The organism is Streptomyces sp. NPDC107454 (genome assembly GCF_055582885.1).
In genome coordinates this window covers 230687-344352 of the sequence record NZ_JBVJPA010000007.1, presented here as the reverse complement: position 1 = coordinate 344352, position 113666 = coordinate 230687, and the positions used below count along the sequence as shown (strand labels likewise).

The 113666-nt window shown below is 71.0% G+C and carries 107 protein-coding genes (1 of these 107 cut by a window edge); 68 read left to right on the top strand and 39 right to left on the bottom strand.

Annotation, left to right across the window (positions count from 1 at the left end):
* The 7 genes from ACZ69M_RS19820 to ACZ69M_RS19790 all read left to right on the top strand — a co-directional run.
* Nucleotides 1–312, top strand: the 3' end of a protein-coding gene (locus tag ACZ69M_RS19820; RefSeq protein ID WP_351303875.1) for a helix-turn-helix transcriptional regulator. It extends 705 nt beyond the left edge of the window; the window shows 312 of its 1017 coding nt (coding positions 706–1017); its start codon lies off the left edge, out of view; its stop codon occupies nt 310–312.
* Entirely contained in the window at nt 309–686 is a 378-nt protein-coding gene (locus ACZ69M_RS19815) for a hypothetical protein (protein WP_470051399.1), read from the top strand. The genes ACZ69M_RS19820 and ACZ69M_RS19815 overlap by 4 nt, the downstream gene beginning before the upstream one ends.
* A gap of 10 nt (nt 687–696) precedes the next feature.
* On the top strand, nt 697–891 hold the full coding sequence (locus ACZ69M_RS19810) for a hypothetical protein (protein ID WP_470051397.1): 195 nt from the start codon (nt 697–699) through the stop codon (nt 889–891).
* 258 nt (nt 892–1149) lie between these two features.
* Entirely contained in the window at nt 1150–1434 is a 285-nt protein-coding gene (tatA, locus tag ACZ69M_RS19805; protein ID WP_352052343.1) for a Sec-independent protein translocase subunit TatA, read from the top strand.
* Between the two features lie 47 nt (nt 1435–1481).
* The gene (tatC, locus tag ACZ69M_RS19800; protein ID WP_470051395.1) at nt 1482–2429 is read left to right on the top strand and encodes a twin-arginine translocase subunit TatC; all 948 of its coding nucleotides are present in this window, start codon (nt 1482–1484) and stop codon (nt 2427–2429) included.
* 31 nt (nt 2430–2460) lie between these two features.
* Entirely contained in the window at nt 2461–3351 is an 891-nt protein-coding gene (locus tag ACZ69M_RS19795) for a diacylglycerol kinase (RefSeq protein WP_470051393.1), read from the top strand.
* 40 nt (nt 3352–3391) lie between these two features.
* Entirely contained in the window at nt 3392–6253 is a 2862-nt protein-coding gene (locus tag ACZ69M_RS19790; RefSeq protein WP_470051391.1) for a DEAD/DEAH box helicase, read from the top strand.
* A gap of 199 nt (nt 6254–6452) precedes the next feature.
* On the opposite strand, the gene atzF is transcribed toward ACZ69M_RS19790, so the two are convergent.
* The 4 genes from atzF to ACZ69M_RS19770 all read right to left on the bottom strand — a co-directional run bounded on the left by atzF (nt 6453) and on the right by ACZ69M_RS19770 (nt 13151).
* Nucleotides 6453–8114: an allophanate hydrolase gene (atzF, locus tag ACZ69M_RS19785; protein ID WP_470051389.1), complete on the bottom strand. Its 1662-nt coding sequence runs from the start codon at nt 8112–8114 to the stop codon at nt 6453–6455.
* Between the two features lie 98 nt (nt 8115–8212).
* Nucleotides 8213–11728: a 5-oxoprolinase/urea amidolyase family protein gene (locus tag ACZ69M_RS19780; protein ID WP_470051388.1), complete on the bottom strand. Its 3516-nt coding sequence runs from the start codon at nt 11726–11728 to the stop codon at nt 8213–8215.
* A complete protein-coding gene (locus ACZ69M_RS19775) occupies nt 11725–12330 on the bottom strand; it encodes an urea amidolyase associated protein UAAP2 (protein WP_403397643.1) in 606 nt (201 codons plus the stop codon). The genes ACZ69M_RS19780 and ACZ69M_RS19775 overlap by 4 nt, the downstream gene beginning before the upstream one ends.
* On the bottom strand, nt 12327–13151 hold the full coding sequence (locus tag ACZ69M_RS19770; RefSeq protein ID WP_470051386.1) for an urea amidolyase associated protein UAAP1: 825 nt from the start codon (nt 13149–13151) through the stop codon (nt 12327–12329). The genes ACZ69M_RS19775 and ACZ69M_RS19770 overlap by 4 nt, the downstream gene beginning before the upstream one ends.
* 224 nt (nt 13152–13375) lie before the next feature.
* Here ACZ69M_RS19770 and ACZ69M_RS19765 point away from each other — a divergent pair, with 224 nt between their 5' ends.
* The 6 genes from ACZ69M_RS19765 (at nt 13376) to ACZ69M_RS19740 (ending at nt 18929) form a co-directional block, all read left to right on the top strand.
* The gene (locus ACZ69M_RS19765) at nt 13376–14002 is read left to right on the top strand and encodes a TetR/AcrR family transcriptional regulator (RefSeq protein ID WP_470051384.1); all 627 of its coding nucleotides are present in this window, start codon (nt 13376–13378) and stop codon (nt 14000–14002) included.
* A 290-nt stretch (nt 14003–14292) separates the two neighbouring features.
* Nucleotides 14293–15900, top strand: coding sequence for an ATP-binding protein (locus tag ACZ69M_RS19760; RefSeq protein ID WP_470051382.1), 1608 nt, complete (start codon nt 14293–14295; stop codon nt 15898–15900).
* On the top strand, nt 15897–16304 hold the full coding sequence (locus ACZ69M_RS19755; protein ID WP_352048008.1) for a roadblock/LC7 domain-containing protein: 408 nt from the start codon (nt 15897–15899) through the stop codon (nt 16302–16304). Before ACZ69M_RS19760 ends, ACZ69M_RS19755 begins: the two co-directional genes overlap by 4 nt.
* Complete coding sequence (locus tag ACZ69M_RS19750) at nt 16301–16738, top strand: DUF742 domain-containing protein (RefSeq protein WP_352048007.1); 438 nt, start codon at nt 16301–16303, stop codon at nt 16736–16738. Before ACZ69M_RS19755 ends, ACZ69M_RS19750 begins: the two co-directional genes overlap by 4 nt.
* On the top strand, nt 16719–17339 hold the full coding sequence (locus tag ACZ69M_RS19745) for a GTP-binding protein (protein ID WP_075027673.1): 621 nt from the start codon (nt 16719–16721) through the stop codon (nt 17337–17339). The genes ACZ69M_RS19750 and ACZ69M_RS19745 overlap by 20 nt, the downstream gene beginning before the upstream one ends.
* Before the next feature lie 120 nt (nt 17340–17459).
* A complete protein-coding gene (locus tag ACZ69M_RS19740) occupies nt 17460–18929 on the top strand; it encodes a cytochrome P450 (RefSeq protein WP_470051379.1) in 1470 nt (489 codons plus the stop codon).
* A gap of 16 nt (nt 18930–18945) precedes the next feature.
* Here ACZ69M_RS19740 and ACZ69M_RS19735 read toward each other — a convergent pair whose 3' ends face one another.
* Together ACZ69M_RS19735 and ACZ69M_RS19730 are read right to left on the bottom strand one after the other, a co-directional pair.
* Entirely contained in the window at nt 18946–19893 is a 948-nt protein-coding gene (locus ACZ69M_RS19735) for an RluA family pseudouridine synthase (RefSeq protein WP_470051377.1), read from the bottom strand.
* A gap of 36 nt (nt 19894–19929) precedes the next feature.
* Nucleotides 19930–21480, bottom strand: coding sequence for an amino acid permease (locus tag ACZ69M_RS19730; RefSeq protein ID WP_470051375.1), 1551 nt, complete (start codon nt 21478–21480; stop codon nt 19930–19932).
* 251 nt (nt 21481–21731) lie between these two features.
* On the opposite strand from ACZ69M_RS19730, the gene ACZ69M_RS19725 reads away from it, so the two are divergent.
* The 3 genes from ACZ69M_RS19725 (at nt 21732) to ACZ69M_RS19715 (ending at nt 24363) form a co-directional block, all read left to right on the top strand.
* Nucleotides 21732–22382: a PadR family transcriptional regulator gene (locus ACZ69M_RS19725; RefSeq protein ID WP_470051373.1), complete on the top strand. Its 651-nt coding sequence runs from the start codon at nt 21732–21734 to the stop codon at nt 22380–22382.
* A gap of 191 nt (nt 22383–22573) precedes the next feature.
* Nucleotides 22574–23590 (top strand): ATP-binding cassette domain-containing protein, encoded by a 1017-nt coding sequence (locus ACZ69M_RS19720; protein ID WP_470051372.1) that lies wholly within the window; start codon nt 22574–22576, stop codon nt 23588–23590.
* The gene (locus ACZ69M_RS19715) at nt 23587–24363 is read left to right on the top strand and encodes an ABC transporter permease (RefSeq protein ID WP_470051370.1); all 777 of its coding nucleotides are present in this window, start codon (nt 23587–23589) and stop codon (nt 24361–24363) included. The genes ACZ69M_RS19720 and ACZ69M_RS19715 overlap by 4 nt, the downstream gene beginning before the upstream one ends.
* Nucleotides 24364–24411: 48 nt before the next feature.
* On the opposite strand, the gene ACZ69M_RS19710 is transcribed toward ACZ69M_RS19715, so the two are convergent.
* Both ACZ69M_RS19710 and ACZ69M_RS19705 read right to left on the bottom strand, forming a co-directional pair.
* On the bottom strand, nt 24412–25260 hold the full coding sequence (locus ACZ69M_RS19710; protein WP_470051368.1) for a siderophore-interacting protein: 849 nt from the start codon (nt 25258–25260) through the stop codon (nt 24412–24414).
* Between the two features lie 205 nt (nt 25261–25465).
* Nucleotides 25466–26398: a 5'-3' exonuclease gene (locus ACZ69M_RS19705; protein ID WP_470051715.1), complete on the bottom strand. Its 933-nt coding sequence runs from the start codon at nt 26396–26398 to the stop codon at nt 25466–25468.
* A gap of 120 nt (nt 26399–26518) precedes the next feature.
* Here ACZ69M_RS19705 and ACZ69M_RS19700 point away from each other — a divergent pair, with 120 nt between their 5' ends.
* From ACZ69M_RS19700 to ACZ69M_RS19680, 5 genes are all read left to right on the top strand, one after another.
* Nucleotides 26519–27598 (top strand): quaternary amine ABC transporter ATP-binding protein, encoded by a 1080-nt coding sequence (locus ACZ69M_RS19700; protein WP_352048000.1) that lies wholly within the window; start codon nt 26519–26521, stop codon nt 27596–27598.
* Nucleotides 27591–30200, top strand: a complete 2610-nt coding sequence (locus tag ACZ69M_RS19695; RefSeq protein WP_470051367.1) for an ABC transporter permease/substrate binding protein — start codon at nt 27591–27593, stop codon at nt 30198–30200. Before ACZ69M_RS19700 ends, ACZ69M_RS19695 begins: the two co-directional genes overlap by 8 nt.
* 80 nt (nt 30201–30280) lie before the next feature.
* Nucleotides 30281–30685: a hypothetical protein gene (locus ACZ69M_RS19690; RefSeq protein ID WP_470051366.1), complete on the top strand. Its 405-nt coding sequence runs from the start codon at nt 30281–30283 to the stop codon at nt 30683–30685.
* A gap of 431 nt (nt 30686–31116) precedes the next feature.
* The gene (locus ACZ69M_RS19685; protein ID WP_470051365.1) at nt 31117–31698 is read left to right on the top strand and encodes a helix-turn-helix domain-containing protein; all 582 of its coding nucleotides are present in this window, start codon (nt 31117–31119) and stop codon (nt 31696–31698) included.
* A 90-nt stretch (nt 31699–31788) separates the two neighbouring features.
* Entirely contained in the window at nt 31789–32595 is an 807-nt protein-coding gene (locus ACZ69M_RS19680; RefSeq protein WP_470051364.1) for a helical backbone metal receptor, read from the top strand.
* A gap of 73 nt (nt 32596–32668) precedes the next feature.
* Here the strand turns inward: ACZ69M_RS19680 and ACZ69M_RS19675 are convergent, their stop codons facing one another.
* From ACZ69M_RS19675 to ACZ69M_RS19660, 4 genes are all read right to left on the bottom strand, one after another.
* Nucleotides 32669–33886: a PP2C family protein-serine/threonine phosphatase gene (locus tag ACZ69M_RS19675; RefSeq protein ID WP_470051714.1), complete on the bottom strand. Its 1218-nt coding sequence runs from the start codon at nt 33884–33886 to the stop codon at nt 32669–32671.
* Nucleotides 33887–34934: 1048 nt separating this feature from the next.
* Nucleotides 34935–35627 carry a response regulator gene (locus tag ACZ69M_RS19670; RefSeq protein WP_470051363.1) on the bottom strand — a complete coding sequence of 231 codons (693 nt, stop codon included), beginning with the start codon at nt 35625–35627 and terminating at the stop codon, nt 34935–34937.
* A gap of 4 nt (nt 35628–35631) precedes the next feature.
* A complete protein-coding gene (locus ACZ69M_RS19665; protein WP_470051362.1) occupies nt 35632–36864 on the bottom strand; it encodes a sensor histidine kinase in 1233 nt (410 codons plus the stop codon).
* Nucleotides 36865–36889: 25 nt separating this feature from the next.
* Nucleotides 36890–37768 (bottom strand): lysostaphin resistance A-like protein, encoded by an 879-nt coding sequence (locus tag ACZ69M_RS19660; protein WP_470051361.1) that lies wholly within the window; start codon nt 37766–37768, stop codon nt 36890–36892.
* 506 nt (nt 37769–38274) lie between these two features.
* On the opposite strand from ACZ69M_RS19660, the gene ACZ69M_RS19655 reads away from it, so the two are divergent.
* Complete coding sequence (locus ACZ69M_RS19655) at nt 38275–38727, top strand: hypothetical protein (RefSeq protein ID WP_470051360.1); 453 nt, start codon at nt 38275–38277, stop codon at nt 38725–38727.
* Nucleotides 38728–38793: 66 nt separating this feature from the next.
* Here ACZ69M_RS19655 and ACZ69M_RS19650 read toward each other — a convergent pair whose 3' ends face one another.
* Nucleotides 38794–39159, bottom strand: a complete 366-nt coding sequence (locus ACZ69M_RS19650; RefSeq protein ID WP_470051359.1) for a hypothetical protein — start codon at nt 39157–39159, stop codon at nt 38794–38796.
* Between the two features lie 184 nt (nt 39160–39343).
* Nucleotides 39344–40474: a TDT family transporter gene (locus ACZ69M_RS19645; RefSeq protein ID WP_470051358.1), complete on the bottom strand. Its 1131-nt coding sequence runs from the start codon at nt 40472–40474 to the stop codon at nt 39344–39346.
* A gap of 97 nt (nt 40475–40571) precedes the next feature.
* Between ACZ69M_RS19645 and ACZ69M_RS19640 the strand changes: the two genes are divergently transcribed.
* Both ACZ69M_RS19640 and ACZ69M_RS19635 read left to right on the top strand, forming a co-directional pair.
* Complete coding sequence (locus ACZ69M_RS19640; protein ID WP_352047993.1) at nt 40572–41504, top strand: LysR family transcriptional regulator; 933 nt, start codon at nt 40572–40574, stop codon at nt 41502–41504.
* Between the two features lie 313 nt (nt 41505–41817).
* Complete coding sequence (locus ACZ69M_RS19635) at nt 41818–42783, top strand: phosphotransferase (RefSeq protein ID WP_470051357.1); 966 nt, start codon at nt 41818–41820, stop codon at nt 42781–42783.
* On the opposite strand, the gene ACZ69M_RS19630 is transcribed toward ACZ69M_RS19635, so the two are convergent.
* A complete protein-coding gene (locus ACZ69M_RS19630; protein WP_470051712.1) occupies nt 42752–43432 on the bottom strand; it encodes a gamma-glutamyl-gamma-aminobutyrate hydrolase family protein in 681 nt (226 codons plus the stop codon). The genes ACZ69M_RS19635 and ACZ69M_RS19630 overlap by 32 nt on opposite strands.
* A 116-nt stretch (nt 43433–43548) precedes the next feature.
* Nucleotides 43549–44286: a FadR/GntR family transcriptional regulator gene (locus ACZ69M_RS19625; RefSeq protein WP_470051356.1), complete on the bottom strand. Its 738-nt coding sequence runs from the start codon at nt 44284–44286 to the stop codon at nt 43549–43551.
* A 77-nt stretch (nt 44287–44363) separates the two neighbouring features.
* Here ACZ69M_RS19625 and ACZ69M_RS19620 point away from each other — a divergent pair, with 77 nt between their 5' ends.
* The 5 genes from ACZ69M_RS19620 to ACZ69M_RS19600 all read left to right on the top strand — a co-directional run bounded on the left by ACZ69M_RS19620 (nt 44364) and on the right by ACZ69M_RS19600 (nt 50149).
* Nucleotides 44364–45734 carry a glutamine synthetase family protein gene (locus ACZ69M_RS19620; RefSeq protein ID WP_470051354.1) on the top strand — a complete coding sequence of 457 codons (1371 nt, stop codon included), beginning with the start codon at nt 44364–44366 and terminating at the stop codon, nt 45732–45734.
* Nucleotides 45735–45745: 11 nt separating this feature from the next.
* Entirely contained in the window at nt 45746–47125 is a 1380-nt protein-coding gene (locus ACZ69M_RS19615) for an aldehyde dehydrogenase family protein (RefSeq protein WP_470051352.1), read from the top strand.
* Nucleotides 47126–47187: 62 nt separating this feature from the next.
* Nucleotides 47188–47958: a 3-oxoacyl-ACP reductase gene (locus ACZ69M_RS19610; protein WP_470051710.1), complete on the top strand. Its 771-nt coding sequence runs from the start codon at nt 47188–47190 to the stop codon at nt 47956–47958.
* Between the two features lie 24 nt (nt 47959–47982).
* The gene (locus tag ACZ69M_RS19605) at nt 47983–49263 is read left to right on the top strand and encodes a haloacid dehalogenase-like hydrolase (protein ID WP_470051350.1); all 1281 of its coding nucleotides are present in this window, start codon (nt 47983–47985) and stop codon (nt 49261–49263) included.
* Nucleotides 49264–49291: 28 nt separating this feature from the next.
* The gene (locus ACZ69M_RS19600) at nt 49292–50149 is read left to right on the top strand and encodes a DUF2510 domain-containing protein (protein WP_470051348.1); all 858 of its coding nucleotides are present in this window, start codon (nt 49292–49294) and stop codon (nt 50147–50149) included.
* 6 nt (nt 50150–50155) lie between these two features.
* Here the strand turns inward: ACZ69M_RS19600 and ACZ69M_RS19595 are convergent, their stop codons facing one another.
* The gene (locus ACZ69M_RS19595) at nt 50156–51358 is read right to left on the bottom strand and encodes an amino acid deaminase/aldolase (protein ID WP_470051346.1); all 1203 of its coding nucleotides are present in this window, start codon (nt 51356–51358) and stop codon (nt 50156–50158) included.
* Between the two features lie 680 nt (nt 51359–52038).
* Here ACZ69M_RS19595 and ACZ69M_RS19590 point away from each other — a divergent pair.
* Both ACZ69M_RS19590 and mycP read left to right on the top strand, forming a co-directional pair.
* Entirely contained in the window at nt 52039–53865 is a 1827-nt protein-coding gene (locus ACZ69M_RS19590; RefSeq protein WP_470051344.1) for a hypothetical protein, read from the top strand.
* The gene (gene mycP, locus ACZ69M_RS19585; protein WP_470051342.1) at nt 53862–55121 is read left to right on the top strand and encodes a type VII secretion-associated serine protease mycosin; all 1260 of its coding nucleotides are present in this window, start codon (nt 53862–53864) and stop codon (nt 55119–55121) included. The genes ACZ69M_RS19590 and mycP overlap by 4 nt, the downstream gene beginning before the upstream one ends.
* A 141-nt stretch (nt 55122–55262) precedes the next feature.
* On the opposite strand, the gene ACZ69M_RS19580 is transcribed toward mycP, so the two are convergent.
* Nucleotides 55263–56234, bottom strand: a complete 972-nt coding sequence (locus ACZ69M_RS19580; RefSeq protein ID WP_470051340.1) for a serine hydrolase — start codon at nt 56232–56234, stop codon at nt 55263–55265.
* Nucleotides 56235–56383: 149 nt separating this feature from the next.
* Here ACZ69M_RS19580 and ACZ69M_RS19575 point away from each other — a divergent pair, with 149 nt between their 5' ends.
* Nucleotides 56384–57115 carry an SseB family protein gene (locus tag ACZ69M_RS19575; protein WP_470051339.1) on the top strand — a complete coding sequence of 244 codons (732 nt, stop codon included), beginning with the start codon at nt 56384–56386 and terminating at the stop codon, nt 57113–57115.
* Nucleotides 57116–57165: 50 nt separating this feature from the next.
* On the opposite strand, the gene ACZ69M_RS19570 is transcribed toward ACZ69M_RS19575, so the two are convergent.
* Complete coding sequence (locus ACZ69M_RS19570; RefSeq protein WP_054236133.1) at nt 57166–57522, bottom strand: DUF1844 domain-containing protein; 357 nt, start codon at nt 57520–57522, stop codon at nt 57166–57168.
* A gap of 382 nt (nt 57523–57904) precedes the next feature.
* On the opposite strand from ACZ69M_RS19570, the gene infC reads away from it, so the two are divergent.
* The 10 genes from infC to ACZ69M_RS19520 all read left to right on the top strand — a co-directional run bounded on the left by infC (nt 57905) and on the right by ACZ69M_RS19520 (nt 70547).
* Nucleotides 57905–58621 (top strand): translation initiation factor IF-3, encoded by a 717-nt coding sequence (gene infC, locus ACZ69M_RS19565; protein ID WP_470051708.1) that lies wholly within the window; start codon nt 57905–57907, stop codon nt 58619–58621.
* Between the two features lie 155 nt (nt 58622–58776).
* A complete protein-coding gene (gene rpmI / locus ACZ69M_RS19560) occupies nt 58777–58971 on the top strand; it encodes a 50S ribosomal protein L35 (RefSeq protein ID WP_007829094.1) in 195 nt (64 codons plus the stop codon).
* A 96-nt stretch (nt 58972–59067) separates the two neighbouring features.
* Nucleotides 59068–59451 (top strand): 50S ribosomal protein L20, encoded by a 384-nt coding sequence (gene rplT, locus ACZ69M_RS19555; RefSeq protein WP_054236131.1) that lies wholly within the window; start codon nt 59068–59070, stop codon nt 59449–59451.
* Between the two features lie 1358 nt (nt 59452–60809).
* The gene (locus ACZ69M_RS19550) at nt 60810–61667 is read left to right on the top strand and encodes a TrmH family RNA methyltransferase (RefSeq protein WP_470051336.1); all 858 of its coding nucleotides are present in this window, start codon (nt 60810–60812) and stop codon (nt 61665–61667) included.
* A 53-nt stretch (nt 61668–61720) separates the two neighbouring features.
* Entirely contained in the window at nt 61721–62965 is a 1245-nt protein-coding gene (locus tag ACZ69M_RS19545; RefSeq protein ID WP_470051334.1) for a sensor histidine kinase, read from the top strand.
* Nucleotides 62966–63145: 180 nt separating this feature from the next.
* Nucleotides 63146–64270, top strand: coding sequence for a phenylalanine--tRNA ligase subunit alpha (gene pheS / locus ACZ69M_RS19540; protein ID WP_470051332.1), 1125 nt, complete (start codon nt 63146–63148; stop codon nt 64268–64270).
* Nucleotides 64270–66774, top strand: coding sequence for a phenylalanine--tRNA ligase subunit beta (pheT, locus tag ACZ69M_RS19535; protein WP_470051330.1), 2505 nt, complete (start codon nt 64270–64272; stop codon nt 66772–66774). The genes pheS and pheT overlap by 1 nt, the downstream gene beginning before the upstream one ends.
* Nucleotides 66775–67322: 548 nt before the next feature.
* Nucleotides 67323–68276: a PP2C family protein-serine/threonine phosphatase gene (locus tag ACZ69M_RS19530; protein ID WP_470051706.1), complete on the top strand. Its 954-nt coding sequence runs from the start codon at nt 67323–67325 to the stop codon at nt 68274–68276.
* 247 nt (nt 68277–68523) lie between these two features.
* Nucleotides 68524–69864 (top strand): transcriptional regulator, encoded by a 1341-nt coding sequence (locus ACZ69M_RS19525; RefSeq protein ID WP_470051328.1) that lies wholly within the window; start codon nt 68524–68526, stop codon nt 69862–69864.
* A 107-nt stretch (nt 69865–69971) separates the two neighbouring features.
* Nucleotides 69972–70547: an NUDIX hydrolase gene (locus tag ACZ69M_RS19520; protein ID WP_067365642.1), complete on the top strand. Its 576-nt coding sequence runs from the start codon at nt 69972–69974 to the stop codon at nt 70545–70547.
* Here ACZ69M_RS19520 and ACZ69M_RS19515 read toward each other — a convergent pair.
* Entirely contained in the window at nt 70544–70801 is a 258-nt protein-coding gene (locus tag ACZ69M_RS19515) for a hypothetical protein (RefSeq protein WP_054236124.1), read from the bottom strand. The genes ACZ69M_RS19520 and ACZ69M_RS19515 overlap by 4 nt on opposite strands.
* 225 nt (nt 70802–71026) lie before the next feature.
* Nucleotides 71027–71887, bottom strand: a complete 861-nt coding sequence (locus tag ACZ69M_RS19510; protein WP_382165191.1) for a 3-hydroxybutyryl-CoA dehydrogenase — start codon at nt 71885–71887, stop codon at nt 71027–71029.
* A 238-nt stretch (nt 71888–72125) separates the two neighbouring features.
* On the opposite strand from ACZ69M_RS19510, the gene ACZ69M_RS19505 reads away from it, so the two are divergent.
* The gene (locus ACZ69M_RS19505) at nt 72126–73415 is read left to right on the top strand and encodes a glycoside hydrolase family 10-like protein (RefSeq protein ID WP_470051704.1); all 1290 of its coding nucleotides are present in this window, start codon (nt 72126–72128) and stop codon (nt 73413–73415) included.
* A gap of 70 nt (nt 73416–73485) precedes the next feature.
* Here ACZ69M_RS19505 and ACZ69M_RS19500 read toward each other — a convergent pair whose 3' ends face one another.
* Both ACZ69M_RS19500 and ACZ69M_RS19495 read right to left on the bottom strand, forming a co-directional pair.
* Nucleotides 73486–73677 carry a DUF1918 domain-containing protein gene (locus ACZ69M_RS19500; RefSeq protein ID WP_099940446.1) on the bottom strand — a complete coding sequence of 64 codons (192 nt, stop codon included), beginning with the start codon at nt 73675–73677 and terminating at the stop codon, nt 73486–73488.
* Between the two features lie 44 nt (nt 73678–73721).
* The gene (locus tag ACZ69M_RS19495; RefSeq protein ID WP_470051325.1) at nt 73722–74660 is read right to left on the bottom strand and encodes a DMT family transporter; all 939 of its coding nucleotides are present in this window, start codon (nt 74658–74660) and stop codon (nt 73722–73724) included.
* Here ACZ69M_RS19495 and ACZ69M_RS19490 point away from each other — a divergent pair.
* Both ACZ69M_RS19490 and ACZ69M_RS19485 read left to right on the top strand, forming a co-directional pair.
* Complete coding sequence (locus ACZ69M_RS19490; RefSeq protein WP_470051323.1) at nt 74659–76095, top strand: aminotransferase-like domain-containing protein; 1437 nt, start codon at nt 74659–74661, stop codon at nt 76093–76095. The genes ACZ69M_RS19495 and ACZ69M_RS19490 overlap by 2 nt on opposite strands.
* 297 nt (nt 76096–76392) lie before the next feature.
* The gene (locus ACZ69M_RS19485; RefSeq protein WP_470051321.1) at nt 76393–76977 is read left to right on the top strand and encodes a histidine phosphatase family protein; all 585 of its coding nucleotides are present in this window, start codon (nt 76393–76395) and stop codon (nt 76975–76977) included.
* Here the strand turns inward: ACZ69M_RS19485 and ACZ69M_RS19480 are convergent.
* On the bottom strand, nt 76974–77441 hold the full coding sequence (locus ACZ69M_RS19480) for a DUF6314 family protein (RefSeq protein WP_470051319.1): 468 nt from the start codon (nt 77439–77441) through the stop codon (nt 76974–76976). The two genes, ACZ69M_RS19485 and ACZ69M_RS19480, sit on opposite strands and share 4 nt — an antisense overlap.
* Nucleotides 77442–77595: 154 nt before the next feature.
* On the opposite strand from ACZ69M_RS19480, the gene ACZ69M_RS19475 reads away from it, so the two are divergent.
* The gene (locus tag ACZ69M_RS19475) at nt 77596–80073 is read left to right on the top strand and encodes an alpha-L-arabinofuranosidase C-terminal domain-containing protein (RefSeq protein WP_470051317.1); all 2478 of its coding nucleotides are present in this window, start codon (nt 77596–77598) and stop codon (nt 80071–80073) included.
* On the opposite strand, the gene ACZ69M_RS19470 is transcribed toward ACZ69M_RS19475, so the two are convergent.
* The 3 genes from ACZ69M_RS19470 to ACZ69M_RS19460 all read right to left on the bottom strand — a co-directional run bounded on the left by ACZ69M_RS19470 (nt 80060) and on the right by ACZ69M_RS19460 (nt 81797).
* Nucleotides 80060–80503 (bottom strand): carboxymuconolactone decarboxylase family protein, encoded by a 444-nt coding sequence (locus tag ACZ69M_RS19470; RefSeq protein ID WP_470051315.1) that lies wholly within the window; start codon nt 80501–80503, stop codon nt 80060–80062. The two genes, ACZ69M_RS19475 and ACZ69M_RS19470, sit on opposite strands and share 14 nt — an antisense overlap.
* On the bottom strand, nt 80500–80913 hold the full coding sequence (locus ACZ69M_RS19465; RefSeq protein ID WP_470051313.1) for a MerR family transcriptional regulator: 414 nt from the start codon (nt 80911–80913) through the stop codon (nt 80500–80502). Before ACZ69M_RS19465 ends, ACZ69M_RS19470 begins: the two co-directional genes overlap by 4 nt.
* Nucleotides 80914–81002: 89 nt before the next feature.
* Nucleotides 81003–81797: a LysR family substrate-binding domain-containing protein gene (locus ACZ69M_RS19460; RefSeq protein WP_470051312.1), complete on the bottom strand. Its 795-nt coding sequence runs from the start codon at nt 81795–81797 to the stop codon at nt 81003–81005.
* A gap of 57 nt (nt 81798–81854) precedes the next feature.
* Here ACZ69M_RS19460 and ACZ69M_RS19455 point away from each other — a divergent pair, with 57 nt between their 5' ends.
* Nucleotides 81855–82283: a DUF5997 family protein gene (locus tag ACZ69M_RS19455; RefSeq protein WP_470051310.1), complete on the top strand. Its 429-nt coding sequence runs from the start codon at nt 81855–81857 to the stop codon at nt 82281–82283.
* Nucleotides 82284–82416: 133 nt separating this feature from the next.
* Here ACZ69M_RS19455 and ACZ69M_RS19450 read toward each other — a convergent pair whose 3' ends face one another.
* Nucleotides 82417–83160: a VOC family protein gene (locus ACZ69M_RS19450; RefSeq protein ID WP_470051308.1), complete on the bottom strand. Its 744-nt coding sequence runs from the start codon at nt 83158–83160 to the stop codon at nt 82417–82419.
* 93 nt (nt 83161–83253) lie between these two features.
* On the opposite strand from ACZ69M_RS19450, the gene argC reads away from it, so the two are divergent.
* The 5 genes from argC to ACZ69M_RS19425 are packed head-to-tail and all read left to right on the top strand — an operon-like array spanning nt 83254 to nt 88096.
* Nucleotides 83254–84282 carry an N-acetyl-gamma-glutamyl-phosphate reductase gene (argC, locus tag ACZ69M_RS19445; RefSeq protein WP_388143540.1) on the top strand — a complete coding sequence of 343 codons (1029 nt, stop codon included), beginning with the start codon at nt 83254–83256 and terminating at the stop codon, nt 84280–84282.
* Nucleotides 84279–85430, top strand: a complete 1152-nt coding sequence (gene argJ, locus ACZ69M_RS19440; protein ID WP_470051306.1) for a bifunctional glutamate N-acetyltransferase/amino-acid acetyltransferase ArgJ — start codon at nt 84279–84281, stop codon at nt 85428–85430. Before argC ends, argJ begins: the two co-directional genes overlap by 4 nt.
* Nucleotides 85427–86347, top strand: a complete 921-nt coding sequence (gene argB, locus ACZ69M_RS19435) for an acetylglutamate kinase (RefSeq protein ID WP_470051304.1) — start codon at nt 85427–85429, stop codon at nt 86345–86347. The genes argJ and argB overlap by 4 nt, the downstream gene beginning before the upstream one ends.
* Nucleotides 86344–87549: an acetylornithine transaminase gene (locus tag ACZ69M_RS19430; protein ID WP_470051302.1), complete on the top strand. Its 1206-nt coding sequence runs from the start codon at nt 86344–86346 to the stop codon at nt 87547–87549. Before argB ends, ACZ69M_RS19430 begins: the two co-directional genes overlap by 4 nt.
* 10 nt (nt 87550–87559) lie before the next feature.
* The gene (locus ACZ69M_RS19425; RefSeq protein WP_101406180.1) at nt 87560–88096 is read left to right on the top strand and encodes an arginine repressor; all 537 of its coding nucleotides are present in this window, start codon (nt 87560–87562) and stop codon (nt 88094–88096) included.
* 123 nt (nt 88097–88219) lie between these two features.
* Here ACZ69M_RS19425 and ACZ69M_RS19420 read toward each other — a convergent pair whose 3' ends face one another.
* The 5 genes from ACZ69M_RS19420 to ACZ69M_RS19400 form a co-directional block, all read right to left on the bottom strand.
* On the bottom strand, nt 88220–88957 hold the full coding sequence (locus ACZ69M_RS19420; protein WP_470051702.1) for an FAD:protein FMN transferase: 738 nt from the start codon (nt 88955–88957) through the stop codon (nt 88220–88222).
* A gap of 43 nt (nt 88958–89000) precedes the next feature.
* Nucleotides 89001–89825, bottom strand: a complete 825-nt coding sequence (locus tag ACZ69M_RS19415) for an FMN-binding protein (protein WP_470051300.1) — start codon at nt 89823–89825, stop codon at nt 89001–89003.
* A 19-nt stretch (nt 89826–89844) separates the two neighbouring features.
* A complete protein-coding gene (locus ACZ69M_RS19410; RefSeq protein WP_067365728.1) occupies nt 89845–91224 on the bottom strand; it encodes a ferredoxin reductase family protein in 1380 nt (459 codons plus the stop codon).
* An 82-nt stretch (nt 91225–91306) separates the two neighbouring features.
* Nucleotides 91307–91810, bottom strand: coding sequence for an FMN-binding protein (locus ACZ69M_RS19405; RefSeq protein WP_470051298.1), 504 nt, complete (start codon nt 91808–91810; stop codon nt 91307–91309).
* Between the two features lie 7 nt (nt 91811–91817).
* Nucleotides 91818–93188: a ferredoxin reductase family protein gene (locus ACZ69M_RS19400; protein ID WP_470051296.1), complete on the bottom strand. Its 1371-nt coding sequence runs from the start codon at nt 93186–93188 to the stop codon at nt 91818–91820.
* Nucleotides 93189–93372: 184 nt separating this feature from the next.
* On the opposite strand from ACZ69M_RS19400, the gene ACZ69M_RS19395 reads away from it, so the two are divergent.
* Both ACZ69M_RS19395 and ACZ69M_RS19390 read left to right on the top strand, forming a co-directional pair.
* A complete protein-coding gene (locus tag ACZ69M_RS19395) occupies nt 93373–94125 on the top strand; it encodes a response regulator transcription factor (RefSeq protein WP_470051294.1) in 753 nt (250 codons plus the stop codon).
* The gene (locus ACZ69M_RS19390) at nt 94122–95642 is read left to right on the top strand and encodes a sensor histidine kinase (RefSeq protein WP_470051293.1); all 1521 of its coding nucleotides are present in this window, start codon (nt 94122–94124) and stop codon (nt 95640–95642) included. The genes ACZ69M_RS19395 and ACZ69M_RS19390 overlap by 4 nt, the downstream gene beginning before the upstream one ends.
* Here the strand turns inward: ACZ69M_RS19390 and ACZ69M_RS19385 are convergent.
* The 3 genes from ACZ69M_RS19385 to ACZ69M_RS19375 all read right to left on the bottom strand — a co-directional run bounded on the left by ACZ69M_RS19385 (nt 95639) and on the right by ACZ69M_RS19375 (nt 97920).
* Nucleotides 95639–96328 carry a L,D-transpeptidase family protein gene (locus ACZ69M_RS19385; protein WP_470051291.1) on the bottom strand — a complete coding sequence of 230 codons (690 nt, stop codon included), beginning with the start codon at nt 96326–96328 and terminating at the stop codon, nt 95639–95641. The genes ACZ69M_RS19390 and ACZ69M_RS19385 overlap by 4 nt on opposite strands.
* A 3-nt stretch (nt 96329–96331) precedes the next feature.
* Complete coding sequence (locus tag ACZ69M_RS19380) at nt 96332–96919, bottom strand: pyridoxamine 5'-phosphate oxidase family protein (protein WP_351429833.1); 588 nt, start codon at nt 96917–96919, stop codon at nt 96332–96334.
* A gap of 134 nt (nt 96920–97053) precedes the next feature.
* Nucleotides 97054–97920 carry a hypothetical protein gene (locus ACZ69M_RS19375; RefSeq protein WP_470051289.1) on the bottom strand — a complete coding sequence of 289 codons (867 nt, stop codon included), beginning with the start codon at nt 97918–97920 and terminating at the stop codon, nt 97054–97056.
* Nucleotides 97921–98227: 307 nt separating this feature from the next.
* On the opposite strand from ACZ69M_RS19375, the gene ACZ69M_RS19370 reads away from it, so the two are divergent.
* The 5 genes from ACZ69M_RS19370 (at nt 98228) to ACZ69M_RS19350 (ending at nt 104339) form a co-directional block, all read left to right on the top strand.
* On the top strand, nt 98228–99421 hold the full coding sequence (locus tag ACZ69M_RS19370) for an argininosuccinate synthase (RefSeq protein WP_470051287.1): 1194 nt from the start codon (nt 98228–98230) through the stop codon (nt 99419–99421).
* A gap of 145 nt (nt 99422–99566) precedes the next feature.
* Nucleotides 99567–101000, top strand: coding sequence for an argininosuccinate lyase (argH, locus tag ACZ69M_RS19365; RefSeq protein ID WP_470051285.1), 1434 nt, complete (start codon nt 99567–99569; stop codon nt 100998–101000).
* A gap of 165 nt (nt 101001–101165) precedes the next feature.
* Complete coding sequence (locus tag ACZ69M_RS19360; protein WP_470051283.1) at nt 101166–102137, top strand: aldo/keto reductase; 972 nt, start codon at nt 101166–101168, stop codon at nt 102135–102137.
* Nucleotides 102138–102267: 130 nt separating this feature from the next.
* The gene (locus ACZ69M_RS19355) at nt 102268–102813 is read left to right on the top strand and encodes a TetR/AcrR family transcriptional regulator (protein ID WP_470051281.1); all 546 of its coding nucleotides are present in this window, start codon (nt 102268–102270) and stop codon (nt 102811–102813) included.
* 2 nt (nt 102814–102815) lie between these two features.
* Nucleotides 102816–104339: an MFS transporter gene (locus tag ACZ69M_RS19350; RefSeq protein WP_470051279.1), complete on the top strand. Its 1524-nt coding sequence runs from the start codon at nt 102816–102818 to the stop codon at nt 104337–104339.
* Between the two features lie 41 nt (nt 104340–104380).
* Here the strand turns inward: ACZ69M_RS19350 and ACZ69M_RS19345 are convergent, their stop codons facing one another.
* Nucleotides 104381–105052: a lysophospholipid acyltransferase family protein gene (locus ACZ69M_RS19345; RefSeq protein ID WP_054230621.1), complete on the bottom strand. Its 672-nt coding sequence runs from the start codon at nt 105050–105052 to the stop codon at nt 104381–104383.
* Nucleotides 105053–105343: 291 nt separating this feature from the next.
* On the opposite strand from ACZ69M_RS19345, the gene ACZ69M_RS19340 reads away from it, so the two are divergent.
* From ACZ69M_RS19340 to ACZ69M_RS19325, 4 genes are all read left to right on the top strand, one after another.
* Nucleotides 105344–105583, top strand: coding sequence for a hypothetical protein (locus tag ACZ69M_RS19340; protein WP_470051277.1), 240 nt, complete (start codon nt 105344–105346; stop codon nt 105581–105583).
* A gap of 198 nt (nt 105584–105781) precedes the next feature.
* Nucleotides 105782–106984 carry a glycerophosphodiester phosphodiesterase gene (locus ACZ69M_RS19335; protein ID WP_470051275.1) on the top strand — a complete coding sequence of 401 codons (1203 nt, stop codon included), beginning with the start codon at nt 105782–105784 and terminating at the stop codon, nt 106982–106984.
* A gap of 73 nt (nt 106985–107057) precedes the next feature.
* A complete protein-coding gene (locus ACZ69M_RS19330) occupies nt 107058–107564 on the top strand; it encodes a sigma-70 family RNA polymerase sigma factor (RefSeq protein ID WP_470051273.1) in 507 nt (168 codons plus the stop codon).
* Between the two features lie 44 nt (nt 107565–107608).
* Nucleotides 107609–108112 (top strand): GNAT family N-acetyltransferase, encoded by a 504-nt coding sequence (locus ACZ69M_RS19325; protein ID WP_095855737.1) that lies wholly within the window; start codon nt 107609–107611, stop codon nt 108110–108112.
* A gap of 62 nt (nt 108113–108174) precedes the next feature.
* Here the strand turns inward: ACZ69M_RS19325 and ACZ69M_RS19320 are convergent, their stop codons facing one another.
* Together ACZ69M_RS19320 and ACZ69M_RS19315 are read right to left on the bottom strand one after the other, a co-directional pair.
* Nucleotides 108175–108549 (bottom strand): hypothetical protein, encoded by a 375-nt coding sequence (locus tag ACZ69M_RS19320; RefSeq protein ID WP_097288849.1) that lies wholly within the window; start codon nt 108547–108549, stop codon nt 108175–108177.
* 100 nt (nt 108550–108649) lie between these two features.
* Nucleotides 108650–109009, bottom strand: coding sequence for a hypothetical protein (locus ACZ69M_RS19315; protein ID WP_099923735.1), 360 nt, complete (start codon nt 109007–109009; stop codon nt 108650–108652).
* A gap of 68 nt (nt 109010–109077) precedes the next feature.
* Here ACZ69M_RS19315 and ACZ69M_RS19310 point away from each other — a divergent pair, with 68 nt between their 5' ends.
* From ACZ69M_RS19310 to ACZ69M_RS19290, 5 genes are all read left to right on the top strand, one after another.
* Nucleotides 109078–109725, top strand: coding sequence for an HAD family hydrolase (locus ACZ69M_RS19310; RefSeq protein WP_470051271.1), 648 nt, complete (start codon nt 109078–109080; stop codon nt 109723–109725).
* 374 nt (nt 109726–110099) lie between these two features.
* Nucleotides 110100–111134, top strand: coding sequence for a methionine ABC transporter ATP-binding protein (locus ACZ69M_RS19305; RefSeq protein ID WP_470051269.1), 1035 nt, complete (start codon nt 110100–110102; stop codon nt 111132–111134).
* Entirely contained in the window at nt 111131–111868 is a 738-nt protein-coding gene (locus ACZ69M_RS19300) for a methionine ABC transporter permease (RefSeq protein ID WP_470051267.1), read from the top strand. Before ACZ69M_RS19305 ends, ACZ69M_RS19300 begins: the two co-directional genes overlap by 4 nt.
* Nucleotides 111869–111968: 100 nt before the next feature.
* On the top strand, nt 111969–112799 hold the full coding sequence (locus tag ACZ69M_RS19295) for a MetQ/NlpA family ABC transporter substrate-binding protein (protein WP_382119238.1): 831 nt from the start codon (nt 111969–111971) through the stop codon (nt 112797–112799).
* Nucleotides 112800–112963: 164 nt separating this feature from the next.
* Nucleotides 112964–113602 (top strand): GNAT family N-acetyltransferase, encoded by a 639-nt coding sequence (locus ACZ69M_RS19290; RefSeq protein WP_470051265.1) that lies wholly within the window; start codon nt 112964–112966, stop codon nt 113600–113602.
* Nucleotides 113603–113666: the final 64 nt, after the last annotated feature.

Here is a 113666-nt window from a genome sequence, read left to right as displayed (position 1 = left end):
CTGGTGCAGCCCGCGGCCGAGGATCCCGAGGTGGTCGTCGAGGTCGGTCCTGGCGGGCGCTGGGTCGCGGAGTACTACCCGCACGACAGTGCGGATGAGCTGCCGGAGGGCGGGCTGCGTATCACCTTGCGGACCCCCGACCCCGCGTCGCTGCGCCGGCTGGCGCTGCGCCTGGGCCGGGACGGCCGGATCGTGTCGCCCCCTGAGCTGGCGGACAGCGCCCGTGAGGCGGCTCGTGAGGCACTCGCGGCCTACGACGGGCTCGAGGGAGATCAGGACGGACCGTACGACAGGCAGGAGCAGGGGCTTTGACCACGTCGGCGATGTCGGGCGCGTCGGGGAATGCCGGTACCTCGCAGAGGGCCGGCGGGTCGGTGAAGGCGGGCGGTACGGAGCGCGCCGGTGTGTCCTCGGGCGCGGCGGAGATGACGGTCGTCACCGCGTTCGCCGGTATGCGCAGAGTCGCCGACGTGCTGTTCAAGGCCGGCTGCCCCGACTGCCGGGCCGCTCTGGAGCTCAGGGCGAACGCCCTGATGCTGGCCATCGGCGCCACCAGCCGCACCACGTTCTACTCCTTCACCTGCACCGAGTGCGGCTCGGCCGTCCGCAAGCCCGCGGGCGAGCGCATCGTCGAACTCCTCACCGGCGGCGGGGTGCGCACACTCCGCCTGCACTCCAAGACTTAGGCTCGATCCCATGTTCTGGCCGATGTTCGCGATTGTTGTGGGTTTTCTGGGAATCACCGTTCTCGGCGTGCTCGCTGTCCGTGTCTTCGTGGAAGCGGAACGTCTGGGGAAGCAGGTGACGGACTCGGCGCGCCGGATCAACCAGGCGGCCGACGACCTGGAGCGGGCGGCCGTCGGGGTCGCGCGCTCTGTGGATGCCGTATGACCTTCCAGGGATCCAGGTATGAGTCCGTCGAGGTATGTGCAATGAGGCGTTTGAGCCTGTCGACTTGCCGGTGAGGACGGGTACGCTTCTGATCGCGGTCCGGAGACGAGGCGCGGGCCGCGAACTGGGAGTACGCACAGGGATTGCCCCGCGTTCACCCCTGAGCGTTACGATCGCTGTCATCACGACGTTCGGGCACATGTCCGACCGATCGGACAGCACCCCGACCCAGCCGCCTCGGTGAGAAGGTAAAGACTTATGTTCGGAAGGCTCGGCGCTCCCGAGATCATTCTCATCCTCGTCGTCATCATCCTGCTGTTCGGCGCGAAGAAGCTTCCGGACATGGCGCGTTCCCTCGGCAAGTCCGCGCGCATCCTGAAGAGCGAGGCCAAGGCGATGAAGGACGAGGGCAGCAACCCCGCCCCGGCCGGTCCGCCCAGCACCGACGAGCAGACCCCGGCTCAGCGCACGATCCAGGCCGCGCCCGGCGATGTGACCAGCTCCCGCCCGGTCACCGAGCCGACGGACACGACCAAGCGCTGACGCAGGGCCGGACGCCTCCGGCCCGCCGCACGAGATGAGGACGTGGGTTGCTCAAGTCTGCCCGCAAGAAGGAGAAGGATCCCGAGGGACGGATGCCCCTTGCGGACCACCTTCGTGAGCTCCGCAACCGGCTCGCGAAGGCGATGCTGGCCATCGTCATCGTCACGGTCGTGGCCGCCTTCTACTACAACGACATCATCAACTTCTTCACCAAGCCGGTGCTGGACTCTGTCGGGTGTCCTTCGACCTTCGCCCAGCTGGCGAAGATGCCCAAGGGCCAACAGTGCGCGCAGATCACGATCAACGGTCTGCTCGCTCCCTTCACCCTGGCGTTGAAGGTCTCGTTGATGGCCGGTGTCGCGATCGCCTCCCCGATCTGGCTCTACCAGCTCTGGGCGTTCGTCGCGCCGGGTCTGCACAGGAACGAGAAGAAGTACGCGTACGCCTTCGTCGGCACCGGCGTTCCGCTCTTCTTCGCCGGTGGGCTCTTCGCCTACAAGGTGCTGCCCACCACCGCGAAGGTCCTGATGGGGTTCACGCCGGACGGCGTGAACAACCTGTTGCCGCTGGACGACCTGCTCGACCTGGTCACGCGCATGGTGCTCGTCTTCGGTCTCTCCTTCGAGCTGCCGCTGCTGCTGGTCATGCTCAACCTCACCGGCATCCTCACCGGCAAGCGCATGCTCGGCTGGTGGCGGGCCATGATCATGGGCATCACGGTGTTCGCGGCCGTCGCCACGCCGAGCACCGACCCGCTGACGATGCTGGCGCTCGCGGTACCGATCTGGGTCCTGTACTTCGGCGCCGTCGTCTTCTCGCTGCTGAACGACCGGCGCAAGCGGCTCCGCGCGGCCGAGGGTCCGGCCGACGACGAGGCGTCCGACCTGGACCTCACGCCCGAGGACATCGGCGAGGTCGAGAGCGTGTCGGCGAACCGCACGCTGCCCGAGCAGTCGGGCACGGACCGGGTCAACGGTTATGACGACGTGACCTGACGAAGCCCGGTGATCTCGTAAGGTCAGGGCCGTGACCAGCGAGATCACCCTCTTCGTCAACCCCGCCGCGGGACGCGGCCGGGGCGCCCACGCGGCGCAGCCGGCCGCTTTCGCATTGCGGGCGGCGGGATTCTCCGTCCGTACGGTCCTCGGGGAGAACGCCGAGGACGCCCTCACACGCGCGCGTGCGGCCGTCGAGGGCGGCACCGGCGCCCTGATAGCCGTCGGGGGCGACGGCATGGCGAACCTCGCCCTCCAGGCCGTCGCCGGCACCCGCACCCCGCTCGGCCTGGTCGCCGCCGGCACCGGGAACGACTTCGCCCGCGCCCTCGGACTTCCGGTGCGCGACCCGGCGGCCGCGGGACGGCTGATCGCCGAGTCCCTCAAGGGGGCGCGGCTGCGCGACATCGACCTGGGCCGGGTGAACGGCACCTGGTTCGCCACCGTCCTCGCCTCCGGCTTCGACTCCCGGGTCAACGATCGCGGCAATCGCATGCGGTGGCCGGTCGGCCGCTTCAAGTACGACCTCGCCATGCTCGCCGAACTGGCCGCCCTCAGGCCCCTCCCGTACCGGATCACCCTGGACGACGGCGAGGTCCGGGAGATCGCGGCGACCCTCGTGGCGGTCGGCAACGGATCGTCGTACGGCGGCGGGATGAGGATCTGCGCGGACGCCGACCTGGAGGACGGGCTGTTCGACGTCACGGTCGTCGGGGAGTGCAGCCGTACGACCCTGCTCAAGGTGTTCCCCAGGGTCTACCGGGGCACCCACCTCGACCACCCCGTCGTCACCGTGCACCGGGCCGTCAAGGTCGAGCTCGTCGCCGAGGGTGTCACCGCGTACGCGGACGGGGAGCCGCTGGGGCCGCTGCCGCTCACGGCGGAGTGCGTACCCGCCGCGGTGCGCGTGGCCGTTCCCTGAGCTGCGGGAATCCGGGGTTTGAGATAAGCAGATCCGGATATTGATCGTCATGTTGTCAGTGGCTGCCGGTAGTCTCGAAAGCACGATGACAGAGGACCTCTCACCGGCCGAGCGGTATGCGGCAGCACGGAAGCGCGCTGTCGAGCAGGCCACCGCGCTCGCCTCCTTCCGCGAGATGTACGACTTCGGCCTCGACCCCTACCAGATCGAGGCCTGCCAGGCGCTCGAAGCGGGCAAGGGTGTGCTCGTGGCCGCGCCCACCGGCTCGGGCAAGACGGTCGTCGGCGAGTTCGCCGTCCACCTCGCCCTCCAGCAGGGCAAGAAGTGCTTCTACACCACGCCGATCAAGGCGCTCTCGAACCAGAAGTACGCCGATCTGTGCCGCCGCTACGGCGCGGACAAGGTCGGCCTGCTCACCGGCGACAACAGCGTCAACTCCGATGCACCGGTGGTCGTCATGACCACCGAGGTGCTGCGCAACATGTTGTACGCGGGCTCCCAGACCCTCCTCGGCCTCGGCTATGTGGTCATGGACGAGGTGCACTACCTCTCCGACCGCTTCCGCGGCGCCGTCTGGGAGGAAGTGATCATCCACCTCCCCGAGTCGGTGACCCTGGTGTCACTCTCGGCGACCGTGTCGAACGCGGAGGAGTTCGGCGACTGGCTGGACACCGTGCGCGGCCACACCGAGGTGATCGTCTCCGAGCACCGGCCCGTCCCGCTGTTCCAGCACGTGCTGGCCGGGCGCCGGATGTACGACCTCTTCGAGGAGGGCGAGGGCAACAAGAAGGCGGTCAACCCCGATCTCACCCGCCTGGCCCGGATGGAGGCCAGCCGTCCGTCGTTCCAGGACCGCAGACGAGGCCGCGCCATGCGCGAGGCCGACCGCGAGCGCGAGCGCCGGCAGCGCTCGCGGATCTGGACACCGGGCCGTCCCGAGGTCATCGAACGGCTCGACGCCGAGGGCCTGCTGCCCGCGATCACGTTCATCTTCAGCCGTGCCGCCTGCGAGGCCGCCGTCCAGCAGTGCCTGTACGCGGGCCTCAGGCTCAACGACGAGGAGTCGCGCGCGAAGGTCCGCGAGATCGTCGAGGAGCGCACCGCGTCCATCCCCTCCGAGGACCTGCACGTCCTGGGCTACTACGAGTGGCTGGAGGGTCTGGAGCGCGGCATCGCGGCCCACCACGCGGGCATGCTGCCCACGTTCAAGGAAGTCGTCGAGGAACTCTTCGTACGCGGCCTGGTGAAGGCCGTGTTCGCGACCGAGACCCTGGCACTGGGCATCAACATGCCCGCCCGCTCGGTGGTGTTGGAGAAGCTCGTCAAGTGGAACGGCGAGCAGCACGCCGACATCACTCCCGGCGAGTACACCCAGCTCACCGGTCGTGCCGGGCGGCGCGGCATCGATGTCGAGGGCCACGCCGTCGTGTTGTGGCAGCGCGGCTTCAGCCCCGACCACCTGGCGGGCCTCGCGGGCACCCGCACCTACCCGCTGCGCTCCAGCTTCAAGCCGTCGTACAACATGGCCGTGAACCTGGTCGAGCAGTTCGGCCGGCACCGCTCGCGCGAGCTGCTGGAGACGTCCTTCGCGCAGTTCCAGGCCGACAAGTCGGTCGTCGGGATCTCCCGGCAGGTGCAGCGCAACGAGGAGGGGCTGGAGGGCTACAAGGAGTCCATGACCTGCCACCTCGGGGACTTCGACGAGTACGCGCGACTGCGCCGCGAACTCAAGGACCGCGAGACGGAGCTCGCCAAGCAGGGCGCGGCGCAGCGGCGCGCCGAGGCGGCCGTGGCACTGGAGAAGCTCAAGCCCGGCGACATCATCCATGTCCCGACCGGCAAGTTCGCGGGCCTGGCGCTGGTCCTCGACCCGGGGCTGCCCGCGGGCCGGTCCAACGGCCACCGCGGCTTCGAGCACCACGACGGACCGCGCCCGTTGGTCCTCACGGCCGAGCGCCAGGTGAAGCGACTGGCCTCGATGGACTTCCCGGTGCCGGTCGAGGCGCTGGAGCGGATGCGCATCCCGAAGTCCTTCAACCCGCGCTCCCCGCAGTCCCGGCGCGACCTCGCCTCCGCGCTGCGCACCAAGGCCGGGCACATCGTCCCCGACCGGCTGCGCAAGCGCCGTTCCGAGGCCGCCGACGACCGTGAGATCGCCCGGCTGCGCACCGCGATCCGCGCCCACCCCTGCCACGGGTGCAACGACCGTGAGGACCACGCCCGTTGGGCCGAGCGCTACCACCGGCTGCTGCGCGACACCAAGCAGTTGGAGAACCGCATCGAGGGCCGGACGAACACCATCGCCCGCACCTTCGACCGGATCGTCGCCCTGCTCACCGAGCTGGACTACCTGCGCGGCGACGAGGCCACGGAGCACGGCAGACGGCTCGCCCGGCTGTACGGCGAACTCGACCTGCTGGCCAGCGAATGCCTGCGCGCCGGGGTCTGGGAAGGCCTCGACCCGGCCGAACTCGCGGCCTGCGTCTCGGCGTTGGTGTACGAGTCGCGGGTCGGTGACGACGCGATGGCGCCGAAGCTGCCGTCCGGCAAGGCCAAGGCGGCGCTCGGTGAGATGGTCCGCATCTGGGGCCGTCTCGACGCGCTGGAGGAGGACTTCCGGATCACCCAGTCCGAGGGCGTCGGCCAGCGCGAGCCGGACCTCGGCTTCGCCTGGGCGGCCTACGAGTGGGCTTCCGGCAAGGGCCTCGACGAGGTGCTGCGCGAGGCGGAGATGCCGGCCGGTGACTTCGTCCGCTGGTGCAAGCAGGTCATCGACGTGCTGGGCCAGATCTCGGCCGCCGCGCCGGTTCCCGGCGGTGAGAGGTCGACGGTCGCGAAGAACGCGCGCAAGGCGGTCGACGGCCTGCTGCGCGGAGTGGTCGCCTACTCGTCAGTGGGCTGAGCCGAGCCGGTGGCCCGGTCGCTCGTGGCGCGCCGCCTCCCTGCCGGGGGGCGGCGCGCTTTTTCCTGTCAGCTTCCGCTCGGCGAGGCCTCGTACGGCCCCTCATGCGGCACGGGGCGGCCGGTGTGGGCGTCCGGCAGGCGATGTGTGTTGCCGCATCGTGACTCGGCTGCTTTCCGGCCCGGTCACGGCCGTGAGGTCAGGCGCGGTTGCGGAGGTAGCCGCGCCAGCCGCCGTACTCCGTGATGTCCTCGGCGCCTTCGAGCGCCGCGGGCTCGCACAGGAAGCCGGGCACGTGGGTGCCGTCGGCCAGTTCGACCCGGCCCAGTGCCATCGGCCGGGGCAGGTCGGCGAGCAGCCGGCCGAGGCCCGCCGCGGGCAGTCGCCACACCTCGGCCTCGATGCCGGCTCCGGCGCTCTCGCCGACGTGGACCAGGCCCGGCTTGGGCGGGGTGGTGGACAGCGCGTGCAGCCGGTAGGCGGGTGCCGTCGTGGTCGTACGTTCCCACTCCGCGCCCAGGGACAGGAGCTGGGGGTTCAGCGGCTGGCCGGACAGGTGGGCGCCGACCACCGCGATCCGCAGCACCGGCTGGAGCAGCGCGGCGATCCGGGCGAGGCGTTCGTCGGTGAACGCCGGGCCGATCAGCATCACGCCGAAGGGCAGAGCGGCGGGCGTGAGACCGGCCGGGACGGCGACCGCCGCCAGGTCGAAGAGGTTCGTGGAGTTGGTGAAGCGGCCCAGCCGGGCGTTGGTGCCGAGCGGGTCGGCCGCGACCTCCGCGAGTGTGGGGTGGCCGGGTGCGGTCGGCAGCAACAGGGCGTCCGCGTCGCCGAGTTCGGCGAGGGCCCGGGTGCGCAGGGCCGCCAGCCGGTCCTGGTCGGCGAAGAGCTGGTGGGCCGGGATGTCCCGGGCGCGGGTGATGATCCCGGCGACGGTCGGGTCGAGACCCGCACCCCCCTCGCTGATCAACTTGTCGACAAAGCTTCCCACCGCCGTGTAACGCTCGGCGACGAACGCTCCCTCATAGAGCATCGCCGCCGCCTCGGTGAACGGGGTGAGGTCGAGCGTGCGCACCTCGGCCCCGGCCGCGACGAACTGCTCCACGGCGGCCTCGAACGCCTGAGCCCAGCCCTCGTCGAGTTCGCCGAGCTGGGTCGTCGGGGGGACGGCGACGCGCCAGGGGCCGGGGGCCCGTTGGGGGAGTGCGGGGAGTTCACGTCCGGAGGGGGACGCCAGGTACGCCAGGGCCTGTTCGGCCTCCGGGAGCGTACGGGCGAACACGCTCACGCAGTCGAGTGAGGCGCAGGCCGGGACGACACCGGTGGCCGGGACCAGGCCGCGGGTGGGCTTGAGGCCGACGATGCCGTTGAAGGCGGCGGGGACGCGTCCGGAGCCGGCCGTGTCGGTGCCGAGGGCCAGGTCGACGATGCCGAGGGCCACGGCCACGGCCGATCCCGAGCTGGAGCCGCCGCTGATCCTGCCCGGGTCCAGGGCTCCCCGTACGGCGCCGTACGGGGAGCGGGTGCCGACCAGGCCGGTGGCGAACTGGTCGAGGTTCGTGGTGCCGAGGACGAGTGCGCCCGCCGTGCGCAGGCGGGCGACCGCGGGGGCGTCGCCCTCCGGGGTGTACGCGTAGGCCGGGCAGCCCGCGGTGGTCTTCAGGCCGGCCACGTCGATGTTGCCCTTCGCGGCGAGGAGCTTGCCGGCGAGGGGGAGGTGCTCGCCCGCGGCGAGGCGGGCGTCGATGGCCTGGGCTTCCTTCTCGACCTCTGCCTGGGGGCGGAGGTCGATCCAGATCTCGGGACGGTCGACGGTTTCGATACGGGCGTAGGCCAGACGGACTCGGGTCAGGGCGGACATGGGTAGCTCCTTGCTCTTCGGGCGCGGGCCGGTGGGTGGTCTGTGCCCACCCGTTCCGCCCCTCGCGGAACGCCTGCCCACAGACCACCGGCGGGTTTTCAGTTCACCGGTGCCAGGACCACCAGTACTGTGCCCGCTTCCACCTGGGCGCCGGGCTTGGTGAGGACTTGTCGGACCACTCCGTCCATCGGGGCGGGCACCCTGGACTCCATCTTCATCGCCTCCAGCGCCAGCAGGGGCTGGCCGGTCGTCACCCGGTCGCCCGGCTTGACGTTCAGCTGCCATACGGAGGCAGCGAACTCGGCCTCGATCAGACGGCCGCCCGGGGGGACGGTCGCCTCGGCGGCGGGCGCCGCGGGCGTGGACGCGGCGTCCGCGCGGTCGAACTCGCCCGCCTCCTCCCAGGCGTCCCGCTCGGCGGAGAACGCGGCGCCCTGCCTGGCCCGGAACTCCGCGATGGACGTGGAGTGGGTGGCGAGGAAGGCCTCGTACTCGGCGAGTGAGAAGACGCCCTCCTCGATCCGGGGCACGAAACGGCCCGAGATGATGTCGGCGCGCAGGTCGAGGAGCTCGTCGGGCTCGACGGCGTACCACTTGATGCGGTCGAAGAAGCGCAGCAGCCAGGGCGAGCCCGGCTCGAACGCGCCGCGCTGCTGCCACCCCGACCACACCTGGGTCGTACGGCCGACGAACTGGTAGCCGCCGGGGCCCTCCATGCCGTAGACGCAGAGGTAGGCGCCGCCGATGCCGACCGAGTTCTCGGCGGTCCAGGTGCGCGCCGGGTTGTACTTGGTGGTCACCAGGCGGTGGCGCGGGTCCAGGGGGGTGGCCACCGGTGCGCCGAGGTAGACGTCGCCCAGGCCCAGGACGAGGTACTCCGCGTCGAACACCGTGCGGTACACGTCGTCCACCGAGTCGAGGCCGTTCACGCGGCGGATGAACTCGATGTTCCACGGGCACCAGGGCGCGTCGTCGCGGACGCCCGCCATATAGCGGGCGATCGCCTCGCGGGTCGCGGGGTCGTCCCAGGAGAGGGGGAGGTGCACCGTGCGGGAGGGGACGACCAGCTGGTCGCTCGGGGGGAGCGTGCGGACCGTCTCCCGCACCAGGGTGAGGAGTTCGCGTTGCGCAAGCCTGCCGGGGTCCGTCCGGATCTGCAGGGAGCGGATGCCGGGGGTCAGGTCCGTGACGCCGTCGAGCGCGGCCTCGGCCACGGCCTCCATCAGCGCGTGGACCCGCATGCGCAGCGCCAGGTCCAGGTGCATGGGACCGAATTCGACCAGCAGGTTGTCGTCGCCGCTGCGGCGGTACGTCACGTCGCCGTCCCGCGCGAGCACCCCGCCGTCGACGATCGCGGGCCGCGGCGAGCCGTCGTCGGCCAGCGGTGCGAAGCGCACGGTGTCACCCGGGCGGAACTGGCCGAGCTTCCAGCGTTCCGTGCTGACGACCGTCGCCGGGCAGACGAAGCCGCCGAGCGAGGGGCCGTCCGGGCCGAGCAGCACCGGCATGTCGCCGGTGTAGTCGACGGCGCCGACCGAGTACGGCGTGTCGTGGATGTTGGACGGGTGCAGGCCCGCCTCGCCGCCGTCCGTGCGCGCCCAGCGGGGCTTCGGGCCGATCAGCCGTACGCCCGTGCGCGCCGAGTTGAAGTGGACCTTCCAGTCGGCGGCGTAGAAGTCGTGGATGTCGTCCTCGGTGAAGAACTCCGGTGCGGCGTGCGGGCCTTCGAGCGCGCCGACCCGCCAGGTGGAGGAGAACACCGGGCGGTCGCCGACCGGTACCGGCGCCCCGCGATCCGACGCCGAGCCGCCGTGCAGTACGTCGCCCGTGCGCAGGGCGCGGCCCCCGTGCCCGCCGAATCGGCCCAGCGTGAACGTGGACGCGCTGCCGAGGAACGCCGGCACGTCCAGGCCCCCGCCCGCGAAGAGCACGTAGGTGCGCAGGCCGTGTTCGGCGGGGGAGCCGACCTCCAGCAGGGCCCCCGCCGGTACCGTCACCGGTTCCCACTGCGCGACCGCCGCGCCGTCCACGGTGACCCGCGCCGGTGCGCCCGTGACGCAGACCGTCGTGGCGTGGGTGAAGCGCAGGGTCGGCCCCTGGAGGGTGCACTCCAGACCGGGCGCCCCCTCGTGGTTGCCGAGGGCGCGGTTGCCGAGCCGGAAGGAGAGGTCGTCCATCGGACCGCACGGGGGCACGCCCACCTGCCAGTGGCCGGTGCGGCCCGGCCAGTCCTGGACCGTGGTGAGGGTCCCGCCGGAGACGACCTCGATGCGCTGCGTGGGATCGCTGACTTCGGCCAGCGTCGCCGTCGAGTGCGTCGCCCGCCGGAAGGACGGTTCGGCGAGCGCGGCCCGCACCAGCCCCAGGTTCGTCTCGATACCGTCCACCCGGGTCCTGGCCAGCGCCTCGTCGAGGCGTTCCAGCGCGTGCGCCCGGTCCGGGCCGTACGCGATGACCTTCGCGAGCATCGGGTCGTACGACGTGGTCACCTCGGTGCCCGTCTCCACCCAGCCGTCCACGCGGACGCCGCCGGGGAACTCGACCCGCGTGAGCAGGCCCGCGCTCGGCCGGTGGTCGCGCGAGGGGTCCTCGGCGTACACCCGGGCCTCGACGGCGTGACCGCGCGGCACCCCCGGATCGCGGACGACCTCCGACTCCCCGCGCGCGAGCCGCAGCATCCAGGCGACGAGGTCGACGCCGTAGATCTCCTCGGTGACCGGATGCTCCACCTGGAGGCGGGTGTTGACCTCCAGGAAGTAGGCCTCCTCGCGGGCGGCGTCGTAGACGAACTCGACGGTTCCGGCCGAGCGGTATCCGACCGCGGCACACAAGTCTCGTGCGGCAGCGGCGAGTCGGGCGCGGACAGAGGGCGGCAGGCCCGGTGCCGGGGCCTCCTCCAGCACCTTCTGGTTGCGGCGCTGGAGCGAGCAGTCCCGGTCGCCGAAGGTGACGACCCGGCCCCGGCCGTCACCGAAGACCTGCACCTCGACATGGCGGGCGTGCTCGACCAGCCGCTCCAGGAAGACCCCGGCGGAGGAGAAGGAGGCCGCGGCGACGCGCTGGACCCGCTCCCACGCCCCGGTCAGTTCGTCGGCGGAGTGACATGCCGACATACCGATGCCGCCGCCACCGCCGGTGGCCTTCAGCATGACGGGATAGCCGATGCGGGCGGCCGCCTCCAGAGCCTCGGTGAGACCGGCGAGAAGTCCCGTGCCCGGCGCGAGCGGCACCCCGGCCGCCTCCGCCGCCGCCCGCGCCGTGTGCTTCGCCCCGAACAGCTCCAGCTGCTCCGGCGTCGGACCCACGAACACGATCCCGGCGTCCTCGCAGCGCCGCGCGAAGGCCGCGTCCTCGGACAGGAAGCCGTACCCGGGGTGGATCGCCCCGGCCCCGGTGTCCTTGGCCGCCTTCAGAACGAGGTCGGCGTCGAGATAGGACTCCTTCGCGGGCGCGGGCCCCAGCCGTACCGCCTCGTCGGCGAGCCGGACGTGGGGCGCGGAGCGGTCGGCGTCGGAGTACACGGCGACCGTGCGCAGACCGAGTTCGCGGGCCGTGCGGATGATCCGTACCGCGATCTCGCCGCGGTTGGCGACCAGCAGGGTGTCGAAGGTCATTCCGTCGCCCCGCTCGCCTCGATGGTCATTTCCACCGCGGTCGGCTCGAAGCCGTTGCAGGGGTTGTTGATCTGGGGGCAGTTGGAGACCAGCACGAGGACGTCGCACTCGGCGCGCAGGGTCAGTGTGAGCCCCGGGGCCGAGATGCCGTCGACGATGCCGAGAGTGCCGTCCTTCTCGACCGGCACGTTCATGTACCAGTTGATGTTCGAGACGAGATCGCGCTTGCCGAGGCCGTACTTGGCGCCCTCCGCGAGGAAGTTGTCCACACAGGCGTGCTGGGACCAGGTGTGGTGGCCGTACCGCAGGGTGTTCGACTCCTTGGAGCAGGCGCCGCCGACCGTGTCGTGCCGGCCGACCTCGTCCGCGACCACGGTCATCAGCGGGGTGTGCTCGTTGGACATCAGCACGCTGCCGGTGGTGAGGAAGAGGTTGCCCTGCGCGTGGATCGTGTCGGGTGCGCTGTAGCGGACGGTCGTGTCGTGGGCGTCGTACACCAGGAAGTCGACGGCCTGGTTGCCGTGCAGGTCGGTGACGGTGAGCGTCTCTCCGGTGCGGACGACGGCGGACCAGGCGGCCCGGGCCAAAACCACGGTCTTCATGCGATCCCCCTCGCGGCGAGGAACTCGGCGGTGTTCAGGAAGGCGCGGCGGCCCTCGGGCGTGGCCTCCCACAGCGCGTCGCCTGGCGCGGTCGCGGCCGCGCGCCAGGCGAGGACCTCCAGGGGCGTGCTGACGTACTCCGTACGGGGGTCGGCGGGGTGCGGCACGTTCGCGATCAGCACGGTCACGTCCTGTTCGGCGCGGAGCGTCACGCTGCCGCCGGGGCCCGCGGAACCGGAGAAGTCCAGCGAGCCGTCGTCGCGGACCTCCACGCCCTGGAAGAAGGAGAGCGAGGGTGGCAGGTCGCGGGGTTCGAGGCCGTTCTTGGCGGCGGCCAGCTTGAAGAGTTCGCGGCCGGCGGGGGAGGCGGACTGCGGGGTTCCGTCGCCGTAGCGCCGGGTGTTGCGTACGAGGGTGGAGGTGCCGCAGAGCGTGTCGTGGCGGCCGGAGGTGTCGGCGACCAGGGAGGCGAGGACGCGGCCCTGGTCGGAGAGGAGCAGCTGCCCCTCGCCGAGGTAGGCGTTCCACTGGACCTTGACCGTGTCCGCCACGTTCAGGCGTTCCCAGGGGCGGCCGGCGGCGTACAGGAGCAGGTGTGCGCAGGCGTCGCCCCTGACGTCGGTGAGCCTGAGTTCCGTGCCGCGGGCCAGCACCTTGTGCGTGTAGTTGCCGGCCGCCACCGTCTCCGCCCACACCAGGTGGCCCGCCTCGCAGGGCGGCGCGGGCCAGGCGCTCGCCGGGACGACGGGCATGGCCTCCGTGCGGGAGCCCTCTTGCGCCCGGGCGTGGGCACGGGCTCCGTAAGTGGTCGCTGTCGCCATCGCGAGTCCTCCGGCTCCTGGGTGATTTCTGTCGCTCGACAGAAATTAGGGGCGGGGAGGGTCGGGGCCGTGTCCCGAGTGTTGCCGGACGGTTACCGACCCCTCACGGGGCGCTCCGTGGGTTCGGGGGGCGCTCTGTGGGCTTGAGGGTGCGGGTCGTGTGTGGCCGGGCGTGCGGTTTCTCGGGCGTCTTGGGGGTGGTGGCGTGTGCGAGGATCGAACGTATGGGAAGTGGTGGTGGGCGACGGGTCGGGCGGCCCCGGGCTGCGCAGCGGCCGGACAGCGGGCTGTCGCCGCGGGACGAACTGCTCGACGCCGCCGCCGAGTTGTTCACGACGCACGGGTACGCCGCGACGACCACCCGCGCCGTCGCCGAGCGGGCCGGGATGCGCCAGGCGTCGATGTACCACTACGTCTCCGGCAAGGAGGAGCTGCTCGCCGAGCTCCTGGAGTCGACCGTCACACCCTCGCTCGCCTTCGCCCGGGAGCTCCTCGCCGATGACGCGGCCCCGCCCGAGAAGCGGCTGTGGGAGCTGTGCCGCACCGACGTGGAGCTGCTCTGCGGGGGCCCGCACAACCTGGGCGGGCTGTATCTGCTGCCCGAGGTGCGCGCCGAGCGCTTCGCCGGCTTCCACGCCGTACGGGCCGAGCTGAAGGACACCTACCGGCAGTTGCTGGCCGCGACCACGGCGGGTGGCGCGCTCGTCAAGAGTGAACTCGACCTGCGCACGGATCTGCTGTTCGGCCTCATCGAAGGGGTGATCCTCGTGCACCGGTCCGATCCCGAGCGGCCCGTGTCCGCCTTCGCCGAAGCAACCGCCGACGCGGCGCTGCGGATCGCCGGAATCTGACGTACCGCCCTGTGGAGGTGCGGTTTTCGCATGCCAGTGCGTCGCTACTCACCGTGTGCGAACGAAGCCTGAGCGTGTAAATGGCCGAGAGTACTCCTGCCACGCGGGCGATTTCAGGCGGTTGCTGAATATGACACGGCGATGATCCGGTCGGACTAAGCTCGCCCGCAGCGCACCGAGTTGAGATGTAATCGTGCGCTTGTTCCCAAAAGTTCCGAAGATTCGGTTTGACCACGCAGTTTCCCCACGAACTCCCCCCTACCCCAGCCGATTTGTCTCAGAGGGCATACATGGTGAGTGTTCAATCGCCTCCCGGTGGCCGTGAACTTCCCTACGCGCGCGTGCTGTTGCCGCCGGCCATACTGATGGCCGCGGTGACCGGGGCCGCCGTCGCCTTGGTGACGGGCCCGGCCCGGGCCGCCGTCGGCTGGTGCGGCGGTATCGCGACGCTGCTGGTGATCGCGGTCGCCGCCGAAGCCGTACGCCGTGGCCGCGTCATCCGTGCCGTGCGCGCCGAACTGGCCAGCCGTACCGCGTACCTGGAACAGCGCATCGCCGCCCACGACCAGGACATCGTGCGCTTCCACCACGAAGTCCTGCCCGCCGCGATCCGGCGCATGAACCGCGGCATGAACCCCGACGGCGTGGCACACCGCTTCGGCGACGACGACCCCAGCCTGCCGCAGATCTCCGAGGTGGAACGGGACCTGCTGGGCACCGTCCTCCAACTGCTGGACACCGAGAAGCTGCTGCTCGACTCCTCGCACCGCTCCTTCGTCAACATCGCCCGCCGCGTGCAGGCGATCGTCCATCAGCAGAACAAGGAACTCCGCGAGATGGAGGAGGACCACGGGCGCAACCCCGAGGTCTTCGACGACCTGCTGCGCATCGACCACGGCACCGCGCTGATCGGCCGCCTCGCCGACTCCATCGCGGTGCTCGGCGGCGGCCGCCCGGGCCGCAACTGGCCCAAGCCGGTTCCGTTGTTCAGCGTGATGCGCGGCGCGATGTCCCGGATCCTCGAGTACCGGCGCATCGAGCTGCACTCGATCGCCGACGTCAACGTCAACGGCATCCACGTCGAACCGGTCATCCACGCGGTCGCCGAACTCCTCGACAACGCGACGCGTTATTCGCCGCCGAACAGCAAGGTGCACCTGACCGCACTCAAGGTGCAGACCGGTGTCGCCATCGAGATCGAGGACTCGGGCGTCAGTTTCAGCGACGAGGCCCGCGGCAAGATGGAGGAACTGCTCCGGCAGGCCGCGGCCGGCACCGACCTCCAGGTCCTCGGCGAGGCCCCCCGGCTGGGCATCTCCGTCGTCGGCCGGCTCTCGAAGATGTACGACATGGCGATCGCGCTCCGCCAGTCCGCCTACGGCGGTGTCCGCGCGGTCGTCGTGGTGCCGAGCAACATGCTCACCAAGGACCCCGCGGCCTCCCTCGCCCACGGCATCGGCGCGAACTCCACCGCGACCATGGACACCGACGGGGTCGAGGGCCCCAACCGCAAGCCGAAGAAGCGCCGCCCGACCACCGGACCCCGCCTCCCCGAGCAGGAAGACGGGTCCAGGGACGACGACGCCCCCCTGGTCACCGAGTGGACACCCAACGGCCTGCCGCAGCGGCGCAGCCGGGTCAAGATCCCGCTCAGGGAGCGGTATGCCGAGGCCGCCCGGCTCGCCGCCGAGGAAGCGGCGGCCGCCGCCGCGGCGCCCTCCTGGGGCACGGTCCCCGCCGCCCCGAAGAAGCAGGAGAAGGAGAAGGAGAAGGAGAAGCCACCGGGGCACTGGGTCGAGGCGTTCTGGGAGGGCCTCAAGCGTGACCCGGACCCCGACGCGTTCACCAGGAAGAACCAGGCGGCCGCGGAGGCCGACGACGAGGGGGACCTCAAGTGATCCATCAGCGGGACAACTTCGACTGGATGCTCAGGGATCTCGCTGACGGTGTACCAGGAATCCAGCAGATCGTGGTGCTCTCCGCCGACGGACTGCGCATCGCACGCTACGGCGGCAACCCGGACGCCGCCGACCGCGTCGCCGCGGCGTGCGCGGGCCTGCAGAGCCTGGCCGCGGCGGTCGCGGGCGAGGTTCCCAGCAGCGACGGCACGATGAAGATGGTCCTCATCGAGATCGACGGAGGCTACTTCTATCTGATGTCCGCCGGGGCCAACGCCTATCTCGCGGTCCTCGCCAACCAGATCGCGGAGCCCGGCCTCATGAGCAACCGCATGAGCGACCTCGTCGCCCGGATCGGCGCCCATCTGACCAGTCCGCCGAGGCGCAACGGGCAGACCGTATGACTCCTCCGCAACGCCGACGGCGATACCCCAAGGAAGAGTTCACCGAGCCTCCCCGGGAGCGGCCTCCCCAAGAGGGTGAGGAAGACGGTGAGGAAGAGGACCCCAAGAATCCCGGGCGCCTGTATCTGCTCACCGGTGGGGGCGAGGCGGGCGAGCGGGCCGACCTGGACCTGGTCACCTTAATCGTGGCGCACGCCGACGCGCCGACACCCACCACCCAGCCGGAGCAGTCGGCGCTGCTCCGGCTCTGCCAGGCCCCTCTGTCCGTGGCCGAGCTCTCGGCCTATCTCAATCTGCCGTTCAGCGTGGTGACCGTCCTGCTCACCGAGCTGCTGGCGGCCGAACTGGTGCAGGCACGCGCCCCGATCGTTCGCTCGGCGCTCCCCGACCGTTCCCTCCTCGAAGCGGTGATGCATGGACTTCAAAAGCTCTGAGACGATCACCGGCCCGCGCGCCGAGGACCATCTGCCGCACACGGCGCAAGCCGCCGTGAAGATCGTGATCGTGGGCGGGTTCGGAGTCGGCAAGACGACCATGGTGGGTGCCGTCAGCGAGATCAAACCGCTGACCACCGAGGAGACCATGACGCAGGCCGGCATCGGCATCGACGACAACTACGGCTCGGAGACCAAGACCGCGACCACCGTCGCCATGGACTTCGGCCGCATCAGCATCACGGAACGGCTGGTGCTCTACCTCTTCGGCACCCCCGGCCAGGAGCGCTTCTGGTTCCTGTGGAACGGCCTCTTCGAAGGCGCGCTCGGCGCGGTCGTGCTGATCGACACCCGTCGGCTGGAAGTCAGCTTCGACGTGATCGGCCGTCTGGAGGAGCGCGGTGTGCCCTTCGTCGTCGCCATGAACACCTTCCCGGACGCGCCCAGTTATCCGATCGAGGACCTGCGCGCCGCGCTCGACCTGTCCGAGGACATCCCGATCGTGCAGTGCGACGCGCGCCGCCGGGCCTCCAGCCGGGACGTCCTGATGACGCTGATGCACTTCCTCTACTCGCTCACGATGAGCCAGGCACGCACCTGATGCCCGCGGCGGCCACCACGCCCGTCCCAAGACACCGGACCATCCCCAAGAACCCGGACACCCCCAACAACCGGGACACCCCCAAGACACCGGATCCACTTCAGTTTCGGAGCGATCACCGTGACGTCTGAATCCCACTACCCGGCCGGTACGGACGACCGTACGCTCGCCCCGCCGCCCGGCTGCCCCGCCCACGGCCTCGGTCCCGGCGGGCTGCACCGGCTCTACGGCCCCGAGGCGGACGACCTGGGAGACCTGTACGAGAAACTCCGTCAGGAGCACGGTGCGGTCGCCCCCGTCCTGCTCCACAACGACGTGCCGATCTGGGTGGTGCTCGGCCACGCCGAGAACCTGCACCTGGTCAGCACCCCCACACACTTCTCCCGGGACAGCCGGCTGTGGAAGGCCGTCCAGGACGGCACGGCCGGCCCCACCCATCCCCTGGCTCCGCACATCGCCTGGCAGCCGATCTGTTCCCACGCCGAGGGCGACGAACACCTGCGGCTGCGCGGCGCGGTCATCGGTGCCATGTCGACCATCAACCACCGCACCATCCGGCGGCACATCAACCGCGCGACCCAACTGCTCGTCAACCGGTTCTGCGAGAAGGGCCGGGCCGACCTGGTCAGCCAGTTCGCCGAGCACCTGCCGATGGCCGTGCTGTGCGAGATCCTCGGCATGCCCGACGAGTACGACGACCGGCTGGTGCAGGCCACCCGCGACCTGCTCAGGGGCACCGAGACCGCGATCGCCAGCAACGAGTACGTCATGAACATCCTGATCCGGCACACCGCCCGGCGCAGGGCCGAGACCACCGGGGACTTCACCAGCGTCCTGATCAACCACCCGGCCCAGCTCAGCGACGACGAGGTCTCCCAGCATCTGCGTCTGGTGCTGCTCGCCGCGTACGAGGCCACAGCCAACCTGCTCGCCAACGTGCTGCGCGTGGTGCTCACCGACCCGCGCTTCCGCGCCCAGCTGAACGGCGGCCAGATGACGGTGCCCCAGGCGGTCGAGCAGTCCCTGTGGGACGAGCCGCCGTTCAGCGCGGTCCTCGGCTACTTCGCCAAGCAGGACACGGAGTTGGGCGGCCGGCAGATCCTCCGGGGCGACGGTCTGATCCTGGGGATCGCGCCGGGCAACATCGACCCCAAGGTGCGTCCCGACCTCAAGGCCAACATGATGGGCAACCGCGCCCACCTCGCCTTCGGCGGCGGCCCCCACGAGTGCCCGGGCCAGGACATCGGCCGTGCCATCGCGGACGTCGGGGTCGAGGCACTGCTGATCCGACTGCCCGACGTCGAACTCGAGGGCGACGAGGACGAGTTGCGCTGGCGCTCGTCGATGTCCTCGCGCCACCTGGTGGAGCTTCCGGTGTACTTCGCACCGCAGGCGCCCCAGGACGTCGAGGACGTGCCCTCCATCACCCCCCTCCCGCGGCAGCGGCCGAGCCTGGAGGTCACGACGGACGAGCTGGCCGCGGCGCCCGCCCCGGCGCCCGTGGCACCGCCCGCCCTGCCGCCGACACCGGAACCCGTGCGCCGACTCGGTGCCTGGCAACGCTTCCTGCGCTGGTGGCGCGGCTACTGAGCCCGGCCGCCGACGATCACGCCTCCCGGGCCCAGTCGTCGTACGAGGACCAGGCCCGCAGTGCCCGCCCACTGACGAACCGGTGCGCGTGCCCCGTGACCGGATCGGTGAACTCCAGCACCCGCGCGAGCAGTTGGAGCGGACGCCGGAACTCGCCGGCCGGCACGGGGCCGGTCACGTCCGGGTAGAGCGGATCGCCGAGGATCGGCACGCCCAGCGTGTTCATGTGCACCCGCAGTTGATGGGTCTGCCCGGTGCGCGGCAGCAGGCGGTAGCGCCCCAGTCCGTCGCGGTGGCCGGTGAGTTCGACCTCGGTGAGGGCGTTCGGCTCGCCCGCCACCTCGCGCGCGGCCAGCACCCCGCGCTCCTTCACGATCCGGCTGGTGACCGTCCGGGGCAGCGCGAGCCCCGCGTCGTACGGGGCCACCGCCTCGTACTCCTTGCGGACCAGCCGGTCGCGGAACAGCGTCTGGTAGGCGCCGCGCTCCTCGGGCCGCACGGTGAACAGCACGAGCCCGGCGGTGAGGCGGTCCAGCCGGTGCGCGGCGCCGATCGCCGGCAGGCCGAGCTCCCGCCGCAGCCGGGCCAGCGCGGTCTCGGCGACATGGCTTCCGCGCGGGGTGGTGGCGAGGAAGTGCGGCTTGTCGGCTACGACGATGTGCTCGTCGCGATACACCACGTCGAGGGCGAACGGCACCGGTACCTCGTCGGGCAGCTCCCGGTGGAACCACACGAACATCCCCGGCTCGTACGCCGCGTCGGGCGCCACCGGACGCCCGTCGGCGCCGACGATCAGCCCGTCCCCGAGCATCCCGTCGATCACCCCGGCCCCCGCCGGGAGCCGCTCCACCAGATGCTCCCGCACGGTGGCCCACTCCCCGTCCCGCGGCAGCCTGATCCGCACGGGGTCGACTCCCTCGCGCTGCGGGAGGGGGGAGGGCGGGATCCGGGGTCTGCGTCTCACCTGGTCAAGCGTACGAGGCTCGGGCGGGGGAGGGCTTCAGGCGTACGAGGCCGGGACCACCTCGGGAGTCCCGGGCACCGGTGTCCTCGCCCGGTAGGCCCGGTAGGCGGCGCCCGCGACCAGCGTCAGGCCCAGGAACAGCACCGTGAACCACTGGAAGTACCAGTGCCCGCCGGCCGGGTCGTACACCGCCGCGCGCGGCCAGGCGAGGTTGACGGTCATGAAGAGGCCGTAGACGAGGGCGATCGCGTTGACGGGGACGCCCCAGCGGCCCAGCGAGAAGAGCGGGGCACCCCTCTCGTCGGTGCCGTCGGCGGTGAACTGCCCGCGCAGCCGGCGGACCAGCAGCGGACCGGTCACCATCGCGTACGCCAGGTACAGCATCACGATGCAGGTCGTGCCGATCGCCAGGAAGGCGTCCGGGGAAGCGAAGTTGAGCAGCAGCAGAGCGGCGGCCAGGACGCCGACGACCAGGGCGGGAGCGTTCGGCATGCCGGTGCGCGGGTTGACCGCGCAGAGGCGGCGGGAGAAGGGGAGCTGGTGGTCGCGGGCCATCGAGAAGAGCATGCGGCAGGCGGCGGTCTGGATCGCCAGGGTCGCCACCGCGATGGCCACCACGACGTCGGCCAGCAGCGCGCGGCCGACCCCGTCGCCGAGGCTACTGGTCAGGACGTAGCTCAGACCGTCGACGCCGAGACGGCCGTCGGTGAGGCTGGGCGCGGCGAGCAGTCCGCCGAGCACGATCAGTCCGCCGAGCAGACCCGCGGCGCCGAGCGCGGTGAGGATCGTGCGGGGCGCGGTGCGGCGCGGATTGTGGGTCTCCTCGCTCATCTCACCGGCGCTGTCGAAGCCGATCATGACGTACGCGGCCATGAACGAGCCCACCATCAGTGCCCCGAACAGGCCGGTGCTGCCCTGGCCGGTGTGGAAGGTGATGCCGGGGGAGCGCTCGGAGTGGGTGAGCAGGAGCACGATGATCAGGACGGCGCCGATGATCTCGGCGGTGACACCGATCCGGTTGATCATCGACATCACCCGGTTGTCGATGACGTTCACCAGTGTGGTCAGCACGAGGAGGATCACGCCGAGGACCGCCGCGTTGGCCGCGCCGTCGGGACTGGTGGGAGCCGGATCGCTGCCGACCAGCTGGAAGCCGGACCAGATCGCGGGCAGCACCATCTGCAGCGCGAGCGCCGCCGCCGCGACCACCACGATCTGCCCGATCACCATGATCCACCCGGCGAACCAGCCGAAGGAGAGGTTCGACAGGCGCGAGGACCACTGGTAGATCGCGCCCGAGATCGGATAGCGCGCGGCCAGCTCCGCGAAGCAGGCGGCGACCGCCAACTGGCCCACCAGCACGGCCGGCCAGGTCCAGAAGAAGACGGGGCCGCCGAACGCGTACCCGAAGGCGAAGAACTGGAAGACGGTCGTCAGGACGGAGATGAAGGAGAAGCCTGCGGCGAACGAGGCGTACCGGCCGAGGCTGCGGTGCAGCTCCTGGCGGTAGCCGAACTCGGCCAGGGAGCGGTCGCCGGAGGACTCCGGAGGGTCGGGGCGTACGTCGGAGGGGGCGGTGGTGGTCACGGCGGCACCTGCCTTCGGCGCGGAAGGGTGGGCGGGGTGGGCGTGCTGGACGGCGTGAGCCGGATTCCTGTCGGGTGACAGAAATTAGGGAGTGCCTGTTTCGCTCGCATGACACGGCCGTGTCGGGGCCGGGCCTAAGTCCTCACGCCCTTGCCTCCCGTGGGGAATCGCGATACATCGTGTGTATTGACGCTCGCCGCACATACGCGATATGTTCGTCCACGGATATTCGGAGACGAGGTGAGGTCATTATGGCGACGAAACGCCGGAAGCTGAGCAATCCGCTGGCGCTCGCGGTCATGGTGCTGCTCACCGAGAAGCCGATGCATCCGTACGAGATCGCCCAGACCCTGCGCCGACGGGGCAAGGACACCAGCCTGAAGATCAACTATGGCTCGCTCTACACCGTCGTGCAGAACCTGGAGAAGCACGGCTTCGTCGAGGTCGCGGAGGTGCAGCGACAGGGCAACCGCCCCGAGCGCACGCTGTACGGCATCACCGACGCCGGACGTGCGGAGGCCACGGAGTGGCTGTCGGACCTGCTCGCCGTCCCGGCGGAGGAGTATCCGATCTTCGAGGCCGCGCTCTCACTGATGGGCGTGCTCCATCCCGACGAGGTGGCACGCCTGTTGGGAGAGCGGCTCAGCATGCTGGAGGTGCGGGCCGCGAGTCTGCGCGGCGGCCTGGAGAAGCTCCACGAGACGCTGCCCCGGCTCTTCCTGATCGAGTCCGAGTTCAAGCTGCACATGATCGACGCGGAGGCCGCATGGGTCCGCGGCTTCCTGGCGGAGGTCACGGCGGGCACGTTTCCCGGCGTCAACGAGTGGCGGTCCTTCAGCGAGACGGGGGAGGTCCCCGAGGAGTACCTGAAGCTGGAAGCCGGTGAGGCCGAAAGGCCGTAGCCGAACAGAGAAAAGACCCCGGCAGCGCTGTTGCAGCAGCTCCGCCGGGGTCTCGAACCCCGAACCGAACCCGCCGTGAGGCAGCTCCGGGCCATCGAGGTGCGGCACACCCAGGATAGCCCGGCGCTCTTCACGCGGATCGGCTCGGCATACCCACCCGAGATCACCGCTCACACAGGAGAGCAGTCGTCATGAGCAGTACCCGTGCGCCCGCGGTCGAGGCGCGTCAGCTGATCAAGACCTACCCGGGTGACGTCACCGCGCTCAGCGGCATGGACGTCACCGTCGAGACCGGCACCGTCTTCGGCCTGCTCGGCCCGAACGGCGCCGGCAAGTCCACCACCGTCAAGATCCTCACCACCCTGGCCCGTCCCGACTCGGGCACCGCCACCGTGGCCGGGCACGACGTGCTGCGCCATCCGGACCGGGTGCGCCGCGCGATCGGCGTGGTCGCCCAGAACTCCGGCGCCGACCCGGTGGCCACCGGCCGGGAGAACCTCCAACTCCAGGGCAGGCTCTACGGCTTGAAGGGTGCCGGGCTGAACCGCCGGGTGGACGAACTGCTCGACCGCTTCAAGCTCGCCGACGCGGCGCAGCGCCCGGTCAAGGGCTACTCGGGCGGCATGCGGCGCCGGCTCGACGTCGCGCTCGGTCTCGTCCACCGCCCCGAGGTGCTCTTCCTCGACGAGCCCACCACCGGACTCGACCCCGAGGCGCGCACCGCGATGTGGGACGAGATCGCCCGCCTCGCCGGCGACGAGGGGCTGACCATCCTGCTCACCACGCACTACCTGGAGGAGGCCGACCGGCTCGCCGAGCGCATCGCGATCGTCGACCGCGGCTGTGTCGTGGTCGAGGGCACCCCCGACGCCCTGAAGGGTGAACTCCGCGGTGACGCCGTCCACGTGGAACTGCGCGAAGCCCTGGGAGACGCCGGTCGTACGCTGCTGAACGGCGCCCTCACCGGGCTGCCGGGTGTGCGCGAGGCGCTGTTCGACGGCCGCCGTGTCAGTGTCCGCGCCGATGACGGGGCCGCCGCGATGCCCGCCCTGCTCGGCGTGCTGGAGCGGGCCGGGGTCGGGGTCGCCGCCGCGACCGTCGCCCGCCCCTCGCTCGACGACGTCTACCTCCGTTACGCGGGCCGTCGTTACGCGGAGGCGGAAGCGGAAGGCGCCGAGAACCTCGTCCTCGCCGGAGGTGTCCGATGAGCACAGCCGTCTCCCAGACCTGGTACATGACCCAGCGTCAGCTGATGGTGTTCGCACGTCAGCCCGCCTACGCGATCATCACCCTGATCCAGCCGGTGATCTGGCTGTTCCTGTTCGGCAACCTCTTCAAGAAGGTCGTCGAACTCGGAGGCTTCGGCACCACCTCGTATCTGGACTACCTCGTCCCGGGCGTGGTCGTGATGAGCGCGCTCAGCTCCAACATGTGGGCGGGCATGGGCACGCTCGACGAGATCCAGCGCGGCACGCTCAACCGCTTCCTGACCACGCCCGTCAGCCGGGCCGCCCTGATGAACGGCAACGTCGTCAACAACGGCCTGATCACCGCCCTGCAGTCGGTCATCATCGTGCTGCTCGGCCTGCTGGGCGGCGCGGACTACCCGGGCGGCATCGGCGGTATCGCGATCCTGATCGTCGCCTCGGTACTGCTCGGCACGATCTTCGGAGCGCTGTCCAACGCACTGGGCATGCTGGTCCGGGAGCGGGAGTCGATCATCGGCATCAACACGTTCCTGCTGCTGCCGCTGACCTTCCTCTCCTCGGCCTTCATGGCCCCGTCCCAGATGCCCGGCTGGATGCGGCACATCGCCGACTTCAATCCGCTCAACTGGGCCATGGTGGCGGGGCGTTCGGCGATGTCCGAGCATCCCGACTGGGGTGTCGTGCTCGGCCGCTCGGGCGGGCTGCTCGCGCTGGCCGTGGCGGCGGTGTGGCTGTCGATCCGTACGTTCAGGTCGTACCAGCGTTCCGTGTGACCCCGAGGGGCCGGGGGTGGCGTCCGGAGTGACGCGAGGGGACGGGAGTCAGGAGGCGGCCGACGCGGTCGCCTCCTGCTCCGCCTCCACCTGCGCGTTCCAGTCCCGCTTGGAGGCCTGCCAGCCGTCCTCGTTGTGACCGAGACGCCAGTAGCCGGAGATCGACAGGTCCTCGCGCGGGATCTCGCGCTCGACCCGCAGCAGCCGGCGCAGCTCCTTCACGAAGCCCGCCTCGCCGTGCACGAACGCGTGCACCCGGCCCGCCGGGAAGTCGAGGTCGCGGACGGCCTCCACCAGGGCCTCGCCGAGCGGCCGGTCCCCGCGGTGCAGCCAGACGACCTCCACGTCGGAGTCGATCTTCTGCTGCTCCTCGCGCCCGGAGATCTCCACGAAGGCGCGGGCCACGGCGCCCTCCGGCAGTGCCTCCAGAGCGGCGCTGATCGCGGGCAGCGCGCTCTCGTCACCGGCGAGCAGATGCCAGTCGGCGCTAGCGTCGGGCGCGTAGGCGCCACCCGGCCCCATGAAGCGGACGACCTCGCCCGGCTGGACGTGCGCCGCCCACGGTCCGGCCAGTCCCTCGTCGCCGTGCACCACGAAGTCGAGCGTCAGCTCGCGCAGTTCGGGGTCCCAGGCACGCACGGTGTACGTCCGGGTCACCGGCCACTGCTCGCGCGGGAGTTCCTCGCGGATCCGCTCGACGTCGAAGGGCTCGGGGTAGGTGACACCCTCCGGGGCGAACAGCAGCTTCACATAGTGGTCGGTGCTGGTGCCCGCGGTGAACTCGGCGAGGCCCTCGCCGCCCAGCACGACACGCTGCATGTGCGGGGTCAACCGCTCGGTCCGCACGACGTGCGCGAAGTGCGGCTTCCTGGACCTGCGTGCCGGACGCTCTGCCATGACGGCCTCCTCGTTCACTCGCTTAGGCTTACCTAAGTTAGCATCTCTCTCCTAGTTAACACCCCCTGTGTGAAAAGCCCATGAGCCCCCCACACCAGGGCTCGACTCGCGCGGTGGCCGGAGTCGAGTCCCGCTATGGGTAAGGCTACCCTAAATTGAGAATCTCACTCTTCTGAGTGAGAACGTCACTTCCGCCTGCTCCCGTTCACTCGCCGAGCGTGGTGAGCAACCGCTGCAGCGACCCGCCCAGACCCCAACGCGCGGCCAGTGTCTCCAGCACGGCCGGATCGCGCGGCGCGTGCGGCAGCGCCGTGTCGACGTCCGGCAGGGGAACGTCACCGGCGACCCGTACGACCTTGGGCGCGACCGCGACGTACGGCCGCGACTCGTCGAGCCGCTTGCGCTGAGAAGGTGTCAGCTTCGCCTTCGGATCGTCGACCGCCGCCATGATTCCGGCCAGGTCGCCGAACTGGTCGAGCAGCTTGGCGGCCGTCTTCTCGCCGATCCCCGGCACCCCCGGCAGGCCGTCGCTCGGGTCGCCGCGCAGCAGCGCCAGATCCGCGTATCCGCCGCCGTCGACCCCGTACTTCTCACGCAGCCAGGTCTCGTCGGTGAGCTGGAGCGTGCCCACACCCTTGAGGGGATACAGGACGCGCACTCCTCGCTTGTCGTCGACGAGTTGGTAGAGGTCGCGGTCGCCGGTGACGATGTCGACCGGGCCGTCGGCGCGGCCGGTGAAGGTGCCGATCACATCGTCCGCCTCGTACCCCTCGACCCCCACGCGGGCGATGCCCAGCGCGTCGAGGACCTCCTCGATGACCGGCACCTGCGGGGAGAGCGTGTCCGGCACCTCCTCCTCGTCCGGCCGGCCGGCCTCGGTCTCCACGGCGACGCGATGCGCCTTGTACGAGGGGATCAGGTCGACCCGCCACTGCGGGCGCCAGTCCGCGTCCATGCAGGCCACCAGATCGTCGGGGCGGTGGTCCCTGACCAGCCGGTCGACGAAGTCGAGCAGCCCGCGCACGGCGTTCACGGGCGTGCCGTCCGGGGCCTTCACCGAGTCGGGGACCCCGAAGTAGGCCCGGAAGTAGAGGGAAGCGGTGTCGAGCAGCATCAGGCGTCTGGTCACGCCTCGCATCATGCCGTACGCCACTGACAGTGACCTGGACCACTCGTGTGTTTGCTCCGTGTAAGCGTGGGCAGGCGCGGCCCCGGGACAACCCCGTTTGTTTTTCAACTGTCCGATCGAGAGGCACCCGTGTCATCCAGGCTTGAGGCCGAGCATTTGTACAAGGTGTTCGGGAGACGACCCGACGCCGCGGTGGAGCGGCTCCGTCAGGGAGCCGACCGTGAGGAACTGCGCGCCGACGGCACGACCGCCGCGGTGATCGACGCGTCCTTCACGGTGGAACCCGGCCAGATCTTCGTCGTCATGGGCCTGTCCGGATCCGGCAAGTCCACCCTCCTGCGCATGCTCAACGGACTCCTGGAGCCCACCGCGGGCCAGGTGCGCTTCGACGGCCAGGACCTGACCGCGCTCAGCGCCCGCGCGCTGCGCGAGGTCCGCTCGAAGAAGATCAGCATGGTCTTCCAGCACTTCGCGCTCTTCCCGCACCGCAGCGTCCTGGAGAACGCGGCCTACGGTCTTGAGGTCCAGGGCGTGCCGAGCGCCGAGCGCAAGGAACGCGCCACCAGGGCCCTGGAGCTGGCCGGGCTCGCCGGCTGGGAGAAGTCCTGGCCCGACGAGCTGTCCGGCGGTATGCAGCAGCGCGTCGGCCTCGCCCGCGCGCTCGCCACCGACGCCGATCTGCTGCTGATGGACGAGTCGTTCAGCGCGCTGGACCCACTGATCCGCCGTGACATGCAGGACCAGCTGATCGAGCTCCAGAAGAAGCTCAAGAAGACCATCGTCTTCATCACCCACGACCTCAACGAGGCGATGCGCCTCGGCGACCGGATCGCCGTCATGCGCGACGGCCGCATCGTCCAGACCGGCACCGCCGAGGACATCCTCGTGCGTCCCGCGAACGACTACGTCGCCTCCTTCACCCAGGACGTCGACCGCTCCCGGGTCCTGACCGCCGGGGCCGTCATGGACACCGACGTACGCGGCGACGAGGCGGACTGCGACTGCGAGACCGCCACGCCCGACACCCCCTTCGTGGACCTCTGCGCGATCAGCGCCCGCCTCACGCACCCGGTGGCGGTGCTCGACGAGCGACGCGCACTCGTGGGCGTCGTCCACCGGCAGCGCCTCGTCGCCTTCCTCGGCGACGAGCAGGGGACCCCCGCACGCTGTGCCAGTCCTCGGGACGAGGCGGTGACGGCCGGTGCCTAGGATTCCCTTCGGCGACTGGGTCAACAGCGCCGTCGACTGGCTGCTGAACCACATGGCGTGGCTCTTCGACTTCTTCAAGACCGTCTTCCAGGGCACGTACGACGGTATCGACGCCGTCCTCCAGGCCCCCCAACCGCTCCTGCTCGCGGGCATCTTCGCGGTGATCGCGTTCTGGCTGCGCGGCACCTCCGCCGGTGTCCTCACCTTCGTGGGATTCGCGTTCATCGACTCCCTCGAACTGTGGGAGGACGCGATGGTGACCCTCTCGCTGGTCCTCGTCGCCACGCTCATCGCGCTCGTCGTCTCGGTACCCGTGGGCATCTGGGCGGCGCGCTCCGACCGGGTCAGCGGCATCGTCCGCCCGGTGCTGGACTTCATGCAGACACTGCCCGCGATGATCTACCTCATCCCGGCGATCCTGTTCTTCGGCACCGGCGCCCCGGCCGGCATCGTCGCCACCCTGATCTTCGCGCTGGCCCCCGGCGTCCGCATGACCGAGCTGGGCATCCGCCAGGTCGACAAGGAACTCGTCGAGGCCGCCGACGCGTTCGGCACCACGCCCCGCGACACCCTGCTGCGCATCCAGCTGCCGCTCGCGCTGCCCACCGTGATGGCGGGCGTCAACCAGGTCATCATGCTGGGCCTGTCCATGGCCGCCATCGCGGGCATGGTCGGCACCGGTGGCCTCGGCGGCGACGTCAACGAGGCCATCGGGCAGCTGAACGTCGGCCTCGGCTCCGAGGCGGGCGTCGCCATCGTCATCCTGGCGATCTACCTGGACCGTATGACCAGCGCCCTGGGCACCCAGGTCTCCCCGCTCGGCCGCCGCGCCGCCGCCAAACTGCGCGCCGCGCAGGGCTTGAAGATCTGGTCCTACCGCCCCCGCGCGGCCGTCGCCGTCATCGGTGTCGTCGTGCTCGCGCTGGTCGCGGGCGGCATGGGCATGTTCGGCGGGACCGACTCGGCGTCCACCGCGGCCGACGGCCGGAACGTCGGCCAGGGCAAGAAGATCACCATCGGCTACATCCCGTGGGACGAGGGCGTCGCCTCCACCTTCCTGTGGAAGGAGATCCTCGAGGAGCGCGGCTTCCAGGTCGACGCCAAGCAGTTCGACGCGGGCCCGCTGTACACCTCCCTCTCCCAGGGCGACGTCGACTTCGAGACGGACTCCTGGCTGCCGACCACCCACGAGCAGTACTGGAAGAAGTACGGCAGCAAGCTCGACGACCTGGGCTCGTGGTTCGGCCCCACCTCGCTGGAGCTGAGCGTCCCCTCGTACATGAAGGGCGTCGACTCCCTGACGGACCTCAAGGGCAAGGCCGGCACCTTCGGTGGCAAGATCACCGGCATCGAGTCCAGCGCCGGAATGATGGGCCTGCTCAAGAGCAAGGTCCTGAAGGACTACGGCCTCGACAAGGAGTACAAGGTCGTCGACAGCTCCACGCCCGCGATGCTGGCCGAGCTGAAGCGCGCGTACGCCAAGAAGGAGCCGATCGTCGTCACCCTCTGGTCGCCGCACTGGGCCTACAGCGACTACGACTTGAAGAAGCTCAAGGACCCGAAGGGTGCCTGGGGCAAGGGCGACGGCGTGCACACCCTCTCCCGCAAGGGCTTCGCACAGGACAACCCGGTCGTCGGGCAGTGGCTGAAGAACTTCAGGATGACGGAGAAGCAGCTCACCGGTCTCGAGGCCGAGATCAACAAGGTGGGCAAGGGCAAGCAGCAGGACGCGGTGCGCGCCTGGCTGAAGCGGAACCCCGGAGTCGTCGACAAGCTGGCCCCGGTCAAGAACTCCGCGGCCGCCGCCGAGACGAAGCGTCCGCTGGACGTGGCCTGGTTCCCCTGGGACGAGGACGTCGCCGTCAGCTACCTCTGGAAGAACGTCCTGGCGCGGCGCGGCTACACGCTGAACCTCAAGCAGATGGACGTCGGCCCCGTCTACACCGGCCTCGCCTCCGGCGACCTGGACCTCAACTTCGACGCCTGGCTGCCGTATGCCCAGTCGAACTACTGGGACCAGCACAAGAACGACCTGAGAGACCTGGGCACCTGGTACCGGCCGACCTCGCTGGAGATCGCCGTGCCCTCCTATGTGAAGGACGTCAAGTCCCTCGCGGACCTCAAGGGCAAGGCGGGCACCTTCGGCGGCCGGATCATCGGCATCGAGCCGGGCACCGGCGAGATGAATCTCCTGAAGACGAAGGTCCTGCCGGGCTACGGCCTGGGCAAGGAGTACAAGGTCGTCGACGGCTCCACGCCCGCGATGCTGGCCGAGCTGAAGCGCGCGTACGCCAAGAAGCAGCCGGTCGCCGTCGTCCTGTGGTCCCCGCACTGGGCGTACAGCGAGTACAAGCTCACGAAGCTCGCCGACGACAAGAAGCTCTTCGGTGAGGGGAACACGATCCGGACCATCTCCAGCAAGAAGTTCCCCGAGCAGTACCCGCAGCTCACCGAGTGGATCAAGAATTTCCGGATGAGCGAGTCCGAGCTCGGCACTCTGGAGAGCGAGATCAAGCAGCGGGGCCAGGGCCATGAGGAGGCGGCCGTCGCCGCATGGCTGACGGAGCACCCGGACGTGGTGGAGCGGATGACGCCGCAGTAGCCGCAAGGTCGTTCGACGAGGGGTGGCCGTCGGTCGCACGGGTCCCGACACCCGTGTGACCGACGGCCACCCCGACGTCCGTGCGCCCCCTGTTCCGGCCCGCACTCGCGACCGACGACACCAAGGGCTACGTACTGGAGTACGAGCAGGATCCGGACAACCACATCGCCGTACGCGGCTACGCCGATCTGGACGCCCTCCTGTCCGCGAACGCCTCCCGCGCCGTCCATGCGCCGCACACCCTGTCGCCCTGCGCCGAGGCACTCCGGACATCACCTCCGTGCACGAGGGCACGGTCGAGCTCACCGGTCGCCATCGGGCACGCTGCGACACCGACCGTGAACTCCGCACCACCCTCAAGGAGTTCACGACCTGGCACGCAGACCCCGACCGGCGGGCGGACCGCGCCCTGGGGTCCTGGGGTGTGCGCGGCGGCAACGGCGACGACCCGCTCCTCCAACTCGGCTCTGGCAGGCAGAGTTTGACGGAAAGTCAGCAATGCTGTCGCGCTTCGTGAGGTGACAGGCGTACGCCTATGATCCGACGACCGGGCGGGCTGATCGGCTGACCATCCGCACCCACGACGGCAGTCGCGCCCGCGCCGAACATTCCGTGCCCGCGCTCATCGATCCGGAGGGCCATCCGGCCCTGCTGGTCAGCCTTTTCGTCCCGTGGGAGGGTGTGGCGCCGGGGGAGCCGGGGCGACTCGTCTATTGGCGCGAATTGTGGCCCTCACCCTCCTCCGATGTGTCAGCGATGTGACGGGTGCATGAAACGGTTTGCCGAACATGCGTAGGGTGCAAACAACTCATCAGAAGTTGTGCGCCGAAGCGGCAGCCGAGGCAGCAGCCTGAGCGGCGGCCGAAGTGGCAGACCGAAGCAGTGGACCGACGACGCGTGGGAGGGAGCCGGAGCGATGGGCGACCACAAAGAACAACGCCTTCGGGTGGGTGCGGCCGTCCGGCGGCGGCGCCGGACACTGGAGCTCACGCTCGCCGTCGTGGCCGAGCGCAGCGGCCTGTCGGTGCCCTTCCTCAGCCAGGTCGAGAACGAACGGGCCCGGCCCAGCCAGAGCTCCCTGGAGAGGGTCGCCGACGCCCTGGGCACCACCGCCGTCGAACTGCTCGCGGCGGCCGACCCGGCGTGCAGTGTCGATGTGGTGCGCGCCGACTCGGGCGCCGAGTTCACTCCCGAAGCCCATATGCGCCCCCTGGTGCGCGGTCACCACCAGTTGCACGCCACGGAGTTCACCGGTGACCACGAGGAGGGCCGCGAACTCCAGCACCGCAACGACAAGTTGATGTACGTCGCCGACGGGGCCGTCGAGGTCGAGGCGGAGGGCCGCGCCCACCGTCTGGGGCGCGGCGACACGCTGTACCTCACGGGTGGAGTGCGCCACCGGTGGCGGGCGACCGTGCCGGACACCCGGGTGGTCGTGGTCGAGGTCGCCGACCACATCGAGGCCGTGGAGGACCGCCAGACCTTCGGCAAGCGCTGAGCCGTTGCCGCGCGGGCCGCGACGATCGCGAGCGGCCACGATCGCGGGCCGCTGCGATACTGGGTGCCATGCCGTCCGAGACCTCCCGTCATGCCTAGCGGGCCCGCCGGAGTGCGTGTCGTGTCCCTCGTGCCCTCACTCACCGAGGCCGTGGCCGTCACCGTCCCCGGTGCTCTGGTCGGCGCGACCGACTGGTGCAGCCGTCCGCCGGACCTCGACGTCGTGCGCGTCGGCGGCACCAAGAACCCCGCGGTCGACCGGATCGTACGACTCGCCCCGGACCTGGTGATCGCCAACGAGGAGGAGAACCGCGAGCCCGATCTGACGGCCTTGCGGGAGGCGGGGATCGAGGTGCTGGTCACGGAGGTCCGCGCGGTGCCGGAAGCCTTCCGCGAGCTGGCACGGGTACTGGGCGCGTGCGGCGCGCGGAGCCGCCCCCGCTGGCTGGACGAGGCGGAGGCCGCATGGGCGCGGCTCCCCGCTCCCGACCGCCGTACGACCGCGATCGTGCCGATCTGGCGGCGCCCCTGGATGGTCCTCGGCCGGGACACCTTCGCCGGGGACGTCCTGGCGCGCCTGGGCGTCGACAACGCGTACGCCCACCACGCCGACCGCTACCCCCGTGTCCCGCTCCCCGAACTCCGGGCGGCGGCCCCCGACCTCGTGGTCCTGCCCGACGAGCCGTACCGCTTCACCGCCGACGACGGACCCGAGGCGTTCGAGGGCGTGCCCTGCGCGCTCGTCGACGGCCGCCTGCTGACCTGGTACGGGCCGTCGCTGGCACAGGCGCCGAGCCTGCTCAGCGCGGCGCTGCGAGCAGCACAGCGGGATGCCGCTCGTGTCGTCACGGCACCCGTCGACCCGCCCTCGGACGGGAGCCCCACAGGGGCAGCTTGAAGCGGGATTCGCCGAGTACCCGACCTGGTCGCAGACGGCGCACGAGCACAGCGAGACTCGGCGCCATATCGCGTCACCGGTGCTGTGGATGCCATTCGAAGAGCAGGATGGTCGCGTCGTCCCGCAGCTGGTTGCGCTGGTAATCGAGGATGGCGTGGATGAGCAGCCGCAGCACCTCGGCCGGGCGCTGTCCGGCGGAGGAGGAGCGGATGATGAAGTCGGTGAACCGGTCGAGGCCGAACTCCGCACCGTCCGCGTCGCGAGCCTCCACGACACCGTCGGTGTAGAGCAGGACGCAATCGCCCGGTTCCAGGGTCGCCTCGTGGACTTGCCGGACTGCCGGGGCAAGTGGACCAGTCAGGCCGATCGGCAGTTGTGGTGGGCTGTCCAGCGCCCGGGCGAGCACCCGCTCGGCACGGATCAGCAGCGGTGGTGGGTGACCGCAATTGACCCAGCGCAGCACCCCGGTCTCGGCGTCGAGCCGACACAGCACGCCGGTGCAGAAGGAGTCGGGCAGCCACTGGGCGAGCGCCTGGTCGACGGAACCGACGACGTCGGCCAGGTCACCACCGCCCCGCCGGGCGTTGCGCGCCGCCGCCATGGCGACCGACGTGGTCAGGCCGGCGGCCAGATCGTGCCCCATGGCATCGAGGATCATGGTGTGCAGCACGTTCTTCACCACCGAGTGGTCGAAGGCGTCACCGGCGATGTCGTACGCCGGTGCCAGAACCGCGGTCGATACGCATCTCCTGCTGCCGATGGTGCGGGGTGGCAGGAATGCCCGCAGCATCTCGGCGGGCAGCCGCATGGTCGCCGTGCGGGTGCGGGCGGCGAGCCAGTCGCTGTAGGCGCGCTTGGAGGTGATCAGCATGGCGAACAGATGGGCCAGCATACGGCTGCGGCGCATCCGCACTGCGTCGAGCGAGACGGTCCGCACCGCCAGCACGCCCAGCCGCTCCGCACCGTCGACCAGAGGCATCCAGAGGATCAAGCCGTCGTCCGCCTCGACCACCCGCGGAGAGACCGTGCGGTAGGCCCAGCCGGCCGACGAGCGGTCCACCGGCAGCGGCTCCAAAGCCTCGTCGAGTGGGATGAGCTGCCGTTGTTGCAGGTCTACGAGGTAGATCAGCGCGGTGTCCAGGCCGAGGGCCGAGGCGCACCGGTTCGCCAGGGCGGGCAGTTCGACCGGCAGTGCTGTCTGCGCCTCGATGATCAACTCTTCCAGTCGATTCTCGTCGACGGCGGTGTCGGGACCGGGGGAGGCGTGCGGTGGCTCCGACACGGGGATCACTCCTTCCGTGCCCAGTTTCACACCGATCCCGTCTTCTCTCACGTCAGCTCGTGGCGAGGGCGGGAGCGACGCCGGGGCGGTCAGCTGCGCTCGGCCGGGCACAGCTCATGCGCCGGCCCCGTGATCAGCCGGTCCGCTCCTCAGCGCGATCCTCGTCATCGAATGTGGAACGCGGTAGCGCATGCGCCGCCCTTCTGGAACTGCCCGTGCAAGCACCTCTGCTGTGAGAGGCGACGCGACAGGGTTCAGTCCGGCGCGGTCCGGCGGGTCCACAGGGACAGATCGCTGCTTGTCGCGACGGCAAGAGTCTGCCCGGAGGGCGAGAAGCCGAAGGCGCGAAGCTCGGAGCAGTTGGAGTGGAAGATGTGCCACCACCGCTCTGCGTGCGGACCGGAGTGGGGCAACCCGCCATCGCGATCCACGCTTCAGAACCACGGCATGCTTGCGGCCGTGCCTCCCCGGCCCCCCAACTGAGCTGACACACCCCCGCGTTCGCGCGCCTACCCCTGAGACGGAGGCCGAGGACGCGGTCGCTCCATCGGTGCCCCTGCCGACCAGCGACTGAGACGTCCCCGTCGCCTCTACGGGTAGAGAGGGAGCTCAATCGTTTCCCACATCAGGAAAAGGTCGCGGACGCGGCTTGACGACTCATGTCAAGGCGCGTTCACAGACCTTTGTGGGGACGGTCCAACTGTCCTGCGCCGATGCGGAGCGACTTATTCGCACAGCCCGGGTGTGAACGAACGGCAGTAGCGTGCTTCCGCGGAGACGAACGAGGGGGAGGGGGAGGCAGGGTGAGGACAGGGTGGCTCATGCGCGGAGACGTTCGGGTCGGGAGGCCATCCGCCCGCTGATGGCTCTGGGACTGACCCTGCATCCTTCCGACGGGGGTGCGCCGCTGACCTGCTTCACAGGCTGCATCCTGCGTATCTACGGGGACAGAGCCCGCCTCCGCTGCTGACCTGCAATGTTCGAATCTGTCCAGGCGTGCGTCGGCAGAGGGCATCCGTGGCATGTCCCGGGCCGGGCGCAGCAGGGTCGGCCCCAGTCAGCCGGTCGCTGGGATCAGCCCGACCCGGTAGGCGAGGACGACCGCCTGGACCCGGTCACGCAGGCCGAGTTTGGCCAGGATCCGCGAAACGTAGGTCTTGACCGTCTCGGGGGTGATGAACAGCGCCGCGGCGATCTCCGAGTTCGACAGCCCCTCGGCGATCTGCCGGAGCACGTCCAGCTCGCGGGGGGTCAGCGCGCGTACGAGGTCTTCCCTGGCTTGCCGGGAGGTGTCGGCCGGCCGCAGGTGTTCGGCGAAGTGACCTATGAGGTGGCGGGTGACGGCGGGCGCCAGCAGGGCCTCGCCTCGGGCGACCGTACGGATCCCGTTCACCAGCTCCGCAGGAGGCGCGTCCTTGAGGAGGAAGCCGCTGGCTCCGGCCCGCAGCGCGTCGTAGACGTAGGCATCGACGTTGAACGTGGTGACGACCAGCACCTTCGGCGGGACCCGGGTATCGGGACCGGCCAGTTGCCGGGTCGCCTGGATGCCGTCGAGCAGGGGCATCCGGATGTCCATCACCACCACGTCGGGCCGCAGCCGCCGTGCGGCTTCCACCGCCGCGTGCCCGTTCTCGGCCTCCCCGACGACCTCGATGTCGGGCTGCGCGGAGAAGATGGTGACGTAGCCGGTCCGCACCAGTGCCTGGTCGTCGCAGACGAGTACACGGACGGGTTGTGGCGCATCGCTCACGGGGTCACTCCTGAACGGGCTGGGACGGAATCGTCGCGCGGACCTCGAACCCGCCCTCGGGCCGGGCTCCGGCCTCCAGTTCACCATCGAGCATCCTCACCCGTGCACGTAATCCGGCCAGACCTCGTCCGCCCGCCGGGCCGGGCCTCCGCGTGACCGGCACGGTCGCCGGGGAGGCGGCGGGCGCGTCGGTCGTCACCTTGATCTCGACGTGCTCCTCGCGGTGCCGGACCAGGACGTGTGTCATCTGCCCGGACGCGTGCCTCATCGCGTTGGTGAGCGCCTCCTGCACCACGCGGTACGCGGCCAGCTCCACGTCCACGGACCGCGCCCGCCGCTCGCCCTGCTCGCCGAACTCGACCGGCTGACCCGACCTGCGGGCCTGTTCGACCAGGTCTGACACCCGTCCCAGGGCCGGGGCCCGGTCCGCACGCGCCGGGTCGGCGACCGCGGACTCACCGGTCGCCTCCAGCACGCCGAGCAGGTACCGCAGTTCCGTCAGAGCCCGGCGGCCGGTGTCGCTGACGGCCACCAGTCCCTCCCCGGCCCGTTCCGGCGCGGACGTGAGCAGGAACTGCGCCGCGTCGGACTGGACCACCATGGCCGTCACATGGTGGGTGACCACATCGTGCAGTTCGCGGGCGATCCGTGCCCGCTCGGCGGCCGTGGCCACCTCGGCGGCCAGCCGCCGCCGCTCCACTTCTTCCCCTCGCCGCATGCGTACGGCACTCCCCACCAGCCAGATCGCGGCCAGAGTCAGATAGAACGCGAGATAGTCCGGGATTCCCTGCGGTGAGCCGAGGTGGTGCAGGACGACGGCCAGTACGGCGTAGGCCGCACTCGCCACGACGGCCACAGCGCGGCGGAGGCCGACCTGATGGGCCCCGGCGGAGTACAGGGCGAGATACAGCCCCACACTCCCGAACGTCGTCGCGAAGCCCAGCGCCTGGTGCACGGCGAACGCGCCCGCGACGACGGCCAGACAGGCGGCGGGCCACCGGCGGCGGGCCGCCGACGGCAGGGTCTGGGCCAGGATCAGCCCGATGCCCAGCGCGTTCGCCGGCCGCTCGGGCAGATCGCCGATCTGCCCTCCGATGTTCGACAGGGTCGGCACGAAGGCCAGCAGGGTGAGCACCAGAGCAAGTACGCCGTCCTTGACGGAGGCATCCCGCTCGCTCCACCGGTCGAGTGGTACCCGGAACAGCGAGGGACTCCAGAGCGCCTGACGGGACTTCACTTCCGTTTCCTCCAGTCGGCCTGTCTCAGTGCCGGGCCCGCCGCCGGGGCAGCAGACCGCCGCTCCGGTGGGCGAGGACGGCCATCGAGACGGTGATCAGTACGCTGATGACGATGGGCACGATCGACGCCTCCAGACCGAATCCGCCGCCGGTCAGCAGGGCGGAACCATGGACGTCGACGGTGTACAGACCCTCGGGGGTGTGTCCGGAGACCGGGATGCCGAGCAACTGCTCGACAGTGTTCCAGGCGAAGTGCAGACCCACGACGAACCAGATGCTGCGCCGCCACAGGAACGCGGCACCGAGCATGGCGCCCGCCTCGAGAGCGATCGCCACCGCGCTCCACCCATTGGCTCCGGGAGCCCCCAGGTGGGCGACGCCGAAGAACAGCCCGGTGATCGCGACGGCGGCCCGGCTGCCCCACAACTGCTCCAGGGCCTGCAGGGCGAGACCGCGGAACAGCAGCTCCTCGGTGACCGCGGCGCCGATCTGCACCATGACCGCGGACCACACGACCGACACGAAGCCGTTGCCCGCCCAGGAGAACGAGTAGCCCCCGAGAGCCGTGATCAGGAGTGCGGACACGAGGATGAAGGCCAGACCGATCCCGCCGCCGAGCAGTAACTCCCGGCCGGCCCCATGCCGGGCGATCTCCGGCGTGGAGCGTCGTGCGACGAAACGCATGACCGCCCAGTACACGGCCACCGCGGCAGCCGCTCCCAGCGCCGGCACCGGACCGGGACCCGTCGCGGTCAGGCCCGAGACGAGACCGACACCGACCATGCCCGTCAGCATCCAGCCGAGTGGAGAGCGAACGATCCGGCCGAAACGGCCGCCCCGGCCGTCGCCCTCTTCGTCCGGGCCGGATCCTGTGTCGTGCGGTGCGGTGGACGTCGTGCCCATCGTGGCCTCCCCTTGTGATGATGGTCGCACCGGTGGCGACCCGACGACCACGCTAGGAACCAGCCGACGTCCGCGAGTCACCCCCACATCGACAATCCCTGTAGCTCTCAAGGGGGATGCGCCACCCCCGCCCGCCCATCCAGGGCGGGTATCAAGTCGTGATCAATCTGGCGGACCGTTCCGCGCCATGGATCGGATCCGGTAGCGCATCCTGCATGACACGGGTGCAACTGAAGGACGATGAAGGGGATTTCATCGGTCGGTACCTGCCGATTGGCAGGTACCGGTGGATCACTGTCCGCGATCGGTGTTGCGAGCAGCGCAGGAGTATGCCGCTCGTGTTGTCACGGCACCCGTCGACCCGCCCTCGGACGGGAGTCCCACAGGGGCAGCCGCGATGCCTCAGCCTGAGGAGTGGCCGTCGCGGTCTGTGCCGGATGGAGCGGCCGTGCTCTGTTCGCTCTGCGGACTTTCGAGTGGTTGTCCTGGTTGACAGGATGGTCGACATGGAGATCATCCCAGGACAAGGCGTGGCCCTCGTCAGGATCGGCGATCCGCGCTCGCAGGTCGAGGAGCGCGTCGGGTCGCCGTATCACGGCCCAGGCGGACAGCGGGCCGTCTACACCACCTCACCCACGCTGGTGATCACCTACGCGGCTGACGAGACGGTCGAACTCGTGGAGATCGCCTACAGCGGCGAAGGCGGCGATGCCGAAGCGCACTACGACGGGGTTCAGCTGACCCATCGCTTTCTGGATGACGTCGTCGCGGACCTCCACGCCCTGGGGCACTCGAGCACACCCTCGGACATCGGCCACGACTTCCACGCCGGCTTCTCCGTGTGGTCCATGCATTCGTTGTGGGCGCTCGACCTCGACCCGGATGCCGGCGAGGACGACGAACGCGCGGTCTCCGAAGGAGTCTCGGTGGCGCCGTACACCTACTTCACCGAAAGGTAGGCAGAGGCCGGGAAGTGGCGGGCCCGCCCGGAGAGCGAACGCACTCCGGTGCCACCCCTCCGCAGCTCAGCCGGTGTGCCGGTCCGTGGAGAGCAGCCACTGCCAGCGTTGACGTTCCGTGACGAGGGTGGCGGCCACGAGGAAAAACACGGGGACTGCCGCAGAGATGGGCCATGCCGACCATGCGGCGATCGCGGCAGCAGTGAGCTGGAGCAGCACGAGCAGGATCGTGACCCTACCCGAGACAGGGACGATCACCTGCGCCTTGTCTCCGGGAGTGGAGAAGACGGTCGGGAGGCCGACCAGTACCACCACCGCCAAGACGGCAAGCAGCCATGAGTACTTGGACAAGGCCCAGGGAGTCGCCACCCAGGCGACGAGTTCCGCAGCGAAGCGCAGGACGGATGCGATGCGGTCGTCCGGTCTCTCCATGTCCGCCCCCACAAGCTGTGTCGACCACCGGCGGGAGATCCTACGACCACGGATGGGGCCGTGAACGCGCTTCGGTGATCCACGTCATCCGTATCCCCGCCTCCAGGCGGCGGGGATACGGATGAGGAACAAACCGCGGCCGGTCCCACGAGGGCGGTGAAGGCTGGGGGCGCGGCGCAAGAGGTTACTTTCGGCCGGGTGTTGCGAGGAGCTTGCCGCTGAGCAGGCCGCGTGCGGTGTGGGCGGTGGCCACGCACCAGGCGGCTACGAGAAGGGCGTACAGGGCGACCGCGAGCCAGTCGAACGCGACCAGCCCGGTGTGCCGGGCCAGGCCCTCGGCGCCGGTGACACAGGTCCCCACCGGGAAGGTGAACGCCCACCAGGTCATCGCGAACCCCATGCCCTCGCGGCGGGCCCGCGCCACCAGCGCGGCGGCGAGGCCCAGCCACAGCAGTGCGAAGCCCATGACGGGGACGCCGTAGAGGACGGCGAGCATCCCGAAACCCTGGTCGTAGGGGGCAGGCACGACGCCCGGTGCGAAGTCCGCGAACTTGCCGACCGCGGTCGTGGACTGGCCGAGCGGACCGAGCACGAGGAACAGCGTCGGAGTGAGCGCGAGCGGCAGCGGCCCCGCGGTGATGAGCCGGGCGAAGATCACCGGCAGCATCACGAAGGTGGCCAGCAGGCTCAGCCCGAACAGCGCGAAGCACCCGAGAAGCAGGGTCTCCCGGGGCTGGCCCGGGGGCAGGTGGGGCACCAGGAGCGGCCCGACGGCGGCCGACACCATGGGCGCGACGAGGGGGAGCAGCCAGACGGGTGTGGCCTGGTCGGCGCGGATGCGGTGGCGTACGACCATCAGGTACGGGATGGCCAGGGCGGCGGCGAGTCCGACGGCCGTGCCGGCGGTGAACAGTACGGCGTCCACGGCGACCGCGGCCCGCGTCCCGATCCAGTCCCGGCCGACGACGAGGGCGCCCCCGCCCACGGCCAGCAGGGCCATCGCCAGGCAGCCGTAGAAGGGGGCCATGGCCGGGTCGAGGAGGTGGGCGCGGGCCTGGTCGCGGTGGTACCTCCAGTGCAGAGCGCGGGCGCCGAGCACGGTCACGAGCATGAGTGCCGAGAAGGCCCAGACAGCCGTGCAGACGGTTCGCAGGCCCGGGACGTCGCCGGGGAGTCCGGCGCCCGCCGTCGCCACGATCGCGGTGCCCATGACGGAGGCGTACCAGTTCGGGCCGAGGTGCCGGACGGCGGTGACGCGCTGGCGTCCGACTTCGGCGACGGGGGGCGACAGGAGGGGCTGGGCTGCGGTGACCATGCGTCCACGGTCGCGCGCCCGCCGGGTCCCCACCAGGGAGTACGGGTCTATGGGGGCATAAGCTGGCTTTATGGGTGTGAGTGCTGAGGGATCACGGATGGAGGGTGGCCGGTCGGGGGAACCGGGACCGGTCGCGGTCGGGATCGCGCATCGGGTGCCCGACCTCGGGGCGCTGGAACTGCTGCTCGCGGTGGCGCGGCTGGGGAGTCTCGGGCGGGCGGCGCGGGAGCTGGGGATCACCCAGCCCGCGGCCAGCAGCCGCATCCGTTCCATGGAACGGCAACTGGGTGTCGCACTCGTCGACCGCTCGCCCCGGGGCTCGCGGCTCACCGACGCCGGGGCGCTGGTCACGGACTGGGCGCGGCGGGTCGTGGAGGCGGCGGAGGCGTTCGACGCGGGGGCGCAGGCGTTGCGGGACCGGCGGGACTCGCGGCTTCGGGTGGCGGCGAGCATGACCATCGCCGAGTATCTGCTGCCGGGGTGGCTGCTCGCGCTGCGTGCGCAGCGGCCGGACACGGCGGTGTCGCTTCTCGCCGGGAACTCGACGGCCGTGGCGGAACGTCTCCTCGCGGGCGAGGCGGACCTCGGCTTCGTTGAGGGACTGTCCGTGCCGGCCGCGCTCGACTCGACGGTCATCGCGCACGACCGGCTGATCGTGGTGACGGCGCCGGGGCATCCGTGGGCCCGGCGTCGCGCGCCGCTCGCGGGGGCGGAGCTGGCCGCGACGCCGTTGATCCTCCGGGAGGAGGGGTCGGGTACGCGGCAGGTTCTCGACGCGGCGTTGGGTGGGTTGGCGCGGCCGTTGATCGAGCTTTCCTCGACTACGGCGGTGAAGGCGGCGGCGGTGAGCGGGGCGGGGCCGGCCGTCCTGAGCGAGCTGGCTCTCGGGGAGGAGCTGTCGGCGCATCGTCTGGTGAGCATTCCGCTGTCCGACGTCCAGCTCCGCCGGGACCTCCGGGCGGTCTGGCCCACGGGCCACCGGCCCACGGGCCCGGCACGGGAACTGCTCTCACTGACACGGGGCTTGTAGGCCGGCACCCCTGGGCTCCGCCCCTCCCGACCCCGGGTGCGTCTCGCTGCGGGCGGGTGGGGGCTGGTCGCGCAGTTCCCCGCGCCCCTGGGTGGGGCTGCGCCCCGTAGTCCCCGGTTGTCCGGGTTGGTTTGGCTGCGGGCGGGTGGGGGCTGGTCGCGCAGTTTCCCGCGCCCCTGGGTGGGGCCGCGCCCCGAATTCCCGCTCGGCCCCTAGAGGCCTTTGGCCCGTGCGGTGTTTGAGGGGCAGGCCGGTGCGGGGGGTCGGGAGAAATCGGTGGCGGTTGGGGGCGGGGCCCCGCAGGATGCGGGGCATGCATCCGATCGCTCCGCCCGCCGCGGGCCTGCGCACACCCTGGGAAGAACTCCCGCGCACGCTCCGGGACGCCGTCGCGGACGTGCTCGGGGCGCCGGTGCGCACGGCGGTCACGCAGGAGGGCGGCTTCTCGCCCGGCGCCGCCGCCCGCGTGACCACCACGGACCACCGCCGTGCGTTCGTGAAGGCGGTCAGTGGAGAGACGAACCCCGACAGCCCCTCCCTGCACCGAACGGAGGCGAGGAACGCCTCCGCACTCCCGCCGAACACCCCCGCCCCCAGGCTCCTCGGTACCTACGACGACGGCACCTGGGTCGCCCTGGTCCTCGAGGACGTGGCGGGCCGTCAGCCCCATGTCCCCTGGCGGGAGGACGAGTTCAGACGTGTCCTCGACGCCGTCGAGGAGTTGGGCCGGGCCCTGACACCGGCCCCGTTCGACGCCCCGACCGCCGCACAGTCCCTGGCCCACGCCTTCCAGGGGTGGCGGCAGCTCATCGACTCCGGGGACACCGGGGGCGATGGCCTCGACCCGTGGACCGCGGCGCACCGGCACGAACTGGCCGAACTCTCCGCCCCGTGGGCCGAGTTCGCCACCGGCGACACCCTCGCGCACGCCGACCTGCGCGCGGACAACGTCCTGCTCACGAAGGACGGCGGGGTCGTCTTCGTCGACTGGCCGCACGCCGTGCGCGCCGCCCCGTGGTTCGACCTGCTGCTGATGCTGCCCTGCGTCCGCGCCCAGGGCGGCCCCGACCCGGAAGAGGTGTTCACCGCCCACCCGCTGGGCCGCGATGCCGACCCGGAAGGCGTCACCGCCACCCTGGCGGCCCTCGCCGGCTTCTTCGTCCAGCAGTCCCGGCAGCCACCGCCCCCGGGACTGCCGACCCTGCGCGCCTTCCAGCACGCCCAGGGCGCCGCCGCCCTCGACTGGCTCAGGAAGCGGCTCGCACCAACGCCCGCATGACCCTCAGGTCCTCGCCCATCTCGGGATGCCACTGCACACCCAACACCCAGCGCGAAGAGGGGAGTTCGATCGCCTCCACCGTTCCGTCGGGCGCGTGCGCCGAGGCCTTCAGTCCCGCTCCGAGGCTTTCGACCGCCTGGTGGTGATAGGTCGGCACGGCGCATGTCTCCGGCACGACATCCCCGTACAGACTCCCCGCCACCGGCGTCACCTCGTGCCGCCCGAAGACCCCGACGTCCTTCACATGCCCGTCGATGTGCTGGACGAGCGTGCCGCCGAGGGCGACGTTGAGGAGCTGCATGCCCCGGCAGATGCCGAGGAGCGGAGTGCCGGACGCCAGCGCGGCGTCGATCAGGGCGAGTTCCCAGGCGTCGCGGGCGGCGGCCGGCGGTCCGGTCCGCGGGGAGCGCTCGGCGCCGTAGTGGACGGGGTCGACATCGGGGCCGCCCGCGATCACGAGGCCGTCGAGACGGGCGACGGCCGACGCGGCGTGGGAGGGGTCGTCCGGCGGCAGCAACGCGGCGAGACCCCCCGCCGCCTGGACGAGCCGCGGATAGCCGGCCGGCAGCAGAGCGGCCTCCAGCTCCCACACCCCCCAGCGCGCCCCGGCCTCCAGATACGTACTCACGCCGATCAGCGGTCTGGCCACGCCGCTCACACCGCCCACGTCGCCCGCACCGTCCGTACCTCCCACGCCGCGCTCCCTACGGATTCAATGGAATGCAGTCATACCTTTGAAGTCTCTGTACGGTACCGGCAGAGCGTTCACGCCAGGAAGCCCCGCAGCAGCGCCGCCGTCCCCGCGCAGTGCTCCCGCGTCATCTCCCGCGCCCCGTCCGCGTCCCCGTCGAGCACCGCCTCGACCAGCGCGGTGTGCTGGCGCTGGGAGTGCTCGAGGTTGCGGACCAGGAGCGGGATGCAGTCGAGCAGGTCGTTGACGGAGGCGCGGACGGCCGCGTACTGGGCCGTCAGCGACGGCGAACCGCTCAGCTCGGCGAGGGTGAGGTGGAGCAGGGTGTCCAGGCGCCGGTAGTCCGCCAGCGGCGCCTCGTGCGTGCGGGCCAATGCCTCACGCAGCCGCTCCGCCTGCTCCGCGGAGAGCCCGTGCGCCGCGCACAGCCCCGCCGCACCCACCTCCAGCACCTCACGGAAACGAAGGACGTCCTCGATGTCGACCTCGGCGAACCGGCGCCGCAGTTCGTCCTCGCCGGGCGTCTCGGCCCTCGGCACCACGAACGTGCCCCCGTACCGTCCGCGCCGCGACTCGACGAGACCCTGGTCCTGGAGCACCTTCAGGACCTCGCGCAGCGTCACCCGGCTGATCCCCAGCCGCTCCGCGAGCTCCCGCTCCGCGGGCAGCCGTCCGCCGCCGGGCACCAGCCCCAGCCTGACCACTTGGAGGATCTGCTCCAGTGCCTCTTCGAAACCGTTGCCCGCCCGCACCGGCCGCAGCACCGGCGTCAGTCGGTCGTCCACACCACCGTCGGCTTCCGCCCGCGTCATCTGGTCGTGCCCCCTTCCCAAGCAATGGTTCTCGGCAATACCTTATGGCTCTCGGCTGACCCAAGGAGGCTTTTCCGGTGGCAGACCGCACACCCCCGCTCGCCGTCGAGGAGCTGCACGCTCTCGTCGCCGGCGGCGAGATCGACACCGTCGTCCTGGCCTTCCCCGACATGCAGGGGCGGCTCCAGGGCAAGCGGTTCGCCGCGCGCTTCTTCCTCGACGAGGTCCTCGAGCACGGCACGGAGGGCTGCAACTACCTCCTCGCCGTCGACACCGAGATGAACACGGTCGACGGGTACGCCATGTCCTCCTGGGACAGGGGCTACGGCGACTTCGCCATGCGCCCCGATCTCAGCACCCTACGGCGGGTGCCGTGGAACGAGGGCACCGCCCTGCTCGTCGCCGACCTCGTCTGGAACGACGGTTCCCCGGTCGTGGCCGCGCCCCGCCAGATCCTGCGCCGCCAGCTCGACCGCCTCGCCGCACTCGGCTACACCGCCCAGGTCGGCACCGAGCTCGAGTTCATCGTCTTCAAGGACACCTACGAGCAGGCCTGGGACACGGGCTACAAGGGGCTCACCCCGGCCAATCAGTACAACATCGACTACTCGGTCCTCGGCACCGGGCGCATCGAGCCGCTGCTGCGCCGCATCCGCAACGAGATGCAGGCCGCGGGGCTGACCGTCGAGTCCGCCAAGGGCGAGTGCAACCCCGGCCAGCACGAGATCGCCTTCAAGTACGACGAGGCCCTCGTCACCTGCGACCAGCACGCCATCTACAAGACCGGCGCCAAGGAGATCGCCTCCCAGGAGGGCGTCTCGCTCACCTTCATGGCGAAGTACAACGAGCGCGAGGGCAACTCCTGTCACATCCACCTCTCGCTCGCGGACGCGGACGGCACGAACGTGATGGCCGGCTCGGCACAGGACCCGGGCGGCATGTCCGAGGTCATGCGGTACTTCCTCGCCGGGCAGCTGGCGGCCCTGCGCGACTTCTCGCTCCTCTACGCGCCCAACATCAACTCCTACAAGCGCTTCCAGCCCGGCTCCTTCGCGCCGACCGCCGTCGCCTGGGGATACGACAACCGCACCTGTTCGCTCCGCGTCGTCGGCCACGGCCGCTCGACGCGCTTCGAGAACCGGCTGCCCGGCGGTGACGTCAATCCGCACCTGGCCGTCGCCGGGCTCGTCGCGGCCGGCCTGTACGGCATCGAACAGAAGCTGGAGCTGCCGGAGCCGTGCGCGGGCAACGCGTACACCGCCGAGTACGCGCACGTGCCCACCACCCTGCGCGAGGCCGCCGAGCTCTGGGAGAACAGCCCCATCGCCAAGGCCGCCTTCGGCGACGAGGTGGTCGCGCACTACAGCAACATGGCCCGCGTCGAGCTGGAGGCCTTCGACGCCGCGGTGACCGACTGGGAGCTGCGCCGCTCCTTCGAACGCATGTGAGAGGTCCTTCCTTGTCGAACGAGCTCGATCTCCAGGTACTCAACCCGGCCACCGAGGAGGTCCTCGCCACCGTCCCGGCCGCCACCGCGGCCGACGTGGACGCCGCCGTCGTACGCGCCGCGCGGGCCCAGGCGACGTGGGCGGCCATGCCGCCCGCCGACCGCGCCCGCCTGCTGCGCCGCTTCGCGGCCGCCGTCGACGGACACCTGGAGGAACTCGCCCGGCTGGAGGTGCGCGAGGCCGGGCACACGGTCGGCAACGCGCGCTGGGAGGCGGGCAACGTCCGAGACCTGCTCGACTACGCGGCCGGGGGAGTGGAGCGGCTCACCGGCCGCCAGATCCCGGTTCCGGGCGGCCTCGACGTGACCATCCTCGAACCGCTCGGCGTCGTGGGCGTCATCGCGCCCTGGAACTTCCCGATGCCGATCGCCGCCTGGGGCACCGCCCCGGCGCTCGCGGCAGGCAACGCGGTCATCCTCAAGCCCGCCGAGACGACCCCCCTGACGGCGCTGCGGCTGGCCGAGCTGGCTCTGGAGGCCGGTCTGCCCGAGGGGCTCTTCCAGGTGCTCCCCGGCCACGGCCCGGTCGCGGGCAACGCGCTCGTCGAGCACCCCGGCGTCGCGAAGATCGTGTTCACCGGGTCAACGGCCGTGGGCAAACAGGTGTTGGCGAAGGGCTCGGCCCTGCTCAAGCGCGTCACCCTCGAACTCGGCGGCAAGAGCCCCAACATCGTCTTCGCCGACGCGGATGTCGAGGCCGCCGCCGCAGCGGCTCCGATGGCCTTCCTCGACAACTCGGGCCAGGACTGCTGCGCCCGCACCCGCATCCTCGTCCAGCGCTCCGCCTACGACCGTTTCATGGAGCTGCTGGGCCCCGCGATCGAGGCGGTGACCGTCGGCGACCCGGCGGACGAGAAGACGGACATGGGCCCGCTCATCTCCCGGGTCCAGCTGGACCGCGTCCGCTCGTACGTCCCGGAGGGCGCCGAGGGCATCCGCGGCAAGGCCCCCGAAGGCCCCGGCTTCTGGTTCCCGCCCACCGTCCTCAGCGGAGTCGAGCCCCACGCGCGTGTGGCCGTCGAGGAGGTCTTCGGCCCCGTCGCCGTCGTCCTGCCCTTCGAGGACGAGGCGGACGCGATCCGGCTCGCCAACGCCACCGAGTACGGCCTCGCCGGCTCCATCTGGACCCGTGACGTCGGCCGCGCCCTGCGCGTCTCGCAGGCCGTCCGCGCCGGGAACCTGTCCGTCAACTCCCACTCCAGCGTCCGCTACTGGACCCCCTTCGGCGGCTTCAAGCAGTCGGGGATCGGCCGCGAACTCGGCCCGGACGCGCTCACCGCCTTCACCGAAACCAAGAACGTCTTCATCAGCACGGAGGGCCCCGCACAGTGACCGAAGCCACCGCAGGCACCGCAGGCACCGCAGGCACCGAAGCCGCCGCGGACGCCGAAGGAATCATCTGCCGCCGCCTCGTCGGCCGTACCGCCGTCATCACCGGCGCCGGCAGCGGCATCGGTCTCGCCACCGCACGCCGGCTCGCCTCCGAGGGCGCCCACGTCGTCTGCGGCGACGTCGACGACGCCCGCGGCAAGGCCGCCGCCGACGAGGTCGGCGGGATCTTCGTCAAGGTCGACGTCACCGACCCCGAGCAGGTCGAGGCGCTCTTCAAGGCGGCGTTCGACACCTACGGCTCCGTCGACATCGCCTTCAACAACGCGGGCATCTCGCCGCCCGACGACGACTCCATCCTGGACACCGGCCTGGAGGCCTGGAAGCGCGTCCAGGAGGTCAACCTCACCTCCGTCTACCTGTGCTGCAAGGCCGCGATCCCCTACATGCGACGCCAGGGCAAGGGCTCCATCATCAACACGGCGTCCTTCGTGGCCCGGATGGGCGCGGCCACCTCGCAGATCTCGTACACGGCCTCCAAGGGCGGCGTGCTGGCCATGTCCCGTGAACTGGGCGTCCAGTTCGCCCGCGAGGGCATCCGCGTCAACGCCCTGTGCCCGGGACCGGTCAACACCCCGCTGCTCCAGGAACTGTTCGCCAAGGACCCCGAGCGGGCCGCACGCCGGCTCGTCCACATCCCCGTCGGCCGGTTCGCCGAGGCCGAGGAGATCGCCGCGGCGGTCGCCTTCCTCGCCAGCGACGACTCCTCCTTCGTGAACGCCTCCGACTTCCTGGTGGACGGGGGGATCTCGGGCGCGTACGTCACGCCCCTGTAGATCGCCCCGGTGTATGCACGTTCCATGCGCCATCGATCCGTTCGTGTCACCTTCGCGTGGACCCTCGTCGCGGCCGCCACCCTGGCGGCCGCGCCGACCGCCTCCTCCGGCACCCGTCCCGACTGCCCGCGGCTTTCCGCGCGCTGGTACGGCGACAACCGCGCCCACCTGCAACAGGTGATCGACGAGCGAGGCATCTGCGCCGGGCCGATCCCCCCGACGGGCCGCCCGGTCGCCGCCTTCGACTGGGACAACACCGTCACCAAGAACGACGTCACCGACGCCACCCTCGCCTGGGCCCTGGGACACGACAAGATCCTGCGCCCCGCGCGCTGGCGGGACACCAGCCAGTGGCTCACGGACGCGGCGGACCGGGCGCTGACCGCCGCCTGCGGCACCACCACACCCGCGGGCGCACCCCTCCCCACCTCGACCGAGCCCCGCTGCGCCGACGAGATCCTCGAGATCCGCGAGAACGGCCGGACCATGAGCGGCGCTCCCGCCTTCGCCGGTACCTGGAACCACCGGCGCACCGTCCCCCAGTACGCCTGGGTGCCCCAGCTCTTCGCCGGACGCACCGTCGCCGAGCTGACCTCGTACGCCCGCAGCGCCCGTGCGCAGGCACTCGCCGCGCCCCTCGGCTCGACGCGGACCCTGGGCACGCACACCGTCCCGGCGTACGTCCGCTACTACGATCAGCAGCGCGAGCTGATCCGTACGCTCCACCGGGCCGGATTCGACGTCTACGTCGTCTCCGCGGGCGCCGAACCGGTCACCGAGGTCTGGTCGAGGGGGGTCGGCATCGACGCCCGGCACACGATCGCCATCCGGTCGGTCCTCGACCGGCGCGGCCGGATCACCACCCGCAACGAGGGCTGCGGCGGCGTACCGGCGACCCGGGGCGAGGCCATCCCGTACATCGACGGCAAGCGCTGCTGGATCAACCAGGAGATCTACGGCGTCCACGGCGCCGCGGCCTGGCAGCGGCAGGACCCACGCCACCGCACCGTGCTCGCGGCCGGCGACGCAGACACCGATGTGACCTTCGTCGGGGACGCCACCGGAGCCCACCTCGTCCTCAACCGCAACAAGAGCGAACTCATGTGCCGCGCGTACGACGACGCCGACGGCCGTTGGGTGATCAACCCGATGTTCATCGGGCCGCTGCCGCGCAGGCCCGAGCCGTACCCGTGCGCGACCAGCGCCCACCACGCGACAGGCGGCGGCGCGGAACCCGTCCTCAGGGACGACGGTTCGGTCGTACCCGACCAGAAGGACACCGTCTACGGAACACCCGTGTACTGACGTTCGGGGCGCGCCCTAGAGTGCCGGAATGAGCATGACGCCCCCGCCCGGTTGGTACCGCGACCCCTCGTACCCGCTCGTCGAGCGCTGGTGGGACGGCACCGCCTGGACGGAGCACCGGCGAGGACCCGAGGCACCCCAGATGCCCCTGGCGCCGCCGCGACCCGTCGTCGGCGGCTCCGGACGTGCCAAGGCCGTGGCGCTCGTCACCGCCGGAGCCGTCCTGGTCACCGCGATCGTCACGGGCGCCTTCGTGCTCGGCCGGGAGGGCGGCGGGGGCACCGCGGCGGCACGGACCACGCCGCCCGCCGCACCCACAGCGACCAGCGGCTCCCCGGCCGGCCCGTCCTCCGGCGACCCGTCCGTCGTCGTGGACGAGCTCAACGGCATCGCCCTGCCGCTGTTCGACGGCTGGGTCCGCGCCCAGGACGTGGCCGAGGACGACGTCATGATGACCACCCCCGGTACCTACGACTGCCCGGGCGACCCCGGTCTGTGCCGGCACGGGCGGGTCGTCTCGCGCACCGTCACCGCGAACGACGAGAGGTCCCCGAAGGCCCTCGCCGAGCACGACATCGCGGACGCCACGAGCACCGCGTACGACCGCGACCTCCTCGACAACCGGCCCTTCCACGGCGTCACGTCCCACCGGCAGCTGCGGGCGAGCCCGGTCGCCGTCGCGGGCGGCATCGGATACCTCGTGCGCTGGCAGGTGAAGACGGGGGTGGGACCCGGGGGGTACGTCGAATCGCTGGCGTTCCCCTCCGGCGTGGGCTCGGGGGCCCTCGTCGTCGTCCGCTTCGTGTTCGACGCGGGTGCGGACGGGCCGCCGCTCACCGACATGGACCGGATCACCGAGGGAATCCGGCCGGTGGGCACGCGGTGAGCCCGGCTACAGGAAGGTGTGGCCCTCTCCCCGGTACGTCGGGACGGTCGCCGTCACCGTGTCGCCCTCGACCAGGTGCAGCGCGTCGAACCGCTCGCACAGCTCCCCGGCCTTCGCGTGCCGGAACCACACCTTGTCGCCGATGAGCAGGTCGTCCGCGGGGGCGCCGAGCAGCGGCGTCTGCACCTCGCCGGGGCCCTCCTGGGGGTCGTAGCGCAGGCCCTCCGGCAGGTGGGGGACCGGCAGCCGGTCGGGGCCCGGGGCGCCCGAGGCCGGGTAGCCGCCGCCGAGCACCGTGACGACCCCGACACCCGGCCTGCGTACCACCGGCTGCGCGAAGAGCGCGGCCGGACGCCCGCTGAACGACGTGTAGTTGTCGAACAGCCGAGGAACGTACAGCCCGGAGCCCGCCGCGATCTCGGTGACCGCGTCCTCGGCTGCCGTGTGCTGCACACTGCCCGTCCCGCCGCCGTTGACGTACTCGAGGTCCGGCTCCACGTCCCGTACGGCACGGACCACCTCGGCGCGCCGCCGCGCGAGCTCCTTGCGGGCGGTGGCCTGCATGAGCCTGATCGCACGCGACCGCAGGGGCCGCCCCGCGACGGCGTCACCGACACCCGCGACATGCCCCTCGTACGCCATGATCCCCACCAGCTTGAACCCGGGCCGGCGCACCACGGCGCGGGCCAGGTCGGCGACCTGGGCGGGCGAGTGCAGCGGCGAGCGCAGCGCCCCGACCCGCACCCGGCCGCCGAGCAGCTTGAGCGAGGTGTCCAACTCCAGGCAGACGCGCACCACTTCGGTGCCGTCCCGGCGGGCCTCGTCGATCAGGTGGAGCTGGGCGGGGTCGTCGACCATGACGGTGACGGCGGCGGCGAGCTTGGGGTCGGAGGTCAGCTCGGCGAAGCCCCGGGTGTCCGCCGAGGGGTAGGCGAGCAGGATGTCGTCGAAGCCGGAACGGGCCAGCCAGATCGACTCGGCCAGGGTGAAGGACATGATCCCCGCGAAACCGTCCCGCTCCAGGACGCGCTCGAGCAGGGCGCGGCAGCGCACCGACTTGCTGGCGACCCGGATCGGCTTGCCGCCTGCCCTGCGGACAAGATCGTCCGCGTTCGCGTCGAAGGCCTCCAGATCCACGATCGCGAGAGGGGCGTCGAGATGAGTTGTGGCCCGGTCGTAGCGGGCCCGGTCTGCGGCGCGGGCAGTCATGACCGCAGCCTGCCAGACTCGATTACCGCAGGGTAGGGGGACGTTCCGGGCAGATGCCGCGGGCGCGCGGACTGGTTCCCTCCCTGCCCACGTCAACCCGTAGAGTGACGCGCACGCAGGGAGGAACGACCTTGTCCGGGCGGGTCGTGCCCGGGATGACGGTCCGTCGGCACGGGTATGGGTGCTCGTGACGGGTGAGTCGCCGAGGTGGTTTCTTCCGTACACGTGAGCGGCCCGGCGGATTCCGGGCCGGGTCGGTAGCCCGGGTACGAGGAAACGGGGGGTGCATGAGCACGGAAGCGCGCCGCGCCTCCATCCCGCCACGCCCGGCCATCCCACCCCGCCCGGCACAGTCACCGGGAGATTCCCCCGAGGGGACAGTCTCCCCCGGGGCGGCAGCGTCTCCCGCGCAGGACACCCCACCGCCTCCCGCGGAGGGCCGCACCGGTTCCACGCCCTCCCGCCCGGCGACCCCACCACGGCCCGCACAGGCCCCGACGAGCGGGGAGCGCGAGCCGTCCGGCCGGGCGACCCCGCCGCGGCCCGCACCGTCTCCGGCGAGTGGGGAGGGCGCGCCCTCCTGGTCGGCGACCCCGCCCCGGCCCGAACGGTCTCCGAGGAGCGAAGGCGGTGCGGCGACCGCGCCGAGGCCGGAGATGTCTCCCGGGCGTGGGAATCCGGTGCCCCCGCAGAGGCCCGAAGCGCCGCCCGCGGGGGGCGTCACGCCGCCGGCGACCCCGCCGCGACCCGAGCAGTCCCCCGTCGGCGGGGACGCGGTGCCGCCCCGCCCGAAGTACCTGCCCTCGGGCGCCACTTGGCGGCCGCGTCCGGCCGAGCCGCCCGTGGGCGGCGAGCCCTGGTCGCTGCCCAGCCCGCAGGAACCGCCCGCGGCCACCGCCCCGGTGCCCCGCCGGACGGACCCGTCCGTGGTGGGCGAGTCCTGGACGCTCCCCGACTCCGGGGACCTGCCCGCGACAGGCGCCCCGCGCCGCCCGGCGGAGCGGCCCACCACGGCTGACACCCCCGCCGCGCGCGCACCCCGGCAGAGCCGCCCGTCCCCGGCGGACGACACCATGACGCCGCCCCGCGAGGGTGCCGTCTTCCCGTCGCCCGGTCCGTCCACCGCCGGGACACCGCGGTCGGGTGGCGAGTCCCGTACCCCGTTGTCGCCCGATACCGCCGGGGCGCCTCGCGCGGGCGGTGGTTCCCGGCGGCCGACGTCGGCCGGTTCCCCCGTGGACGCGGTCTCGCGCTCAGATGAGGCGTCCGGCGCCTCCGGTGACGTCATGGCGGGCCCGGACGGCCGCGCTACCCGGGCGGCGCGCCCCTTCCGGCTCTCGCACGACCCGAAAGCGTCGGCGGGGCCGTCCTCCGCCGGTACGGCGTCCCCACAGGCGCCGGGTGCGACCGGCACCCCTGAGCCCCCGCGCCACGAACCGGCGCATCCCGGCTTCCCCGGCCGGCGCACCACCCCGGCGTCCCCGCCCCCGCCCCCGGCCTCCGCCCGCTTTCCCGACGCCCCGCCGGCCGGTCGGCACCCCGGTGCGCCGCATCCCGGCCCGGCCCGGCGGACGCCCGTACCCGAGGACGGGATCACGGAGACGACCACGCGGCTGCGCCCCGTCCCCGCCGAGCGGCCCGTCGAAGCGTCCGTCCCCGCGAGCCCGGCCCCCGGCACGGCACGCCCGTACGTGTCGTTCGCGGAGCCCGAGACCTACGACGACACCACGCGCCCGCGCCACGTCGGCGCGCGCACCCGGCCCCGGGCGGCAGCGGCCGCGGCCTGCGTCGTGCTGGGCCTCGGCCTCATCGGCGGCGCGGCCGCCGGAAGCTGGCTGACCGGCGACGGCACGGGCGCGGACGGTGCGCACAGCGCCTTCGTGGCGGCCGGAAGCCTGTGGCACAGCGTGCCCGTGGACCAGCTCTTCCCGCCCACCGTGCAGGGCCAGGGCGCGGGCCCCGGCGGCGCCGACCGCACCTGGACCCGACTCGCCGTCGCCCCGGACAGCGGCTGCGCGAACGCGTTCGATCCGCTCCTGAGCAAGGCGCTCGCCCCGGCAGGCTGCCTGCGGCTGCTGCGGGCCACGTACACGGACGCGACCCGCAGCCAGGTCACCACCGTGGGCCTGCTGTTCACCAAGGCGGACCCGGCGGCCATGACCGCGCTGAAGAACCGTTTCCAGCAGGAAGGCCTCGGCCGGCGTACCGATCTGATGCCCCGTCCGTACGCCGCCAAGGGCACCGTCGCCGCCGGGTTCGGCGACGCCCAGCGCGCGTCCTGGACGGTGTCGGTGCTCACCGACGCGCCCGTGGTCGTCTACGCGGTCACCGGCTTCGCCGACGGCCGTATCGTCACCGCACCGCAGCCCGCCGCGGACGCCATCAAGCCCGGTGCGACCACGGCCCCCGCCCAGGCGGGCCTGGGCCACGACGCACAGGGCCTCGCCGACCGCATCGAGCGCAGCCTGCGCAAGACCGTCGGCTCGGCCACGGAGAAGCCGTCATGACCCGCAAGGCCACCCGCAGGGCCACCACCAGCGGGGCCGCCCACGAGGCCGCCCGCAAGGCATCTCGCAGGGCCACCCGGAGGGCCGGAGCCCTGAGCGTCCTGGTGGCCGCCTCCCTCGCCCTGCTCCCGTCCACCGCCGCGCACGCCGACGGCATACGCGCCCAGCAGTGGGCCCTCGACGCGATGCACACCCAGCAGGCCTGGCGCACCACGAAGGGCCAGGGCATCACGGTCGCGGTCCTCGACACGGGCGTCGACGACCAGCATCCGGACCTGGTCGGCAACGTCCTCACCGGAAAGGACATGGTCGGCTTCGGGGCGCAGCGCGGTGACCGCGCATGGGCCCGGCACGGCACCGCGATGGCCGGGATCATCGCCGGTCACGGGCACGGCGTCGGCAACGGCGACGGAGTCCTGGGCATCGCCCCCGAGGCGAAGATCCTCCCCGTCCGCGTCATCCTCGAAGACGGCGACTCGGCCCGTACGAGGGCCCGCAACACCCGTGGCAACGCCCTCGCCGAGGGCATCCGCTGGGCCACCGACCAGGGCGCCGACGTCATCAACCTCTCCCTCGGCGACGACTCCAAGTCCGCCCATCCCGAGCCCGCCGAGGACGCCGCCGTCCAGTACGCCCTGAAGAAGGGCGCGGTCGTCGTCGCCTCGGCCGGCAACGGCGGTGAGAAGGGCGACCACATCTCGTACCCGGCGGCCTACCCGGGCGTGATCGCGGCCACGGCCGTCGACCAGAACGGCACCCGCGCCTCGTTCTCCACCCGCCGCTGGTACGCCACCGTCAGCGCCCCCGGCGTCGACGTCGTCATCGCCGACCCGGACGACAAGTACTACGAGGGCTGGGGCACCAGCGCCGCCTCCGCGTTCGTCTCCGGCGCGGTCGCGCTCATCAAGGCGGCCCACCCGGGCCTGTCCCCGGCGCAGATCAAGAAGCTCCTGGAGGACACCGCCCGCAACGCCCCCAGCGGCGGGCGCGACGACTCCCGCGGCTTCGGCTTCATCGACCCCGCGGCGGCCATCGAGGCCGCAGGCCGCCTCAAGCCGGACAGCACCCACGCGGCGGCGTACGGCAAGAAGTACTTCGGTACGGGTCCCGACGCCGCCCCGGACGACAACCAGCCGTCCGGCTGGGTGGGCCCGGCGGCGGGCGGCGCGGGCGTGGTCCTGCTGGCCGCGTCGGTGATCCTGTGGCGAGGCCGCAGGTTCTCAGCGCAGGACGTATCGGGCGACCTGCCCCTTTAGGGGCGCGGGGAACTGCATCAGGGGCGCGGGAAGCTGCTTCAGGGGCCCGGGGAACTGCTTCAGGGGCGCGGGGAACTGAGCGCCCAGCCACAACGCGCCGCACCCGAACGGACACCCCGCACCTCTACGGCTCCGCCGAACTCACGCGGAGCCGAACGCGGCCACCGCCGCCTTCGCCGCCGCCTCCACCACCGAGATCCCCTTGGCCTTGGTCGTGTTGCCGTTGGACAGCGCCGCCACCAGGTACTCGTCCCCGTCGACAGCGACCCGGCCGATGCTGTTGATGTCCCACAGCCCGGTCGAACTCCGCGCCAGCCACCCGTTCTTGAGGGCCCACTGCGTGCCGTCGGCCGCCGCCGACACCCCCCAGTGCTGATCGGCGGCGATCTCGCCCATCAGCTCCTGGAGATACGTCCGCGAGGCCTCGCTGAGTTCGGAGTCGTCCCCGAACACCTGCTGGAGCAGGGTGAGCTGGTCGGCCGCCGTGGTCTGGGTCAGCCCCCACAGCGCACCGTCCCCGCCGGAGGTAGCGGTCAGCCCGAACCGCTCGTTCGCGGCGTCGAGACCGTCCGCCTGCCCGATGATGTCCCACAGCGCGGACGCGGACACGTTGTCACTGTTCGTGATCATCGCGGTGGCGTACGTCTTCTCCGCCGCCGTCAGATGCCGGTCCGCGTCCTGCGCCTGGAGCAGCAGCGTCGCGAGGATGTCGACCTTGACGATGCTGGCCGTGTCGAAGGCTCCCTCGCCGTAGGCGGCGCCCTCGCCGGAGTCGATGTCGAACACCGCGACCGAGACCGCCGCGCCGTTTTCCAACGCCACCGCCTTCATCGTCTTGGCGAGCAGGGCGTCCCGCTCCACCGTGGGATCCGTCACAGGTTCCACCGATGCTTCCTGGCTGGGGGACGACGCGGACGACGCCGAGGACGACGACCTACCCGGCGATGCCGAGGGGGAGGATACGAGGCTCCCGCGGTCGTGCGCCTGTGCCTTCACATAGACGGCACCTGCCGCCGTACCGCCCACGAGGACGGCGGAAGCCACGACGGTGTGGACGAGGGTCCTGCGTCCGGAGCGGCGGATGCGACGCCGACGAGCTCTGTGAGGGGCCATCCCGCGATGCTCGGGGCGCTGCCTGTGCCCGGCGTTAGACGCATGTTAGAGGTGTGTCAGCGAAAGCTGAGAATCCCGTGAAGGCTGTCAACGCCAGGTTTCAGGGCCCGCACAAGCCCAGCAGCATCCCCCCGATAGGGTCGGGGACCGTGGCGAACAAGAACATTCCCGACTCCGGCTTCCCCGACGACGACGGCTCGGCCGATCCCCGGCTGAGCGCGGCACTCGCGGCCTGGGCCGAGGACCGCACCGCCGTGGGGCCGGTCCTGGAGGCGCTCAAGGGCGCCCGGCTCCTCGTGCCCGTCGTGGCCGTCCTCGGCGAGGTCGAGGAGGACGAGAACGGGCTGCGTCACGAGAAGACCAGCGACATGGCGGTGCCCACCCTGAAGGCCGGCGACCGCACGGCCCTTCCCGCCTTCACCTCCACCGAGTCGCTGGCCCGTTGGGACCCGGCGGCCCGCCCCGTCGCCGTACCCCTGCACCAGGCACTGCAGGCCGCCGCGCACGAGAAGGCCGACACGGTCGTCCTCGATCTGGCCGGTCCGGTGCCGTACGAACTGACCGGCTCTGCATTGCTCGCCCTCGCCGAGGGGCGTACGACGGCGGACCCGCTCGCCGATCCCGCCGTGGTCGAGGCGGTACGCGCCGCCGTGGCCGCCGAGCCCGCCGTACTCCGCGCCCACCTGGGCCCCGGCCAGGCCGACGGCACGCTCGCGCTGGTACTGGACCCGACCGCGGCCCCGGCCGAAGCCGCCCGCGCGCTCGCCGGGCGGCTCGCCGCCGACGAAACACTGAGGGCCCGCCTGGTGCGCGGTCTCGACCTGGCACTGCTGCCGGCCGGGACGACGCCACCGGGCGAGCCCTTGTACGTACGTCAGTAGAAAGAAAGAGGGAGCGGGAGAGGCACCAAGGCCTCTCCTGCGGGCACGACCTAGCCGTAGATCGGGCCGGTGTACTTCTCGCCCGGGCCCTGGCCCGGCTCGTCCGGGACGATCGACGCCTCGCGGAACGCCAGCTGCAGCGACTTCAGGCCGTCGCGCAGCGGGGACGCGTGGAAGGAGCTGATCTCGGTCGCGCTCGCGTCCAGCAGTCCGGCCAGCGCGTGGATCAGCTTGCGCGCCTCGTCGAGGTCCTTGTACTTGTCGCCCTCCTCGGTCAGACCGAGCTTCACGGCGGCGGCGCTCATCAGGTTGACGGCGACCGTCACGAGGACCTCGACCGCGGGGACCTCGGCGATGTCGCGGGTCATGCTGTCGAAGTCGGGGTTCTGGGGAGGGGTGTCACTCATGTCCCACACGATAGGCCCCGGCACACAGGCACCCGTCCGCGGGAGCGCGGAGGCGCTCGGTTAGCGCGGGCCCGGGGGAGCTGCTAACCTTGTGTAACGACCGGCCGGATGCGCCCCGACGTATGTCAGCGTGCTCGGCCCACAAGTGGAGGCTCCGATCTCCCACCCGACCGTCCTCAGGGATGGCGGGTCACCCGGTCAGGCGGCCACCACCGTTCCGTACGGACGGTGGAGTCGCCCGAATGCGCGCCCCGCGGTTCACCGCGGCGGTGCTCCGGTATTCCTTGGAGCCCCGCCTGTGTACCGTCCGGGGCATTTTTCATGCCCCGCGGTGGTTGGTCCAATGTCATCAGAGACATACGCGGCTGTCCGCCAGACCGCCGTGTGGTGCTACCGAGGAGGATCCATCAGCACCGAGCCCCGCATCAACGACCGGATTCGCGTTCCCGAGGTGCGACTTGTCGGTCCCAGCGGCGAGCAGGTCGGGATTGTTCCGCTTGCCAAGGCGCTGGAGCTTGCGCAGGAGTACGACCTCGACCTGGTCGAGGTGGCGGCGAGCGCGCGTCCGCCGGTCTGCAAGCTCATGGACTACGGGAAGTTCAAGTACGAGTCGGCCATGAAGGCCCGTGAGGCGCGCAAGAACCAGGCGCACACGGTCATCAAGGAAATGAAGCTCCGGCCGAAGATCGACCCGCACGACTATGACACCAAAAAGGGTCACGTCGTCCGGTTCCTCAAGCAGGGCGACAAGGTCAAGATCACGATCATGTTCCGCGGTCGCGAGCAGTCCCGGCCGGAGCTCGGCTACCGACTGCTGCAGCGTCTGGCTTCGGACGTCGAGGACCTCGGGTTCGTCGAGTCGAACCCGAAGCAGGACGGCCGAAACATGATCATGGTTCTCGGTCCGCACAAGAAGAAGACCGAGGCGATGGCCGAGGCCCGTGAGGCCCAGGCGGCTCGTAAGGCTGAAGCGAAGGCCAACCCCGGTCGCTCGCAGAACGCCGCCGACGGTGAGATCACCGAGGGTGAGATCGCCGGGGGCGAGACCTCCGAGGCCGAGACCGCCGAGGCCCCGGCCGAGGCTTCCGCCGAGGCCTGATCCCAGGGCGAAGGCTCCGGGGAGTCCGGGACGACAGTCCAGGGAGTCCACGGGACGTGAGTCCGGGGATGTCAATCGATACATACATGACGTTCCACCGTGCCCGGTTTAACGACCGGGCATCGGAACGCCACTGACGAGGAGAGAACGGCGCTATGCCGAAGAACAAGTCGCACAGCGGTGCCAGCAAGCGCTTCAAGGTCACCGGCTCCGGCAAGGTGCTCCGTGAGCGCGCCGGCAAGCGCCACCTGCTCGAGCACAAGTCGTCGCGCCTGACGCGCCGCCTCACCGGCAACGCCGAGATGGCCCCGGGCGACGCCAAGAAGATCAAGAAGCTTCTCGGCAAGTGACGTCGGGCGCGCACCGCGCGCCTGATCTCCGACCGGGACCCAATCGATTTCGGGCCGTGTGACGACAGCCACGGCCCCGCTACAAGGAGTTAAAAAGTGGCACGCGTCAAGCGGGCAGTCAACGCCCACAAGAAGCGCCGGGCGATCCTCGAGGCGGCCTCCGGCTACCGCGGTCAGCGTTCGCGCCTGTACCGCAAGGCCAAGGAGCAGGTCACCCACTCGCTGGTCTACAACTACAACGACCGCAAGAAGCGCAAGGGCGACTTCCGTCAGCTGTGGATCCAGCGCATCAACGCCGCTGCCCGCGCCAACGGCATCACGTACAACCGCTTCATCCAGGGTCTGAAGGCCGCGAACATCGAGGTCGACCGCAAGATCCTGGCCGAGCTGGCCGTGAACGACGCCGGTGCGTTCGCCGCGCTGGTCGAGGTCGCGCAGAAGGCGCTGCCGTCGGACGTCAACGCGCCGAAGGCCGCGTGACGCTCGCGCTCGCCTGAGCCGTACGTCGCTGTGGACCCGCTTGCCTCACGGCTTGCGGGTCCCGGTGCGTTTGGGCTCCGCCGGTCTGCCGGGGCACGCTGCGCGTCGGCGATGGCGGTTCGGCACCGCCGGATGCCGCCGTCGCGGCGCCGTACGGTACGTCGGCCGCGGGGGAGTCCTGGCCCGGAACGGCACCGAGCGCCGCGTATGACGCGTCGCGTCCGGTGCCCCCACCGGGGAGACACAGCCCACTCGCAACGCCGAAGCCGACCGGCCGGGCACACCCAGCCGGTCGGCGACGGGGTTGTGTCCCGACGGACGCCTGGCCTCCGGCGGGCCACCCAGCCGCTCGGTTCCGGGCCTGGTGCCGGGACTCGGTCCCGGCCGACGCCTGGCCTCCGGTAGGACACCTAGCCGTTTGGTTCCGGGCCTGGTGGTGGGGTTCTGTCTTGGCGGAGGCTTGGTCTCCGGTGGGGCACCTGACCTGTGGGCCCTGGGTCCGGTGGCGGGGTTCTGTCTCGGCGGCCGGCTGGCCTCCGGTGGGACACCCGGCCGTTTGGTTTCGGGTCTGGTGGTGGGTTCCGTCTCGGCGGATGCCCGGTCTCCGACTGGGATACCGAGCCGTATGGTTCCGGGTCTGGTGGTGGGGTTCTGTCTTGGCGGAGGCTTGGTCTCCGGTGGGGCACCCGACCTGTGGGCCCTGGGTTCGGTGGCGGGGTTCTGTCTCGGCGGCCGCCTGGCCTCCGGTGGGACACCCGGCCGTTTGGTTCCGGGTCTGGTGGTGGGCTCCGTCTCGGCGGATGCCCGGTCTCCGACTGGGATACCGAGCCGTTTGGTTCCGGGTGTGGTGGTGCGGTTCCGTCCCGGCCGGTGCCTGGTCTCCGGTGGGACACCCGACCCGTCGGCCCCGGTCCCGGCGGGGACTGCTGGCAGGTCGGTTCCTGGTCTGATGGTCGGGATCCGTCCCGGCCGGTGCCCGGCTTCCGGTGTGACACCCGACCCGTCGGCCCCAGGCCCGGCGGCGGGGCTCCGTTTCGGCGGATGTGGCCTTGGGCCTCCCGCGGGGACTAGCCGGCCGGTCGGTCCCCGGCCCGCTTCGTTCTGGTGGGCGGGGTGTGCCCGGGTGGTGTGCTCTGTCGGAGCTGGGCTGGGCCGAGAGTCCGGCACCGGCTCGTCGTAGCTCTGCCGGACCGGGCGTCCGAGGTCGCCGGGATCCCGGTCGGCGGACGCCGGGCGGCTGGTCGGCCCGGTGCCCGAAACCTGGACCCGGTCCGCGTTCTCGTCGTGTTCTCCGAGGGGACCCCGCCCCGCCCCGTCCCACCCCAAGCCGACCCTCCGCAACCCCCCGAGGTGACCCGATGCCCGCCGACCCCGAGCTGATCTCCCCGCGCTCGCCGCGCGTAGCCGCCGCGCGGCGGCTCGCACGGCGGAACTTCCGTGGCAAGGAACGGCTGTTCCTCGCCGAGGGACCGCAGGCCGTGCGCGAAGCGGCGGCGCACCGCGCCGACGACGCGGCCACGCTCGTCGAACTGTTCGCGACCGTCGAGGCCGCGGAGCGCTACGCCGACATCGTCGGGGACGCCCGGTCCGCCGGAGCCCGGGTGCACCTCGCCGACGAGGAGGTGATCGCCGACATCTCGACCACCGTCACCCCGCAGGGGCTCGTCGGGATCTGCCGGTTCCTCGACACCCCCTTCGAGGAGATCCTCGCGGCCCGCCCCAAGCTCGTCGCCGTACTCGCGCACGTCCGCGACCCCGGGAACGCCGGCACGGTGCTGCGGTGCGCCGACGCCGCCGGCGCCGAGGCCGTCGTACTCACCGACGCGTCCGTCGACCTGTACAACCCCAAGGCCGTACGGGCCTCGGTCGGTTCCCTCTTTCACCTGCCGGTGGCCGTCGGTGTGCCCGTGGAGGCAGCCGTACAGGGCCTCAAGGACGCCGGCGTACGGATCCTCGCCGCCGACGGAGCGGGCGAGGACGACCTCGACGACGAGCTCGACAAGGGGACCATGGGCGGCCCCACCGCCTGGGTGTTCGGCAACGAGGCCTGGGGGCTCCCGGAGGAGACGCGCGCGCTGGCGGACGCCGTCGTGCGCGTACCGATCCACGGAAAGGCCGAGAGTCTGAACCTCGCGACGGCCGCCGCCGTATGTCTCTACGCGTCCGCCCGTGCACAGCGCGCCTCCGGAGGGTGCCGCTCCGTCACCGACAGCTAGTAGGGTGACGGGCTCGGGGGCCCACTGCGCCAGACGAGAGGTGGGGTACGGGGATGGGTGTCGGCACGAGCGGTGCGAAGAGCGCACCGCGCGCACGGGACGTGCGCGACACACCCGCGCTCCCGCGCGCCGGTCAGCACGACGATCGACTCGATGCCGATCATGACGCCGGTCATGACGCCAGTCATGACGTCGATCACGGTGCCGGGCTCGGTTCGCAGCCGGGGGGCGAGCTCGGTATCGACCCCGACGACCTGCCCGACGGACTCGTCATCGCCGACGAGAACGGCCGGGTCATCCGCTTCAACGCCGCCGCCGCCCGCATCACCGCCGTCCCCGCCGCCGCCGCCCTCGGACGCCACCTGGAGTCGGCGCTTCCCCTGGAGGACCTCGAAGGCCGTCGCTGGTGGCAGCTGACCGACCCGTACGGCGGCCTCGCGATCCGCGTCGGACAGCCCGAGCGGAATCTGCTGCTCCCCGGGGGACGTGAGGTGCTCGTCTCCGCGCGCTACGTACGCACCGCGCCCACCGGGCCCGTCCGCCGCGTCGTCGTCTCGCTGCGCGACACCGAGGCCCGCCGGCGCACCGAGCGCAGTCACGCAGAGCTGATCGCCACGGTCGCCCACGAGCTGCGCTCCCCGCTCACCTCGGTCAAGGGATTCACCGCCACCCTGCTCGCCAAGTGGGAACGCTTCACCGACGACCAGAAGAAACTCATGCTGGAGACCGTCGACGCCGACGCCAACCGGGTCACCCGGCTCATCGCCGAGCTGCTCGACATCTCCCGCATCGACTCCGGCCGACTGGAAGTGCGCCGGCAGCCCGTCGACATCGGCGCCGCCGTCGGCCGCCACATCCAGGCGTATGTCGCCTCGGGCCAGCCCGCCGACCGCTTCCTGCTGCGCATCGAACAGCCCCTGCCGCCCCTGTGGGCCGACCCGGACAAGATCGACCAGGTGCTGAGCAACCTGCTCGAAAACGCGGTGCGGCACGGCGAGGGAACCGTCACTATTGACGTCACGCCCTCGGCGTCCCCGCGCGAGCGTGAGGACGGCGAGAACGCGACCACGTCGGTCACTGTGAGCGACGAGGGCACCGGCATCCCGGAGGAGTCCATGAACCGCGTCTTCACCCGCTTCTGGCGGGGCAGCAAGCGCGGCGGCACGGGCCTCGGGCTGTACATCGTCAAGGGCATCGTCGAGGCCCACGGCGGCACCATCACGGTCGGCCGCGCCCCCGGCGGCGGCGCCGAGTTCCGATTTACGTTGCCCGTGGGCACCCCGGCGTACCTGCTGTAACGCCGAAGAGGCCCCACGGGCGCAGTCGTACCGGAGCCACCCCTCGGACTGCGCGTCCGAGGTCGGCTCCCACCCCGTTAGACTCGGCCTTTGGCACCTTTGCGTCCCCGTTTCAGGGACCATGCGTCCCCCGAGTCGGGACGGGGACCATCCGCCAGCCAACCGGAAGCACGGGAAGAGATGTCGGCACCGAATAAGTCGTACGACCCTGTAGAGGTCGAGGCCTTGAAACCGGAAGAGATCGAGCGCATGCGGGACGAGGCGCTCGCCGCCTTCGCCGCCGCCGGTGACCTCGACGCGCTCCAGGAGGCCAAGGTCGCCCACACCGGCGGCACCTCGCCGCTGGCCCTCGCCAACCGCGAGATCGGCGCCCTGCCCCCGCATGCCAAGGCAGCCGCGGGCAAGCTGGTCGGCCAGGCCCGGGGCGCGGTGAACAAGGCCCTCGGCGCCCGTCAGGCCGAGCTGGAGGCCGAGCGCGACGCCCGGGTACTGGTCGAGGAGGCGGTGGACGTCACGCTGCCGTACGACCGCGTACCCGCCGGCGCCCGCCACCCGCTGACGACCATGATGGAGCGCGTCGCGGACGTCTTCGTGTCCATGGGATACGAGATCGCCGAGGGCCCCGAGGTCGAGGCGGAGTGGTTCAACTTCGACGCCCTGAACTTCACGCCCGACCACCCGGCCCGGCAGATGCAGGACACCTTCTTCGTCGAGGGCCCGACGGGCGACCACGGTGAGTCCGGTGTCGTGCTGCGCACCCACACCTCGCCCGTGCAGGCCCGCGCCATGCTGGACCGCGAGCCGCCGGTCTACGTCGTCTGTCCCGGCCGCGTGTTCCGCACGGACGAGCTGGACGCCACGCACACCCCGGTCTTCCACCAGATCGAGCTCCTCGCCATCGACGAGGGCCTGACCATGGCCGACCTCAAGGGCACCCTGGACCACATGGTCCAGTCGCTCTTCGGCGCCGACATGAAGACCCGGCTGCGCCCGAACTACTTCCCCTTCACCGAGCCGTCCGCCGAGATGGACATGCTCTGCTACGTCTGCAAGGGCGAGTCCGTCGGCAACCCCGACCGCCCCTGCCGGACCTGCTCCTCCGAGGGCTGGATCGAGCTGGGCGGCTGCGGCATGGTCAACCCGCGGGTGCTGGTCGCCTGTGGTGTCGACCCGCAGAAGTACAGCGGATTCGCCTTCGGGTTCGGCATCGAGCGGATGCTGATGTTCCGCCACAACGTCGAAGACATGCGAGACATGGTCGAGGGTGACGTCCGGTTCACCCGGCCGTTCGGGATGGAGATCTGATGCGGGTCCCGCTTTCTTGGCTGCGGGAGTACGTCGACCTGCCGGCGACGGAGACCGGCCGCGACGTCCAGGCCAAACTCATTTCGGCAGGCCTCGAGGTCGAGACCGTCGAGCAGCTCGGCGCCGACCTCAAGGGTCCCCTGGTCGTCGGCCAGGTGCAGTCCATCGAGGAGCTGGAGGGCTTCAAGAAGCCCATCCGCTTCTGCCTCGTCGACGTCGGCACCGCCAACGGCACCGGTGAGCTCCAGGAGATCGTCTGCGGCGCCCGCAACTTCGCCGTCGGTGACAAGGTCGTCGTGGTCCTGCCCGGCGCCGTGCTGCCCGGCAACTTCGCGATCGCCGCGCGCCAGACGTACGGCAAGACCTCGCACGGCATGATCTGCTCCGGCGACGAGCTGGGCATGGGCGACGACGGCAGCGGCGGCATCATCGTCCTGCCGCCGGAGATCGAGGTGGGCACCGACGCGATCGAGCTGCTCCAGCTCGTCGACGAGGTCCTCGACATCGCCGTCACGCCCGACCGCGGCTACGCCCTGTCGATGCGTGGGGTGGCCCGCGAGGCCGCCATCGCCTACGGCCTGCCGCTGATGGACCCCGCGCTGCTCGACGTACCGGCCCCGAACGCGTTCGGCTACCCGGTGCGGGTCTCCGACCCGATGGGCTGCGACCGCTTCACCGCGCGGACGGTGACGGGCCTCGAACCCGAGACCCTCTCGCCGATCTGGCTGCGCCGCCGCCTCCAGAAGGCGGGCATGCGCCCGATCTCGCTCGCCGTCGACATCACCAACTACGTGATGCTGGAGCTCGGCCAGCCCCTGCACGCGTACGACCGCACCCGCGTCCAGGGCGCGATCGGTGTGCGCCGGGCCGAGCAGGGCGAGAAGCTCACCACCCTCGACGGCGTCACGCGTACGCTGGACGCCGAGGACCTGGTCATCACCGACGACCGCGGCCCCATCGGTCTCGCGGGCGTCATGGGTGGCGCGAACACGGAGATCGACGACACCGAGGGCACCACCACCGAGGTCGTCATCGAGGCCGCGCACTTCGACGCGCTCTCGATCGCCCGCACCGCCCGCCGTCACAAGCTGGCCTCCGAGGCGTCCAAGCGCTTCGAGCGCGGCGTCGACCCGCAGGCCGCCTCCGCCGCCGCGCAGCGCACGGTCGACCTCCTCGTCCTCCTCGCCGGCGGCACCGCCGACGCCGGGGTCACCGAGGTCATCGCACCCTCCGCGCCGCACAGCATCACCATCCCGGCGAACCACCCGGACAAGGTGGCAGGCGTCGACTACGGCCGCGAGACCGTCGTCCGCCGCCTCCAGCAGGTCGGCTGTGACGTCTACGGGCAGGACGAGCTGATCGTCACCGTGCCGTCCTGGCGGCCCGACCTGACGGACCCGAACGACCTGGCCGAAGAGGTCATCCGGCTCGAGGGCTATGAGAACCTGCCCTCGACCCTGCCGAAGCCCCCCGCGGGCCTGGGCCTGACCGGCCGGCAGCGGCTGCAGCGCCGGATCGGCCGCGCGCTGGCCGGCGCCGGATACGTCGAGGCGCTGAACTACCCGTTCATCGGCGAGCACGTCTTCGACCAGCTCGGCCTGGCCGCCGACGACCCGAAGCGCAAGGTCGTCAAGCTGGTCAACCCGCTCTCCGACGAGGAGCCCGCACTCCGTACGACGCTGCTGCCGGGCCTGCTGCACGCCCTGCGCCGCAACGACGGCCGCGGCAGCCACGACCTGGCGCTCTTCGAGACCGGGCTCGTCTTCCAGCCGCAGGACGAACTGCGCGTCGCGGGCCGCCTGCCCGTCGACCGCCGTCCCACCGACGAGGAGATCGCGTCCCTCACGGCCGCGCTCCCCGTCCAGCCCCGGCACGCCGCCGTCGTCGTCGCGGGCGCCCGCGAGCAGGCCGGCTGGTGGGGCAAGGGCCGCCCGGCCGACTGGGCCGACGCGATCGAGGCCGCGCGCTCGCTGGCCCGCGAGGCGGGGACCGAACTCCTCGTCCGCTCCGGCCAGTACGGGCCGTGGCACCCGGGCCGCTGCGCCGAACTGGCCGTCGTCGCCGACGGCCAGGAGAAGGTCATCGGACACGCCGGTGAGCTGCACCCCGGCGTCCTGAAGACCCTGGGTCTGCCCGCGCGCACCTGTGCGATGGAGCTGGACCTGGACGCGCTGGAGCAGGCGAGCGCGGGCCTCCCCAAGGGCCCGAAGATCTCGACCTTCCCGGTCGCCACCCAGGACGTGGCGCTGGTCGTCGACAAGACCGTCCCGCACGTGGACGTCGAGGCGGCGCTGCGCGAGGGCGCGGGTGAACTCCTCGAGTCCATCAGGCTGTTCGACGTCTACGAGAACGGTGAGCAGCTCGGCGAGGGCAAGAAGTCCCTGGCCTACGCGCTGCGGTTCCGCGCCGGCGACCGGACGCTGACCGTCGACGAGGCCTCCGCGGCGCGTGACGTGGCCGTGGCGCTCGCCGCCGAGCGCACCGGAGCGGTGTTGCGGAGCTAGCTCCGTCGGCAGTGCCGGGGAACTGCGGGTTGCCCTTCGGCCGCGCGTATGGCGTGGCTGGGCGCGCAGTTCCCCGGGCCCCTTCGGGGCGCGCTTCCCCTGGCCCACCTGCATAAATGCGGTTGTCCGAAGCTGTGTCACTCATTCGGGTGGCAAGTCGGGGCGATCTGGCCCGATCGGGGCATGTGGTCGACAGAATCGGACCGGCCTCTTGAAGGTCGTCTGCGCTGTCAGGGCCTATTGGGGGGCCAATCGGCATGATCCGTATCAAGGCTGGGGCTCCCCGCAGGGCGACGTCCCGGACGAATTCGCGGGGGCCGGCCCGAGTGGGCCTCCGGGCGCGACCCCGGGGGAGCGGTCTGCGGGCCGGGATCGTCCGGGCGGTGAGCCGGGGCGGACCGCGCGTGCGACCGGCCGGGACGATCCACGTCGGCGGTCCGCCGGACGGCCTCGACCGCACGGTGCGCCGGGCCGAGCGGCGGACCCTGCGGCGGGTGCTGAGCCTGGGGCTGCCCACCGCCTGGGGCGCGCTCGCCGTCACATACAGAATGACCTGCCCACTCGCCCAGCGGGACGGCATCGAGGCGCGGATCGTCACCAGCGCCGTCTTCTTCGCCGTCGGCACCGGGCTGCTCCTCCACGTCAGACGGGCGCTGCTGCGGGAGCTGAGGCAGATCCGCAAGGTCGCGGGCGCCGCCCAGAGCGTGCTGCTGCGACCGCTGCCTCCGCGCATCGACGGCCTCAACATCGCCGCGGCCCAGCTCTCCGCCGACCGTGGCGCGAACATCGGCGGTGACCTGTACGAGGTGATCGCCACCGAGCACGGTGTACGGGTCGTCATGGGCGACGTGCGCGGACACGGCCTCGGCGCCATCGGAACCGTCGCCGCCGTCCTCGGCAGCTTCCGCGAGGCCGCGCACGACGAACCCGAACTCGCCTGTGTGCTCCGGCGGTTGGAACGCGCCCTGGCCCGGCATCTGCGCGAGCGGGCGCGCGCCGAACACCCCTCGGCGGGCCCGGAACCCGACAGCCCGGTCGCCGAGGAGTTCGTCACCGTACTTCTTCTGGAGATCCGCGGTGACGGCGAGGTCTACGCCCTCAACTGCGGGCACCCGTCGCCGTACCGGCTCGCCGCCGGTCAGGTGGAACCACTCACGGGCACCGAACCACTGCCCCCGCTCGGCCCGTTCCCGCTCCCCGCCGAGCTGACGGCCGGCCGGTGCGGCCGACTCCTCCCCGGCGAGGCCCTGTTCCTGCACACCGACGGAGTGGAGGACGCCCGCGACGCCCACGGCCGCTTCTTCCCCTTGCCCGCCACGCTCGCCGAGGCCGTCCGTACCCAGCCCGTCTCCCCGCAGACCGTTCTCAGGGCGGTCTTCACCCGCCTGTTGCGCCACACCGGTGGCAGACCGTCGGACGACGTGGCCGTACTGATCCTCCGCAACGACCGCAGCCGAGTCCCGACACAGCAGGGCCGCACCGTTGCCCGCCACATCAGGTGAACGCCGGCTCCCGCGGCGACCCCGCGCAACTGGGGGGCCGAGCCGCCGCACTGTACGAGGGGGAGCCGGCGGCCCGGCCGGCCTCTTGCGAGGCATTTCAGTCAACCGGTAAGGAACTCTGCGCGACAGCGTGCACACGGTACGGATACGGGCATTCGATTCACACCCCGTGTGAACGGGGACCCACAAGCACAGGGGACGGATTACTCTGACCGCACTGTCGCCACCGAGCCACCCGGGGGCCCGAATGCAGCCCAACACTCTGCTCGACGCGATACTCGACGAGGCCGGCATCTCGCACGCCGGACTCGCCGCGCATGTCAACCAGGCGGGGAGGGCACGCGGCCTCGCGCTCAGATACGAACACACGGCCGTGGCGCGGTGGTTGAAGGGGCAACGCCCGCGCGGCCAGGTGCCCGACCTGATCTGCGAGGTGCTCGCGGCGCGCCTGCACCGGCCCGTCACCCTGGACGACATCGGCCTCGGCGTGCCCGGCGAGCCGTCCGCCCCGCACGGCTCCTCGCTCTCCGGTTTCGTGGAGCGCGCCACCGCCCTGTGGCGCTCCGACGAACAGCAGCGCCCGCACCTCCTCGGCGCCCCGGCCGTCACCGGAACGCCCGCCGTGATGCCGGTGTGGGAGTGGGAGAACCCGCCCGAGGACGTGGACGTCTCACGCGGCGGCCGCCACCACGTGAGCATGGCCGACATCGAGATGCTGCGCGCGGCCCGCGCCCACTACGAGCAGATGTACCGCAAGGCGGGCGGGGTGGCGACCCGCAGCCGGATCGTCGGTTTCCTCAACGCGGAGACCGCGCCCCTGCTGCGCGGCAGCTATCCCGACGCCACCGGCCGCCAACTCCACCGTGCGACGGGCGGCCTCGTCGCCATCGCGGGGATCTGCGCCTACGACTCCGACGCGCACGGGCTCGCCCAGCGCTACTTCCACCAGGCGCTGCGGCTGGCGAAGGCCAGCGGGGACCGGGGTCTTGGGGCGTACGTCATAGCCCTCCTCGTCAACCAGTCGCTGTTCATGCGCGAGCACCGGCAGGCCGTCGCCTTCGCGGAGGCCGCGCTGCGCGCCGCCGGGCGGCACATCACCCCGGCGCTCGCCTCGGACCTCTACGCCATGCAGGCGAAGGCGTACGCACACCTCGGCGACGGCAGCAGCGCGCTGTCCTGCATCCGGCGTGCAGAACAGGCCGCCGAGCGCATCCGGCGCGGTTACGAACCGGACGAGACCGGCTATGTCCAGCCCGGTCTCGTCAACGTACAGGTGGCGGAGGCACTGCTGAGCCTCGGTGACCTGGTGGCCGCCGCGGCGCACGCCGAGGCGGCCGTGGACACTCCGGCGCACGACAGGGGGCGCGTGCACCGTCTCGCGATGCTCAGTCAGATCGAGCTGCGGCAGGGGAATGCCGACAAGGCGGTGGCCACCGCCGTCCAAATGGCCGAGCAGGCCCGGGGAATGGAGTCCCAGCGGCTGCGCGACAGACTGCGCGCGGTACGCGAACACCTGGTGCGCAGCGGCTGTGCGGGCACGGCCGAGGCCGCCGAACTCATCGACGGAGCACTGCGCGTACCGCTGTAGACCACCGAGTCCCGCCGCCGCACCGTGCACTGTGCGCTGCTGTGCGCCTGCTGTCAGGACGCTCCTGCTGCGATATTGCCATCTACTCGGCGGAAGGTGGCAGAACCGTGCAGTGGACGAAACAGAACGAACAAACTGTGTACGCAAACCGCTGGTTCAGCGTCAATCTCGCAGATGTCGAGCTGCCGGACGGTCGGCACCTCGATCACTTTTTGATACGGCTGCGTCCCGTGGCCGTGGCCACGGTGGTGAACGAGGCCAATGAGGTGCTGCTCCTGTGGCGGCACCGCTTCATCACCGACAGCTGGGGCTGGGAACTCGCGGCGGGCGTCGTCGAGGACGGCGAGGACATCGCCGTCGCGGCGGCCCGCGAACTCGAGGAGGAGACCGGCTGGCGACCGGGACCCCTGCGCCATCTGATGAGCGTCGAGCCCTCCAACGGGCTCACCGACGCCCGGCACCACATCTTCTGGGCCGACGAAGGCGCGTACATCGGACACCCCGTGGACGACTTCGAGTCCGACCGTCGGGAATGGGTTCCCCTCAAGCTCGTTCCCGACATGGTCGCCCGCGGCGAGGTCCCGGCCGCCAATATGGCTGCCGCGCTACTCCTCCTGCATCACCTCAGGCTCGGGCAGGACGCGTTGCCCCGATCCATCCCCCCACGGCGTCCTGAGCGTTAGCGCCCGAGAGCCTGCCAGACCGCCACGGCGAGTGCGCCCACGGCCGTGAGGGCCGCGATCGCGGGCAGTGGCCAGCGGGTGTGTTCCAGGGCGACGACCCGTGCGCTCAGGTCGTCGAGCTCCTTGGCGGTCTGTTCGGCGCGGTGACTGAGCAGGGCATGCCCTCCCTCGACGCGTGCGTATGCCACGTCGAGGCGACGGCGTAACTCTGCGAGTTCTCCATGGACCACGGGATGCTCCGGGTCGGCGGTCACGTGTCCGCTCCTTTCCGTAGTCGTCACATCCCTTGGATGCGCACGGAAAGTCAACTCGCCTGGTGGACGCGTGGGGAGCGTGTGCGAGGGGCATATGCGAGCCCGGCGCGCACACGGTGTGTGAATGGCGCGGGCCCGGCACCGAAAGGGGTGCCGGGCCCGCGTGCGCCTGAGTTTCACCGTACGTGATCAGGTGACGGTGCGAAAGGGCGCGACCGTACGTGATCAGGCGTAGGTGTAGAAGCCCGAGCCGGACTTCCGGCCGAGCCGGCCCGCGTCCACCATGCGCTGGAGCAGCGGGGGAGCGGCGTACAGCGGCTCCTTGTACTCCTCGTACATCGAATAGGCGACCGAGGCCACCGTGTCCAGGCCGATCAGGTCGGAGAGCTTGAGCGGGCCCATCGGGTGGGCGCACCCCATCTCCATGCCGTTGTCGATGTCCTCGCGGCTGGCGATGCCCGACTCGAACATCCGGATCGCGGAGAGCAGATACGGGATCAGCAGCGCGTTGACGACGAACCCGGAGCGGTCCTGGGCGCGGATCGCGTGCTTGCCGAGGGCCTTCTCGGCGAACAGCTGAGCCCGGCTGAGGGTGCCCTCGGAGGTGGTGAGCGCCGGGATCAGCTCGACGAGCTGCTGCACCGGGGCCGGGTTGAAGAAGTGGATGCCGACGACCTGGTCGGGGCGCGAGGTGGCGACCGCGAGGCGCACCAGCGGGATGGAGGAGGTGTTGGAGGCGAGGATCGCGTCCTGCCGGGTCACCACCTGGTCGAGCACCTGGAAGATCTCGGTCTTCACCTGCTCGTTCTCGACGACCGCCTCGATCACCAGATCGCGGTCGGCGAACTCGCCGAGGTCGGTGGTGAAGCTGAGCCGCTCCTGGGTGGCGGTGAGCTCGTCCGCGGAGATCTTTCCGCGCTCGGCGGCCTTGGCGAGGGAGTTGAACAGCCGGGTACGGCCGATCTCCAGGGCCTCACCGGTGGTCTCGGCGACCTTGACGTCGAGACCCGCGCGAGCGCAGACCTCGGCGATGCCCGCTCCCATCTGGCCGCAGCCCACCACTCCGACGCGTTCGATGTCGGTCACATCGTCCCCTTCGCTGATCTACGGCTGTCGCAGGGCCCCCGTTGTTCGGTGCCTGCTCCGATCGTGCACGTCCCGTGCACGTTACTCCGAAGTATCGATGATCGATCGCCCGGGTGGGGCATGCTGGCCGAGGAAACGATCCGTGACCGGACGGATCCGGAGCGTGGAGGAGCGGGGTGCGGTGGGGCGGACGGCGGGAACGGGGCGGGGGTCACGGCGGGCGTTCACCGTCGGGGCGATGGCGACGCTGACCGGTCTCGTCACGACGGGGGAGCCGGGTCTCGTCACAGAGGGGGAGCCAGGTCGCGTCACGACGGGGGACCCGGGTCTCGGCTCGGCGGGGGACTCGGCTGCCGTACCCCGTTCCGGGGGAACCCGGGGGCCCGGTCGGCCACGGACGGCCTCCGAGCTGCGGGGCATGTGGCTGTCGACCGTCATCAACCGCGACTGGCCCTCGCGGGCCGGCCTGTCCGTCGCCCGGCAACGCGCCGAACTCCTCGCCCACCTCGACAGGGCGGTCGACCGCCGCCTGAACGCCGTGTTCTTCCAGGTCCGCCCCACGGCCGACGCGTTCTGGCCCTCGTCGTACGAGCCGTGGTCGCAGTACCTCACCGGCGTCCAGGGCAGGGACCCCGGCTGGGACCCGCTCGGCACGGCGGTGCGGGAGGCCCACGCGCGCGGCCTCGAACTGCACGCCTGGTTCAACCCGTACCGCGTCGCGAACCACTCCGACCCCGGCAGACTCGTGGCGACCCACCCGGCCCGCAAGCACCCCGACTGGGTCGTCCCCTATGGCGGCAGGCTCTACTACAACCCCGGGCTGCCCGAGGTCCGCGCCTTCGTCCAGGACGCGATGCTCGACGCGGTGCGGTCGTACGCGATCGACGCCGTGCACTGGGACGACTACTTCTATCCTTACCCGGCCGAGGGCCAGGTCTTCGACGACGACGCCGCGTACCGGGCGCACGGCACGGGCTTCGCGGACCGGGCCGCCTGGCGGCGCGACAACATCGACAGACTGGTGCGGGAGACGGCCGGCCGCATCCCGCTGATCCGGCCCGGTACCCGCTTCGGGATCAGCCCGTTCGGGGTGTGGCGCAACAGCGCGACCGACCCGCGGGGCTCGGAGACCCGAGCCGCCGTGCAGACGTACGACGATCTGTACGCCGACACCAGGAAATGGGTCCGCGAGCGGTGGATCGACTACGTCGTCCCGCAGGTCTACTGGAACCTCGGCTTCGCCGCCGCCGACTACGCGCGGCTCGTGCCCTGGTGGGCGGCGGTGACCCAGGGCACGGGCGTGCAGCTGTACATCGGGGAAGCGCTCTACAAGGCCGGTGACCCCGCGCAGCCCGCGGCCTGGCAGGACCCGGCCGAACTCTCCCGGCACCTCACCTTCGCGCGCGGACACACTCAAGTGCGCGGACACGTCTTCTTCTCCGCCAAGGAGGTCGGCGGCGACCGCGTCGGAGCGATGGCGCGGGTCGTCGCCGACCACTACCAGCGGCCGGCGCGACCCGCGCGCTGAATCCCTGCCCGTATGTCTACGGCGGGTTCTCGTGCCCGCATGTCTACAACGGGTCCTCGTGCCCGAATGTCTACAGCGGTTCCTTGTGACGGATTTCCGAGTCGGGGCCCGGTGAGCAGACCGCCTCGTGCCCGTCCGTGAAGCGCACGCGGTACGGGGGCGTGCCCTCCGTTCCTATTACTTCGGTGATCTCCGCGACCTTGTCGTGCTGTCCGACAACCCTGCCGTGCTGCACGAGCTTGTCGCCCACGTCTGCATGCATCTGAAGGGTCTCCTCGTCATCTGCGGGAGTAACGGTCCTGGGGCTCAGCCCCGCGCTCGCTGGGTGAGCGCGATGCAGATCAGCACGGCCGCGGCCGTCAGCGGCGCGGCCGGTGTGAGCTGCTCGCCGAGGAGCAGTACCGACCACACCAGTGTGAGCAGCGGCTGCGCCAGCTGCAACTGGCTGGCCTTGGGAATTCCGATCGCCGCCATCCCGCGGTACCAGACGACCAGCCCCAGGAACTGCGATCCGGCGGCCACCCACAGCAGCCCCGCCACGCTGTGCGCCGACAGGTGGACCGGCTCGTACGACAGCGCGACCAGCGCGCCGGGCACCGACAGCGGCAGACACAGGACCAGCGCCCAGCCGATGACCTGCCACCCCGGCATGGTCCGGGCGAGCCGGCCGCCCTCCGTGTAGCCGGCGGCGCAGATCAGCAGCGCCCCGAAGAGATAGGCGTCCGCGCTGCTCAGCGCCCCACCGCTCTGCTGCACGGTGAACGCGATCACCGCGGCCGCGCCCCCGAGGGCGGCACCCCAGAACATCCGTGAGGGCCGCGCGCCGGTCCGCAGAGCCGACAGCAGCGCGGTCGTCAGCGGCAGCAGCCCGACGACCACGGCCGCGTGGGCGGTGGTGGACGTCTGCAGCGCGAGCGTCGTCAGCAGGGGGAAGCCGAGCACGACACCGGCGGCCACCACGGCGAGCCCCGCCCAGTGCCGGCGGGCCGGTACGGGCACCCGCAGCGCCAGCAGACAGCCGCCCGCGATGACGGCGGCGAGGACGCTGCGCACGGCCACCAGCGACCAGGGGCCGAAGCCCTCCAGGCCCCAGGCGGTGGCGGGGAAGGTGAGGGAGAAGGCGGTGACGCCGAGCGCGGCCTGGAGGGTGCCGGAACGGCGGTCCGCCGGGGGCCCCTGAACGGGTGTCCTGGGCGTGCTGACCGCTATCCCGATCTGGTCGATAGCGCTACTCTGTGCTCTCATGCAAGAGCGTAGCAGTGTCGGGGATCTGGTGATTCAGCTGCGACGGGAGCTGAACCGCTACTCACCCGGTGGAAAGCTGCCATCGAGCCGGGCACTCGTCGAGCGGTTCCGGGTGAGCCCCGTGACGGTGTCGCGGGCACTGGCTCAGCTCGCCGCCGAGGGGCTGGTGGTGACCCGGCCGGGCGCCGGCGCGTTCCGCGCGTACCCGCGTACGTCCGCCGCGCCCGCCGGGGACACCTCCTGGCAGGAGGTCACGCTGAGCGCGGACGCGGCGACGGAGCTCGTCCCGCGCACGGTGGACGCCTCCGGGGTCCTCGCCTCGCTCGCCGCCCCGCCGCCCGGCGTCGTCGAGTTCAACGGCGGCTATCTGCACCCCTCGCTCCAGCCCGAGCGGGCCATGGGGGCGGCCCTGTCGCGGGCGGGCCGGCGTCCCGGCGCCTGGTCGCGGCCGCCGATGGAGGGGCTGACGGAGCTGCGTGAGTGGTTCGCGCGGGGGATCGGCGGTGCGATCAGCGCCGCGGAGGTGCTCGTCACGGCGGGCGGCCAGTCCGCGCTGACCACCGCGCTCAGGGCGCTCGCCCCGCCGGGGGCACCGGTCCTGGTCGAGTCGCCCACCTACCCGGGCATGCTGGCGATCGCCCGTGCGGCGGGCCTGCGGCCGGTACCCGTGCCGGTCGACGCGGACGGGGTGAAACCGGACCTGCTCGCCGACGCCTTCAGGGCGACCGGCGCCCGGGTGTTCGTCTGCCAGCCGCTGTTCCAGAACCCGACCGGCGCCGTGCTCGCCCCCGAGCGGCGCGCCGAGGTGGTGCGGATCGCGCGCGAGGCGGGCGCGTTCGTCATCGAGGACGACTTCGTACGACGACTGGTGCACGAGGACGCGGGGCCGCTGCCGCGTCCGCTGGCCGCGGAGGACCCTGACGGGGTCGTCGTGCACGTCTCCTCCCTGACCAAGGCGACCTCGCCGAGCTTCCGGGTCAGTGCGCTGGCCGCGCGGGGTCCGGTCCTCGACCGACTGCGTGCCATCCAGGTCGTGGACACCTTCTTCGTGCCGCGTCCCCTTCAGGAGGCCGCGCTCGAACTGGTCGGCTCGCCCGCCTGGCCCCGTCATCTGCGGGCCGTGTCCGCCGAGTTGAGGAACCGCCGCGACACGATGACGACCGCGCTCCGGCTGACGCTCCCCGAACTCGCCCTGCCCCACATCCCCTCCGGCGGCTACCACCTGTGGCTCCGCCTGCCCGACGGCACCGACGAGTCCGCCCTGGTCTCCGCGGCCCTCCGTGAGGGCGTGGCCGTCGCGCCCGGCCGCCCCTACTTCAGCGCGGAGCCCCCTGCGGGGCACCTCCGGCTGAGTTTCGCGGCGGTCGGGGGGACGGGGGAGATCACGGAGGGGGTACGACGGCTCAGGGCGGCGTGCGACGGGGTACTGCGGTGACTGGCACCGGCGCGGATGCGCCGGCACCCAGGCGTACGCCTACCGCACCCGCGAGGACGACGGCTACCTGCTCACCGTCGTCTTCGACCTCAAGCAGGACGCCTCCCAGCTCCTGGATCCCCGACCCCGGCCTCGACACCTCCGCCGGATGACCGCCAGCGGCCCCCTGGGGGATCCCCCGGGGGCCCGGTCCCGCCCCTGCGATGGGTCCGCTTCGGCACGCACACTCCGCCAAGCCTGCGTATACCTTGCGTAACGCCTCTTGACCTGCGGAGTCCCGCGCTCCACGATCGCCGCATGCATCTTCGGGTCACTTTCGTCGCCGCCGCTCGCAGCACCTCGCTGCTGGCCGAACGCTTCGAGGACGACCGGCCGCTGGACCAGGCCGGCTGGGACGAAGTGCAGCGTGCCGCCCCGGAACTGGTGCCACTGGCGGCGGCCGAGCTGCGCTACTGCTCGCCGACCCCGCGCAGCCGCGCCACCGGCGACGCCCTCGGGTACGCGCCGCTGGCGCAGCCCGCGCTGCGCGACTGCGACATGGGCCGCTGGCGCGGCTTCACGCTGGGGGAGGCGATGGCCCGCGAGCCGTCTGCGGTCGACGCCTGGCTCGCCGATCCGCGCTCAGTCCCGCACGGCGGCGAGTCCCTGACGTCCTTCATCTCCCGCGTCGGCGGCTGGCTCGACACCCGCCCGGCGGACGACGGCAGCCGGATCGTCGCGGTGGCCGAACCCTCGGTGGTGCGGGCCGCGCTCGTCTACGCGCTCAAGGCCCAGCCGTCGACGTACTGGAACATCGACGTCCGCCCCCTGTCGACGATCACCCTCACCGGCGTCAACGGCCGCTGGAACCTGCGCCTGGAAGGCGTGCCGCAGCACGCCTAGGCCAGCCGTGTGTAATCCGTCATGAGGACCAGGTCCTTGGCGGGGCCGCCCACCCGCCACACCGTGCGCCAGTGGTTCTCGTCCCGCACCGTGAACTCGCCCCGGTAGAGGTCCGCCGCGCACGGGTGGTCGGCGACGTACCGGCCGGTGCTCAGGTCCAGGTCGTGGAAGGGGCGGCCGTCGGAGAACTGGACGAGGGCTGTCGCCGGGCCCGGCCCCGGGAGGAACCGCAGCGTCCGTTCGGCGGGCCGGGGCGTGCCCTGCCAGACGAACGTGCCGGATTCCTGGTGCAGAAGTCCGTGCCGAGCTCCCGGTCCCTCCAGCGGGTCCTCCAGCGGGCCGAAAACCGTCGTCCCCGTGAACCGCCCCTCCGCACCGCTCGCGAGATCCCGCACCGAGCGCTCCACCCGCCAGCTCCCGCCCAGGTGGGCGAGCACGTCCGTCACTGGCCAGAACTCGCCCATACCGTTCCGCTCTCCGTCCCATGCGATGCTGCGCGACCCATTGACGCGCTCAGGCCCCCTCCCTATCTTGCCGTTCGAAGTATTGATCGTTGTCCGGAATTTCGAACAAATCAAGACCTCGAACAACTCAACACCACAGAGCCGCGGAGCATCCATGTCACGCACCCGCACCCGTTGGAGACTCGGACTCACGGCCACCGCACTCCTGGTGGCCTCAGCCGTCGTTCCCGGGCCCGCCCATGCCGCCGCCGACGTCACCGACTACGCGATCACCGTCGACCCGAAGGGCTCGGGCGCGAAGATCGACGACTCCATGTACGGCGTCTTCTTCGAGGACATCAACCGCGCCGCGGACGGCGGACTGTACGCGGAGCTCGTACAGAACCGGTCGTTCGAGTACAGCACCGCCGACAACAGGTCCTATACGCCGCTCACCTCCTGGGCCACCACGGGCACCGCGACGACCGTGGACGACGACGGGCGGCTGAACGCCCGCAACCGCACCTACCTCGCCCTGGGCGCGGGCTCGTCCGTCACCAACTCCGGTTACAACACCGGGATCAGGGTCGAGAGCGGCAAGACGTACGACTTCTCGGTCTGGGCCCGCGCGGACGCGAGGACGCCGCTCGCCGTGACCCTGCACGACGCGGACGGCGCGCTCGCCGAGGCCCGGCAGGTCGCCGCGCGCGGCGGCTGGGCCAAGTACCGGGCCAGGTTCACCGCCACCCGCGACAGCACCACCGGGCGCCTCACCGTCGCCGCCGACGCTCCCGTCGCGCTCGACATGATCTCGCTGATCCCCCGGGACACGTACAAGGGCCACGGCCTGCGCAAGGATCTCGCCGAGAAGATCGCCGCCCTGCACCCCGGCTTCGTGCGCTTCCCCGGCGGCTGCCTGGTCAACACCGGCAGCATGCAGGGCTACGACGAGGCCTCGGGCTACCAGCGCCAGCGCTCGTACCAGTGGAAGGACACCATCGGCCCGGTCGAGCAGCGCGCCACCAACTCCAACTTCTGGGGCTACAACCAGAGTTACGGGCTCGGCTACTACGAGTACTTCCAGTTCGCCGAGGACATCGGCGCGATGCCGCTGCCCGTGGTGCCCGCGCTCGTCACCGGCTGCGGCCAGAACAGGGCCACCGACGACGACGCGCTCCTCAAGCGCCACATCCAGGACACCCTCGATCTCATCGAGTTCGCCAACGGGCCGGTGACCAGCGAATGGGGCAGGAAGCGGGCGGCGATGGGCCACCCGAAGCCCTTCCACCTCACCCACCTCGAAGTCGGCAACGAGGAGAACCTCCCCGACGAGTTCTTCGCCCGCTTCAAGCAGTTCCGCGCCGCCGTCCAGGCCAAGTACCCGAACATCAAGGTGATCTCGAACGCCGGACCCGACGACTCCGGCACCACCTTCGACACCGCCTGGAAGCTCAACAAGGAAGCGAACGTCGACATGGTCGACGAGCACTACTACAACAGCCCCCAGTGGTTCCTGCAGAACAACGACCGCTACGACTCCTACGACAGGAACGGCCCCAAGGTCTTCCTGGGCGAGTACGCCTCCGGTGGCAACACCTTCAAGAACGCCCTCGCCGAGGCCGCGTACATGACCGGTCTGGAGCGCAACGCGGACGTCGTCAAGCTCGCCTCGTACGCCCCGCTGCTCGCCAACGAGGACTACGTGCAGTGGCGGCCCGACATGATCTGGTTCAACAACCACGCCTCGTGGGGCTCGGCCGACTATGAGGTGCAGAAGCTGTTCATGAACAACGTCGGCGACCGGGTCGTGCCGTCGACGGCCACCACCACGCCCTCGCTGAGCGCGCCCATCTCCGGTGCCGTCGGCCTGTCGACCTGGGCGACCACGGCGGCGTACGACGATGTGAAGGTGACCGGCGCCGACGGCACCACGCTGCTCAGCGACGACTTCAGCGGTGACGCCTCCCGGTGGACCCACACGGGCGGCGGGAGCTGGAGCCTGCAGGACGGCCAGTACGTGCAGACCGACGTGGGCGCCGAGAACACCATGGTGTCGGCGGGCGACCCGGCCTGGCACGACTACGACCTGCACGTGAAGGCCACCAAGAAGTCGGGCAAGGAGGGCTTCCTCGTCGCCTTCGGCGTCAAGGACACCGGCAACTACTACTGGTGGAACCTCGGCGGCTGGAACAACACCACCTCCGCGGTCGAACAGGCCGTGGACGGCGGCAAGTCGACCCTGATCTCCAAGCCCGGCACGATCGAGACGGGCAAGGCGTACGACGTCGACATCAAGGTCCGCGGCCGGCAGGTGACCCTCTACCTGGACGGCCAGGAGTGGGGGAGCTTCAAGGACGACAAGCCCGCGGAGCCGTTCCGTCAGGTCGTCACGCGGGACGCGCGGACCGGCGATCTGATCGTCAAGGTCGTCAACGCGCAGGCGGCGGACGCCCGTACCGCGATCGACCTGGGCGGGGCGAAGGCGGGCCGCAAGGCCGCCGTCACCACCCTCCAGGCCGCGCTGGACGCGGTGAACTCGCAGACGGTGACCGCGGTCGCCCCCGTGAAGTCCACCTTCGACGGCGTCGCCGACAAGTTCACCTACACCTTCCCGGCGAACTCGGTGACCTTCCTGCGGATCAGACAGCGGTAGCCGGAGGCGTGGGCTGCTGTCCGGCGGGCAGCAGCCCACGCTCGGCGAAGACCTTCTTCGCGACCAGGCTCGCGTTCATCGCCTTCGGTATGCCGCAGTAGACGGCCGAGTGCAGCAGCGACTCCACGATCTCGTCCGGGGAAAGACCCACGTTCAGGGCCGCGTTGACGTGCACCTCCAACTGTGTCTCACAGCCGCCGAGCGCGGTGAGCATGCCCAGCGTCACCAACTGGCGGTCGCGCGGGGCCAGTCCGGGCCGGTCGTAGATGTCGCCGAAGGCCCAGGAGACGATCTGGTGGCCGAGTTCGGGATTGATGTCGCCGAGCGCGTCGACGACGCGCTCTCCGGCCTCGCCGTCGACGCGCTTGAGGACCTCAAGGCCGCGCGCGAAGCGCTCCTCGCGCGTGGTGGCGGTGTCCGTGACAGTCATGAGAGGTCGTCCGATCCCGGCTGGTCGAGCAGCCGTTCGTAGTGGTCGATCTTGTCGTCGAGGGCGGCCGCGTTGCGGCGCAGCGCGCGGATGCGGTCCGCGAGGTCGGCGCGGTGCTCCCGGAGCATCCCGAGCCGGTCGGCGACCGTGATGTCGCCGCGCGCCCGCAACTCCGCGAACCGCTGCATGTCCGCGATCGACATGCCCGTCTCGCGCAGCCGGATGAGGAACTCCAGCCAGGCCAGGTCGGCCGCCTCGTAGCGCCGCTGGTTCCCGGTGGTCCGGCCGACCCGTTGGATCAGGCCGGCCTTCTCGTAGTACCGCAGCGTGTCGTGCGAGAGTCCGGTGCGCTCGACGACCTGGGCGATCGTGAGCGTCGGCTCCTGCGGGAGGGGCTGTTCGCTGGTCATGGAGAAACCGTAGAACCTGGAGTGTGCTCCAGGTCAAGCTTCGTCTGCCGGGCAATCCTGGAGAGGGGCCGGCCGCGTTTCGGCCCGGGTCAGGAGCGGCGGCGGGGCTTGCCCCGCTTGGCGCCGCCCTTGGCGCCTGCGGAACCGCCGCCGCGGGGGTTGCGGCCGGTCGCCGACTTGCCGGACGACTTGCCCGCGGCGGGCTTGCGCCGTGCGCCGCCCGTCTCGGGACGCTTGGCCTTCGCCGGGGCCGAGGGCGCCGCCGGGGCCTGGGCCCGTCCCCGTGAGCTGTTGACGGTCCGGCCGCGGACGATCCCGATGAAGTCCTCGACCAGGTCGGTGGTCGCGTCCTGTGGCCAGGACAGCGCGACGCGTGACTCCGGGGCGTCCGTGACCGGCCGGTAGGTGAGGTCCTTGCGGTGGTGCAGGCGGGCGAGGGACTGGGGGACGACGAGGAGCCCGATGCCCGCCGCCACGAGTTCGACGGCGTCCGCCGTGGTGGCGGGGCGCTCGAACGCGGGCTGCCCCGGCGGACGCTCCCAGTCGAGCGTGTCGTCGAGCGGGTGCAGCACGATCTCGTCGGCGAGATCCTCGGAGGTCACCTCGTCGACCGCCGCCACGATGTGGTCCTTGGGGACCACGACCACCGTCGTCTCGGTGTAGAGGGGGATCGCGCTGAGGTCCTCACGGTCGACCGGCAGCCGGACGAATCCGGCGTCGGCGCCGCGGCCCCGCAGCACGTCGAACGCCTCGTCGGTGGAGACCGCGACGAGCGTGAGGGGGATGTCGGGCAGCCGCTCGTTCCAGATCCGCACCCACTTCGTGGGCGTCACTCCCGGAACATAGGCGAGCCGGAACGAAGGGGGTACTTCCGAGCCTGTCACCTCGCCAGGCTATCGGTCGTGGTCGGAGGTCGCGCACACGCTCGATACCCTTGACGCATGACGTCGCACCAGACCACCCAGACCATGAAGCCCGCCACCGCGGCGAAGAAGCTGGGTGTGTACCTCGAGGCCACCCCCGCCGAGTTCCAGGAGGGCGTCGTCTCGCGCGCCGAGCTGAACGCCCTGCAGACCGATCCGCCCGCGTGGCTCCAGGAGCTGCGACGCAACGGCCCGCACCCCCGGCCCGTGGTCGCCGCGCGGCTGGGCATCTCCATCGCCGGGCTCGCCCGCGGCGGGGTCACCGAGCCCCTCACCACGGAGCAGATCGACGCCCTGAAGCAGGAGGACCCGGAATGGCTGCGCCGGGAGCGCACCACCCAGGCCGAGGTCCGCAAGGAAGAGGTCCGCATCAAGGAGAAGCGCGCGGAGCAGCACGCCGAGCGGAACACGGAGCGCGCGGCCCAGCCCCGCACCTCCCGCTCCTGACCCCGCCCCACGCGCGTCCGCGGCCCGGCGCCACCCACCGCTCACTGTCCCGCCACCGGCCCGAAGGCGTCGTCCGCCCGCACCCCGCTCCGCGGTGGAACCCCCGATCCCGCTGAGTCGCCGAGGCTCCCTGTCAGGACCGGCCCAGCACGCAGAACTCGTGGCCCTCCGGGTCGGTCAGGCACGTCCACGGGACGTCGCCCTGGCCGAGGTCGAGGTCGGTGGCGCCGAGGGCTCGCAGCCGGGCCACCTCCGCTGCTTTGTCGTCGCCGGGGTAGGGCAGCAGGTCAAGATGGACGCGGTCCGGCACGGTCTTCACGCCGGGCTTGCGGAGGAACTCGAGATACGGGCCGACCTCCTTGGCGGAGCGCAGCACCGCGTGATCGTCGGTCACGTCATGCAGGGTCCAGTCCGTCGCCTCGCCCCAGAACCGGGCCATGGCCCGCGGATCCACGCAGTCGACCACCACCGCGGCGATCGGCCCGGTGTCCCGGTAGATCTCCCGGGGCTCCAGCACGCAGAACTCGTTGCCCTCCGGGTCGGCGAGGACCGTCCACGGCACTTCGCCCTGGCCCACGTCGGCGGGCGTCGCACCGAGAGCCTTCAGGCGCGCGACCAACTCCGCCTGATGGGCCGCGGAGGTGGTGGCGAGATCGAGGTGCACACGGTTCTTCGTCGTTGTCTTCGGTTCCGGGACGGTGACGACGTCGATGCAGACGGCGACCGGGTCCGGCCAGACGAAGCCGCCGCCGGGTTCCACATTGGTCACGCCGGGTCCCTCGCTGGAAACACCCCAGCCGAGCGCCTCCGCCCAGAACCGGCCGACCGCCGAGTCGTCAAGAGCCTTTATGTTCACCTGAACAGGTCTCAGTGCCATGCCGGTGATCTTATGCGTCCGCTCCTCACGCGCGCATGGATTGCATAAACGTGCAACGAAACGTATAGTCATGCCATCTAGGAGGAGGGTTCCATGGCGGTACGCGCAGCAGTGGCGGGAGCGAGTGGGTACGCGGGCGGCGAAGCCCTGCGTCTGCTCCTGGCGCACCCCGAGGTCGAGATCGGCGCCCTGACGGGCAACTCCAACGCGGGCCAGCGCCTCGGCGCGCTGCAGCCGCACCTGCTGCCGCTGGCCGACCGAGTCCTCCAGGAGACCACCCCGGACGTCCTCGCCGGCCACGACGTCGTCTTCCTCGCGCTGCCCCACGGGCAGTCCGCCGCCGTCGCCGAGCAGCTCGGCCCGGACGTCCTCGTCGTCGACATGGGCGCCGACTTCCGGCTCAAGGACCCGGCGGACTGGGAGAAGTTCTACGGCTCCGCGCACGCCGGCACCTGGCCCTACGGCCTTCCCGAACTGCCGGGCGCCCGCGCCGCGCTGGAGGGGTCCAAGCGCATCGCGGTGCCCGGTTGCTACCCGACGGCCGTCTCCCTCGCCCTCTTCCCGGCGTACGCGGCGGCGCTCGCCGAACCCGAGGCCGTGATCGTCGCCGCGTCCGGGACCTCCGGCGCGGGCAAGGCGGCCAAGCCCCATCTGCTCGGCAGCGAGGTCATGGGCTCCATGTCCCCGTACGGAGTCGGTGGCGTCCACCGGCACACCCCCGAGATGATCCAGAACCTCGGTGCGGCGGCGGGGGAGCCGGTCACCGTCTCCTTCACGCCCACCCTCGCGCCGATGCCCCGGGGCATCCTCGCCACGTGCAGCGCGAAGGCGCGTGAAGGGGTCACCGGTGAGTCCCTGCGCGCCGCCTACGAGAAGGCGTTCGCCGACGAACCCTTCGTCCACCTGCTGCCCGAGGGGCAGTGGCCCGCCACCGCGTCCGTCTACGGTTCCAACGCCGTTCAGGTCCAGGTCGCGTACGACGAAGCGACGCACCGCATCATCGCGATCAGCGCCATCGACAACCTGACCAAGGGCACGGCCGGCGGGGCCGTGCAGAGCATGAACATCGCCCTCGGGCTTCCCGAGGAAACGGGTCTTTCCACGATCGGAGTCGCACCGTGAGCGTCACCGCTGCCCAGGGCTTCACCGCCTCCGGCATCGCAGCAGGCATCAAGGAGAACGGCAACCCGGACCTGGCCCTCGTGGTCAACAACGGGCCCCGCCTCGCCGCCGCGGGCGTCTTCACCTCCAACCGCGTGAAGGCCGCGCCGGTCCTCTGGTCCGAGCAGGTCCTCAAGGGCGGTCAGGTCTCCGCCGTGATCCTCAACTCCGGCGGAGCCAACGCCTGCACGGGCCCCAAGGGCTTCCAGGACACGCACGCGACCGCCGAGAAGGTCGCCGCGGTCCTCGACGTCAACGCGGGCGAGGTCGCCGTCGCGTCGACCGGGCTCATCGGCGTACTCCTGCCGATGGACAAGCTGCTGCCCGGGGTCGAGACAGCCGCCGCCCAGCTCTCCGCGCACGGCGGCGAGAAGGCCGCCATCGCCATCAAGACCACCGACACCGTGCACAAGACCGCGGTGCACACGGGCGACGGCTGGACCGTCGGCGGCATGGCCAAGGGCGCGGGCATGCTCGCCCCCGGCCTCGCCACCATGCTCGTCGTGCTGACGACGGACGCGGACCTCGACTCCGAGACCCTCGACAAGGCACTGCGCGCCGCCACCCGCACCACCTTCGACCGCGTCGACTCCGACGGCTGCATGTCGACCAACGACACCGTGCTGCTGCTCGCCTCCGGCGCCGCCGAGGTCACCCCGCGGTACGCGGAGTTCGCCGAGGCCGTACGCGCGGTCTGCGACGATCTCGGGCAGCAGCTCATCCGGGACGCCGAGGGCGCCAGCAAGGACATCAAGATCGAGGTCGTGAACGCCGCGAGCGAGGACGACGCCGTCGAGGTGGGCCGCTCCATCGCCCGCAACAACCTCCTCAAGTGCGCGATCCACGGCGAGGACCCCAACTGGGGACGCGTGCTGTCCGCGATCGGCACGACCGCCGCCGCCTTCGAGCCCGACCAGCTCAACGTCGCCATCAACGGCGTCTGGGTCTGCAAGAACGGCGGCGTCGGCGAGGACCGCGAGCTCGTCGACATGCGCTACCGCGAGGTCCACATCGTCGCCGACCTCGCCGCGGGCTCCCAGGCCGCCACGATCTGGACCAACGACCTCACCGCGGACTACGTCCACGAGAACAGCGCCTACTCCTCATGAGCAATGTGACGCGGAAGCACACCGCACTGCCCAAGGCCCGGATCCTCATCGAGGCACTCCCGTGGCTGACCCGCCACAACGGCAAGACGGTCGTCATCAAGTTCGGCGGAAACGCCATGGTGAACGAGGAGCTGAAGGCCGCCTTCGCCCAGGACGTGGTGTTCCTGCGGCAGGCCGGCCTCAAGCCCGTCGTCGTGCACGGCGGCGGCCCGCAGATCAGCGCCGCCCTCGACCGGCACGGCATCGTCAGCGAGTTCAAGGCGGGCCTGCGCGTCACCACCGAGGACGCCATGGACGTCGTACGCATGGTCCTGGCCGGTCAGGTGCAGCGTGAGCTGGTCGGACTGCTCAACGAGCACGGTCCGCTCGCCGTCGGCATGACCGGCGAGGACGCGCACACCATCACCGCCACCAAGCACCAGCCCGAGATCGACGGGGAGTTGGTCGACATCGGGCGGGTGGGCGAGATCACCGCGATCGACACGGGCGCGATCGAGGCACTGCTCGCCGACGGCCGGATCCCGGTCGTCTCCTCGATCGCCCGGAGCCAGGACGACGGACATGTCTACAACGTCAATGCTGATACGGCGGCTGCGGCTCTCGCTGCGGCACTGGGCGCCGAGACCCTCATGGTCCTCACGGACGTCGAGGGCCTCTACGAGGACTGGCCCGACAGCGACGAGGTGATCAGCCGCCTGACCGCCTCCGAACTGGAGAAGCTGCTGCCCGAGCTGGCCAGCGGCATGGTGCCGAAGATGGAGGGCTGTCTGCACGCCGTGCGCAACGGCGTCACCACGGCGCGCGTCATCGACGGCCGGGTCCAGCACTCGATCCTGCTGGAGATCTTCACCGACGAGGGGATCGGCACGATGGTCGTGCCGGACGCACGGCCCGATGAACAGGGGGACGCCGAATGACCGGGACCAACGCGGAGCTCACCCAGCGGTGGCAGGGCGCGCTCATGGACAACTACGGCACGCCGCGGCTGCCGCTCGTCCGCGGCGAGGGCACCCGGCTGTGGGACGCCGACGGCAAGGAGTACCTCGACTTCGTCGGCGGTATCGCGGTCAACGCGCTCGGCCACGCCCACCCGGCGATCGTCGAGGCCGTGAGCCGGCAGATCGCCTCCCTCGGCCATGTCTCCAACCTCTTCGTCGCCGAGCCGCCCGTCGCGCTCGCCGAACGGCTGCTCCAGCTCTTCGGGCGCGAGGGCCGGGTCTACTTCTGCAACTCGGGCGCCGAGGCCAACGAGGGCGCCTTCAAGATCGGCCGGCTCACCGGCCGGGGCCACATGGTGGCGACCCACGGCGGTTTCCACGGCCGCACCATGGGCGCCCTCGCGCTCACCGGCCAGCCCGGCAAGCAGGAGCCGTTCCTGCCGCTGCCCGGTGACGTCACGCACGTGCCCTACGGGGACGCGCAGGCGCTGGCCGCGGCCGTCACCCAGGACACCGCCCTGGTGATCATCGAGCCGATCCAGGGCGAGAACGGCGTGGTCGTACCCCCGCCCGGCTACCTCAAGGCGGCCCGCGCGATCACCGCCGCCACCGGCAGCCTCCTCGTCCTCGACGAGGTGCAGACCGGCATCGGCCGCACCGGACCCTGGTTCGCCTACCAGGACCACGAAGGTGTCCTGCCGGACGTCGTCACCCTCGCGAAGGGTCTCGGCGGTGGACTCCCGCTCGGCGCGACCGTCGCCTTCGGCCGGGCCGCCGAGCTGCTGAAGCCCGGCCACCACGGTTCGACCTTCGGCGGCAACCCGGTCGTCTGCGCCGCGGGACTCGCCGTCCTCGACACGATCGCGTCCGAGGGGCTCCTCGAGAACGTGAAGGCCGCGAGCGAGAAACTGCGGGGCGGAATCGAGTCACTCGGTAACCCGCTGATCGACCATGTCCGGGGTGCGGGCCTGCTCCTGGGTATCGTGCTCACCGAGCCGCTCGCGCCCCAGGTGCAGCAGGCGGCTCAGGACGCCGGTCTCCTGGTCAACGCGCCCGCCCCCGATGTCGTACGGCTGATGCCCCCGCTGAACCTGAGCGACGACGAGGTGGACGCGTTCCTCCAGGCCCTTCCCGGTGTCCTCGACGCGGTAGCCAACGGGGACGGACGAGCCAAAGAATGAGACGACGACGATGAGTCAGGCGCAGGATCACGAGCACGTCGGGCCTGCCGTGCCGCAGACCCGCACCGCACGCCACCGCCGGATCGTGGACATCCTCAACCGGCAACCGGTGCGCTCCCAGAGCCAGTTGGCGAAGCTCCTCGCCGACGACGGGCTGAGCGTCACGCAGGCGACGCTCTCCCGGGACCTGGACGAGCTGAACGCGGTGAAGATCCGCAACAACGACGGCGACCTCATCTACGCGGTGCCGAGCGAGGGCGGTTTCCGCACCCCGCGCGCGCCGCTGGGGGAGTCGGCGAAGGAGGAGCGGATGCGGCGGCTCTCGGCGGAGCTGCTGATCTCCGCGGAGGCGTCCGCGAACCTCGTGGTTCTCCGTACCCCGCCGGGGGCGGCGCAGTTCCTCGCCTCCGCCATCGACCAGGCCGAGCTGCAGGACATTCTCGGGACGATCGCGGGTGACGACACGCTGCTGTTGATCAGCCGGAATCCCACCGGGGGGCAGGCGCTGGCCGATCATTTGCTGCGGTTGGCTCAGAACAATCATTGAGCTGTACGACGGTGGAGGCGCGCCCCGGGGTCGGGGTGCGCCTCCACTTCCGTGTGCTCGAGTTCTGGGTGCGGCCCGGTTGTGGCTGGTCGCGCGGTTCCCCGCGCCCCTGAAAACGGACACTCACCCCAGGCGTTGAGCCAGGCCGCCCGTGCACCGCACCTCGTCTCCCGCCGTGATCAGTAAGGCCTCGATGCCGGGGAGGGACTCCAGCCAGGCCAGGCCCTCCCGGGAGCCCATCGCGAAGGCCGCTGTCGCCCAGGCGTCCACCCAGGTCAGGCGGGGACCCACCACGGTCACGGCGACCAGGTCGGTGACTGCGGAGCGGCCGGTGCGGGGGTCGACGATGTGCGCGCCGCGCTCGGCGGTGCCGGAGGTGGCCACCGACAGTTCGTCGACACCGGCCGCGGAGACCACGGCCGCGAGTGAACCGGGACGCAGCGGGTCAGAGACGCCGACCCGCCACGGGCGGTGCGTGCCGGGCGAGCCGAGCAGCTGGACGTCACCGCCGCCGTTCACACTGACTCCGGTCGCGCCGGCCGCCGCGAGGTGACGGGCCACGCGCTCGGTCGACCAGCCCTTCACGATCCCCGTCGGATCGAGCCCGCCCTCGTACGTCGGGCTGAACCAGCCGTCGCTGACCCGCTCCGCCTCGGCACACAGGTCGAGCACCTCGGCGACCTCCGGATCGCACTCCTCGACCGTCAGCTCCCCGCGCGCGAGGCGCGAGATCTGGCTGTCCTCCCGATAGGTGCTGAACACCTCGTCCACCCGGTGGAGTTGGGTGACCGCCTCCTCCAACGCGGTCCGCACGGCCGCGGGTTCGCCGCCGCGCACGTCGAAGGAGAAGACGGTGCCCATGACCTCTTCCGCGTGCCGCAGTGCGGGCGGCTCCTGGTCCGGGTCAGCCACCGGCCTTGTCCAGGGCCGACTGCAGGGACTGCTTGTAACCGGTGCTGGTGTAGGTGGCACCGGAGACGGCGTCGATGTTCGCGTTCCCGGCCGCGACCGCCTCCTGGTTGAGCTTGGGCACGGCCATCGCGGTCTTCTGGTCGCTCAGCCCGCCCTTGGGCGCCTGCACGGCCTCCGACTTGGTGATCTTTCCGCCGCTGACGGTGATACGGACCTGGACCGCCCCGTACTGGGTCTGGGCGACGCTTCCGGTGACCGTCTTGGCCTGTGCGGCGGGCGCCTGGGACGAGGAGCCGGCGGAGCCCGCACCCGCGGAACCGGTCGATCCCGCGGCTCCCGAGGAGCCGCTGCCGCTCGCCTTCGCCTTGTCGAGGGCCGACTGCAGCGACTTCCTGTATCCGGCACTCGTGTAGCTGGCGCCCGACACCGCGTCGATGTTCGCGCTGCCCGCGGCGACGGCCTCCTGGTTCAGCTTGGGCACGGAGGCGTTGCTGACCTCGGTGCTGCGTCCGCCGCTGGGAATCTGGACGACTTCGGACTTGGTGATCTTTCCGCCGTTGACGGTGATACGGACCTGGACCGGCCCGTACTGGGTCTGGGCGACATCGCCGGTGACGGTCTGGGCCCCCGTGGACGACTGCTGCGCGCTGCCGCCCTGGGGCGACTCCTGACCCGCCACCGACTGCTGGGGCGCGGCACCCTGTGCCGACGCGGACGCCGGATCGGAGGCGGGCTTCAGCGACAGCAGCAGGACGATTCCGGACACGGTGGCGGCGCCGGCCAGCACGATACGCCGCAAGGGGTGGCTCTTCTTCATCGCTCCTGACTCCCGTCGCTCACATCTCGAACGACTCGTGATGGATGCGGCGGGCGGGGACCCCCGCGCCGCGCAGTGCTTCGTAGACCTGCTGCGCGAAGCCGGGCGGCCCGCACATGAAGACGTCGTGGCGGTCGATGTCCGGCAGCTTGCGGCTCAGCGTCTCCGCCGAGATGTCCGGGCGCTCGCCCTCGGGGCTGTTCACCGCGTACATCAGCCGGGCCCCGCGCTCCTCGGCTATCGCCGCGAGCTCGTCCCACAGGGCCAGGTCCTGGGTGGTGTTGGCCCGGTAGAGCAGCGTCAGGTCGCCCGCCGCGCCGGGCAGCGTCTCGAACAGCGCCCGCATCGGAGTGATGCCGACCCCGCCCGCCACCAGCAGCACCTTGCCGCGGCTGCGCTTGCCCGCCGTGAGCGCCCCGTACGGGCCCTCGGCCCAGACCCGGGTGCCGGGCCGCAGGTCGCGCAGCGCCGAGCTGTGGTCGCCGATCGCCTTCACCGTGATGCGCAGCATGTTGGGGCGGGGCGCCGCCGACAGCGAGTACGGGTGCGAGCTGAGCCGCATGCCCGGCGCCAGGAAGCGCCAGCGGAAGAACTGCCCGGCCTCGGCGCCCATGCGGTGCAGCTTGCGCCCGCTGATCAGCACCGAGACGATCCCGGGGGTCTCCTCGATCACGGCCTCGACCCGCATCCGGTGCTTCAGGTTCAGCCGGATCGGCGAGAGGATGCGGTACCAGATCACCAGGGCCGTCACCGATCCGTACAGCCCGTACCAGACCGTCTTGGCGGTCGGCTCCACGGCGAACTCGTTGCCCGTGGACAGCTGGTGCCAGAACGTCAGGAAGACGGCGGCGTAGGTGAGCAGGTGGATGTGGTACCAGGTGTCGTAGCCCATCCTGCGGCGCACCGGGCCCATGGAGAGCAGGCCGATCAGGAACAGCAGACCGGTGCCGATCGCCGCCTTGCCCATGTCGGGCAGCTGGTTGATCGAGTCGATGGTCTGCTGGACGATGTCGCCGAAGCTCTTGCCGGCCTGCAGCGCGTAGCCCCACATGATCAGCACGAGGTGCGCCAGCACCAGACTGATCGTGTACCGGCCGCTCATGGCGTGCCAGCGCGCCACCCGGTCCGAGCCCACCCGGCGCTCCAGGGCGGGCACCCGGGCCATCTGCAGCACCACCAGCGCCATCAGATACCCCGCGAGCAGCCCGGTGATCCGGCCCGCGTTGAGGATCTTGCTGTTGTCGTCGGCGATGGACGGGGTGTTGCTCCACCACAGCCAGATGACCCCGGCCGCGCCCGCCCCGACGGCGAGCAGCAGTGGGACGGCGGGGGAGCGTCGTGGGCGAATTCGGCGCAAGGTCTGGCGCCGCGCGGCGCGGCCACCGGCGATCGTGGACACGGTTCCTCCGTGGTCGTCCGTGGGGACGGGGCTAGGGGAGAGGCCCCCTGGCCCAGAGATACGGGCCCCGACGGCCGTGCGTTCAGAGGCCTGCCGAGTCCAGTGCCGATTGGAGTGACTGCTTGTATCCGTCGCTGGTGTACGAGGCCCCCGAGACGGAGTCGATCTGGGCGCTCTGCGCGGCCAGCGCCTCCCTCCTGAGCTGGGGAATGGCGTAACTGTTGATCTCCTGGTCGCGTGGGTTGTCCGTGGGATAGGAGACCGCGGTCACGTCGGTGATCTTGCCGTTCTTCAGCGTGACGCGCACCTGGACGGGGCCCCAGCGGGTCTGGACCGTGTCACCGGTGACGGTCTTGGTGCCGCTGCTCTTCGTGCTCCCGGACGAACCGTCCGAGGAGCTTCCGGAAGAGCTTGCGGGGGCAGGTGACCGGGACGGCGACTGTGACTGTCCGGCGGACGACGTCGCCTGCGCCACGGTCGGCGCGGTGTGCGGCTTCAGCGACAGCAGCAGGACGAAACCCGTGACGGTGGTGACGGCCGCCAGAGTCACCCGGCGCAGCGGACGGTGCTTCTTCAGGGCGTGCACGGTGACCTCACAGCTCGAACGACTCGTGGTGGATACGGCGGTCGGGGACCCCGGCCGCGCGCAGCGCCCCGTACAGGTCCCGCGCCATGGCGGGCGGACCGCACAGATAGACGTCGTGCCCGGCGAGACCGGGCACGGAGGCCCGCAGGGAATCGGCGGTGAACCGCGGACGTGTCCCGTCGGTGCCGTTGACCGCGTACAGGACGCGCGCCCCGCGCCACCGCGCTATCGCCTCCAGTTCGGCGCCGAGCGCGAGGTCCTCGGCCGTGCTCGCCCGGTAGAGCAGCGTCACGTCGCCGGGCCCGCCGGGCAGCGTCTCGAACAGGGCGCGCAGCGGTGTGATGCCGACACCGCCGGCGATCAGCAGCGCCTTGCGTCCGGAGTGCCGCTCGGCGGTCAGCGCGCCGTAGGGACCCTCCGCCCACACCCGGGTACCGGGCCGCAGCAGCCCCACGGCGGCACTGTGGTCGCCGAGCGCCTTCACGGTGATCCGCATCCGGTCGGGGCGCGGGGGCGCCGACAGCGAGTACGGCGTCGAGGTCCACCGCATCCCGTCCGAGAGGAACCGCCAGCGGAAGAACTGCCCTGCCTGGGCGTTCAGCTCGTCCAGCCGTTCCCCGCGTACGACGAGGGAGAAGACCCCGGGCGCCTCGCGGTGCACGGACTCCACGCGCAGCTTGTGGCGCAGGTTGAGCCGCACCGGGACGAGCAGCCGGAACCACACCACCAGCGCTGCCGTGCCCAGGTAGAGCGCGTACCAGGCGGCCTGGGCGGCGGTGTCGCCGACGAAGTCCGAGCCCAGCGCGAGCTGGTGGAAGAAGGTGAGGAACACGGCCACGTACGTCAGCAGGTGCAGGTAGTACCAGAACTCGTGGCTGATCCGGCGGCGGGCCGCGCGCGCCGAGGTGATCCCGACCGCGAAGATGATGAGCGTGCCGGTCGTGGCCTTGAGCATGTCCGGATAGTCGAACACCACGCTCAGCGTCTCGTGCACGATGCCCGCCCCGTCCTGGGCGGCGTACCCGAACAGGATCAGCGTGACATGTGCCACCAGCAGGCTGACCGTGTACCGGCCGGCCATGGCATGCCAGCGGGCCACCCGGTCGGAGCCGATCCGCCGCTCCAGCAGGGGCACCCGGGCCATCAGCGCCACGAGCACCGCGCAGCTGTAGCCGCACAGCAGCCCGGCGATCCGCCCGGCGTCCGTCAGCCACCCGGCGAGGCCCACCACCGACCGCGTGTCGTACCACCACAGGGCGACGACCGCTCCGGCCCCGGCCCACAACAGGGCGAGCAGGGGCCCGGCGGGCGAGGGGCGCGGTCGTCCGCGTCCGCGAGACGGGCGAGGGACCGCTGTCCGCTCGTACACCGTGGTCATATGTCCGTCCTTCCGGCTGTCCGGGAGGAAACTGTGCTTCGGCAACTTCTGAGCCGCCTCTGAATGGGCGCCCTCGTCGCGGATTCACAGGAAACGCAGAGCGGCGCACGCGGCCCACTCAGAGGAAACTCAGAGGCGGGAGGGGTGCTGCCGGCTCCGGCGAGGGGTGATGCTGGAAGACGACATGAACACTCCCCGCTCCCGAGGCACCGGCCTGCCCGCGCTCACCCGCCCCGACGGCACCCCCGTACGCGTCCTCGTCGTCGACGACGATCCCGACCTGGCCGAGGTGCTCTCCGGCGCCCTGCGCTACGAGGGCTGGGAGGTGCGGACGGCCGGCGACGGGGCCTCGGCCGTCACCGAGGCACGCGAGCTGCTGCCCGACGCCGTGGTCCTCGACGTGATGCTCCCGGACACCGACGGCTTCGCCGTGCTGCGCACCCTGCACACCGTGCACCCCGAGGTCTGTGTGCTCTTCCTCACCGCGCGGGACGCCGTCGAGGACCGCATCGCGGGCATCACCGCGGGCGGCGACGACTACGTGACCAAGCCGTTCAGCCTGGAGGAGGTCGTCGCCCGGCTGCGCGGCCTGCTGCGCCGCGCGGGCATGGCCCGGCAACTGGACGAGGGCCCGCGCCTGACCGTCGGCGACCTCGTGATGGACGAGGAGGCCCGCGAGGTGACCCGGGGCGGCGAGCTGGTCGAACTGTCGCCGACCGAGTTCGAACTGCTGCGCTTCCTGATGCGCAACCCGCGCCGGGTGCTCAGCAAGGCGCAGATCCTCGACCGCGTCTGGTCCTACGACTTCGGCGGCCAGGCCCATGTCGTGGAGCTGTACATCTCCTACCTGCGCAAAAAGGTGGACGCGGGCCGCGAGCCCATGATCCACACGGTGCGGGGCGCCGGGTACGTGATCAAGCCGGTGGCCGGACGATGAGCCGGCGCCGGTGGTCACGGGCGCGGGAGGTCGTAGGCCGGCTGCCGTTCCCGCGCACGATGCGGGCCCGCCTCACCGCCGGGCTCCTGGTGCTGCTCGCCGTCAGCTGCGCCGCCGTCGGAGGGGCCGCGGTGTACGAACTGAACGGCTTCCTCACCGGCCGCCTCGACCAGCAGCTGCACGACGTGGGAGTACGGTTCCCCGCGAGCCTGGAGCACGGCACCGTCAAACCGTCGGACCACGACGGCGACGAGAACGGCGACACCCGGCGGCAGAGCACCGGCACCTTCGGCGCGCGGCTGGTCGGCCGGGACGTCACCAACGCGGCCGTCGTGCCCTCCGGCCAGAACATCACCGACCTGAACGTGTCCCTGACCACCTCCGACCGGCAGACCCTGGCCGGGATCCCCACCGACGGCCGCGCCCACACCGTCTGCCTGTCGGCACTCGGCGACTACCGCCTGCTGGCGGCGCGCGGACGGGACGGCGACGTCCTGGTCACCGGGCTGCCGATGGAACCGGTCCGGGCCGCCGTGCACCGCCTGGAACTGGTCTCGGGCTGTGTCTTCGGCCTGGCCCTCGTGGTCGCCGGAATCGCCGGAGCCCTGTGGGTGCGCTGGTCGCTGCGTCCACTGAGCCGGGTCGCCGCGACCGCGACCCGCGTCAGCGAGCTGCCGCTCGCCAGCGGTGAGGTGGCGCTGCCGCCGCGTGCGCCGGATCAGGACCCGCGCAGCGAGGTGGGCCGCCTCGCCGGCGCCTTCAACCGGATGCTCGGCCATGTCGAGGACGCCCTGACCAAGCGGCACGCGAGCGAGGAACGGCTGCGCAGCTTCGCGGCCGACGCCAGCCATGAGCTGCGCACGCCGGTCGCCTCGGTCCGCGGCCACGCCGAGCTGGCGCTGCTGCACCCGGACCCGGTGCCGCCCAAGGTCACCCGGGCCCTCGAACGCATCGCCGCCGAGTCGGCGCGGATGGGCGAGATGGTCGACGACCTGCTCCTGCTCGCCCGCCTCGACGCGGGCCGCCCGCTGGAGCGCCTTCCCGTCGACCTCACCCACCTCGTCCTCGACTCGGTCACCGACGCCCGCGCCGCGGGGCCCGACCACCGCTGGACGCTGGAACTCCCGGAGGAACCGGTCACGGTGACGGGCGACGCCCACCGCCTCCAACAGGTGTTGGCCAACCTGTTGGCCAACGCCCGTTGGCACACGCCCGTCGGTACCAAGGTCACGGTGTCCCTGGAGACCGACGCCGAAGCGGCCGTCCTGACGGTCCACGACGACGGCCCGGGAGTCCCGCAGGACGTCCAGCCCGGCGTCTTCGAACGCTTCACCCGAGCCGACCGCCGCCGCACCGGTGGAGCGGGCGGTGGCGCGGGCCTCGGCCTGTCCATCGTGGCGGCCGTGGTGGAGGCCCACGGCGGCACGGTCGGGCTGGAGAGCCGTCCGGGGGCGACCACGTTCACGGTCCGACTGGGCACCCCGCGTCCGCGGCATGATCCGCCGGGCAGGCACTAGTAACGGGTGATCGCAGTCGCCCCGCTCACCGTCCCGATCGCGATACGCGGCCCCCGCGCGGGATCGACCCACCCGAGAATCCGCCGCATCGCGTCCTCCGGCACCGACACACAGCCGGCCGTCGCCTTGGCCCCGTCGACGTGCAGGAAGATTCCCGCGCCGCGCCCCCGCACGGGCCGCTCGTAGTTGAACCCCACGACCAGCGCGTACGCGTATTGCGTCTCGTACGCGATCAGATGCTCGGACTCGGACGCACGGCAGTCGGCCGGCCGCGGCTCGGTCCACCGGTTGTAGGAACGGGAGTCGTTGTCCTCGCACCACCAGGACTCCTCCCGCACCCGCCGGTAGGGAACCGCGGTACCGGCCGGCGCGGCCTTGATCCCGAAGGCGAACGGAAGGTCGTACAGCCCCGTGGGTGTCGTGTTCGATCCCTGCTTGCGTGCGCCCCCCTCCATCAGCCCCTTCGTCCCGAAGCGTGCCGCCGCCGAACCGGCCTTCACCCAGCGCCCGTCCCGCCGGTCCCACCAGATGAGCGTGCCCGACGTCGAGCCTTCGCGGGGCGCCTGAGCCGTGATCAGCTGGCTGCCGCCACCGGTGTCCGCCATCTGCTCGGGGAGGCTGGGCGGATCATTCGGGGCCAGGGCGAGCAGGGACGCGGACGCGAGGGCGGCGGCTGCGAGGCGCATGGCTCAGACCGTACGGGGAGGCAGCGGGAGCGGCAGCCCGGGCAGGCCGTCCAGGCTCGTCGCCACGTGGTCCTTCTTGGTGAAGTACTCGCTCAGCGAGGCGTCGTCCTCGCGCGCGAAGCGCTTGCCGTGCAGGTCGCGGTCCGCTTCGTACGACATGAAGGGCACCGCGTAGCCGCAGGTGTCCCGGACGAGTTCGGCGGTCACGACGATGATCGCGCGCAGGCCGTGCGGGGTCGGGTCGATGCCGGGGAAGTGCGTGAGCAGTTCCCCGAAGCGGGGGTCGTCGCGGAAGACGGGCTCGCCGTGGCCGTGCACCCGGACGATGTTCGGCGGGCCCTGGAAGGCGCACCACATCAGGGTGATCCGGCCGTTCTCCCGGAGATGGGCGATCGTCTCCGCGTTGCTGCCGGCGAAGTCCAGGTAGGCGACGGTGAGTTCGTCGAGGACGACGAACGAGCCCGTGAGGCCCTTGGGGGAGAGGTTGACCGTGCCGTCCCCGGACAGGGGTGCGGTCGCGGTGAAGAAGAGGGGCTGCGCCTCGATGAACGAACGCAGCCTGCCGTCTATGCGCTCATAAGTCTTTCCCATGTCTAATGATTATTGGGCAAGACCATTCGTCTGTCTAAGGAATTCACCCATCCGGGGCATGGGTTCACACGGCGGACGGATCCGTGGCCGCCGCGCCCCGTTCGGCAGACGGGGCGCGACGGTCACGGAAGACGTCACTTGTTGAGCGTGCAGGTCGCGAGGGAGTCCAGACCCGTGGGCTTGGCCGCGGTACGGCCGATGGAGATGGCGATGCGGTCGATGGTCGACTTCCGCTTGTCCGCGAGGGGGCCGAGGATCGCGTTCTGCACGAAGTTCGGTCCGCCCTGGCCGACGGTGTTCGCGAGGCGGGTGTTCGCCTCGGTGATCTGGGTGTTCAGGAGCGTCAGGTTGCGGGTGACCTCGGCCTGCGCGGAGGCGGGGATCGCGGGCAGCTTCGACGCGACGTCCGGGCAGGTGATGGTGCCGGCGGCGGTGGTGCTGCCGGTGTTGCCCGTGGCGCCCGTGTTTCCGGTGTTCCCCGCGTTGCCGGCCTGCTGGGTGGCCGTCGCGCTCGGGGTCGCGGTGGCCGCGGCGCCGCCCGCGTTCACGCCGTTCGCGTTCAGGGTGCAGGGCGCGAGCGAGTCGAGACCCGTGGGCTTGGCCGCGGTGCGGCCGATCGCGGTGGCGATGCGGTTGATCGTCGCCACCCGCTTGTCCTTGAGGGGGCCGAGGATCGCGTTCTGGACGAAGTTGGGGCCGCCCTGGCCGACGGTGTCGACGAGTCGCTTGTTGGCCTCGGCGATCTGGGTGTCCAGGAGGGTGAGATTGCGGGTGACCTCGGCCTGCGCCGAGGCGGGGATCGCGGGCAGGCTCGGCGCGACGGCCGGGCAGTTCACCGTGCCCGGGGAGGTCGCGGCCTTGGTGGTGGCGTTCGTGTTGCTCTTGGACGTCTCCCCGGCCAAGGCGTTGCCGGCGATCACGGCTCCGGAGAGCACTACCGCGGCGGTGCCGCCGATCATCAGGACGCGGCGCTTGTTGTACTTCGGAAGGGCCCTGGACATGCGGAAGCCTCACTCGGTTCGGGGGTGGGGGACCGCCCGGTGGTCGTCCGGGCGGTCCGCTGCTCGTCGCGCCTCGGTCCGTGAAGACCTCGGCGGCAAAACCTCTGTGTACGAAAACCTCGGTGTACAAAAACGCGGCGCCTGCGTTCGGGGAGAGGTACGAGAAAGCGCGTTCCGCCGTTCAAACACCCTCAGACATTTTCGATCAGGGTTCTCCATGACCCCTTCAGGGCCACCCGAGATTGACGAATCATGCGGAGCACTGCATACTCATGCATAACAGCGCATGCAGTGTGAGGAGAAACCCGTGACCGAGCGCGTCGTACTCGCCTACTCAGGCGGTCTGGACACCTCCGTCGCCATCGGCTGGATCGCCGAGGAGACGGGCGCCGAGGTCATCGCCGTCGCGGTCGACGTCGGTCAGGGCGGCGAGGACCTGGACGTCATCCGCAAGCGCGCCCTCGCCTGCGGTGCCGTCGATGCCGAGGTCGCGGACGCCAAGGACGAGTTCGCCGAGGAGTACTGCCTCCCGGCGATCAAGGCCAACGCCCTCTACATGGACCGCTATCCGCTGGTGTCGGCCCTCTCCCGGCCGACCATCGTCAAGCACCTCGTCGCCGCCGCCCAGAAGCACGGCGCCACCACGGTCGCCCACGGCTGCACCGGCAAGGGCAACGACCAGGTGCGGTTCGAGGCCGGCATCGTCGCCCTCGCCCCCGGCCTCAAGTGCATCGCCCCGGTCCGCGACTACGCGATGACCCGTGACAAGGCGATCGCCTTCTGCGAACAGAAGAACCTCCCGATCGCCACCAGCAAGAAGTCCCCGTACTCCATCGACCAGAACGTCTTCGGGCGCGCGGTCGAGACGGGTTTCCTGGAGGACATCTGGAACGCGCCGATCGAGGACATCTACGAGTACACCTCGAACCCGGCCGAGGCCCGCGAGGCCGACGAGGTCGTCATCTCCTTCAAGGAGGGCGTCCCGGTCGCCATCGACGGCAGGCCCGTCAGCGTCCTGCAGGCCATCCAGCAGCTCAACGAGCGCGCCGGGGGCCAGGGCGTCGGCCGGATCGACATGGTCGAGGACCGGCTCGTGGGCATCAAGTCCCGCGAGGTGTACGAGGCCCCGGGTGCGATCGCGCTCATCACGGCCCACCAGGAGCTGGAGAACGTCACCGTCGAGCGTGAACTCGCCCGCTACAAGCGGCAGGTCGAGCAGCGCTGGGGCGAACTGGTCTACGACGGCCAGTGGTTCTCCCCGCTCAAGCGCGCCCTGGACAGCTTCATCGACGAGGCCAACCAGCACGTCAACGGCGACATCCGGATGACCCTGCACGGCGGCCGCGCGGTCGTCACCGGACGGCGCTCCGAGACCTCGCTCTACGACTTCGACCTGGCGACGTACGACACGGGCGACACGTTCGACCAGGCCGCCGCCAAGGGCTTCATCGACATCTACAGCCTGTCGTCGAAGATCGCCGCGAAGCGGGACCTCGCGTAACGGCTCGCACAGCGGATCGCGCAACGGCTCGCGCAGCGGTTCGCGTTCGACGAGGTTCACCCCTCACGCACTAGCCTGACAGGCGCCTCCTCACTCACGGGTGGGGAGGCGGCGGCACATCCAGACCTTCCGAGGAGCAACGCAAGTGAGCAGCAACAGCGGTGACGTCCGGCTCTGGGGCGGCCGTTTCGCCGACGGTCCCGCCGAGGCGCTGGCGAAGCTGTCCGCGTCCGTCCACTTCGACTGGCGGCTCGCGCCCTACGACATCGCTGGTTCACGTGCGCACGCGCGCGTGCTGCACAAGGCGGGACTGCTCACCGAGGACGAGCTGACGCGGATGCTCGCGGGGCTCGACGAGCTGGAGGCGGACGTCGCCGACGGCTCCTTCGTGGGCACGATCGCCGACGAGGACGTGCACACGGCACTGGAGCGGGGCCTGCTGGAGCGCCTCGGCCCCGACCTCGGCGGCAAGCTGCGCGCGGGCCGCTCCCGGAACGACCAGGTCGCGACGCTGTTCCGGATGTGCCTGCGCGACCACGCCCGTACGATCGGCGGCCTGATCGCCGACCTCCAGGACGCGCTGATCGGCCTCGCGGAGGCGCACCCGGACGTGGCGATGCCCGGCCGTACGCACCTCCAGCACGCGCAGCCGGTGCTCTTCGCCCACCATGTCCTGGCTCACGTCCAGCCCCTGTCCCGGGACGCGGAGCGGCTGCGCCAGTGGGACGAGCGGACGGCGGTCTCGCCGTACGGCTCCGGCGCGCTCGCGGGCAGCAGCCTCGGCCTGGACCCGGAGGCGGTGGCGAGGGACCTCGGCTTCGAACACGGCTCCGTCGCGAACTCCATCGACGGCACGGCCTCCCGCGACTTCGTGGCGGAGTTCGCCTTCATCACCGCGATGATCGGCGTGAACCTCTCCCGGATCGCCGAGGAGGTCATCATCTGGAACACGAAGGAGTTCTCCTTCGTCACCCTGCACGACGCCTTCTCCACCGGCTCGTCGATCATGCCGCAGAAGAAGAACCCGGACATCGCGGAGCTGGCGCGCGGCAAGTCGGGCCGTCTGATCGGCAACCTGACGGGCCTGATGGCGACACTCAAGGCGCTTCCGCTCGCGTACAACCGCGACCTCCAGGAGGACAAGGAGCCGGTCTTCGACTCCATCGACCAGCTCGAGGTCCTGCTCCCGGCCTTCACCGGCATGATGGCCACGCTGACCGTGCACCGCGAGCGCATGGAGGAGCTGGCCCCGGCCGGCTTCTCGCTCGCCACGGACATCGCCGAGTGGCTGGTCAAGCAGGGCGTGCCGTTCCGTGTCGCCCACGAGGTCGCCGGCGAGTGCGTCAAGGTCGCGGAGGCCGACGGCAAGGAGCTGAACGACCTCACCGACGAGCAGTTCGCGAAGATCTCGGCCCATCTCACCCCCGAGGTGCGCTCCGTCCTGAACGTCCCGGGTGCCCTCGCCTCCCGCGACGGCCGCGGCGGTACGGCACCCAGCGCGGTCGCCATCCAGCTCGCCGAGGTGAAGACGGACGTGGCGGCCCAGCACGCGTGGGCCACGGCCAAAGAGAAGCGGTAACAGAAGCGGTAAGGACAGCACCCCGAAAGGGGCGCGGGGAACTGCGTGAGCACCCCCGCAATCCCGAACTCGCCACATCACCGCGCCGGCGGAGCTCTGAGGCGAAGGTCATCGCGGGTTACGTTGGTCAGGAGCCGCACCGGAGCCGACCGAACGGAGCCCGCGATGCCCTTCGCCCGTCTCGCGACCGCCACGACGCCCACCTGCCACATCGGCCTGGGCCTCGCCGCCGTAGGCCGCCCGGGTTACATCAACCTCGGCCGAGACCATGACCTCGGAGAGGATCGCAGCGTCGAAACGCTGCGCGCCCGCACCCACGAACTCCTGGACGCCGCCTACGCGCAGGGCGTGCGCTACTTCGACGCGGCCCGCTCCTACGGCCGTTCGGAGGAGTTCCTCGCCGACTGGCTGAAGAGCCGGCCGGACGTCGACGACGTGGTCATCGGCAGCAAGTGGGGCTACACCTACACCGCGGACTGGACCACGGACGCCGAGAAGCACGAGGTCAAGGACCACACCCTCGCCACGTACGAGCGACAGCGCGCCGAGACCGCCGCGCTGCTCGGTGACCGGCTCGACCTCTACCAGATCCACTCGGTGACCCCGGACAGCCCGGCCCTCACCGACAAGGAACTCCACGCGAAACTCGCCGAGGCGGCCGCCCAGGGCCTTTCGGTCGGCTTCTCCACGAGCGGACCCGCCCAGGCCGAAGCCATCCGCGCCGCGCTGGCCGTGACGGTCGACGGCGAGCCCCTCTTCCGTACCGTCCAGTCCACGTACAACGTCCTGGAGACCTCGGCGGCTGACGCCCTCGCCGAGGCGCACGACGCCGGGCTCACGGTGATCGTCAAGGAGGGCATGGCCAACGGCCGCCTGGCCGCCGAGTACGCGCCGGACGCGGTGCGGGCGATCGCCGAGGAGACCGGCCTCGGCGCCGACGCCGTCGCCCTCGCGCTGATCCTGCGGCAGCCCTGGGCCGGAGTCGTCCTCTCGGGCGCGGCCACCTCCGCCCAGCTCGCCTCGAACCTGCACGCGGCGGTCGTCGATCTGGACGAGGACCAGCTGACCCGCCTCGCGGCACTCGCGGAGGACCCGGACGTGTACTGGCAGCGGCGCGGGCAGCTGCCCTGGCACTGACCGCAGCGGAAATCCCGTGCGCCGCAAAAGCTGACACAGTCGCGCCGAAAAAGCTGACATAGTAGGGCGCGGGTGAGACTTGCACGCTCCTGGTGAGACAGACATGTCTCACATGGGGTACTGTTGTCTCATGGCCGTCGACCGTGACCACGTGCTGCGCAGCGCAGCCGCCCTGCTCACCCGTAGATCCACCGCCACCATGGACGAGGTCGCCAGGGCGGCCGGGATCAGCCGGGCCACGCTGCACCGCCAGTTCGCCGGACGGGACGCGCTCGTCCGGGCGCTGGAGGCCCTCGGTATCGAGGAGTGTGAGGCGGCACTCGATGCCACGCGCCTCGACGAGGGCACCGCTCAGGAGGCCCTGCGCCGCCTGGTGAAGGAGCTCGAACGCGTGGCCGGGCTGCTCGCCTTCCTCTACACCGAGAACCAGCTGTTCGAGGGCGAGGGGCAGAACGAGGGCTGGGCCCGGCTCGATGCCCGGATGGCCGCCCTGTTCCGGCGCGGCCAGGAGGGCGGCGAGTTCCGCATCGACCTCAGCCCCGCCTGGCTCACCGAGGCGCTCTACGGGCTGATGGCCTCGGGCGCGTGGGCCGTGACCGAGGGCCGTGTCGCCGCCAAGGACTTCCACTACATGATCGTCGAGCTGCTGCTCGGCGGCGCACTACGGAGAGAGTGATCATGACCAGCACCCTGCAGCCGGCATTCAAGGCGGAGGTGGAGAAGCGTCCGGGCCGTTGGCTCGCGCTCTGCGTCCTCGTCCTCGCCGTGCTGTTGGTGGCCGTCGACGCGACCGTGCTCGGTCTCGCGACCCCTTACATCAGCGAGGACCTCAAGCCCTCCGGCACCCAACTGCTGTGGATCGGTGACGTCTACTCGTTCGTCATCGCCGGTCTGCTCGTCTCGATGGGCAGCCTCGGCGACCGCATCGGCCGCAAGAAGCTGCTGCTGATGGGCGCCACGGCGTTCGGCGCGATATCGGTGCTCAACGCGTACGCGACGACCCCGGAGATGATGATCCTGGCCCGGGCGCTGCTCGGAGTCGCGGGCGCGACCCTGATGCCCGCCACGCTCGCCCTCATCCGCAACCTCTTCCACGACCCGCGCGAGCGCAGCCTCGCCATCGGCATCTGGGGCGCCACGGCCTCCGCCGGTACGGCGGTCGGGCCCGTCGTCGGTGGCTTCCTGCTCGAACACTTCTGGTGGGGTTCGGTCTTCCTCATCAACGTGCCCGTGATGCTGATCCTCGTCCCCGTCGGCATCAAGCTGCTGCCCGAGTCCCGCAACCCGAACCCCGGCCCCTGGGACCTGGCCAGTGTCGTGCTCTCCCTCGTCGGCATGATCGGCATCGTGTACGCGGTGAAGGAGGCCGCCACGCACGGGTTCACCTGGGAGCCGATGGCCGTCGGCGTGCTCGGCGCCGGGGCCCTCTACGGCTTCGTACGCCGTCAACTCGCGATGCCCGTACCGCTGCTGGACATGCGGCTGTTCCGCAACCGGGGCTTCTCGGCGGCGGTGCTCGCCGACCTGTTGACCGTCTTCGGTCTGTCCGGACTGGTCTTCTTCCTGTCCCAGTACCTGCAACTCGTCCAGGGCAGGCCGCCGTTCCAGGCGGGGCTCGCCGAACTGCCCGCCGCCATCGGCGCGGTGGGAGCGGGTCTGATCGCCGGCTCGGCCGCGCGCCGCTACTCGGTCCGTGCCGTGGTCTCCGGTGGTCTCGCCGCCGTGGGCCTCGCGCTCGGTGTGCTCACCCTGTTGAACCAGTCCACCGGTTACTCGGTGCTCGGCTCGGCGCTTCTGATCGTCGGCGTCGGCGCGGGCTTCTCGTTCACCGTCACCGCCGACGTGATCCTCTCCAGCGTGCCCAAGGAGCAGGCCGGCGCCGCGTCCGCGGTCTCCGAGACGGCGTACGAGCTCGGCGCCGCCCTCGGCATCGCCCTGCTCGGCTCCATCGTCACCGGCGTCTACGCGGGCTTCACCGGCCCCGCGGGCACCCCGGCAGGGGCCCACGAATCCCTGGGCGGCGCGGTGGAGGCGGCGGCAACCCTGCCCACCCACACCGCGGAGGCCCTGCTGACCGCGGCGCGCACATCCTTCGTGGACGGCCTGGCACTGGCGTCCGGCATCGGAGCGGCGGTACTGCTCGCCACGGCGGCAGCGGCGTGGTTCCTGCTGAAGGGCCAGAACCTGGAAACCGGGGTCTAGGGAGGCGCCCCCTCAGGGGCGCGGGGCTGTCACAACAACCGCTACGCGGCCTTCGCCTTCGTGGCGTACATGTCCACGTACTCCTGCCCCGACAACCGCATGACCTCGGTCATCACGGAGTCGGTCACGGCCCGCAGCACATACCGGTCACGGTCCATGCCTTCGTACCGCGAGAACTCCATCGCCTCACCGAAGCGGACCGTGACGCGGCCCGGCCGCGGCATCCCCGCACCGCCGGGCTGCAGCTTGTCCGTGCCGATCATCGCGAACGGGACGACCGGGGCGCCGGTCATCAGGGTGAGGCGGGCGATACCGGTGCGGCCGCGGTAGAGCCGGCCATCGGGGGAGCGGGTGCCCTCCGGGTAGATGCCGAAGACCTTGCCCTCCTCCAGAATGCGACGGCCGGTCATGAGCGCCGCGACACCACCGTTGGCGCCGTCCCGGTCCACCGGGATCATGCCGACGCCGGTGAAGAACCAGGCCATGAGGCGGCCCTTGAACCCCTTGCCGGTGACGTACTCGTCCTTGCCGATGAAGAGCACCTGCCGGTCGCAGACCAGGGGCAGGATCATCGAGTCGATGAACGTGAGGTGGTTGCCGGCGAGGATGACGGGGCCGTCGCCCGGGATGTGCTCCACGCCTTCCACCCGTGGGCGGAACATCAGGCGCATGATCGGTCCGAGCACTGCCTTGATGAGCGCGAAGCGGGACAACGGGCCCTCCGGTGTCAAGGGATCGGTATGAAGTATGTGCAGGTGAGGACGATACTCGCGGCCCCCCGGTGATTGCACATCGGGTTCACCGACTGGATACGGACTGTTGACCAATGTTTACCTGAGGTGGCGGGCTGTTGCGCGTTCGTCACACGGACGGAAGCATGTGACGTATCTCGCGACGGCATCGGCCGCCACGCCGCACGAGTGGCACAGGTTCGCCGAACGAGTCGCACGGTTCGACCGGGCCGCATGCCTTGCCCGAGTCGAACGGATGGAACGGGGGGGGTGATGGGATTCATGATCGTGACACTCGCCGCCTTGGTCCTGATCTTCGGGAGTGCCGCGGTGGCCCTGATCCGCAGGGACCGCCGCCGCGTCTACGACGGCCCCGACTCGGCGCGGATCGAGGCACAGGCGACCAGGGGCCTGCGCGACGCCCGCCGCCGCGCCCACGCGGCCCAGCACGTCAGCGACTCCGGGGCCGTCAGTGCCGCCCGGGACCGGGACCCCGGAATCGGGAACCTCTGACCGCGTACCAGGACCGCGTACCCACCACCGTCACCCCGAAACTGACGGACCGCCAGCCCCCTTGCTCCGTACAGCTGTTCCGTACGCCATCCAGTGGCACCCACGTGTTCCGCCGCAGGTCTCCCTCCCGTCACGGAAGGGAACCTACGATCGACCCGCTTTGACAGGTACGGGGCGGTGACGGCGGGAGGAGCGCTCATGGGGACGCAGGGGACGCAGGGGACACCGGAGTCGCGGGAGCCGAACGGGCAGAACCGGGGCACGGCGCGACGCGCGCTGCTCGGGGCCGCGGTGCTCGGTGCGGGCGGAGCGGTCCTCGGGCTGCCGGGTGCGGCGAGAGCCGACGAGCGGCACGGGAGCGGCGGGCACGGCGGCGGCTACAAGAGCCTGCCGAAGCCGACCGTCATCGGGCACCGGGGCGCCAGCGGCTACCGGCCCGAGCACACCTTCGGCTCGTACCAGCTGGCCCTCGACATGGGCGCCGACGTCGTCGAGGCCGGTGACCTGGTGCCCACCAAGGACGGCCACCTCGTCTGCCGGCACGAGCCGGAGATCGGCGGCACCACCGACGTGTCGGCGCACCCCGAGTTCGCCGACCGCAAGACCACCAAGACCCTCGACGGCGTCCCCATCACGGGCTGGTTCACCGAGGACTTCACCCTCGCCGAGCTGAAGACCCTGCGGGCCGTCGAGCGCATCCCCGCCAACCGCCCGCACAACACGCTCTACAACGGCCGCTGGGAGATCCCCACCTTCGAAGAGGTGCTCCAGTGGCAGGACGAGCAGACCCGCAAGCGCGGCAAGCAGGTCTGGATCTACCCCGAGACCAAGCACCCCACCTACTTCCGGGCGCTGGGCCTCGGCCTGGAGGAGCGCCTCGCCAAGGTGCTCCGCAAGCACGGCAAGGACAAGAAGAACTCGCCGGTCATCATCCAGTCCTTCGAGCCGACCAGCATCCAGCGCCTCGACAAGCTGGTCGACAACCCGCTCGTCGTGCTGCTCTCCGCCGCCAGCACCCGCCCCTGGGACTTCGTCACGACGGGCGACCCGCGCACCGTCGCCGACCTCGTCAAGCCCGAGGGCCTGAAGTGGATCGCCTCGTACGCGCAGGGCATCGGACCCACGCTCGACCTGGTCATCCCCAAGGACGCGAACGGCGCCCTGACCACGCCGACCACACTGGTCGCCGACGCGCACCGCGCGGGCCTGATCCTGCACCCGTACACCATGCGCAACGAGAACACCTTCCTGCCCGCGAACTTCCGGCAGGGCACTGACCCGAACGCCTACGGCGACGCCTTCGGCGCCTTCAAGACCTACTTCGCCACCGGCATCGACGGCGTTTTCTCGGACAACGCGGACACCGCGCTGCTCGCCCGCGAGGACTTCGTCAACGGTTGATCCACTCACCCCGATGGGGTGACAGTCCCCCGCCCCGGCAACCCTGTGCCGGGGCGGCGGCGTCCCGCCGCATATGACCCACGAGATGGTTTCCACCCTGCGTCCGCTGCTCGCCGCCGAGGCCTCGGCGGAAGGTCTTGCGTCCGGGACCGAACCGAGCGACCTCGAACAGGCCGTCTGGCTGCGCCTCCTGGAGCGCCTCGACTCGGACGGGCCGCCCGTCGACCCGCAGGGCTGGTTGCGCCGCGCCGTGCGCTCCGAGGTCCGCCGCACCCGCCGCACGGCCCGGTACGAACGGCCGTACGTCTCCGAGCCCGCCGACGAGAGCGGGCCGGACCCCGAACAGCAGGTGTTGACCGCCGACAGCCGGCGCGCCCTGCACGACGCGGTCCGCCGGCTGCCGGGCCGCTGCCCCAGCCTGATGGCGGCACTGCTCTCCCCGAAGGACCTCACCTATCGGGAGATCGCAGGCGAGTTGGGTATCTCACAGGGCAGTCTGGGTCCGGAACGTTCCAGATGCCTGGGATGTCTGCGTCGATTGCTCTCCCCGGTGGTTGCGGCCCGCGCACCGCGGGGATAGGAGTGGGGGACGACGTGGAACAGGTGAGCGGGAGGCATGCACACATGGGCATGAGCGTGACCATCTCGGCGGCGACCGAGCAGGACGCAGAGCAGATCCTCAAGCTGCAGTACCTCTGCTACCAGAGCGAGGCTGAGCTGTACGGGGACTACGGCATCGAGCCGCTCACTCAGCCGCTCGACTCCCTCAGGGCGGAGTTGGCGGACGGTACGGTCCTGGTGGCCAGGCTGGGCGAAGAGGTGGTGGCCTCGGTGCGAGGGGCCGTGGACCCGGACGGCACGGCCCGCATCAACAAGCTCATCGTCCATCCGCGCATGCAGCGCCACGGCCTGGGCGGGCGGCTGCTCGCCGCGATCGAGGCCAAGCTCGCGACGGACGGCGCGGCCAAGTCCTTCCAGCTCTTCACCGGCCACCGCAGCGACCGCAACCTGCGGATGTACCGCAAGCACGGCTACGCGCAGGTCTCCACGGAGCGCGTCGACGAGCGGCTCACCCTGGTGACCCTGCAGAAGGGCGCCGACACGGGCGCGTTCGTGACCAGCGCCTGACCAGCACCCGTGTTCCGGGCTCGAGCCACGGCTACGGGCCCGAGCGAGGGCTACGGCCCGAGCTACGCCGATCGGTCGGCCGTACGCGCCTTGCGCAGCCAGTACATGGCCGACAGCGGCAGCAGCACCGGGATGAACAGATAGCCGATCCCGTAGTCCGACCACACGGTGGCGTCGGGGAAGGCGGACGGCTCGACCAGCGTCCAGGTCCCGACGGTCAGCACGCCCACGAGCTCGGCGGCGCAGCACACCAGCGCCGCCCTGCGGGCCGTTTCGCCGCCGCGCACGAGTGAGTACGTGATGAAGCCGTAGACGAGGCCCGCGACCGCCGACAGCGAGTAGGCGAGCGGGGCCTTGTCGAACTCCGTCGAGATCTGGACGGCGGAGCGCGACACGGCGCCGACGACCATCACGCCGTACAGCCAGAGCAGCAGCATGCCGGGGCCGCTGATCAGCCGGGTGCGCTTCTTCTCCGGAATCTCCCGGCTCTCCTCATTCTCCTGAGGCGCGGTCCCGTTCTCCTCCGTGGCCGTCATCTCAGCCTCCCCAGATGTCATAGAGCCGCACCTCCAGTACGGCGAGGACGACACCGCCGGCCGCCACCGTGATCGATCCCCAGCGGGTGCGCTCCGCCAGCGACATGAAGCCCGCGGCCGGAATGCACGCGAAGGCACCGAGCAGATACGCCACGAAGATCGTCGTGCCCTGGTCGGGCTTCTCGCCGCGTGCCAGCTGGACGATCCCGACCACCAACTGGATCACGGCGAGCAGGGTCACCACGGCCATGCCGATGAAGTGCCAGTCCTTGGTGGGCTGATCACGGTAGGCGGCCCAGCCGCACCAGGCGGCGAGCGCGAGCGCGGCGACGGCGGTCGCGACCGTCAGGGCATCAAGCATGCCGTGACCCTATTACGGGCCAAAAGGCCCGATGCCCTCGCCCCCGGGCTGCCCGTAGGGTCGAGGGCATGAAGATCCACGCTGATGCCCTGCTGTTCGACAACGACGGGACGCTCGTCTCATCCCTCGAGTCGGTGAACCGGTGCTGGACACGATGGGCGCGCGAGTACGGGATCACCGCGGACGACTTCGCCCGGATCGAACTGCACGGCCGCCCCGCCGTCGAGATAGCCGCCGACCTGCTGCCCGCCGACCTCGTCCCCGAGGCGCTCGCGCGCATCGAACTGCTGGAGGTCGAGGACGTCCCCGGCGGCGTCGTGCTGCTCCCCGGCACCGCGGCGTTCCTCGACTCGCTGCCGGCCGACCGCTGGGCCGTCGTCACCTCCGCCACCCGGCGCCTGGCCGAGGCCCGGCTCGTCGAGGTCGGTGTCCGGCCCAAGACGCTGATCTCCGCCGACGACATCACCCGCGGCAAGCCCGACCCCGAGCCCTACCTCCTCGCCGCCCGTGAACTGGGCGTCGACCCGGCCCGCTGCGTCGTCTTCGAGGACGCCCCGGCGGGCCTTCAGGCAGGCCGCGCCGCCGGGATGACCACCGTGGCGTTGGCCACAACCCACGAGGCGTCCGAGCTGGACGCGGACCTCGTGGTGAAGGACCTCTCGGCCCTGTCCGCACTGGTCATCGACGGGGGAGTGGAGATCTCCACCCGCGACTGAGAGGTGTCCACCGCTGTCCGCGATGCGGACAGCGGTTCCGGGTCCCGCCTGTACGTCTGCTTTACTTGATCCCATGACCACGACGAGCAGCCGCATCCTTGCGACCGAGGCGACCATGACGCCCGGTGCTCGTTGTATGTGTCGAATGTGCGCCTTCTAGAGGGCCCCCGCACCACCGCCCCGTCTCGCGCCCCGAAGCGAGACCGCCGCGCCCTGTCCGTACCCCGTACGTGAGTGGCGCCGCCCCGCGCGCATGTTCTCCCCGGATTCATCCGGTTCCATCGCCACCGCGAGAACCGTGTCGCGTTCCCGACCGAATGCACCCGTGCCGGCGCACACCCGCGCCCCGCACTCGACAGTGACGGAAACCCCCAGTGATCACGACAACGGGCCTCACCAAGGTCTACCGCTCGCGCGGCCGTGAAGTGACCGCCCTCGACGGCGTCGATCTGCACGTCCGTGAAGGCGAGGTGTACGGCGTCATCGGCCAGTCCGGCGCCGGCAAGTCCTCCCTCATCCGCTGCGTCAACCTCCTGGAGCGTCCCACCGCCGGCACGGTCACCGTCGCCGGACAGGACCTCACCGCGCTCGTCGGCCGCGGCCCGCGCGCGGGCAAGGAGCTCCGCCAGGCCCGCAGCCGTATCGGCATGGTCTTCCAGCACTTCAACCTGTTGTCCTCGCGCACCGTCCAGGACAACGTCGAGCTGCCGCTCGAAATCCTTGGCCTGTCGGGGAAGGAACGTTCCTCCAAGGCGCTCGGGCTGCTTGACCTGGTCGGTCTCTCCGACAAGGCCAAGGCCTACCCCGCCCAGCTGTCCGGCGGCCAGAAGCAGCGCGTCGGCATCGCCCGCGCCCTGGCCGGCGACCCCAAGGTGCTGCTCTCCGACGAGGCCACCAGCGCCCTCGACCCGGAGACCACACGCTCCATCCTCCAGCTGCTGCGCGACCTGAACCGGCAGCTGGGCCTGACCGTCCTGCTCATCACCCACGAGATGGACGTAGTCAAGACGATCTGCGACTCGGCCGCGCTCATGGAGCAGGGCCGCATCGTCGAGTCCGGCACCGTCAGCGAGTTGCTCGCGACCCCCGGCTCCGAACTCGCCGGTGCGCTCTTCCCGGTGAGCGGCGAGCCGTCCGGCGACGACCGCACCGTCATCGACGTCACCTTCCACGGCGACGCCGCCACCCAGCCCGTCATCTCGCAGCTCTCGCGCACGTACAACATCGACATCTCGATCCTCGGCGCCGCGATGGACACCGTCGCAGGCAAGCAGGTCGGCCGGATGCGCATCGAACTGCCCGGCCGCTACGAGGAGAACGTCGTGCCGATCGGATTCCTGCGCGAGCAGGGCCTGCAGATCGACATCCAGGGCCGGCAGCCCGTGCTCGCGAAGGACGGTGCCAAGTGACCTGGTCGGAGATGCAGCCCCTGCTGTCCCAGGCGTGTTGGGACACGCTCTACATGGTCGGCTGGTCCACGCTCATCGCGGTCGTCGGCGGTCTGCCGCTCGGCGTTCTGCTCGTCCTGACCGACCGCGGCGGACTCCTGCAGAACGTCGTCGTGAACAAGGTCATCGGGCAGGTCGTGAACATCGCCCGCTCGCTGCCCTTCATCATCCTGATGGTCGCGCTGATGAACTTCACGCGCACGATCACGGGAACGACCATCGGACGCGAGGCGGCGATCGTGCCGCTCGCCGTCGGTGCGATCCCGTTCTTCGCGCGCCTGGTCGAGACGGCGGTCCGCGAGGTGGACGGCGGTCTCGTCGAGGCCGTGCAGTCGATGGGCGGCAACACCTGGACCGTCGTGCGCAAGGTGCTCGTACCGGAGTCGCTGCCGTCGCTGATCTCCTCCGCGACCACCACGATCGTCGCCCTCATCGGCTACTCCGCGATGGCCGGCACCGTCGGCGCCGGCGGGCTCGGCGACATCGCCATCCGCTACGGCTACCAGCGCTTCGAGACCGGACTCATGTGGATCACGGTGGCGATCCTCGCGGTCGTCATCTCCCTCATCCAGTTCGCGGGCGACTACGCGGCCCGCACCCTGCACCGGCGCGGCGGCCACTCAGCAGCCGCCCCGAAGTTGCGGCTGCTGAAGGCCAAGGAGCCCGCCACCGCGGAGGTCGGCAAGGTCGCCTGAGGCCGCGCGAACACCCCCTCCGGTTCTCTCCCCCCACCCGCAGATTTCCCCGTAACCACCCACCACGGGGTCGCTCCACCCTTAAGGAAAGGCACTTTTCGTGCGTAACACCGCCAAGATCACCACCGCAGTCCTCGCCGCCGGAGCCCTCACCCTCGGCCTCTCCGCCTGCGGCTCGGACAAGAGCAGCAGCGCCTCCGACACCAGCGGTCCGCTGGTCGTGGCCGCGAGCCCCACCCCGCACGCCGAGATCCTCGACTACATCAAGGACAACCTGGCGAAGAAGGCCGGCCTCGACCTGGAGGTCAAGGAGTTCACGGACTACGTCACGCCGAACACGGCGACCGAGGACGGGTCCGTCGGCGCCAACTACTTCCAGAACCAGCCGTACCTCGACGACTTCAACAAGAAGAACGGCACCCACATCGTGCCCGTCGTCACGGTCCACCTGGAACCGCTCGGTCTCTACTCCCACAAGATCAAGAAGACCGACGAGCTCAAGAGCGGTGCGACGGTCGCCGTCCCGAACGACACCGTCAACGAGGCGCGGGCGCTCAAGCTGCTCGCCTCCAAGGGGCTCATCACGCTCAAGGACGGCGCGGGCAACAGCGCGACCACCCAGGACATCGCGAAGAACCCGAAGAACCTCAAGTTCAAGGAGCTGGAGGCGGCCCAGACCCCGCGCTCCCTGGACGATGTCGACGCCGCGGTGATCAACGGCAACTACGCCATCTCGTCCGGCCTCAAGCCGGCCAAGGACGCGCTCTTCCTGGAGTCCGCGACGAACAACCCCTACGGCAACTTCCTGGCCGTCAAGAAGGGCAACGAGAGCGACCCGCGGGTGAAGAAGCTCGCCAAGCTCCTGACCTCGCCCGAGGTCAAGAAGTTCATCGAGGACAAGTACGCCGGTTCGGTCATCCCGTCGTTCTAGTTCCGGTCATCCCGTCGTTCCGGCCGGGTCACCGTACGGGGTCCACTCCATCACTCGGAGTGGACCCCGTGGTGCAGTTCGGTGGCCTCATGCTGCATGCTGGGCAGTTCAGCGGGCCCGAAGGATCCGAGGGCCCGACGTCCCCGACGGTTACGGAGCGGCGCATGACCAGCACCTTCCCCGACATCTCCATCAGCACGGAGCGGTTGGTCCTGCGTGCGCTCGACGAGGACGACGTCCCCTCCCTGGCCGCGATGATGAACGACGAGCAGGTCGGGGCCTGGACCGACGTGCCCCAGCCCTACACCGAGGACGCGGCCCGCACCTGGATCACCAGGTACGCGCCCGCCGAACGCACGGCGGGCCGGGGACTCGACCTCGCCGTCACCGAGTTCCTCACCCAGCGCCTGGTCGGCATCGTGCAGCTCGCCAAGACCAACTGGCATGTGCGCTCCACCGAACTGTCGTACGTCATCGCCCCCTGGGCCCGCGGCGAGGGCTACGCCTCCGAGGCGGCGCTCGCCACCGCCCAATGGCTCTTCCGCGACCAGAAGTTCGAGCGCATCGAACTGCGCACGGCGGCCGACAACACCGCCTCCCAGCAGGTCGCCCAGAAGATCGGCTGCATCAGCGAGGGTGTCCTGCGCAACGCCTGTATAGCGCACACCCGCACCGAGGACGGCCGCTGGGTGGACGTGCGCACCGACTTCATCATCTGGAGCCTCCTCCCGGAGGACCTCGACGGAGTCGGCGACCAGCTCGCCGACACGGGTGGTTTCACGTCGTTCTCCGACTGGAACTGAACCCGCGGGATTCCCCGCGCCGCAGCCGGGGGACGTCCCGCGTCGCGTTCGGAAGAACCGCTCC

Coding starts and splice junctions, on each gene's coding strand:
- ACZ69M_RS19810 (WP_470051397.1), top strand. CDS start 697: ATGTTCTGGCCGATGTTCGCGATTGTTGTGGGTTTTCTGGGAATCACC.
- tatA (WP_352052343.1), top strand. CDS start 1,150: ATGTTCGGAAGGCTCGGCGCTCCCGAGATCATTCTCATCCTCGTCGTC.
- atzF (WP_470051389.1), bottom strand. CDS start 8,114: ATGTCCGCCCTGACCCGAGTCCGTCTGGCCTACGCCCGTATCGAAACC.
- ACZ69M_RS19780 (WP_470051388.1), bottom strand. CDS start 11,728: ATGACCTTCGACACCCTGCTGGTCGCCAACCGCGGCGAGATCGCGGTA.
- ACZ69M_RS19775 (WP_403397643.1), bottom strand. CDS start 12,330: ATGAAGACCGTGGTTTTGGCCCGGGCCGCCTGGTCCGCCGTCGTCCGC.
- ACZ69M_RS19770 (WP_470051386.1), bottom strand. CDS start 13,151: ATGGCGACAGCGACCACTTACGGAGCCCGTGCCCACGCCCGGGCGCAA.
- ACZ69M_RS19765 (WP_470051384.1), top strand. CDS start 13,376: ATGGGAAGTGGTGGTGGGCGACGGGTCGGGCGGCCCCGGGCTGCGCAG.
- ACZ69M_RS19760 (WP_470051382.1), top strand. CDS start 14,293: ATGGTGAGTGTTCAATCGCCTCCCGGTGGCCGTGAACTTCCCTACGCG.
- ACZ69M_RS19750 (WP_352048007.1), top strand. CDS start 16,301: ATGACTCCTCCGCAACGCCGACGGCGATACCCCAAGGAAGAGTTCACC.
- ACZ69M_RS19745 (WP_075027673.1), top strand. CDS start 16,719: ATGGACTTCAAAAGCTCTGAGACGATCACCGGCCCGCGCGCCGAGGAC.
- ACZ69M_RS19725 (WP_470051373.1), top strand. CDS start 21,732: ATGGCGACGAAACGCCGGAAGCTGAGCAATCCGCTGGCGCTCGCGGTC.
- ACZ69M_RS19720 (WP_470051372.1), top strand. CDS start 22,574: ATGAGCAGTACCCGTGCGCCCGCGGTCGAGGCGCGTCAGCTGATCAAG.
- ACZ69M_RS19715 (WP_470051370.1), top strand. CDS start 23,587: ATGAGCACAGCCGTCTCCCAGACCTGGTACATGACCCAGCGTCAGCTG.
- ACZ69M_RS19710 (WP_470051368.1), bottom strand. CDS start 25,260: ATGGCAGAGCGTCCGGCACGCAGGTCCAGGAAGCCGCACTTCGCGCAC.
- ACZ69M_RS19705 (WP_470051715.1), bottom strand. CDS start 26,398: ATGCGAGGCGTGACCAGACGCCTGATGCTGCTCGACACCGCTTCCCTC.
- ACZ69M_RS19685 (WP_470051365.1), top strand. CDS start 31,117: ATGGGCGACCACAAAGAACAACGCCTTCGGGTGGGTGCGGCCGTCCGG.
- ACZ69M_RS19680 (WP_470051364.1), top strand. CDS start 31,789: ATGCCTAGCGGGCCCGCCGGAGTGCGTGTCGTGTCCCTCGTGCCCTCA.
- ACZ69M_RS19660 (WP_470051361.1), bottom strand. CDS start 37,768: ATGGGCACGACGTCCACCGCACCGCACGACACAGGATCCGGCCCGGAC.
- ACZ69M_RS19655 (WP_470051360.1), top strand. CDS start 38,275: ATGGAGATCATCCCAGGACAAGGCGTGGCCCTCGTCAGGATCGGCGAT.
- ACZ69M_RS19650 (WP_470051359.1), bottom strand. CDS start 39,159: ATGGAGAGACCGGACGACCGCATCGCATCCGTCCTGCGCTTCGCTGCG.
- ACZ69M_RS19645 (WP_470051358.1), bottom strand. CDS start 40,474: ATGGTCACCGCAGCCCAGCCCCTCCTGTCGCCCCCCGTCGCCGAAGTC.
- ACZ69M_RS19640 (WP_352047993.1), top strand. CDS start 40,572: ATGGAGGGTGGCCGGTCGGGGGAACCGGGACCGGTCGCGGTCGGGATC.
- ACZ69M_RS19635 (WP_470051357.1), top strand. CDS start 41,818: ATGCATCCGATCGCTCCGCCCGCCGCGGGCCTGCGCACACCCTGGGAA.
- ACZ69M_RS19625 (WP_470051356.1), bottom strand. CDS start 44,286: ATGACGCGGGCGGAAGCCGACGGTGGTGTGGACGACCGACTGACGCCG.
- ACZ69M_RS19605 (WP_470051350.1), top strand. CDS start 47,983: ATGCGCCATCGATCCGTTCGTGTCACCTTCGCGTGGACCCTCGTCGCG.
- ACZ69M_RS19600 (WP_470051348.1), top strand. CDS start 49,292: ATGAGCATGACGCCCCCGCCCGGTTGGTACCGCGACCCCTCGTACCCG.
- ACZ69M_RS19595 (WP_470051346.1), bottom strand. CDS start 51,358: ATGACTGCCCGCGCCGCAGACCGGGCCCGCTACGACCGGGCCACAACT.
- mycP (WP_470051342.1), top strand. CDS start 53,862: ATGACCCGCAAGGCCACCCGCAGGGCCACCACCAGCGGGGCCGCCCAC.
- ACZ69M_RS19580 (WP_470051340.1), bottom strand. CDS start 56,234: ATGGCCCCTCACAGAGCTCGTCGGCGTCGCATCCGCCGCTCCGGACGC.
- ACZ69M_RS19570 (WP_054236133.1), bottom strand. CDS start 57,522: ATGAGTGACACCCCTCCCCAGAACCCCGACTTCGACAGCATGACCCGC.
- rpmI (WP_007829094.1), top strand. CDS start 58,777: ATGCCGAAGAACAAGTCGCACAGCGGTGCCAGCAAGCGCTTCAAGGTC.
- ACZ69M_RS19550 (WP_470051336.1), top strand. CDS start 60,810: ATGCCCGCCGACCCCGAGCTGATCTCCCCGCGCTCGCCGCGCGTAGCC.
- ACZ69M_RS19545 (WP_470051334.1), top strand. CDS start 61,721: ATGGGTGTCGGCACGAGCGGTGCGAAGAGCGCACCGCGCGCACGGGAC.
- pheS (WP_470051332.1), top strand. CDS start 63,146: ATGTCGGCACCGAATAAGTCGTACGACCCTGTAGAGGTCGAGGCCTTG.
- pheT (WP_470051330.1), top strand. CDS start 64,270: ATGCGGGTCCCGCTTTCTTGGCTGCGGGAGTACGTCGACCTGCCGGCG.
- ACZ69M_RS19530 (WP_470051706.1), top strand. CDS start 67,323: ATGACCTGCCCACTCGCCCAGCGGGACGGCATCGAGGCGCGGATCGTC.
- ACZ69M_RS19525 (WP_470051328.1), top strand. CDS start 68,524: ATGCAGCCCAACACTCTGCTCGACGCGATACTCGACGAGGCCGGCATC.
- ACZ69M_RS19505 (WP_470051704.1), top strand. CDS start 72,126: ATGGCGACGCTGACCGGTCTCGTCACGACGGGGGAGCCGGGTCTCGTC.
- ACZ69M_RS19500 (WP_099940446.1), bottom strand. CDS start 73,677: ATGCATGCAGACGTGGGCGACAAGCTCGTGCAGCACGGCAGGGTTGTC.
- ACZ69M_RS19490 (WP_470051323.1), top strand. CDS start 74,659: ATGCAAGAGCGTAGCAGTGTCGGGGATCTGGTGATTCAGCTGCGACGG.
- ACZ69M_RS19495 (WP_470051325.1), bottom strand. CDS start 74,660: ATGAGAGCACAGAGTAGCGCTATCGACCAGATCGGGATAGCGGTCAGC.
- ACZ69M_RS19485 (WP_470051321.1), top strand. CDS start 76,393: ATGCATCTTCGGGTCACTTTCGTCGCCGCCGCTCGCAGCACCTCGCTG.
- ACZ69M_RS19480 (WP_470051319.1), bottom strand. CDS start 77,441: ATGGGCGAGTTCTGGCCAGTGACGGACGTGCTCGCCCACCTGGGCGGG.
- ACZ69M_RS19475 (WP_470051317.1), top strand. CDS start 77,596: ATGTCACGCACCCGCACCCGTTGGAGACTCGGACTCACGGCCACCGCA.
- ACZ69M_RS19470 (WP_470051315.1), bottom strand. CDS start 80,503: ATGACTGTCACGGACACCGCCACCACGCGCGAGGAGCGCTTCGCGCGC.
- ACZ69M_RS19465 (WP_470051313.1), bottom strand. CDS start 80,913: ATGACCAGCGAACAGCCCCTCCCGCAGGAGCCGACGCTCACGATCGCC.
- ACZ69M_RS19455 (WP_470051310.1), top strand. CDS start 81,855: ATGACGTCGCACCAGACCACCCAGACCATGAAGCCCGCCACCGCGGCG.
- ACZ69M_RS19450 (WP_470051308.1), bottom strand. CDS start 83,160: ATGGCACTGAGACCTGTTCAGGTGAACATAAAGGCTCTTGACGACTCG.
- argC (WP_388143540.1), top strand. CDS start 83,254: ATGGCGGTACGCGCAGCAGTGGCGGGAGCGAGTGGGTACGCGGGCGGC.
- argB (WP_470051304.1), top strand. CDS start 85,427: ATGAGCAATGTGACGCGGAAGCACACCGCACTGCCCAAGGCCCGGATC.
- ACZ69M_RS19430 (WP_470051302.1), top strand. CDS start 86,344: ATGACCGGGACCAACGCGGAGCTCACCCAGCGGTGGCAGGGCGCGCTC.
- ACZ69M_RS19425 (WP_101406180.1), top strand. CDS start 87,560: ATGAGTCAGGCGCAGGATCACGAGCACGTCGGGCCTGCCGTGCCGCAG.
- ACZ69M_RS19420 (WP_470051702.1), bottom strand. CDS start 88,957: ATGGGCACCGTCTTCTCCTTCGACGTGCGCGGCGGCGAACCCGCGGCC.
- ACZ69M_RS19415 (WP_470051300.1), bottom strand. CDS start 89,825: ATGAAGAAGAGCCACCCCTTGCGGCGTATCGTGCTGGCCGGCGCCGCC.
- ACZ69M_RS19400 (WP_470051296.1), bottom strand. CDS start 93,188: ATGACCACGGTGTACGAGCGGACAGCGGTCCCTCGCCCGTCTCGCGGA.
- ACZ69M_RS19395 (WP_470051294.1), top strand. CDS start 93,373: ATGAACACTCCCCGCTCCCGAGGCACCGGCCTGCCCGCGCTCACCCGC.
- ACZ69M_RS19390 (WP_470051293.1), top strand. CDS start 94,122: ATGAGCCGGCGCCGGTGGTCACGGGCGCGGGAGGTCGTAGGCCGGCTG.
- ACZ69M_RS19385 (WP_470051291.1), bottom strand. CDS start 96,328: ATGCGCCTCGCAGCCGCCGCCCTCGCGTCCGCGTCCCTGCTCGCCCTG.
- ACZ69M_RS19380 (WP_351429833.1), bottom strand. CDS start 96,919: ATGGGAAAGACTTATGAGCGCATAGACGGCAGGCTGCGTTCGTTCATC.
- ACZ69M_RS19375 (WP_470051289.1), bottom strand. CDS start 97,920: ATGTCCAGGGCCCTTCCGAAGTACAACAAGCGCCGCGTCCTGATGATC.
- ACZ69M_RS19360 (WP_470051283.1), top strand. CDS start 101,166: ATGCCCTTCGCCCGTCTCGCGACCGCCACGACGCCCACCTGCCACATC.
- ACZ69M_RS19355 (WP_470051281.1), top strand. CDS start 102,268: ATGGCCGTCGACCGTGACCACGTGCTGCGCAGCGCAGCCGCCCTGCTC.
- ACZ69M_RS19350 (WP_470051279.1), top strand. CDS start 102,816: ATGACCAGCACCCTGCAGCCGGCATTCAAGGCGGAGGTGGAGAAGCGT.
- ACZ69M_RS19340 (WP_470051277.1), top strand. CDS start 105,344: ATGGGATTCATGATCGTGACACTCGCCGCCTTGGTCCTGATCTTCGGG.
- ACZ69M_RS19335 (WP_470051275.1), top strand. CDS start 105,782: ATGGGGACGCAGGGGACGCAGGGGACACCGGAGTCGCGGGAGCCGAAC.
- ACZ69M_RS19330 (WP_470051273.1), top strand. CDS start 107,058: ATGACCCACGAGATGGTTTCCACCCTGCGTCCGCTGCTCGCCGCCGAG.
- ACZ69M_RS19325 (WP_095855737.1), top strand. CDS start 107,609: ATGGGCATGAGCGTGACCATCTCGGCGGCGACCGAGCAGGACGCAGAG.
- ACZ69M_RS19320 (WP_097288849.1), bottom strand. CDS start 108,549: ATGCTGCTGCTCTGGCTGTACGGCGTGATGGTCGTCGGCGCCGTGTCG.
- ACZ69M_RS19315 (WP_099923735.1), bottom strand. CDS start 109,009: ATGCTTGATGCCCTGACGGTCGCGACCGCCGTCGCCGCGCTCGCGCTC.
- ACZ69M_RS19310 (WP_470051271.1), top strand. CDS start 109,078: ATGAAGATCCACGCTGATGCCCTGCTGTTCGACAACGACGGGACGCTC.
- ACZ69M_RS19290 (WP_470051265.1), top strand. CDS start 112,964: ATGACCAGCACCTTCCCCGACATCTCCATCAGCACGGAGCGGTTGGTC.